The organism is Enterobacter cloacae complex sp. IR5459 (assembly GCF_049238005.1).
In the GTDB taxonomy this organism is placed as follows: Bacteria; Pseudomonadota; Gammaproteobacteria; order Enterobacterales; family Enterobacteriaceae; genus Enterobacter; species Enterobacter hormaechei_C.
The window spans coordinates 514,287-629,018 of sequence record NZ_JBMKIG010000001.1 but is presented as its reverse complement, the minus strand read 5'-3'; the positions used below and the strand labels follow the sequence as shown (position 1 = coordinate 629,018).

107 protein-coding genes, 5 tRNA genes and 1 pseudogene (2 of these 113 running past the window's edge) are annotated in these 114,732 nt (G+C 58.2%); 52 read left to right on the top strand and 61 right to left on the bottom strand.

The window, feature by feature from the left end:
• The 6 genes from ACOTX4_RS03010 to ACOTX4_RS02985 form a co-directional block, all read left to right on the top strand.
• Positions 1-8,976: the 3' portion of a BapA/Bap/LapF family large adhesin gene (locus ACOTX4_RS03010; protein WP_346399838.1), read on the top strand. Its footprint begins 2,448 nt before the window's first position; only the last 8,976 of its 11,424 coding nucleotides appear in the window; its start codon lies beyond the left edge, outside the window; its stop codon occupies positions 8,974-8,976.
• A gap of 82 nt (positions 8,977-9,058) precedes the next feature.
• On the top strand, positions 9,059-10,462 hold the full coding sequence (locus ACOTX4_RS03005; protein WP_023295304.1) for a TolC family outer membrane protein: 1,404 nt from the start codon (positions 9,059-9,061) through the stop codon (positions 10,460-10,462).
• A complete protein-coding gene (locus tag ACOTX4_RS03000; protein ID WP_048210580.1) occupies positions 10,459-12,651 on the top strand; it encodes a type I secretion system permease/ATPase in 2,193 nt (730 codons plus the stop codon). The genes ACOTX4_RS03005 and ACOTX4_RS03000 overlap by 4 nt, the downstream gene beginning before the upstream one ends.
• Positions 12,632-13,831 carry an HlyD family efflux transporter periplasmic adaptor subunit gene (locus tag ACOTX4_RS02995; RefSeq protein WP_003862224.1) on the top strand — a complete coding sequence of 400 codons (1,200 nt, stop codon included), beginning with the start codon at positions 12,632-12,634 and terminating at the stop codon, positions 13,829-13,831. The genes ACOTX4_RS03000 and ACOTX4_RS02995 overlap by 20 nt, the downstream gene beginning before the upstream one ends.
• A 250-nt stretch (positions 13,832-14,081) precedes the next feature.
• On the top strand, positions 14,082-14,381 hold the full coding sequence (locus ACOTX4_RS02990; protein ID WP_015571638.1) for a type II toxin-antitoxin system RelE/ParE family toxin: 300 nt from the start codon (positions 14,082-14,084) through the stop codon (positions 14,379-14,381).
• A gap of 10 nt (positions 14,382-14,391) precedes the next feature.
• Positions 14,392-14,739 (top strand): HigA family addiction module antitoxin, encoded by a 348-nt coding sequence (locus ACOTX4_RS02985; RefSeq protein WP_022651701.1) that lies wholly within the window; start codon positions 14,392-14,394, stop codon positions 14,737-14,739.
• 75 nt (positions 14,740-14,814) lie between these two features.
• Here ACOTX4_RS02985 and ACOTX4_RS02980 read toward each other — a convergent pair whose 3' ends face one another.
• Both ACOTX4_RS02980 and ACOTX4_RS02975 read right to left on the bottom strand, forming a co-directional pair.
• A complete protein-coding gene (locus ACOTX4_RS02980; protein WP_045331224.1) occupies positions 14,815-15,996 on the bottom strand; it encodes a PLP-dependent aminotransferase family protein in 1,182 nt (393 codons plus the stop codon).
• Between the two features lie 20 nt (positions 15,997-16,016).
• A complete protein-coding gene (locus tag ACOTX4_RS02975; RefSeq protein WP_421635350.1) occupies positions 16,017-16,904 on the bottom strand; it encodes a LysR substrate-binding domain-containing protein in 888 nt (295 codons plus the stop codon).
• 97 nt (positions 16,905-17,001) lie between these two features.
• On the opposite strand from ACOTX4_RS02975, the gene ACOTX4_RS02970 reads away from it, so the two are divergent.
• Positions 17,002-17,604, top strand: a complete 603-nt coding sequence (locus tag ACOTX4_RS02970; RefSeq protein WP_045331227.1) for a short chain dehydrogenase — start codon at positions 17,002-17,004, stop codon at positions 17,602-17,604.
• Here the strand turns inward: ACOTX4_RS02970 and ACOTX4_RS02965 are convergent.
• The 5 genes from ACOTX4_RS02965 to ACOTX4_RS02945 form a co-directional block, all read right to left on the bottom strand.
• Complete coding sequence (locus tag ACOTX4_RS02965; RefSeq protein ID WP_032660054.1) at positions 17,601-18,332, bottom strand: class I SAM-dependent methyltransferase; 732 nt, start codon at positions 18,330-18,332, stop codon at positions 17,601-17,603. The genes ACOTX4_RS02970 and ACOTX4_RS02965 overlap by 4 nt on opposite strands.
• A gap of 74 nt (positions 18,333-18,406) precedes the next feature.
• A complete protein-coding gene (locus tag ACOTX4_RS02960) occupies positions 18,407-19,405 on the bottom strand; it encodes a transketolase family protein (protein ID WP_022651706.1) in 999 nt (332 codons plus the stop codon).
• On the bottom strand, positions 19,405-20,250 hold the full coding sequence (locus tag ACOTX4_RS02955) for a transketolase (protein ID WP_022651707.1): 846 nt from the start codon (positions 20,248-20,250) through the stop codon (positions 19,405-19,407). The genes ACOTX4_RS02960 and ACOTX4_RS02955 overlap by 1 nt, the downstream gene beginning before the upstream one ends.
• Positions 20,251-20,262: 12 nt before the next feature.
• Positions 20,263-21,012 (bottom strand): SDR family NAD(P)-dependent oxidoreductase, encoded by a 750-nt coding sequence (locus ACOTX4_RS02950; RefSeq protein ID WP_003862216.1) that lies wholly within the window; start codon positions 21,010-21,012, stop codon positions 20,263-20,265.
• Positions 21,013-21,048: 36 nt separating this feature from the next.
• Positions 21,049-22,380, bottom strand: a complete 1,332-nt coding sequence (locus ACOTX4_RS02945) for an MFS transporter (RefSeq protein ID WP_023323645.1) — start codon at positions 22,378-22,380, stop codon at positions 21,049-21,051.
• Between the two features lie 215 nt (positions 22,381-22,595).
• Here ACOTX4_RS02945 and ACOTX4_RS02940 point away from each other — a divergent pair, with 215 nt between their 5' ends.
• Complete coding sequence (locus tag ACOTX4_RS02940; RefSeq protein WP_003862214.1) at positions 22,596-23,516, top strand: LysR substrate-binding domain-containing protein; 921 nt, start codon at positions 22,596-22,598, stop codon at positions 23,514-23,516.
• 18 nt (positions 23,517-23,534) lie between these two features.
• Here the strand turns inward: ACOTX4_RS02940 and ACOTX4_RS02935 are convergent, their stop codons facing one another.
• From ACOTX4_RS02935 to ACOTX4_RS02910, 6 genes are all read right to left on the bottom strand, one after another.
• On the bottom strand, positions 23,535-24,914 hold the full coding sequence (locus ACOTX4_RS02935; protein WP_063938182.1) for an amidohydrolase family protein: 1,380 nt from the start codon (positions 24,912-24,914) through the stop codon (positions 23,535-23,537).
• 1 nt (position 24,915) lies between these two features.
• Positions 24,916-25,872: a carbamate kinase family protein gene (locus tag ACOTX4_RS02930; RefSeq protein WP_022651711.1), complete on the bottom strand. Its 957-nt coding sequence runs from the start codon at positions 25,870-25,872 to the stop codon at positions 24,916-24,918.
• On the bottom strand, positions 25,869-27,449 hold the full coding sequence (locus ACOTX4_RS02925; protein ID WP_022651712.1) for a hypothetical protein: 1,581 nt from the start codon (positions 27,447-27,449) through the stop codon (positions 25,869-25,871). The genes ACOTX4_RS02930 and ACOTX4_RS02925 overlap by 4 nt, the downstream gene beginning before the upstream one ends.
• A gap of 11 nt (positions 27,450-27,460) precedes the next feature.
• On the bottom strand, positions 27,461-28,876 hold the full coding sequence (locus ACOTX4_RS02920; RefSeq protein ID WP_045331233.1) for a DUF1116 domain-containing protein: 1,416 nt from the start codon (positions 28,874-28,876) through the stop codon (positions 27,461-27,463).
• The gene (fdrA, locus tag ACOTX4_RS02915) at positions 28,876-30,417 is read right to left on the bottom strand and encodes an acyl-CoA synthetase FdrA (RefSeq protein WP_045331235.1); all 1,542 of its coding nucleotides are present in this window, start codon (positions 30,415-30,417) and stop codon (positions 28,876-28,878) included. Before fdrA ends, ACOTX4_RS02920 begins: the two co-directional genes overlap by 1 nt.
• A gap of 108 nt (positions 30,418-30,525) precedes the next feature.
• Positions 30,526-31,131, bottom strand: coding sequence for an ankyrin repeat domain-containing protein (locus tag ACOTX4_RS02910; protein WP_023323649.1), 606 nt, complete (start codon positions 31,129-31,131; stop codon positions 30,526-30,528).
• 320 nt (positions 31,132-31,451) lie between these two features.
• Between ACOTX4_RS02910 and ACOTX4_RS02905 the strand changes: the two genes are divergently transcribed.
• Positions 31,452-32,381: a LysR substrate-binding domain-containing protein gene (locus tag ACOTX4_RS02905; RefSeq protein WP_015571650.1), complete on the top strand. Its 930-nt coding sequence runs from the start codon at positions 31,452-31,454 to the stop codon at positions 32,379-32,381.
• Here ACOTX4_RS02905 and ACOTX4_RS02900 read toward each other — a convergent pair.
• Complete coding sequence (locus ACOTX4_RS02900; protein ID WP_003862203.1) at positions 32,378-32,536, bottom strand: YqaE/Pmp3 family membrane protein; 159 nt, start codon at positions 32,534-32,536, stop codon at positions 32,378-32,380. The two genes, ACOTX4_RS02905 and ACOTX4_RS02900, sit on opposite strands and share 4 nt — an antisense overlap.
• Before the next feature lie 179 nt (positions 32,537-32,715).
• Between ACOTX4_RS02900 and ACOTX4_RS02895 the strand changes: the two genes are divergently transcribed.
• Complete coding sequence (locus ACOTX4_RS02895) at positions 32,716-33,234, top strand: rhodanese family protein (RefSeq protein ID WP_023314705.1); 519 nt, start codon at positions 32,716-32,718, stop codon at positions 33,232-33,234.
• Positions 33,235-33,316: 82 nt separating this feature from the next.
• On the top strand, positions 33,317-33,496 hold the full coding sequence (locus ACOTX4_RS02890; RefSeq protein WP_003862199.1) for a hypothetical protein: 180 nt from the start codon (positions 33,317-33,319) through the stop codon (positions 33,494-33,496).
• Positions 33,497-33,533: 37 nt separating this feature from the next.
• Here ACOTX4_RS02890 and stpA read toward each other — a convergent pair whose 3' ends face one another.
• Positions 33,534-33,938, bottom strand: coding sequence for a DNA-binding protein StpA (gene stpA, locus ACOTX4_RS02885; protein WP_045331237.1), 405 nt, complete (start codon positions 33,936-33,938; stop codon positions 33,534-33,536).
• A gap of 497 nt (positions 33,939-34,435) precedes the next feature.
• Here stpA and alaE point away from each other — a divergent pair, with 497 nt between their 5' ends.
• Positions 34,436-34,885, top strand: coding sequence for an L-alanine exporter AlaE (gene alaE / locus ACOTX4_RS02880; RefSeq protein WP_022651718.1), 450 nt, complete (start codon positions 34,436-34,438; stop codon positions 34,883-34,885).
• A 32-nt stretch (positions 34,886-34,917) separates the two neighbouring features.
• Here alaE and ACOTX4_RS02875 read toward each other — a convergent pair whose 3' ends face one another.
• Positions 34,918-35,262, bottom strand: coding sequence for a DUF2002 family protein (locus ACOTX4_RS02875; protein WP_006811693.1), 345 nt, complete (start codon positions 35,260-35,262; stop codon positions 34,918-34,920).
• A 158-nt stretch (positions 35,263-35,420) separates the two neighbouring features.
• On the opposite strand from ACOTX4_RS02875, the gene ACOTX4_RS02870 reads away from it, so the two are divergent.
• From ACOTX4_RS02870 to leuA, 13 genes are all read left to right on the top strand, one after another.
• On the top strand, positions 35,421-35,747 hold the full coding sequence (locus tag ACOTX4_RS02870; protein WP_017382769.1) for a DUF883 domain-containing protein: 327 nt from the start codon (positions 35,421-35,423) through the stop codon (positions 35,745-35,747).
• A 243-nt stretch (positions 35,748-35,990) separates the two neighbouring features.
• A complete protein-coding gene (gene nrdH / locus ACOTX4_RS02865; protein WP_017382770.1) occupies positions 35,991-36,230 on the top strand; it encodes a glutaredoxin-like protein NrdH in 240 nt (79 codons plus the stop codon).
• Positions 36,227-36,637 carry a class Ib ribonucleoside-diphosphate reductase assembly flavoprotein NrdI gene (gene nrdI, locus ACOTX4_RS02860; protein ID WP_003862188.1) on the top strand — a complete coding sequence of 137 codons (411 nt, stop codon included), beginning with the start codon at positions 36,227-36,229 and terminating at the stop codon, positions 36,635-36,637. Before nrdH ends, nrdI begins: the two co-directional genes overlap by 4 nt.
• On the top strand, positions 36,610-38,754 hold the full coding sequence (gene nrdE, locus ACOTX4_RS02855; protein WP_032660085.1) for a class 1b ribonucleoside-diphosphate reductase subunit alpha: 2,145 nt from the start codon (positions 36,610-36,612) through the stop codon (positions 38,752-38,754). The genes nrdI and nrdE overlap by 28 nt, the downstream gene beginning before the upstream one ends.
• Positions 38,755-38,763: 9 nt before the next feature.
• Positions 38,764-39,723: a class 1b ribonucleoside-diphosphate reductase subunit beta gene (gene nrdF / locus ACOTX4_RS02850; protein WP_022649130.1), complete on the top strand. Its 960-nt coding sequence runs from the start codon at positions 38,764-38,766 to the stop codon at positions 39,721-39,723.
• 333 nt (positions 39,724-40,056) lie between these two features.
• A complete protein-coding gene (gene proV, locus ACOTX4_RS02845) occupies positions 40,057-41,259 on the top strand; it encodes a glycine betaine/L-proline ABC transporter ATP-binding protein ProV (RefSeq protein ID WP_022651720.1) in 1,203 nt (400 codons plus the stop codon).
• Positions 41,252-42,316, top strand: a complete 1,065-nt coding sequence (gene proW, locus ACOTX4_RS02840) for a glycine betaine/L-proline ABC transporter permease ProW (protein WP_015571659.1) — start codon at positions 41,252-41,254, stop codon at positions 42,314-42,316. The genes proV and proW overlap by 8 nt, the downstream gene beginning before the upstream one ends.
• A 9-nt stretch (positions 42,317-42,325) precedes the next feature.
• On the top strand, positions 42,326-43,321 hold the full coding sequence (gene proX, locus ACOTX4_RS02835) for a glycine betaine/L-proline ABC transporter substrate-binding protein ProX (protein WP_017382774.1): 996 nt from the start codon (positions 42,326-42,328) through the stop codon (positions 43,319-43,321).
• Positions 43,322-43,509: 188 nt separating this feature from the next.
• On the top strand, positions 43,510-44,694 hold the full coding sequence (locus tag ACOTX4_RS02830) for an MFS transporter (protein WP_022651721.1): 1,185 nt from the start codon (positions 43,510-43,512) through the stop codon (positions 44,692-44,694).
• A gap of 314 nt (positions 44,695-45,008) precedes the next feature.
• Entirely contained in the window at positions 45,009-45,539 is a 531-nt protein-coding gene (emrR, locus tag ACOTX4_RS02825; RefSeq protein WP_017694792.1) for a multidrug efflux transporter EmrAB transcriptional repressor EmrR, read from the top strand.
• 130 nt (positions 45,540-45,669) lie between these two features.
• Positions 45,670-46,842: a multidrug efflux MFS transporter periplasmic adaptor subunit EmrA gene (gene emrA, locus ACOTX4_RS02820; RefSeq protein ID WP_022651722.1), complete on the top strand. Its 1,173-nt coding sequence runs from the start codon at positions 45,670-45,672 to the stop codon at positions 46,840-46,842.
• Positions 46,843-46,858: 16 nt separating this feature from the next.
• Entirely contained in the window at positions 46,859-48,406 is a 1,548-nt protein-coding gene (emrB, locus tag ACOTX4_RS02815) for a multidrug efflux MFS transporter permease subunit EmrB (protein ID WP_006811709.1), read from the top strand.
• Positions 48,407-48,572: 166 nt separating this feature from the next.
• Positions 48,573-50,228 (top strand): 2-isopropylmalate synthase, encoded by a 1,656-nt coding sequence (leuA, locus tag ACOTX4_RS02810; RefSeq protein WP_003862182.1) that lies wholly within the window; start codon positions 48,573-48,575, stop codon positions 50,226-50,228.
• On the opposite strand, the gene ACOTX4_RS02805 is transcribed toward leuA, so the two are convergent.
• From ACOTX4_RS02805 to mltB, 19 genes are all read right to left on the bottom strand, one after another.
• Positions 50,215-50,979 (bottom strand): AraC family transcriptional regulator, encoded by a 765-nt coding sequence (locus ACOTX4_RS02805; protein WP_003862181.1) that lies wholly within the window; start codon positions 50,977-50,979, stop codon positions 50,215-50,217. The genes leuA and ACOTX4_RS02805 overlap by 14 nt on opposite strands.
• Positions 50,980-51,032: 53 nt before the next feature.
• The gene (gene luxS / locus ACOTX4_RS02800; RefSeq protein WP_003862180.1) at positions 51,033-51,548 is read right to left on the bottom strand and encodes an S-ribosylhomocysteine lyase; all 516 of its coding nucleotides are present in this window, start codon (positions 51,546-51,548) and stop codon (positions 51,033-51,035) included.
• A gap of 152 nt (positions 51,549-51,700) precedes the next feature.
• Positions 51,701-53,245: a glutamate--cysteine ligase gene (gene gshA, locus ACOTX4_RS02795; protein WP_045331244.1), complete on the bottom strand. Its 1,545-nt coding sequence runs from the start codon at positions 53,243-53,245 to the stop codon at positions 51,701-51,703.
• Positions 53,246-53,328: 83 nt separating this feature from the next.
• Complete coding sequence (locus ACOTX4_RS02790) at positions 53,329-53,757, bottom strand: YqaA family protein (protein WP_017692791.1); 429 nt, start codon at positions 53,755-53,757, stop codon at positions 53,329-53,331.
• On the bottom strand, positions 53,754-54,320 hold the full coding sequence (gene yqaB, locus ACOTX4_RS02785; protein WP_015571665.1) for a fructose-1-phosphate/6-phosphogluconate phosphatase: 567 nt from the start codon (positions 54,318-54,320) through the stop codon (positions 53,754-53,756). Before yqaB ends, ACOTX4_RS02790 begins: the two co-directional genes overlap by 4 nt.
• 251 nt (positions 54,321-54,571) lie before the next feature.
• Positions 54,572-54,648, bottom strand: a tRNA-Arg gene (locus ACOTX4_RS02780).
• Positions 54,649-54,713: 65 nt separating this feature from the next.
• A tRNA-Arg gene (locus ACOTX4_RS02775) sits at positions 54,714-54,790 on the bottom strand.
• 64 nt (positions 54,791-54,854) lie between these two features.
• Positions 54,855-54,931, bottom strand: a tRNA-Arg gene (locus ACOTX4_RS02770).
• Positions 54,932-54,995: 64 nt separating this feature from the next.
• Positions 54,996-55,072 (bottom strand) — tRNA-Arg (locus ACOTX4_RS02765).
• Between the two features lie 4 nt (positions 55,073-55,076).
• Positions 55,077-55,169, bottom strand: a tRNA-Ser gene (locus tag ACOTX4_RS02760).
• A gap of 342 nt (positions 55,170-55,511) precedes the next feature.
• Complete coding sequence (gene csrA / locus ACOTX4_RS02755) at positions 55,512-55,697, bottom strand: carbon storage regulator CsrA (RefSeq protein WP_000906486.1); 186 nt, start codon at positions 55,695-55,697, stop codon at positions 55,512-55,514.
• Positions 55,698-55,938: 241 nt separating this feature from the next.
• The gene (gene alaS / locus ACOTX4_RS02750) at positions 55,939-58,566 is read right to left on the bottom strand and encodes an alanine--tRNA ligase (protein ID WP_022651724.1); all 2,628 of its coding nucleotides are present in this window, start codon (positions 58,564-58,566) and stop codon (positions 55,939-55,941) included.
• 131 nt (positions 58,567-58,697) lie between these two features.
• Positions 58,698-59,198 carry a recombination regulator RecX gene (recX, locus tag ACOTX4_RS02745; RefSeq protein ID WP_017382782.1) on the bottom strand — a complete coding sequence of 167 codons (501 nt, stop codon included), beginning with the start codon at positions 59,196-59,198 and terminating at the stop codon, positions 58,698-58,700.
• Between the two features lie 68 nt (positions 59,199-59,266).
• Complete coding sequence (gene recA, locus ACOTX4_RS02740) at positions 59,267-60,325, bottom strand: recombinase RecA (RefSeq protein ID WP_015571667.1); 1,059 nt, start codon at positions 60,323-60,325, stop codon at positions 59,267-59,269.
• An 89-nt stretch (positions 60,326-60,414) separates the two neighbouring features.
• A complete protein-coding gene (gene pncC, locus ACOTX4_RS02735) occupies positions 60,415-60,912 on the bottom strand; it encodes a nicotinamide-nucleotide amidase (protein ID WP_003862172.1) in 498 nt (165 codons plus the stop codon).
• A 130-nt stretch (positions 60,913-61,042) separates the two neighbouring features.
• A complete protein-coding gene (locus ACOTX4_RS02730) occupies positions 61,043-61,921 on the bottom strand; it encodes a metal ABC transporter substrate-binding protein (RefSeq protein WP_022649141.1) in 879 nt (292 codons plus the stop codon).
• Positions 61,918-62,796 (bottom strand): metal ABC transporter permease, encoded by an 879-nt coding sequence (locus ACOTX4_RS02725; protein WP_063938178.1) that lies wholly within the window; start codon positions 62,794-62,796, stop codon positions 61,918-61,920. Before ACOTX4_RS02725 ends, ACOTX4_RS02730 begins: the two co-directional genes overlap by 4 nt.
• Complete coding sequence (locus tag ACOTX4_RS02720; protein WP_063938176.1) at positions 62,793-63,446, bottom strand: metal ABC transporter ATP-binding protein; 654 nt, start codon at positions 63,444-63,446, stop codon at positions 62,793-62,795. Before ACOTX4_RS02720 ends, ACOTX4_RS02725 begins: the two co-directional genes overlap by 4 nt.
• A 266-nt stretch (positions 63,447-63,712) precedes the next feature.
• Positions 63,713-64,813, bottom strand: a complete 1,101-nt coding sequence (mltB, locus tag ACOTX4_RS02715; RefSeq protein WP_057979986.1) for a lytic murein transglycosylase B — start codon at positions 64,811-64,813, stop codon at positions 63,713-63,715.
• Positions 64,814-65,064: 251 nt separating this feature from the next.
• On the opposite strand from mltB, the gene srlA reads away from it, so the two are divergent.
• The 7 genes from srlA (at position 65,065) to gutQ (ending at position 69,975) form a co-directional block, all read left to right on the top strand.
• The gene (gene srlA, locus ACOTX4_RS02710; protein WP_003862164.1) at positions 65,065-65,628 is read left to right on the top strand and encodes a PTS glucitol/sorbitol transporter subunit IIC; all 564 of its coding nucleotides are present in this window, start codon (positions 65,065-65,067) and stop codon (positions 65,626-65,628) included.
• Positions 65,625-66,584, top strand: a complete 960-nt coding sequence (srlE, locus tag ACOTX4_RS02705; protein ID WP_045331261.1) for a PTS glucitol/sorbitol transporter subunit IIB — start codon at positions 65,625-65,627, stop codon at positions 66,582-66,584. Before srlA ends, srlE begins: the two co-directional genes overlap by 4 nt.
• 12 nt (positions 66,585-66,596) lie before the next feature.
• Positions 66,597-66,959, top strand: a complete 363-nt coding sequence (gene srlB, locus ACOTX4_RS02700) for a PTS glucitol/sorbitol transporter subunit IIA (protein WP_022651730.1) — start codon at positions 66,597-66,599, stop codon at positions 66,957-66,959.
• Positions 66,960-66,973: 14 nt separating this feature from the next.
• On the top strand, positions 66,974-67,753 hold the full coding sequence (gene srlD / locus ACOTX4_RS02695) for a sorbitol-6-phosphate dehydrogenase (protein WP_003862162.1): 780 nt from the start codon (positions 66,974-66,976) through the stop codon (positions 67,751-67,753).
• 67 nt (positions 67,754-67,820) lie between these two features.
• A complete protein-coding gene (gutM, locus tag ACOTX4_RS02690) occupies positions 67,821-68,180 on the top strand; it encodes a transcriptional regulator GutM (protein ID WP_023323656.1) in 360 nt (119 codons plus the stop codon).
• A gap of 63 nt (positions 68,181-68,243) precedes the next feature.
• Positions 68,244-69,017, top strand: coding sequence for a glucitol operon DNA-binding transcriptional repressor SrlR (gene srlR, locus ACOTX4_RS02685; RefSeq protein ID WP_022651731.1), 774 nt, complete (start codon positions 68,244-68,246; stop codon positions 69,015-69,017).
• A complete protein-coding gene (gene gutQ / locus ACOTX4_RS02680) occupies positions 69,010-69,975 on the top strand; it encodes an arabinose-5-phosphate isomerase GutQ (RefSeq protein ID WP_015571677.1) in 966 nt (321 codons plus the stop codon). The genes srlR and gutQ overlap by 8 nt, the downstream gene beginning before the upstream one ends.
• On the opposite strand, the gene norR is transcribed toward gutQ, so the two are convergent.
• Positions 69,972-71,486 carry a nitric oxide reductase transcriptional regulator NorR gene (norR, locus tag ACOTX4_RS02675; protein ID WP_022651733.1) on the bottom strand — a complete coding sequence of 505 codons (1,515 nt, stop codon included), beginning with the start codon at positions 71,484-71,486 and terminating at the stop codon, positions 69,972-69,974. The two genes, gutQ and norR, sit on opposite strands and share 4 nt — an antisense overlap.
• A gap of 187 nt (positions 71,487-71,673) precedes the next feature.
• On the opposite strand from norR, the gene norV reads away from it, so the two are divergent.
• Together norV and norW are read left to right on the top strand one after the other, a co-directional pair.
• Complete coding sequence (gene norV / locus ACOTX4_RS02670) at positions 71,674-73,122, top strand: anaerobic nitric oxide reductase flavorubredoxin (RefSeq protein ID WP_022651734.1); 1,449 nt, start codon at positions 71,674-71,676, stop codon at positions 73,120-73,122.
• Positions 73,119-74,252: an NADH:flavorubredoxin reductase NorW gene (gene norW / locus ACOTX4_RS02665; RefSeq protein WP_022651735.1), complete on the top strand. Its 1,134-nt coding sequence runs from the start codon at positions 73,119-73,121 to the stop codon at positions 74,250-74,252. Before norV ends, norW begins: the two co-directional genes overlap by 4 nt.
• 126 nt (positions 74,253-74,378) lie before the next feature.
• Here norW and ACOTX4_RS02660 read toward each other — a convergent pair whose 3' ends face one another.
• From ACOTX4_RS02660 to ACOTX4_RS02645, 4 genes are all read right to left on the bottom strand, one after another.
• Positions 74,379-75,401: a HoxN/HupN/NixA family nickel/cobalt transporter gene (locus ACOTX4_RS02660; protein ID WP_023314717.1), complete on the bottom strand. Its 1,023-nt coding sequence runs from the start codon at positions 75,399-75,401 to the stop codon at positions 74,379-74,381.
• A gap of 1 nt (position 75,402) precedes the next feature.
• Positions 75,403-77,619 (bottom strand): carbamoyltransferase HypF, encoded by a 2,217-nt coding sequence (gene hypF / locus ACOTX4_RS02655; RefSeq protein ID WP_045331267.1) that lies wholly within the window; start codon positions 77,617-77,619, stop codon positions 75,403-75,405.
• Positions 77,620-77,624: 5 nt separating this feature from the next.
• Positions 77,625-78,170 (bottom strand): electron transport protein HydN, encoded by a 546-nt coding sequence (gene hydN / locus ACOTX4_RS02650; protein ID WP_045331269.1) that lies wholly within the window; start codon positions 78,168-78,170, stop codon positions 77,625-77,627.
• Positions 78,171-78,302: 132 nt separating this feature from the next.
• Positions 78,303-79,316 (bottom strand): LacI family DNA-binding transcriptional regulator, encoded by a 1,014-nt coding sequence (locus ACOTX4_RS02645; protein WP_045331272.1) that lies wholly within the window; start codon positions 79,314-79,316, stop codon positions 78,303-78,305.
• A gap of 214 nt (positions 79,317-79,530) precedes the next feature.
• On the opposite strand from ACOTX4_RS02645, the gene ascF reads away from it, so the two are divergent.
• Together ascF and ACOTX4_RS02635 are read left to right on the top strand one after the other, a co-directional pair.
• Complete coding sequence (ascF, locus tag ACOTX4_RS02640; protein ID WP_045331275.1) at positions 79,531-80,982, top strand: PTS cellobiose/arbutin/salicin transporter subunit IIBC; 1,452 nt, start codon at positions 79,531-79,533, stop codon at positions 80,980-80,982.
• A gap of 18 nt (positions 80,983-81,000) precedes the next feature.
• Positions 81,001-82,425, top strand: coding sequence for a 6-phospho-beta-glucosidase (locus ACOTX4_RS02635; RefSeq protein WP_045331277.1), 1,425 nt, complete (start codon positions 81,001-81,003; stop codon positions 82,423-82,425).
• 88 nt (positions 82,426-82,513) lie between these two features.
• Here the strand turns inward: ACOTX4_RS02635 and hycI are convergent, their stop codons facing one another.
• From hycI to hycA, 9 genes are all read right to left on the bottom strand, one after another.
• The gene (gene hycI / locus ACOTX4_RS02630) at positions 82,514-82,969 is read right to left on the bottom strand and encodes a hydrogenase maturation peptidase HycI (protein WP_003862145.1); all 456 of its coding nucleotides are present in this window, start codon (positions 82,967-82,969) and stop codon (positions 82,514-82,516) included.
• Positions 82,962-83,372, bottom strand: coding sequence for a formate hydrogenlyase maturation HycH family protein (locus ACOTX4_RS02625; protein WP_003862143.1), 411 nt, complete (start codon positions 83,370-83,372; stop codon positions 82,962-82,964). The genes hycI and ACOTX4_RS02625 overlap by 8 nt, the downstream gene beginning before the upstream one ends.
• The gene (locus tag ACOTX4_RS02620) at positions 83,369-84,136 is read right to left on the bottom strand and encodes an NADH-quinone oxidoreductase subunit B family protein (RefSeq protein ID WP_045331280.1); all 768 of its coding nucleotides are present in this window, start codon (positions 84,134-84,136) and stop codon (positions 83,369-83,371) included. Before ACOTX4_RS02620 ends, ACOTX4_RS02625 begins: the two co-directional genes overlap by 4 nt.
• Positions 84,136-84,678, bottom strand: a complete 543-nt coding sequence (locus tag ACOTX4_RS02615) for a formate hydrogenlyase complex iron-sulfur subunit (RefSeq protein ID WP_008499573.1) — start codon at positions 84,676-84,678, stop codon at positions 84,136-84,138. The genes ACOTX4_RS02620 and ACOTX4_RS02615 overlap by 1 nt, the downstream gene beginning before the upstream one ends.
• A gap of 9 nt (positions 84,679-84,687) precedes the next feature.
• On the bottom strand, positions 84,688-86,397 hold the full coding sequence (gene hycE, locus ACOTX4_RS02610; RefSeq protein WP_032610027.1) for a formate hydrogenlyase subunit HycE: 1,710 nt from the start codon (positions 86,395-86,397) through the stop codon (positions 84,688-84,690).
• A 15-nt stretch (positions 86,398-86,412) separates the two neighbouring features.
• On the bottom strand, positions 86,413-87,336 hold the full coding sequence (locus tag ACOTX4_RS02605) for a respiratory chain complex I subunit 1 family protein (RefSeq protein ID WP_022651742.1): 924 nt from the start codon (positions 87,334-87,336) through the stop codon (positions 86,413-86,415).
• A gap of 1 nt (position 87,337) precedes the next feature.
• Positions 87,338-89,152 carry a formate hydrogenlyase subunit 3 gene (hycC, locus tag ACOTX4_RS02600; RefSeq protein WP_045331286.1) on the bottom strand — a complete coding sequence of 605 codons (1,815 nt, stop codon included), beginning with the start codon at positions 89,150-89,152 and terminating at the stop codon, positions 87,338-87,340.
• Entirely contained in the window at positions 89,149-89,757 is a 609-nt protein-coding gene (locus tag ACOTX4_RS02595; protein WP_045331289.1) for a 4Fe-4S dicluster domain-containing protein, read from the bottom strand. The genes hycC and ACOTX4_RS02595 overlap by 4 nt, the downstream gene beginning before the upstream one ends.
• 73 nt (positions 89,758-89,830) lie before the next feature.
• Entirely contained in the window at positions 89,831-90,295 is a 465-nt protein-coding gene (hycA, locus tag ACOTX4_RS02590; RefSeq protein ID WP_022651744.1) for a formate hydrogenlyase regulator HycA, read from the bottom strand.
• A gap of 210 nt (positions 90,296-90,505) precedes the next feature.
• Between hycA and hypA the strand changes: the two genes are divergently transcribed.
• The 10 genes from hypA to ACOTX4_RS02540 all read left to right on the top strand — a co-directional run bounded on the left by hypA (position 90,506) and on the right by ACOTX4_RS02540 (position 100,435).
• Positions 90,506-90,856 (top strand): hydrogenase maturation nickel metallochaperone HypA, encoded by a 351-nt coding sequence (gene hypA, locus ACOTX4_RS02585; RefSeq protein ID WP_045331292.1) that lies wholly within the window; start codon positions 90,506-90,508, stop codon positions 90,854-90,856.
• Positions 90,857-90,859: 3 nt separating this feature from the next.
• A complete protein-coding gene (gene hypB, locus ACOTX4_RS02580) occupies positions 90,860-91,723 on the top strand; it encodes a hydrogenase nickel incorporation protein HypB (RefSeq protein ID WP_023323665.1) in 864 nt (287 codons plus the stop codon).
• Positions 91,714-91,986 (top strand): HypC/HybG/HupF family hydrogenase formation chaperone, encoded by a 273-nt coding sequence (locus ACOTX4_RS02575; protein ID WP_045331296.1) that lies wholly within the window; start codon positions 91,714-91,716, stop codon positions 91,984-91,986. The genes hypB and ACOTX4_RS02575 overlap by 10 nt, the downstream gene beginning before the upstream one ends.
• A 3-nt stretch (positions 91,987-91,989) precedes the next feature.
• Positions 91,990-93,111 carry a hydrogenase formation protein HypD gene (hypD, locus tag ACOTX4_RS02570; RefSeq protein ID WP_045331298.1) on the top strand — a complete coding sequence of 374 codons (1,122 nt, stop codon included), beginning with the start codon at positions 91,990-91,992 and terminating at the stop codon, positions 93,109-93,111.
• Positions 93,108-94,118 (top strand): hydrogenase expression/formation protein HypE, encoded by a 1,011-nt coding sequence (gene hypE / locus ACOTX4_RS02565; RefSeq protein WP_045331299.1) that lies wholly within the window; start codon positions 93,108-93,110, stop codon positions 94,116-94,118. Before hypD ends, hypE begins: the two co-directional genes overlap by 4 nt.
• Before the next feature lie 62 nt (positions 94,119-94,180).
• Positions 94,181-96,253 (top strand): formate hydrogenlyase transcriptional activator FlhA, encoded by a 2,073-nt coding sequence (flhA, locus tag ACOTX4_RS02560; protein ID WP_023323668.1) that lies wholly within the window; start codon positions 94,181-94,183, stop codon positions 96,251-96,253.
• 149 nt (positions 96,254-96,402) lie between these two features.
• Positions 96,403-97,401, top strand: a complete 999-nt coding sequence (locus ACOTX4_RS02555; RefSeq protein WP_022651749.1) for an ABC transporter substrate-binding protein — start codon at positions 96,403-96,405, stop codon at positions 97,399-97,401.
• Complete coding sequence (locus ACOTX4_RS02550) at positions 97,401-98,438, top strand: FecCD family ABC transporter permease (RefSeq protein WP_022651750.1); 1,038 nt, start codon at positions 97,401-97,403, stop codon at positions 98,436-98,438. Before ACOTX4_RS02555 ends, ACOTX4_RS02550 begins: the two co-directional genes overlap by 1 nt.
• Positions 98,438-99,199 (top strand): ABC transporter ATP-binding protein, encoded by a 762-nt coding sequence (locus tag ACOTX4_RS02545; protein ID WP_022651751.1) that lies wholly within the window; start codon positions 98,438-98,440, stop codon positions 99,197-99,199. Before ACOTX4_RS02550 ends, ACOTX4_RS02545 begins: the two co-directional genes overlap by 1 nt.
• 15 nt (positions 99,200-99,214) lie before the next feature.
• A complete protein-coding gene (locus tag ACOTX4_RS02540; protein WP_045331302.1) occupies positions 99,215-100,435 on the top strand; it encodes an MDR family MFS transporter in 1,221 nt (406 codons plus the stop codon).
• Between the two features lie 5 nt (positions 100,436-100,440).
• On the opposite strand, the gene ACOTX4_RS02535 is transcribed toward ACOTX4_RS02540, so the two are convergent.
• The gene (locus ACOTX4_RS02535; protein WP_022649174.1) at positions 100,441-100,785 is read right to left on the bottom strand and encodes a nitrous oxide-stimulated promoter family protein; all 345 of its coding nucleotides are present in this window, start codon (positions 100,783-100,785) and stop codon (positions 100,441-100,443) included.
• 175 nt (positions 100,786-100,960) lie between these two features.
• On the opposite strand from ACOTX4_RS02535, the gene ACOTX4_RS02530 reads away from it, so the two are divergent.
• Together ACOTX4_RS02530 and mutS are read left to right on the top strand one after the other, a co-directional pair.
• Positions 100,961-101,191, top strand: coding sequence for a SymE family type I addiction module toxin (locus ACOTX4_RS02530; protein WP_003862120.1), 231 nt, complete (start codon positions 100,961-100,963; stop codon positions 101,189-101,191).
• Between the two features lie 113 nt (positions 101,192-101,304).
• Positions 101,305-103,866: a DNA mismatch repair protein MutS gene (mutS, locus tag ACOTX4_RS02525; RefSeq protein ID WP_045331305.1), complete on the top strand. Its 2,562-nt coding sequence runs from the start codon at positions 101,305-101,307 to the stop codon at positions 103,864-103,866.
• 90 nt (positions 103,867-103,956) lie between these two features.
• On the opposite strand, the gene ACOTX4_RS02520 is transcribed toward mutS, so the two are convergent.
• From ACOTX4_RS02520 to ACOTX4_RS02510, 3 genes and pseudogenes are all read right to left on the bottom strand, one after another.
• A complete protein-coding gene (locus ACOTX4_RS02520) occupies positions 103,957-104,178 on the bottom strand; it encodes a non-oxidative hydroxyarylic acid decarboxylases subunit D (protein ID WP_045331306.1) in 222 nt (73 codons plus the stop codon).
• A 10-nt stretch (positions 104,179-104,188) separates the two neighbouring features.
• Positions 104,189-105,615: pseudogene (locus ACOTX4_RS02515) on the bottom strand (non-oxidative hydroxyarylic acid decarboxylases subunit C).
• Positions 105,605-106,207, bottom strand: a complete 603-nt coding sequence (locus ACOTX4_RS02510) for a non-oxidative hydroxyarylic acid decarboxylases subunit B (RefSeq protein WP_003862111.1) — start codon at positions 106,205-106,207, stop codon at positions 105,605-105,607. Before ACOTX4_RS02510 ends, ACOTX4_RS02515 begins: the two are co-directional and overlap by 11 nt.
• Positions 106,208-106,380: 173 nt before the next feature.
• Between ACOTX4_RS02510 and ACOTX4_RS02505 the strand changes: the two genes are divergently transcribed.
• Positions 106,381-106,788, top strand: a complete 408-nt coding sequence (locus ACOTX4_RS02505) for a MarR family winged helix-turn-helix transcriptional regulator (RefSeq protein WP_022651767.1) — start codon at positions 106,381-106,383, stop codon at positions 106,786-106,788.
• On the opposite strand, the gene ACOTX4_RS02500 is transcribed toward ACOTX4_RS02505, so the two are convergent.
• Positions 106,785-107,672, bottom strand: a complete 888-nt coding sequence (locus ACOTX4_RS02500) for a LysR family transcriptional regulator (protein ID WP_003862107.1) — start codon at positions 107,670-107,672, stop codon at positions 106,785-106,787. The genes ACOTX4_RS02505 and ACOTX4_RS02500 overlap by 4 nt on opposite strands.
• A 109-nt stretch (positions 107,673-107,781) precedes the next feature.
• Here ACOTX4_RS02500 and ACOTX4_RS02495 point away from each other — a divergent pair, with 109 nt between their 5' ends.
• Together ACOTX4_RS02495 and ACOTX4_RS02490 are read left to right on the top strand one after the other, a co-directional pair.
• Positions 107,782-108,984, top strand: coding sequence for an MFS transporter (locus ACOTX4_RS02495; protein WP_063938172.1), 1,203 nt, complete (start codon positions 107,782-107,784; stop codon positions 108,982-108,984).
• The gene (locus tag ACOTX4_RS02490; RefSeq protein ID WP_023314738.1) at positions 108,981-109,358 is read left to right on the top strand and encodes a DUF4440 domain-containing protein; all 378 of its coding nucleotides are present in this window, start codon (positions 108,981-108,983) and stop codon (positions 109,356-109,358) included. The genes ACOTX4_RS02495 and ACOTX4_RS02490 overlap by 4 nt, the downstream gene beginning before the upstream one ends.
• 50 nt (positions 109,359-109,408) lie before the next feature.
• Here ACOTX4_RS02490 and rpoS read toward each other — a convergent pair whose 3' ends face one another.
• Positions 109,409-110,401 (bottom strand): RNA polymerase sigma factor RpoS, encoded by a 993-nt coding sequence (gene rpoS / locus ACOTX4_RS02485; protein WP_013098493.1) that lies wholly within the window; start codon positions 110,399-110,401, stop codon positions 109,409-109,411.
• A gap of 59 nt (positions 110,402-110,460) precedes the next feature.
• Positions 110,461-111,534 carry a murein hydrolase activator NlpD gene (gene nlpD / locus ACOTX4_RS02480; protein ID WP_306173475.1) on the bottom strand — a complete coding sequence of 358 codons (1,074 nt, stop codon included), beginning with the start codon at positions 111,532-111,534 and terminating at the stop codon, positions 110,461-110,463.
• On the opposite strand from nlpD, the gene ACOTX4_RS02475 reads away from it, so the two are divergent.
• The gene (locus tag ACOTX4_RS02475) at positions 111,476-111,607 is read left to right on the top strand and encodes a peptidase (RefSeq protein WP_306173474.1); all 132 of its coding nucleotides are present in this window, start codon (positions 111,476-111,478) and stop codon (positions 111,605-111,607) included. The two genes, nlpD and ACOTX4_RS02475, sit on opposite strands and share 59 nt — an antisense overlap.
• 94 nt (positions 111,608-111,701) lie before the next feature.
• Here the strand turns inward: ACOTX4_RS02475 and ACOTX4_RS02470 are convergent, their stop codons facing one another.
• The 5 genes in view from ACOTX4_RS02470 to ispD are tightly spaced (each overlapping or abutting the next) and all read right to left on the bottom strand, a layout consistent with a single transcriptional unit that may run on beyond the window.
• On the bottom strand, positions 111,702-112,328 hold the full coding sequence (locus tag ACOTX4_RS02470) for a protein-L-isoaspartate(D-aspartate) O-methyltransferase (protein ID WP_015571709.1): 627 nt from the start codon (positions 112,326-112,328) through the stop codon (positions 111,702-111,704).
• Positions 112,322-113,083: a 5'/3'-nucleotidase SurE gene (gene surE, locus ACOTX4_RS02465; RefSeq protein WP_063938170.1), complete on the bottom strand. Its 762-nt coding sequence runs from the start codon at positions 113,081-113,083 to the stop codon at positions 112,322-112,324. The genes ACOTX4_RS02470 and surE overlap by 7 nt, the downstream gene beginning before the upstream one ends.
• Positions 113,064-114,113, bottom strand: coding sequence for a tRNA pseudouridine(13) synthase TruD (gene truD, locus ACOTX4_RS02460; protein ID WP_023314739.1), 1,050 nt, complete (start codon positions 114,111-114,113; stop codon positions 113,064-113,066). The genes surE and truD overlap by 20 nt, the downstream gene beginning before the upstream one ends.
• Positions 114,110-114,589 (bottom strand): 2-C-methyl-D-erythritol 2,4-cyclodiphosphate synthase, encoded by a 480-nt coding sequence (gene ispF, locus ACOTX4_RS02455; protein WP_003862097.1) that lies wholly within the window; start codon positions 114,587-114,589, stop codon positions 114,110-114,112. The genes truD and ispF overlap by 4 nt, the downstream gene beginning before the upstream one ends.
• Positions 114,589-114,732, bottom strand: partial view of a 2-C-methyl-D-erythritol 4-phosphate cytidylyltransferase gene (gene ispD / locus ACOTX4_RS02450; protein WP_022651774.1) — the 3' portion only. It continues 567 nt past the right edge of the window; the window shows 144 of its 711 coding nt (coding positions 568-711); the start codon falls outside the window, past its right edge; the stop codon is at positions 114,589-114,591. The genes ispF and ispD overlap by 1 nt, the downstream gene beginning before the upstream one ends.

Below are 114,732 nucleotides of genomic sequence, written 5' to 3'. Positions count from 1 at the left end.
CCACCGCTGGCGCCGGAAAACGTGGTGATCTCTGCCGACGGCACCACCGTAACCGGTACAGCCGAGCCGGGCAGTACCGTCACCATTCGTGAAAATGGCGTGAAGGTCGGGGAAGCGGTCGCCGACGATCAGGGGAATTTCAGCGTTGAACTGATCCCGCCGAAAGCCAACGGCGAAGCCCTGACCGCCGATGCCACCGATACCGCCGGAAACACCGGCCCGACCGCGCCGTTTGACGCGCCGGACATCACCGCGGCACAAACCCCTGTCATCACGGGCGTGGTGGATGATGCCCCAGGCGTCACCGGTCCTGTCAGCCAGAACGGTCTCACCAACGACAACACGCCAACCATCAACGGAACGGGCGAGCCTGGCACCACCATCACCCTCTACAGCGGTACTACCGTGCTTGGCACCGCGCTGGTTTCGGCGAACGGTCAGTGGTCCATCACGCTGGAAACCGCGCTACCGGACGGCGGGCACGTGCTGACGGCGACGGCGGTTGACGCCAATAATAACCTCAGCGGGACATCGAACACCTGGAGCATCACGGTGGATACCGCCGCGCCGGGCGCGCCGGCCATTACGCAGGTCATTGATGACGTACCGGGCCGCACGGGTGCGCTCGACACCAATGAAACTACCAACGACACGCTCCCGACGCTGAACGGTACCGGTGAGCCGGGCTCCACCGTGACGATCCGCCTGGACGGACAGGATATTGGTACTGCCGTTGTTAACAGCGGTGGCGCATGGACATTCACACCTGCTACCCCATTAGTGAACGGGCAGCATACGTTCACCGTCGTCGCGAGCGATGCGGCCGGTAACGCCAGCGCACCATCAGCCGGCTTTACCCTTACCGTCGATACCACCCCGCCACCAGCGGCCACCATTGACACCGTCTCCGATAACATGGGGCCCGTGCAGCTTCCGCTTAACAGCGGGGACACCACCGACGACACGCTGCCGCAGTTGCAGGGAACCGCACCGGACGGCACCACCATCACGATCTATGACGGAACCACCCTGCTCGGCACGGCGGTGCTCGACGGCAGCGGCGGCTGGAGCTTTACGCCAACCACGCCGCTGACGGACGGCCCGCACTCGCTGACGGTCCACGCAACGGATGAGGCGGGTAACACCACCATTTCGCCGCCGTTTGAACTGGCGATCGACACGACCGCGCCTGCAACGCCGGATATTCCTGAGATCACCGTCAACCCGGACGGCGGCACGCCGGGGACGGCCCTGAATCCAGGGGAGACCACCCGGGATACCACGCCAACCCTGAGCGGCTCGGGCACGCCGGGGGATATCGTGAACATTTACGATGGCGCGACTAAAATTGGTGAAGCCGAGATCGATGGTGACGGTAACTGGAGCTGGACGCCGGATGATCCGCTCCCTGACGGCACCTACGATCTCTCCCTGACGGTCACTAACCAGGACAGCGCCGGGAACGAAAGCGCGCCGTCCACGCCGGTGACCATTACCATTGATACTGACGCGCCTGCCCAACCGGGAACCCCAACGGTGACAGACAGCGTAAGCCAGATCACCGGACCCGTGCTGGATGGCGAATCCACCAACGATCCGCGTCCGGTCCTGAGTGGCACCGGTACGCCGAATGACGTCATTACCATCTATGACCAGGTGGGTACAGGCGAGCCGCAGGCCGTGGGCAGCGTTACGGTGGACGGTAACGGTAACTGGAGCTGGCGTCCTGAGAGCAACATTGGCGAAGGGACGCACGAATACACGGCGACCGCCACCGATGAAGCCGGGAATGAATCTGTGCCATCAGCCGGTATCACGATAACGGTCGATACCCTCGCCCCGGATACTCCGGTTATCAGTGCCATTGGTGGCGTGCAGAATGGCGAGTCTACCAACGACACTACGCCAGGCATCGGCGGAACCGGCACCACCGGCGAGACGGTGATCATCTACAACAACGGCGTGGTAGTCGCGCGCGTAGAGGTCGTCAATAATGAATGGTCCTATACCCTGCCGACACAAACCGACGGCCCGCTGAATATCACCGTCGCCGCGGTGGACGATGCCGGTAACGTTAGCCCGGTAAGTCCGGTGTTTACGGTGGAGGTTGATACGCAGGCGCCAACCGTGCCGCAAATTGACGCCGTCTCTGACAGCCAGCTGACCAACAGCGTGCTTTACACCCGCGACGGTACGCCAACCCTCACCGGGATTGGCGAGCCGGGTTCGAGCGTCACCGTCTCCGTTGATGGTGTCGCCTCGCCGGTGGTCGTGGAGGTTCAGCCGAACGGGACATGGTCCTGGACCGCCGACCCTGCGCTCACCGAGGGGCCGCATACCTTCTCAGTGGTCGCGAGTGACGCGGCGGGGAATACCTCCGCCAGCTCCGGCGATCTCAGCGTGACGGTGGATACCCTGCCGCCTGCAACGCCAACGAATATGACCATTGCCGCGGAGGGCACCCCGCTGACCGGGACGGCGGATGATGGAACCACGGTGACGGTTCGTGACGCCAACGGCAATATCATCGGGACCGGGGTCGCGACGGGAGGCTCCTTCTCCATTGCCCTCTCCCCGGCCCAGTTGGATGCCGCGACGCTGACGCTGATCGCCACGGACCCCGCAGGCAATGCCAGCCCGTCAACCACCTTTGACGTGCCGGACTCCCCGCTCGATCTGCCTGCGGTGCCGGTGATTACGGCGATCAACGATGACGTCGATCCCGTCACGGGCGACGTGAAAGATAAAACCACCAATGACACCACGCCTACCCTTACCGGCACCGCCGATCCGGGCAGCGTGATCGCCATTTATCAGGATGGATCGCTGCTTCCGGTGACCACTGTCGTTGCGGATACCAACGGCAACTGGAGCTACACGCCGCTGTTGCCGCTGACGGAAGGGCCACACACCTTCGCCGTGACCGCCACTAACACCACCACCGGCGCGACCAGCGGGCAGTCGCCTGTCGCGACCGTCACCGTCGACCTTACCGCCCCGACAGCGCCAGCCATCGGTGCGGTGACCGATGACGTAGGTCCGATCACCGGGCCAATCGCCGACGGGCAGAGCACCAACGACAACCGTCCTACCCTGACCGGGACAGGCACGGCCGGGGACACCATTACGGTGTACGATAACGGCGACCCGCTGGGCACCGTTATTGTCGGTCCGACTGGCACCTGGAGCTACACGCCGCCTGTGCTGGACGACGGCAGCCACACCCTGACCGTGACCGCCACCGATCCGGCAGGCAATGAGAGCACCCCGTCGGCCGGGATCACCATTGTGGTCGACACCGTCTCTACCACGCCGGTGATTACCAGCGTGACGGATAACGCAGGCAATGCGGCAACGCCTGTTCCAAGCGGCGATCCAACCAACGACACCACGCCAACCCTGACCGGTACCGCTGAGCCGAACAGCATCGTCGCCATTTTTGATGGCACCACGCAGATTGGTACCGTGGCAGCAGACGGTACCGGCATCTGGACATTTACTCCTGAAACCGCCCTCGGCGAAGGGACGCATGACTTTACCGTCAGAGCCACGGATCCGCAGGGCAACGTCAGCCAGCCGTCCAACGCCTGGAGCGTCGAAATCGATCTTACTGCGCCACAGGTGCCGACGATCGTTACGGTCAGCGACAACGCCCCGGGTGGTGTAACCGGCCCGCTTACCGCCGGGCAGGTGACCAATGACACCACGCCAACCCTGAGCGGCACCGGCCAGGCGGGCACCACTATTCACGTTCTGAATAACGGCGTGGAGATTGGTACCACTACGGTCGACGGCAACGGTAACTGGACCTTTACCCCGGATCCGGTCCTGACGGACGGGACGTATAACCTGCGCGTAAACGCCAGCGATGATGTTGGAAACGTCTCCGCCAACTCGCCAGTGTTCGCCTTTACGGTGGATACCACTGGCCCTGCGGCCCCGGTGGTCACCACGGTGATAGACGATGTCAGCCCGGGAACGGGAATCATCGCCAGCAACGGTTCCACCAACGACACCCGTCCAACCTTCAACGGTACGGGGGAAGTGGGCGCAACGGTGCACGTTATTGTCGATGATGTGGAAATCGGCACGGCGGTCGTCAACGCCCAGGGTAACTGGACCTTCACGCCGACCACCGCGCTGGGTGAAGGGCCGCATACCATTACCTTTAACGCCACCGATGCCGCAGGCAATACCGGGGTCACCTCGCCACCGTTCAACCTGACGGTGGATACGTCGGTGCCCGAAGCACCGGTCTTTACCCCTGCCACCGACAATGCCGGTCCCGTGCTGGGCCCGATCGCCTCGGGACAAAGCACAGACGACACCACGCCAACGCTGAACGGCACCGCGGCAGCCAACGCGACCATTACCATCTATGAGAATGGTCAGCCGGTGGGCACCGCCGTGGCTGATGCCAACGGCGTATGGAGCTTTACTACCGGCACGCTGGCAAACGGCAGCCACACCTGGACCGCCACGGCAACCGATGCCGCGGGCAACATCAGTCCTGCCTCACCGGGCTTTACGCTGGTTGTGGATACAACTGTGCCTGCCGCGCCGGTTATCACCCAGGCGATAGACGATGTTGGCACCATCACCGGGGCGATTGGCTCCGGCCAGACCACGAACGATCCTCTCCCGCGGCTGGTGGGGACCAGCGAGCCGCTGGCCACCGTGAATATCTACGAGGGCACTACGCTGGTGGGCACCGGTACTGCCGATGCTAACGGCAACTGGACCGTCGATATCACCGTGCCGCTGGGCACCGGGTCACACACCTTTACCGCAGAAGCAACGGATCAGGCGGGTAACACCGGCGCGCCGTCCGCCGACTTCAGCCTGATCATTGACACCACGCCGCCAGCGCTACCGGTGCTGACCAGTGTCACCGACGACGTCGGTAATGCTGCGACGCCTGTCGCCAACGGCGGGTTAACCAACGATGCACGACCAACGCTCACCGGTACGGCAGAAGCCGGCGCGACGGTAACCATCTACGACAATGGGGTACAGATTGGCACCGCGGTCGCCACCGGCGGCGCGTGGAGCTTTACGCCGTCCACCCCGCTGGCTGACGGGCAGCATAATCTGACCTTCTCCGCCACCGACGCCGTGGGCAACGCCAGCGCGCAGACCGGGGGTTACACCATCAATGTGGATGCCACCGCCCCTGTCGCACCGGCAATCACCTCGATTGTGGATGATGTGGGAACCGTCACCGGCCCTGTCACCGGCACCAACCCAACCAACGACACCCGTCCGACCTTAAACGGCACGGCGGAAGCCAATGCCACCGTACGTATTTACGACGGCACGACGCTGGTGGGAACCGTTACCGCCGATGCCAACGGCAACTGGACGCTGCCGCAAACCAGCACCACGCTGATCGAAGGCGAGCATAGCTTCACCGCCACCGCCACCGATGCCGCGGGCAATACCAGCGCGCCATCGCCGATTATCACGATCAACGTTGACCTGACGCCGCCAGCAGCCCCAACCGGGCTGGCGGTGATCACCAACGGGACGCAGGTTACCGGTACGGCGGAAGCGGGAAGTACCGTCACCATCACCAGCAGCACCGGAACCGTGCTTGGCACAGCCGTTGCGGACGGCAGCGGAAACTTCAGCGCCACCCTCACCCCTCCACAGACCGGCGGGGAGTCACTGATTGTCTTTGCTACCGATAAGGCCGGTAACGCGGGTATCACCACCTCCGTGATTGCCCCGATCACCACGATCCCGAACGCGCCGGTTATCGCTAACATCGACGATAACGTCGGCACGGTGACGGGCAACCTGACCAACGGGAAAGCCACCGATGACACCACGCCAACCCTGAGCGGCACGGCGCAGCCGAACGCGACCATCACCCTCTATAACAACGGGGTGCTGATGGGCACGGTCACCGCGAATGCCAGCGGCAACTGGAGCTTCACCACGCCGGTGCTGAGCGAAGGGCCACATGCCTTCACCGCCACGGCGAGCAACGGCTCGGGCACCAGCCCGATTTCCACGTCGACCACCGTCATTGTCGATCTCACTGCGCCAACGGCTCCAACCGGGACCTTCAACGCAGACGGCAGCGTACTGACCGGTAGCGCCGAAGCGGGCAGCACCGTCACCATCCGTCTGGCGGACAATTCAACGGTCACCGCCACGGCAGACAGCAACGGATCCTGGAGCTACACCTTCCTCAATAAACAGACGGAAGGCCAGACGCTGCAAATCACCGCCACCGATGCGGCAGGGAACGTCTCGCTACCCGGCTCAGCCCTTGCGCCGGTGGTGCCGCTCTCTGCCAGCACCAACGTTGAAGAGCTGGCGCTGACGACCACCGCAACGGTGACCAACTCGCAGTACAGCGACTATGGTTTCCTGCTGGTGGGTGCCGTAGGTAACGTGCTGACGCTGCTCGGCAACGACACCGCGCAGGTAGGTTTCACCGTCGGCAACGGCGGCAGTGCGGATATTGCCGTGAACGCCAACGCCACGGGTGCCGTTCTTTCCCTGCTCAATACCCTTGAGCTGGTGGTACAGCGCTTTGACGCCGCCAACAACACCTGGACCACCGTGGTCGATACCGGACAGCCGCAGTTCGCTGACCTGCTGACCCTCGGCGCGACGGGGGTGTCGCTGAACCTGACCGGTCTGGCAGATGGTCAGTATCGCGTCCTGAGCTACAACACTAACCTGCTGGCAACCGGTTCTTACACCAGCCTCGATGTGGCGGTGAAAGAGACCAGCGCAGGCACCGTGTCCGGCGAAACCAACATTGTCGGTAACGTCATCACCGACGTGGATCCAACCGCAGGCAGCGACAACGCCCCGGCGGGCACCACCGTCACTGCGGTCACCAACGCCCAGGGCACCACCACCAGCGTTACGGCTGACGGCACAGTGATTCAGGGGCAGTACGGCACGCTGACCATCAACCTGGACGGCAGCTATACCTATAACCTGACCAACACCAGCGCCGCCGTCATTGGCCGCACGGAGAACTTTACCTACACCATCACCCACAACGGCACCAGCGCCTCGGCAAATCTGGTGCTGTCGCTGGGCGAAGGCACCAGCAGCAGCGGTATCGTGGCCGTGGACGATACCGCCTCGCTGACCTTCGATACCACCGTGGAGGCGATCAACAACGGCACCTCGTCGCAGGGCGGCTTTACCCTGGTGGGGATCAACCTTGGCAATACGCTGGGGCTGAACCTGCTGGACGATCTGGCCAACCCGATCATCTATAACGTGGAAGAAGGCACCACCCGCACCATGACCGTTCAGGCGTCCGTGGGCGGCGTCGCGCTGGCCTCGGTGTTCGACCTTTACATCTATAAGTTCAACAATGCGACGCAGACCTTCGAGCAGATGCGCGTTGAACCCGGCTGGCTGCGCGCGCCGCTGCTGGGCGGCACCTCCCCGCAGCTGACGCTGAATCTGCCCGCCGGTGAGTACCTGTTCCTGCTCAATACGGCGGCGGGGATCACCGCGCTGACGGCCTACACGCTGAACGTCTTGCAGGATCATGTCTACAGCGTGGCAAGCGTGAGCGAGAGCACCACCGGCGATGTGCTGGCGGATGATATTGCGCCAGCGGGTACCGTAGTCTCCGACGTTAACGGCGTGGCGGTGAACAGCAGCGGTCTGACGGAGATCACCGGCGAGTACGGTACGCTGCGGATCAACGCGGCCGGAGAGTACACCTACACCCTGAAAAGCGGGGTCGGCGCGGACCATATCAGCACGCCGGATACCTTCGTTTACACCATCACCGCGCCTGACGGCTCGAAAGACACGGCATCGTTGAACATCACCCCAACCGCGCGCCCAATGGATGCGGTAAACGATGTCAGCACCGCGATGGACGTCACGTCGGTTCACCATACGGCCGCCTATTCCGATACGACGGTCGGGTCGGCGAGCTGGAACGCTGCGCTGCTTGCCTCAACCCAGGGCAGCGGGAGCGGGACCTTCGTGGTGGATCCTAATACCGCGCTGCATAACGTGGTTCTGTCGTTTAACGTCGCCTCGCTGCTGACGCTTACCGGGTTAACGGTGGACTGGACGCTGTCCAACGGCGCAACCACCGTCAGAACCGGCTCGTTTAACGGTGGGTTACTGCTGGGCGGCACGGCGACCATCAACCTGACGGGTCTCGATCTGGAGGCGGGAACCTATACGCTGAGCTATACGGGCAAAATGGGGCCATTGGGGGTAGGAAATATCACCATCACCCCAAGCGTGACCGGCACCAGCTACTCGCTGTCGCAGTTCGACGCGACGGGTACCCACACCGTTGACGGCAATATCTTCGACGGCACCGACTCCGCAGGGGCGATGGACCAGCTCCACTCGGTTGATACCCGCGTGAGCATTACCGGCTACGACGGCGTTACCACTACGCTGGATCCGTACACCGGCAGCACGATGTCAAACATCACGGGCCACTACGGGACGCTGGCGATTGCCGCTGACGGCAGTTACACCTACACCCTCAACCCGGGTATCTCGCTCTCTACCATTACCAGCAAGGAGGTCTTTAACTACACCCTGACCGATGCCAACGGTGTTAAAGATACCGCGTCGCTGACCATTGACATGGCGCCGAAATTTGTCAGTTCGGAGCATAACGATGTGATTAGCGGTACGGCCTACGGCGACACGTTGATTTATCAGGTGTTGAACAACACGGCGGGTAACGCCACCGCAGGTAACAGCACGGGCGACCACTGGACGAACTTCTCCCTCACGCAGGGAGACAAGATCGACATTGGCGATCTGCTGGTGGGGTGGAACGGTAGCGCGTCGACGCTGGGGAACTATGTCTCTGTTTCACAAAGCGGTAACAATACTGTGATCTCCATCGACCGTGACGGCACGGGAGCCGCCTACACTAAATCTACACTCGTTACGCTGGACAATGTTCAGACCACCTACGACGAGCTTGTAAACCAGCAACACATCATTACCTGATAGCACCTGCAAGAAATGACCCGGGCGCGCGCAGCGCCCGGGCATAAACAAAAAAGCAGTACTTTTTTATTAGGGACAAGACATGGGAAAGAAGATGCCTTACTGGTGGCTCTCGTGCTGCCTGATATCTGTGCCCGCTATCGCGGCAAACCCTGCGGCGATGATTAATACCGGACAATTAAGCGAAACGCAGGAACTCCCCTCTTTAAATGGCCGCGTGGCGCCCGTAGCCAGCAAAGCCGCCCCCGGCACGCTACAGCTGAATGAAGCGGTTAACCGCGCCGTGACCTGGCATCCGGCTATCAGTGAAGCCGTCGGCAAACTTTATCAGCAGAGCGAAAATGTGGACGTCGCTAAATCGAAATATTATCCGCAAATTAACGCTGGCATGGATAACGGCTATAGCCACGACGGCGACGATAATGGCTTTACCCCCTCGCTGGTGCTTTCTCTTTCGCAAATGCTGTACGACTTCGGCAAAGTCGCAAGCCAGGTGCGCGCCGAAAACGCGGGCGTCGCCCAGCAGCAGGCCAACGTGCTGGTGAGCATCGACACCATCGCCCACGATACCGCCATCGCCATGGTGCAGGTGCAGACCTGGCAGCAGATGGTCGAGACCGCCAAAGAACAGCTGGATGCCCTGTCCTCCATCGGCACCCTGACGAAACAACGTAATGATGAAGGCGCAACGTCACTCTCTGACGTGGTCCAGACCGATGCCCGTATCGAAGGGGCGCGTGCGCAGCTGATGCAGTATCAGGCGAGCCTCGACAGCTCGCGCGCCACGCTGATGAGCTTGCTGGGCTGGGACAGCCTGAACGCGGTCAGCAATGACTTTCCGCAAAGCCTGGCCCGCAGCTGCGACATCGCCGAGCCGGACGATCGTCTGGTGCCCTCGGTATTAGCGGCCTGGGCGCAGGCCAACGTCGCGCAGGCTAATCTCGATTATGCCAACGCGCAAATGACCCCTACCGTTTCTCTGGAGCCGGAAGTTCGTCACTACCTGAACGACCGCTACGCGGGCAACGAAACGCGGGACCGCACCCAGTACTCCGCGTGGGTTAAAGTGCAAATGCCGCTCTATCAGGGTGGCGGCCTCACCGCCCGGCGTAACGCCGCCGGACACGCGGTGGAATCCGCCCAGTCCACCATCCAGCGCACCCGTCTTGAGGTGCGGCAAAAACTGCTGGAAGCGCGCAGCCAGGTGATGAGCCTGATGAGCACGCTTCAGATCCAGGGCCGTCAGGAAGCGCTCAGCGCCCGCACCCGCGAGCTGTATCAGCAGCAGTATCTCGATCTTGGTTCCCGCCCACTGCTCGACGTGCTCAACGCCGAGCAGGAGGTGTATCAGGCGCGCTTTACCCAACAGCAAACCGCCGGACAGCTGCATCAGCTTCAGCTCAACTGTCTGTACAACACCGGGCGCCTGCGTCACGCGTTCGATCTTGAAAACCGCACCATCCAGACCGTGGAGATCCAGCCATGAAGCAACGCGATATCCCGCAGGGTGAAAACATGACGGATGAGGCGCTGGAGCAGTGGGCGCAGGCGTTTGGCTACGTGGCGACGCGCTATCGCGTTGCCTGCTCGCCAGGCTCGCTCGTCGCAGGCGCGCCGTGGCTGAAAGGCAAACCGATGGTGCCCGCGCTGACGCAGCTCGCCCGTGAAGCCGGGCTGACATTCCAGTTGCTGACGGCCGATCAGCACGCTATCAACAGCTGGCGTCTGCCGGTGGTGGTGGAGCTGAACGACGGTAAAATCGGCGTCATCGACAATTTCGACGGCGAGGATACGCTTGAGGTCAGCTTTTTCGACGACAGCACGCACACCAACCGCCTGTCGATGAGCGCGATGCTGCCTGCCATCCGCCACGTCATCGCCCTGCGTCCGCTGGCGGCGCTGAAGGACAGCCGCGTGGATGCCTATATATCAAAATACCGCCCGGACTGGCTCTACCGGCTGGTGATGCGCGACCTTCGCCCTTACAGCTGGGTGATGCTGGCTGCACTGTTCATTAACGTGCTCTCCCTCTCGGGCATCGTCTTTTCCATGCAGGTGTATGACCGGGTGATCCCCGCCCAGTCCTATCCGACGCTCTATGTGCTGACTATCGGGGTGCTGATCGCCACGCTGTTTGGCTTTGTGCTGCGCGTGGCGCGCGGACACATTATGGATCTGCTGGGCAAACGCTCGGATCTGCGCGTCTCGGATCGGGTGTTCGGCCACGCGCTGCGGCTGCGCCACAGCGCCATTCCGCGATCCACCGGCAGCTTTATCTCCCAGCTGCGCGAGCTGGAGCAGATCCGCGAGATGGTCACCTCCTCCACCATCTCCACCATCGTCGATCTGCCGTTTTTTATCCTGTTTGTGATTGTGCTGGCGATCATCGCCCCGCAGCTGGCGTGGATCGCTCCGGTGGCGGCGGTGATCATGGTCCTGCCTGGCCTGCTGCTGCAAAAGAAGCTGGCGGAGCTGGCGAAGCAGTCGGCGCATGAATCAACCCTGCGCAACGCGGTGCTGGTGGAAAGCGTGCAGGGGCTGGAGGACATCAAGCTGATGCAGGCAGAGAACCGCTTTTTGCAGCAGTGGAACAGCTATATCCAGATCACCGCCGAATCCGGCCTGCGCACCCGCGAACTGACGCAGAACCTGATCAGCTGGGGGATGACCATTCAGAGCCTGGTCTATGCCGGGGTGATCGTGGTGGGCGCGCCGATGGTGATCGACGGCACCTTAACCACCGGTTCGGTGGTGGCCGCCTCGATGCTCGCCTCACGGATGATCGCCCCGATGGCGACGCTGTGCGGCGTGCTGGCCCGCTGGCAGCAGGTGAAGGCGGCCAAAGAGGGGCTGGACAGCATTATGCAGCTGCCGACCGAGAACCAGCGCGAAGAGACACCGATCCGCCAGGACGTGCTGCGCGGCCACTATCTTTTCGAGCAGGCGCAGTTCCGCTATCACCCGGAAGATCCCCGCATGGCGCTGCGCATTAACCGCCTGGAGATCAAAGCGGGCGAAAAAGTGGCGATCCTCGGGCGCAACGGCGCGGGCAAATCAACCCTGTTGCAGGCGATGGCGGGCGGGATGGATCTGGCGGGTGGTGAACTGCGGCTCGACAACCTCAGCCTGCCGCATCTGGACGTGGCTGACGTGCGGAGAAACGTCGGCTTTATGACCCAAAACGCCCGGCTGTTTTATGGCACCCTGCGCGAGAACATCACGCTCGGCATGCCGCGCGCCACCGATAAAGAGATCTTCGAGGTGCTGGAGATGTGCGGCGCGGCCAGCTTTGTGCAGAAGCTGCCAAAGGGGCTGGATTACCCGATTATGGAGAACGGCGTCGGGCTGTCCGGCGGGCAGCGGCAGTCTATTCTGCTGGCGCGGATGCTGCTGCGCGACCCGAATATCGTGCTGATGGATGAACCGACCGCCTCCCTTGATGAACATACCGAGCGGGAATTTATTCAACGTCTCGGGGCGTGGCTCGGCAACCGCACGCTGGTTGTCGCGACCCACCGCGTGCCGGTGCTGGAGCTGGTGGAGCGCGTGGTGGTACTCAAAGATGGCATGCTGGTGATGGACGCGCCAAAAGCCCAGGCGCTGAACAACAGCCGTATGCAGCAACAGCAGCAGGCAACCGGACGGGAGTGGAAAAATGAAAATCAGTCAGCGTGACGTTGCCGCAGTAGAAGATCTGGATAACGCGCTCGACTCCGAAAGCGGTTATACCGGCGCCCGGCGCATCGTTTTCTTCTCCCTGGTGATGTTTGTGGTGCTCGGCGTCTGGGCGTGGTTCGGCGTGCTGGACGAAGTCTCAACCGGGACCGGTAAAGTGATCCCCAGCTCACGCGAGCAGGTGTTGCAGTCGCTGGATGGGGGGATCCTCACCGAGCTGAACGTGCACGAAGGGGATCAGGTGCAGGCCGGACAGGTGCTGGCGCGGCTGGATCCTACCCGCTCGGAATCTAACGTCGGCGAAAGCGCGGCGCGTTACCGCGCGTCGCTGGCCTCCAGCGCGCGTCTGTATGCCGAGGTGAACGATCTGCCGCTCAAATTCCCGCCGTCCCTGGCGAAATGGACCGACCTGACCGCCGCTGAAACGCGGCTCTACAACTCGCGCCGCGCCCAGCTGGAGGATACCCAGCGGGAGTTGCGCGCCGCGTTAGATCTCGCGAACAAAGAACTGGCGATTACCCAGCGGCTAGTGAAAACCGGGGCCGCCAGCCACGTGGAAGTGCTGCGCCTGCAACGGCAGAAAAGCGACCTGGAGCTGAAGCTCACCGACGTACGTTCCCAGTATTACGTGCAGGCCCGTGAAGCGCTGTCGAAGGCCAACGCCGAGGTGGATATGGTGTCAGCGATCCTGAAAGGCCGCGAGGATTCCGTTACCCGCCTGACGGTGAAGTCTCCGGTGCGCGGGATCGTGAAAAACATCAAGGTGACCACCATCGGCGGCGTCATACCGCCCAACGGCGAGTTAATGGAGATTGTGCCGGTGGACGATCACCTGCTGATTGAAACCCGCCTCTCGCCGCGGGATATCGCCTTTATCCACCCTAATCAGGAGGCGCTGGTGAAAATCACTGCCTACGATTACGCGATTTACGGCGGGCTGCACGGGGTGGTGGAGACCATTTCGCCGGACACCATTCAGGACGAAGCGAAGCCGGAGGTGTTCTATTACCGGGTATTTATCCGTACCAGCCAGGATTATCTGGTGAATAAGGCGGGCAGGCACTTCTCGATCGTGCCGGGGATGATAGCGACGGTGGATATTAAGACCGGAGAGAAAACGGTGCTGGATTATATGATCAAACCGTTTAACCGGGCGAAGGAGGCGCTGAGGGAGCGGTAGTCAAACGCCGGGTGGCGGCTGCGCCTTACCCGGCCTACATTCTCGCAGGCCCGCGCAAGCGCAGCGCCGCCGGGCATTAATCCGCACGCAAGACGTGGAATCCGCCTCGAAGAATTAACCTTTAGTCATGCATCACACTTCCCTTCAGCCATGACCAGGGTAATATTACTCGCAGACAAAACGCACTTGCGCACAGTGCAGGAGTGCATTACTATCCACTCAGCTTCAAGGACTGGAGCTTACCAGCATTATGATTAATCATTTTCGGGATCAATGGCTTGAGGATTTTTTTCTCTACGGGAGATCGAGCAATGTTATTCCTTTGAATCTGGAAACAGCGCTTGCAAGAAAGCTCGACATCATCAATGCGGCCATGTCGCACCTGGATTTACGATCGCCACCGGGCAATATGTATGAAGCATTGAGTCCTCCGTTGAAGGGATACTCCTCTATCCGGGTAAACAGACAATACAGGCTTGTATTTCGCTGGTCAGAGGGAAAAGCAGACGATCTCTATCTCTCTCCACACAAGTACACGCAACACAAGTGAGGCATCACCTATGACACTTCAACAGGCACTCCGCAAACCCACCACGCCGGGCGAGGTGTTGCAGTATGAGTATCTTGAACCGCTCAATCTGAAAATCAACGATCTGGCAGAGATGCTAAATGTACACCGCAATACCGTAAGCGCGTTGGTCAATAACAATCGCAAACTTACTGCCGATATGGCGATCAAACTGGCAAAAGCCTTTAATACCACTATTGAATTTTGGCTGAACTTACAGCTAAACGTTGATATCTGGGAAGCGCAATCTAACTCCCGCACGCAGGAGGAGTTAAGCCGGATAAAAACCGTTGCGGAAGTCATGGCGAAGCGAAAATCCGGCAAGCCGGACGTTGCCTGATCCGCTCGCGCCACGCAATACGCTTACCCGACACGGGAACGGCGCATAACGGCATCTGCCATTATGCGCATCCGGTTACAGGGAAATTCTCAGGCGTCGAACCGCTTCTTTAAGCTGCTCATCCGTTGGGGTAACGAAAGACATGCGCAGCGTGGTGTGGTCCGGCTCGTTGCAGTAGAAGAACTCACCCGGCACAAACACGACGCCGTTGCTCAACGTTTTTTCCAGCCATTTCGTCGTATTGATGCCGTTATTCATTTTCGCCCACAGGAACATGCCGCCCTTTGGCTTGTGGAACGACATCACATCGCCCAGCTCCGCTTCCAGTCCACTGGCAAAGGTCTGGTATTTCTGGCGGTAGGCTTCGCGGATCATTTTAATCTGATTCGCCAGACGACCGGTTTTCAGATATTCGTACGTCATCAGCTGCGACAGCGTGCTGGTGTGCAGATCGGTGGTTTGCTTGAGGTTCACTACCGCGCGCTTTAGCCACTCCGGCACCAGCACCCAGCCCACGCGGGTGCCCGGCGCGAGGATTTTAGAGAAGGTGGAGGTGTACACCACGTTATCCTCATTGCCGATATCTTTGGCATGAGCAATCAGCGGGCGGAACGCTTCGTCGGTGTAGTTGATCTCGCTGTACGGGTCGTCTTCGATAATCACGAAGTCATAGCGCTTCGATAATTCCACCAGCTGTTTACGACGCGCTTCGGAGAGCGTCACGCCGCCCGGGTTACCAAAGGTTGGCACGATATAAACCGCTTTGATGGTTTTAGTTGCCACCAGCGCTTCTAGTTCATCCACTTTCATGCCGTCGCCGTCGGTACCGACGGATTCAAATTTCGCCTGCGCCAGGCCAAAGACCTGCAACGCGGCGAGGTAGGTAGGCCGCTCCACGACGACCGTATCGCCCGGGTTGATTAACGCCCGCGCCAGCACGTCAAGCGACTGTTGCGAGCCGGAAGTAATGACCACATCATCGGCTTTACAGGCGATGCCGCGACCTTCAGAGATGCGTTGGATCTCTTCGCGCAGCCCCGGGACGCCTTCCGTCAGACCGTACTGGAATGCTTCGCCAAAATGCTGAGACAGCACGGCATCAGCGGCGATTTTTATACCTTCATGATCGAACAGGTCCGGATTTGGAATACCGCCACCCAGCGAAATCACGCCTGCCATTTTGCTATGTTTTAATAATTCACGGATGGCAGAGGATTGCAGGCCCTGCGCGCTGCTGGCGAGTTTGTTTGCAAACATTCTTTACTTACCTTCTTTTTTTATATTGTGCCCAATCTTAGCAGAATATGGGCAATAAATTCCGTTAGCTTAGGCAGCGGCCGCAAATCCTGGCGCCACAGTAAATGCACCGGCCTCGGCGCGGGCGTAAACGCTTCCAGAACCCGAACCAGGCTGCCGCTCGCCAGCTCTTCCGCCACCAGCACTTCCGGTTGCAGCAGAAGTCCCGCCCCGGCTCGCGCCGCCATGCGTAAGCCGTAGCCGTCATTGCATCGTAAGACGGCATCACGCTTCCAGCGCACTTCGCCTTCCACACCCGGCAGCCGCCACTCGTTACGCGCCGTCCATACCGTGTGCGACAGGCACAGGTGATCCACCAGATCGGCTGGCGTTTGCGGCGTACCGTGACGCGCCAGATAATCCGGCGCGGCGCAGATCGTCATGTTGTAGGGACACAGATATTTCGCCACCAGGTCCTCATTACGGATCTCACCGATACGAATGGCCAGATCGACCCCTTCCTCGACCAGATCAACCATTCGGTTGGTGAGATCCAGTTCGATGCGCACTTCCGGGTAACGCTGCAAAAACGTGGCCGTCAGAGGCGCGATAACGCAGCCGCCAAACGAGGTGGGCGCTGTCACGCGCAGGGTGCCGGCGGGTGTGGCTCGCAGGCGCTCAACCGCGTTTTCAGCAATCGAGACCTGCTCCAGCACGCGCCTGGCCTCTTCGAAATAAACGCGTCCGGCATCCGTCAGGCTCTGGCGACGGGTGTTGCGCTCCAGCAGCCGCGTGCCGAGCTGCGTTTCCAGCTGCGTAATATACTTCCCGACCATCACCGCCGACATCTCCAGCCGAGCCGCCGCGCCGGTAAAGCTGCCGCTTTCCACCACCGCGATGAACGTCTCCATGCCGCGAAGCTTATCCATATTCCGAACCTCTGGTTAGCAATCTTCTAACATCAACCCAGTTTATCTGAATTTTTATTTATTAAAGAATGAAGGCTCACAACATAAGGAGTCTGCTATGAAAATCGTCATTATTGGTGCCAGCGGTACGGTCGGTCGTGCTGTGACAGAAGAGCTAAGCCGTCGTCACGAGGTGATCAGCGTGGGTCGCACGCAGGGCGACCATCAGGTGGATATCACCTCGCAGGCGAGCGTACAGGCGCTGTTCGAAAAGATCGGCCCGGTGGATGCGATTGTCTCCGCCAGCGGTGGGGTACACTTCGGCCCGCTCGCAACCATGACCGACGGCGAGTTCAACCGGGGCTTACAGGATAAGCTGCTGGGGCAGATTCGTCTGGCGCTGACCGGCCAGCACTACCTGAACGAAGGCGGCTCGATTACGCTGATAAGCGGCATTGTGGCTCACGAGCCGATTGCTCAGGGCGTCAATGCCACCACGGTGAATGCGGCGCTGGAAGGGTTTGTGCGCGCCGCGGCCTGTGAACTGCCGCGCGGGATCCGCATTAACCTGATCAGCCCGACGGTGCTGACCGAATCCGCCGAAGCATATGATGGCTTCTTCCCGGGCTTTGAAAGCGTTCCCGCTGCGACCGTTGCGCAGGCCTACCGCCGCAGCGTGGAAGGGGTACAGAGCGGGCGGGTATATAAAGTCGGCTATTAAGCCTTACGGGCGGCGATCAGCACCAGCATCGGGCGTTCCGCCTCTTCGGCCAGCGCGGGCCAGGCGTCAACCTGCGTCTGCGTTGGTCCCCACTCATTGACTTCGCTTATCGTCAATCCGGCCTTGATCAGTGCGTTAAGCGTGGTGCCCAGCGTGCGGTGGTATTTAATCACCCCGTCCGCCAGCCAGTTGCTGACGCGCTGGCTTTCGTCCTGATAATGATTCACGCCCCAGAACCGCTCGCCGCTGTCGTCGGTCAGCCAGCCCTGACGGGTGGCGCAGGTATAAATCGGGTGCTCCATCGAGAAGACCAGGCTGCCACCGGGTTTTAGCGCGCGCTGAACGTTGGCGAATAGCGTGTCCAGCTCCGGCAGGTAGTGTAGCGCCAGCGAGCTGTAGACCAGATCGAGGCTATTCGCTTTCAGCGCCAGAGATTCCAGATCGCTACGCTGATAGTGAATCCGATTGTCATCAGTCAGTTCAGCCGCGCGGGCGAGCATTTTTTCTGAAATATCAACACCCGTGACGTCAGACGCGCCCAGCTCGCGCGCTGCGCGACAGAACCATCCGTAGCCGCAGCCGAGATCGACAACCGCTTTACCGGTTAAATCTGGCAGCATTGCCTTGAGCGCGGGCCACTCCGGCGCGCCGTTCAGGCCCTGAACCGAGCGCGGAAGCTGGGCATAGCCTTCAAAAAATGCCGGGTTGTCGTAGATGTTTTGCGCCATAACGGACTCCTTTATCGCAACAGTGGCGAGGGTAAAGCACCCCTCGCCCGTTGACAACGTATCCGTCTTATAAATCACAGCCTGCGCCGGATTTTCTCCACCATGGCTGTGGTTGAGATCCCGTAGCGGTCATGGAGGGTGGGCAACGCGCCCGCATCAAGGAACGCGTCCGGCAGCGCGACGGTATCGAAATCCACGTTCACGCGGTTGCGCATCAACAGCGACGCGACGGCTTCGCACAACCCGCCTACGCTGCTGTGGTTTTCCGCCACGATGACCAGCCGTCCCGGCTTCGCAGCCTGCGCCAGGATCGTCTCTTCGTCCAGCGGCTTAATGGTGGGCGAGTGCAGCACCGCCACGCTGACGTTATCCTTACGCAGCTGCTTCGCCGCCTCCAGCGCACGCATGGTCATCAGGCCTGAGGCGACGATCAGGACATCGTTCCCCTCTTCCAGCAGCGCAGCTTTGCCAATCTTAAACTGGTAGTTGTACTGGTCCAGCACCACCGGCACCTTGCCGCGCAGCAGGCGCATATAGACAGGGCCATCGTGCGCTGCCATCGCCGGCACCGCCTGTTCGGTGTCGATTGCGTCACAGGGATCGATAATCGTCATGCCCGGAATACCGCGCATAATCGCAATATCTTCCGTCGCCTGGTGGCTCGGCCCGTAACCGGTGGTTAGCCCCGGCAGCGCCGCGCAGATCTTCACGTTCAGGTGCTCTTCAGCAATCACCTGATGGATAAAATCGTAGGCGCGGCGGGTGGCGAAGACGGCATAGGTGGTGGCGAAAGGAATAAAACCCTCTTTCGCCATGCCGCCCGCGGCCCCCATTAACAACTGCTCGGCCATGCCCATCTGAAAGAAGCGTTCCGGGTAGGCCTGAGCGAAAATATGCAGATCGGTGTACTTCGACAGATCCGCAGTCATGCCTACGACCTCCGGTCGCTGTTCCGCCAGCTTCACCAGCGCGTGGCCGAACGGTGCGGCTCGCGTCTCCTGGCCCTCTTCCGCGATAGAGGCAATCATCGCCGACGTGGTTAAACGCGGTTTTTTCTCCGTGGTCTGGCTCATTACAGCACTCCTTCAGGTTTGTTGGCATCCAGCACAGCGAGTGCCTTTTGCCACTCGTCAGCATCCACGCGAATAAAATGGTTCTTGTCACGCTTTTCGAGGAACGGCACGCCCTTGCCCATCAGCGTGTCGCACAAAATGACGCGCGGCTGGTTTTCCGGGTAGCGTTTGGCGTTATCAAACGCCGTTACCAGTGAAGGGACATCGTTGCCGTTGACGCGCTGCACGTACCAGCCGAAGGAGGTCCATTTATCTTCCAGCGGCTCAAAGCCGAGGATCGCGTGCGAGTTGCCATCCGCCTGCTGGCGGTTAATGTCCACCAGCACGATCAGGTTCGACAGGCCGTGATGTGCCGCCGACATCGCAGCTTCCCAGGTTGACCCTTCGTCCAGCTCGCCGTCTGACATGGAGTTAACGACCCATGCCGCGCTCTGCTTGCGCTTCAGCCCCAGCGCCATGCCAACGCCAATGCTTAAGCCCTGCCCCAGCGAACCGCCGGAGATCTCCATGCCCGGCGTGTAGGTTGCCATGCCGGACATCGGCAGGCGGCTGTCGTCCGCGCCGTAGGTCTCCAGCTCCTCTTCAGGAACGATCCCCGCTTCAATCAGGGCGGCGTAACAGGCAATGGCGTAGTGGCCGTGAGAGAGCAAAAAACGGTCACGCCCCTCCCACTCCGGCTCGCCCGGCTTAAGGTTCATCCCGTGGGCAAACGCGGTGGCCAGCACATCGGCATAGCCCAGCGCCTGCCCGATGTAGCCCTGCCCCTGCACTTCGCCCATGCGCAGCGCGTAGCGGCGAATGCGCCAGGCCGCGGCGGCAACCTGTTGAACTGTGGTATCCGTCATCGTCGTATCTCCTTAATGGATCAGCATCCCGCCGTTCACGTCGAGCGTGATACCGGTGGAGTAAGAAGAGAGGTCGCTGCCGAGGAACAGCGCGGCGCGGGCGATATCCTGCGCGTCTCCGAGGCGGTTAAGCGGAATGCCCGCCAGAATGGACGTTTTCATCTCATCGCTCAGCTTGCCTGCGGTAATGTCCGTCTGGATAAGACCCGGCGTGATGCAGTTTACGCGCACATTGTCGGGCCCCAGCTCACGCGCCATGGCTTTTGCCAGCCCCAGCACACCCGCTTTTGCAGCGCTGTAGTGTGGGCCGCCAAAGATGCCGCCGCCGCGCTGGGCCGATACCGATGAAATGCAGACGATGCTGCCCGACTTTTGCGCGCGCATAGTGGGAATAACCGCCTGGGACATTAGCAGCGTGCCGCGCAGGCTGACGTCAAGCACCGCATCGTAATTTTCGCGTTTGATATCCATCAGCTTGATCGGCTGAGTTATGCCGGCGTTATTCACCAGAATATCGATGCGCCCGTATTTCCCCAGCACCTGCTCAATGGCGGCATTAACCTGTAATTCATTGCTGACGTTCGCCGCAAGGCCCAGATGTTCGTCGCCAAGGCTCGCGGCGGCAGCCCGGCTGGCTTCAGCGTTTAAATCGATAATCACCACTTTCGCACCCTGTTCAGCATATAATTTCGCCGTAGCGAAACCCAAACCGCGTACGGAAGCCGCGCCGGTAATAACGGCGACTTTATTTTTCAGTAGCATACATTTACTCCATTAGGACAAGAGAGATTTAATGTTTTATTTCGGCTCTTCCAGCAGCATAATCATTATTAAGCCAATGGCTGCGCAAATACCGAAATAAATAAACACGGAATTAAAACTACCTGTTTTATCCAGCAGATAACCTGCCAGCATCGGGGAAACAAATCCGCCGAGATTACCGCCGCTATTGATAATGGACGCGGCAATCGGATAGGTTTTACTGTCCGCAACAGCCATTCCATAAGCCGTAAAAGCGGGCCAGCCGATATTCAGACAGAGGCCGACAAAAAATAACCCGACGCAAACCGCGACGGTGCTTTGCGGAATATTCAGCATAATAACCATCATTAAAACGGTGCTGATGGCGGTAAACATCATGGTCGGTTTACGTCGGCGGCCGAGCAGTTTGTCGGAGACGTAGCCGCCAAAAATCGCACCGATAAATCCACCGATGCACGGCATGCTGGCGACCAGCCCCATGCTCATAAACGTAAAGCCTTTCTCTTTCACCAGATAGAGCGGGATCCACGTCAACAGTCCGTACAGCACGCTGACCATCATAAAATAGGCCAGGCAGTCGCCGAGAATATTCTTCGAGGTAAACAGCCCTTTCACCGTGCTTACCGGGGCTAATTCCCGCACGCGGATCAGCCGGTCGAGGCGTGCAAAGCCTGGTGAAATCACGATATTTTCCCGTCTGGCGTCCGGGGTCTCCTGACCGGCGGTAATGGTCTCCAGCTCCGCTTTCGAGACGAATGCGCTCTCGGACGGCCTGGTGCGTACCAGCAGATACCACAGGACGGCAATGACCAGGCCGGGGATCGCAAAGGAGAAGAAGACCCAGCGCCAGCCCCAGGTCATGGCGATCCACACTGCCAGCGGCGGCACGAGGATGGGCGCGAACATGGTGGCGGCGATGTAGACGCCCGTGGCCGTGGCCTTCTCCTTTGGCGGAAACCAGTTATTGATGGTGGAGGCCAGCCCGACCGGGCACGGCCCCTCTGTTAACCCCAGCCCCAGGCGGATACACTTCAGGCCCAGAACCGAGGTTGCGGTGCCCATCAGCCAGGTAAAGGCAGAGAAGCCGAATATCGACAGTGCCACCATGCCGCGAATTCCCTTTTTGGCAATAAAAAAGCCCGCAGGAATTTGGCTCAGGGCGTATCCCAAAAAAAACATGCTGGCGATGGCACCGGCTTCGAAATTATTGATATGAAATTCGTCAATGATAAACGGCAGTACTGCACCAATATTTGTTCGGTCAGCATAGTTAATGGCATAAACAATAAAAATTAATGCCAGCACAACGAAACGGTAATTGGTTTTTTTAGTCTTTATGTAGGGGACAGCTTGTTCTATACGAGACATAACTTACCTCATTATTCGAACACCGTGAGTCGTTTTATTATTGCGTTCAACGTCAATATATCGGCTCACCCATGAAACGCCATTCAATAAAGCTCATTTATTGCTGAGATAAATTTGATTCGCGATACAGCTCAAAAAAATAACATCGGGATAAAATTGCCCGCTCGCAGTCTCAATGTTATGTTTTTTATCAATTATCGTGTAAGGAGTAGGCCATGTCCGCGCAGGATCGCCAGACGTTATCGCTGCCCTCGCTCAGAAATTTGCAGGCGTTTATCGCCGTTGCTAACGCCCTGAGCATCCATCAGGCGGCGGAACAGCTCAACGTCACGCCTTCGGCGGTAAGCCACCAGATCGCGTCGCTGGAATCGTGGCTGGGCAAGAAATTATTTATCCGCAGCGGCAAAGGGGTTCAACTCACCCCGACGGGAGAACAATATCTGCGGGAGGTCTCGGCGGCGATGAGCGCCATCGGGCGCGCCACCGATCAAATCGTGAAAGAAAAAGACAATGCTGTGCTTCGCGTGCACTCCTCCCCCACCTTCGGGCTGTCCTGGCTGTTGCGCCGTCTGGGCAGATTCCGCGCCGAATATCCTGATATCACCATCAATCTCACCTGCTCCTATGAGAACCTACAGTTCGCCAGAGATAATATCGACATTGATATCCGTCACGGTATTCCGGACTGGGACGCCTACCGGGTGATGACCATTAAAAACGACACGCTGGTGGTATTGGCCTCGCCGGACTATGCAGAAGAGCATCCCATCAGCACGCCCGCCGATCTGCTGCAACAGTCGCTTATCTCGTCCACCAGCACTCTGGTGAACTGGGAGAAATGGTTCGCCTGGCACAATATCGACAGGCCCTGGCTTAATTTCAGCCTCAGCTTCGACCGCTCCTACATGAGCTTTGAAGCGGCGCGCATGGGGCTTGGGTTTATTCTGGAGAGCAAAATGATGGCTACCGATCACCTGAAGGATGGCTCGCTGGTGCAGGTGCTGCCTGATGAAATGGGTATCGCCATCAACGCGCACCATCTGGTGATGCCGCACATGAACGAACGCGCGTGGAAGATCCAGCAGTTCGTCGAGTGGATTGACCGTGAGTTGCGATTGTCGGGGTATCACCTGTAGCGATACCCCAACGTGGCGTCAGGCGACCGTGCCCCAGACCAGATTCCCCTTGTGGAACGTCGCGGTGCGCGGAGAAATGCGCGCCACCGCCTCGGCGGAACAGGAGGCGTCAACCAGCACAAAGCTGGCGTCGTCCTGCGCTTTAGGCCACACGCGCTCACCTTTGTCGTTCAGCGGCAGCACGTCGCCGGTGGCGATGCCCAGCGCGCGCGAAAGCGTCTGCTCATTCGGGCGAATATAGAGCTGTGCATAGAGGTTGGCTTTCTCCAGCATGTCCCCCAGACCGTACGGCGACCAGTGGTCGATCACGCTGTCGGTACCGGTCATGACAAACACGCCTTTATCACGCAGCTGCTTCAGCGGCATGTGCAGAGTGCCAATCGGCACGGTGGAGGCGATGGTCACCTGTTGTGCCGCCATGCGGGTGGCGATCTCATCCACCTCTTGCTCGTTAAGCGTCGCCAGGGCGAAGGCGTGGCTGATGGTCAGCTTCCCCTTCAGCGCCGGCGTTTTCTCTACGGTTTGTACCATGTAGTTCACCGCCGCCACGCCCGCCGGGCTGGTTTCATGCAGGTGAATATCCACCCCTTTGTCGTAATCCAGCGCAATCTGGAACATGGTATCTAGCGATTTCTCCATCGCGCCGTCGACGCTGGTTGGGTCCAGCCCGCCCACATAATGCGCCCCCGCCTGCATCGCCTCGCGCATCAGCTTTTCAGAATTCGACAGCAGCAGGCCGTGCTGCGGGAAGGCAACGATTTCGCAGTCAAAGCCTGCGCCCCGGCGCGCCAGTACCGCCTGCAAATTTTCCAGGTTTTTCAGGCCGGAAACCGGCTCTATGTTGCAGTGGCTGCGGGCGATGGTGGACCCTTTGGACTGGATCAGGTCGATCAGCTTTTCGGCGCGTTCTTGCGTGTAGGGCTGTAACTCCGGCAGCAGCTTCTGCTCCAGGCGGATCATGTCCTGAATGGTGGTGCCCGCCGGACGGTTCAGGGAGCGCCACGGGCCGCCGTAGAAGGTTTTATCCAGGTGAATGTGCATGTCGCGCATCGCCGGAAGCATCAGCTTTTTACCCGCGTCGTAGTGCGGCAGGGTCGCGTCGGCGTGGCTGCCGTTATCGCGCAGGGCGACGATTTTCCCGTCTTTGATCTCCAGCGTTTTCAGCTCGGTGCGGGTGCTTGTCGCCACGCTGCCGTCGTAGTTAAACCCGGCTTCCAGCAGCACGTTGTCGAGATAGTAATGTTTTGCGGTGATGTTCATCGGTTTACCCGTCTCGCAGGTTGCCTTTATAGAATCGGCAGCATACGCGACGGAACCCGTGGCGCCAAACAGCGCGCAGGCAGTAACCATTTTGCCGCTCTGGCTGATAAACTCGCGGCGGCTTTTATTCTCACTCATCTTATCTTCCTTCATTAATAATATGGGTACCCGTTTCACCGCGCAGCGCTGCGGGCAGGCAGTCCGGCGAGGTGATGATTACGCGCCTGCCGCCATGGCGTAAAAATTCCAGCGAAGCGACGATTTTTGGCAACATGCTACCTGCCGGGAAGTGGCCTTCATCCATGTAGCGCGTCATCTGCGCCACGTTGACGGTATCCAGCGCCTGCTGGTTCGGCTTGCCGAAGTTCACGCACACTTTCTCCACGCCGGTGGTGATCACCAGCACGTCGGCGCGGATCTCGCGCGCCAGCAGCGCGGTGGAGAGATCTTTATCGATAACCGCGTCCACGCTCTGGTAATCGCCCTGTTCACTGCGCACCACAGGAATGCCTCCGCCCCCCGCGCCGATGACCACAAAACCTTTCTGCGTTAGCGCCTTAATCGCATCCGCCTCGACGATGCGCCGCGGCTGGGGCGAGGCCACCACGCGGCGATAGCCCCGGCCTGAATCCTCGACAAAATGCCAGTCCGGGTGCGCGAGCTGTAGCTCGTCGCGCTGCGCCTCGCTGAAGAACGCGCCGATCGGTTTTGTCGGGTGCGTAAAGCCGGGATCGTTTTTATCCACCTCCACCTGGGTGACGACCGTGACCGCCTTTTGCTCGCCACGCGCCGCCAGGCGGTTGTTGAGCGCCTGCTGGATCAGGTAGCCGATGCCGCCCTGGGTATCCGCCACGCAGTTTGCCAGCGGGGTCAGCGGCAGCCCTTCCCGCTCGTGGGCGATTTCGGCGCGGCGCAGATCCAGCCCCACCTGCGGGCCATTGCCATGGGTGAGCACGATGTCATAGTCCGAGGCCAGCATTTCGAGCACCGACTCAGCCACCGCTTTGACCGCCTGCGCCTGATGCTCAATCGACTGGCTGGCGTTGTCTTTGATAATGCTGTTGCCGCCGATGGCGACGACCATAAGCTCTTTCATTTTGTTTCCTTTAGAAGGTGCGTTCTGGTGCCCTCACCCCGGCCCTCTCCCACAGGGAGAGGGGGATTAACAGAGGTATCCAGCACATGCTTCACCACAAACATCCCGCCCATCATCAGGTAGGCCGTGACAAACATCAGGGAACTGCCCTCGGCAAAGCCCACCACCGGGGCGTGGATCACGCCAAACAGCGCCAGCAGCGCGCCTCCTGCGGCGGCGACGGCCCCGCGCAGCGGTTTGTTGATAATGGCGAAGATGGCGATACAGCCCCAGAGCATGCTGGCGAGCGGCGCGCCGTTGCCGAGATGCATCAAGCCTTCGTAGTAGATCCCCTTGCTGTGCAGCACGTCTGTGCCAATTTTCGCCGCGCTGGTCCCCGCGGCGCTCATCACGCTGTTCATCATGGTCAGCGCCCAGTTGGCGATCCACGGGAACAGGCAGATGAAGATGACGGGCACCTCCACTTTCGGGGTTTCCCTCACCACCTGGTTGGCGGTGACGACGCCGATAAACACCAGAATCGGCACGATGGCGGTCATCGGTATGATGGCGAGCATAAAGGCCCCCAGCCCGAACAGCGGCACGATGAACATGGTCACGCCGGACGCCAGGGTGTAGCCGATGCTGGCGCCCATCGCTTTCCAGCCAGGATGGCCGACGTAGACCGTGACCGGGAACGGATTGCCCATCAGGCAGCCGAGCATCGAGGCCAGACCGTTCGCCAGCATTACCTTGCGGGTCGGGTATTCATCCCCCGCCGCGTGGGCGCTTTCGATGTTCTCCAGGTCAAAGATGTAGTTTGCCAGCCCCAGCGGTACGGCGGACGCCAGATAAGGCAGCGCGTGCGGCAGCCCCTGCATAAAGCTGTCCACGTGCACTTCCGGCGGGTTAAAGCCGAAGGATGACATGGACGCTTTAATGGCATCCGGGCTTTGCAGGCCGGAGATCCACGCAAGTAGAGTACCGGCAATTAACAGCAGCAGGCCGGTCGGGATACGGGCGAAAATCGGCTTTTTACCGAACCAGTTAATGAAGATCAGCAGCAGGACGATAAACGACACGGTCGGCGCTTCGAACGCCTGCAACATCGGGTTCATCGCCAGCAGCAGCAGGCCAAGACCGGACAGGCACGACAGCAGCACGGTGCGCGGGATCATCTTGCGGATGGTTTCCCCCAGGAAGGAACCGCCCGCGAGGATCATCGCTTCCACAAAGCACCACACCAGGCCAATCTGAATCGCGAAATCCGCATCGCCAGTTTGCTGGTAAACCGGCATTAAGACCAGGAAGGTCACGGTAAAAATCGACGGCGCGCTCGGGCCGGACGGCAACGCGGTGACGTCCGTTCGTCCGGTAGCGCGCGCCATTTGCAGGCCAAACCACGTATAGCAAAGACTCGCCACCAGCACCGCCAGCCCGAAGGCTGGCGCGATGCGTCCATAAACAATCTCCTTCGGGATGCCGACGACAAAAATGAGCAACCCCATCATGGTCAGCAAATTGGTCAGGTTGTTGGTCATCAACCCGAAATAAGCTGCCCAGTCACCTCTTTTCCACTCCAGTTTCATGTTTTTCATGGATGCATGCCTTATAAAAAGTAGCGATCGCGGAAGGTCAACAGCGCCTTTTCAAAACAGCTAAACGGCGGGTGAACGATGCCCGCCCCTATCATGCCGATGCCCGCGTCCTTATGGGCAATGGCGGTATTGATGACCGGCAGAATGCCGCTGCCCGCGACCTTCGTGATGTCGATGGCGGTCGGGATCCCCATAAAGGAGAGCAGCGGAATGGTGACGTTCGGGTTTTCGCCGAGGGTGATTTCGCGCATCTGGCGAGAAAAATCGATGGCTTCCTCCACCGTGCCGCCCACCAGTGCCACGATTGCCGGGGCCGTCGCCATCGCAAAGCCGCCGATGCCGTAGGTTTCGGTGATGGCGCTGTCGCCGATATCCAGCCCGGAGTCTTCCGGCTTATAGCCCGCGAACATCGGGCCGATCACCTGCTGCGCCGGGCCGGTGAACCACTGCCCCGGCAGGCCAGAAACGCGCAGGCCGAACTCGTAGCCGTTGCGCGCCATGGTGGTGACGACGGTGCTGTACTCAATGCCGTGGGCAGCATCCAGCGCGGCCTTACACATCGCCATCCACGTCGGACCGGAGAAATAGTCGCTGCTGGCGACAAACTCGAACACTTCACGCTGCTGCGCCACCGAATAGCCCGCCTGGATCAGCCCCGGCGTCAGCGCCTGAATAAGCAGCGTGGTGCCCGCGTTGTTGCGGTTGTGGCACTCGTCGCCCATGTGCAGCGCCTGGGCCAGCATCAGGCGCAGGTCGATTTCGCCGATAATGTTCATGGCGTCGCGCAGCATCGGGCCGAGCACGTCGCGCATCCAGTTCAGGCGCTCGATCACGCTCTGGTCATTAGCCCCCATACGCAGGATCTTCGCCATCTGCTCGCTGAGGTTGGTGAAGGCGCGGTTGCCGTAAGTTTTGTTCTCAACGATGTGCATAAACATCGACGCGGAGGTGACGCCCGCCATAGAGCCCACACAGTCGTGCTCGTGGCACGGTGAGAAGGTGATGTCGCCTGACGCCGCCAGCCTTGCGGCGTCCTCCAGATCCGTCGCCAGCCCTTCAAACACCAGCGCGCCGGTAACCGCGCCTTTCATCGCACCGCACATGTTTTCCCAGGTAACTGGCGGACCGGCGTGCAGAATGGTCGTGCGGGTCATGCCCGGCACCACGTTGATGGCCTGGTCATAGCCCACCAGCACCGGATGGGACTGAATAATCCGCTCCAGGGCAATTTTGTTCGCGGCGGCAATTTTCTCCGCCAGCGGTTTTTCCGCCAGCTGGTCGAGCGCTTTAACAACCTGCATATTGCCCTGCCCCGGCGGCGTCCAGTCGAGCTGGGTCACGGGAACGTGCTGCTTTTTGAGGTCGTCGCTGAACATCGCAATGCCGACGTTAATGACGTTTAGCGGCTGGTTGAATAAAGTGGTCATTATGCTTTCTCCCCTTTGCAGACAAATTCGCGTGCCAGTAATCCGGTGTTGGTGCTGCTGCTGGCCCAGATGACGCCTGCGTCGGTCAGCAGCTGGCACTGCTGCGCCAGCGACTGCGGATCCTGATCGGTGCCGAGCACGTAGCCGAGAATTTCCAGCGGACGGTTGTCGGCGTTCGCGATCGCCTGTGCCTCTTTGATCGCCTCGATCATCACCCCCACCGGATCGTCGTGCGCGCCAAAGCCCAGCACGAAGTCCATCACGATGACGCCCACCTGCGGATCGCGCGCCTCCTGTAGCAGGCGGCTGATGCGGTTGGTCGGGTCGATCATTGGGTGTGGCTTGCCGTTGGTGAAATCATCGTCACCGAAATCAAGGAAGGTGTGGGCCTGGCTAACGCTGATATCTTTCAGACGCCTGGCCGGGTCCGGCTGGATGTTGCTGTAAACATCGTCAAACTTCTCCAGCGCGGCAAACATCGCTTCGTCGCACAGGGTGCCGCCGCAGAACAGGCCGCGAATGTACTTCTGCTGCGACGTCAGGCGGGTGCGTACCTCTTCGATCAGCGGCCAGTTGAGCGGATGTAAATCCAGGTCGTCTTTTTTAATGCCGGTAAGCAGCACCGCTTTCAGGGCCGCCTCTTTGGTGCCACGAGCAAACTGCAAACCGTCTTCATCGGCAGGCGGTTCGTTGCGGCCCAGGAAGCACACAACTACAGGCTTGCGGCAGGCGCGTGCCCGGGCCAGCACCTTCTCAGCCACCGCGGGTGCTGGCGGTTTGGAGATGAGCGCTATCACCCGAGTCGCGTCGTCCGCCTCCAGCATGTCGATGGCGTCGAGCATCATCAGGCCGCCGATCTTCTCGCTAAGATCGCGTCCGCCGGTGCCGATCAACTGCGACACGCCGCCGCCGAACTCATGAATGCGCACGCTCAGCTCCTGGCTGCCGGTACCGGAGGCGCCAACGATGCCAATCGGCCCGCGACGCACCGCGTTGGCGAAGCACAGCCCCGCGCCGTTGATAATGGCGGTGCCGCAGTCAGGCCCCATCATCAGCAGACCCTTTTCATGCGCCAGCTGCTTCAGCGCCAGCTCGTCGTCGAGCGATACGTTATCGGAGAACAGCATCACGTTAAGATCGTTTTCCAGCGCCTGACGCGCTTCCCGGGCGGCGAAGGTGCCGTTGACGGAAATCACCGCCAGGTTGCTGTCCGGACGATGGGTTTTGGCGCTGGCAATCGACGCGTAGCGTGCTTCATGGGAGCCCGTGCGCTCTTTACGCGTGAACAGCGCTTCAATGGCGGCCAGGGTTTCATCATTTGCCGCGTCGCCTTTAATCACGATCATCAGGTCGCCATTTTTCGCGTCCGCTAATTCCGGCGTTAATAGCCCGAGGTTTTTTAATACGCCTTTGTTCATTTCCGTCGCCATCGCCACAAACGCCTGCTCGACGCCCGGCAATTTATTGGCTTTGGTGGAAACCGACATTAAGGAAACCGAATCGAAATACGTATTCTTTTTTATGACGATTTTGGTTGGCATTATTTTCACCTGTTTAAGATAAAAGGGGGCCGCCGTCGTGCTAAATGCACGTCGGTAACAATGCGTTTTTTCAGTAACGGCCAGCCAGGGGAAGGCTGACCGAATGCGCTACGCGCCTGCCGCCAGCAGCAGGTCTGCGATCGCGTTGAAGCCTTTTTCCCGTGCCAGTTCGAGCGGGGTTTTGCCGTATTTATCGGTCATGTGCGGGTTCGCGCCGTGATCCAGCAGCAGCTTCACAATTTCCTGCTGCTTTGCGCCGCCGTCGTTTAATACGATGGCCTCCAGCAACGGCGTCCAGCCGACAAAATTGGTGTGGTTGACGTTGATGTCGGTTTTTTCCAGCAGCTCACGCACGATTTCAACGTGCCCTTTTTCACTGGCAGGGGTAATGCCCACGCCGCCAAAGCGCGTCAGACGGTCGAGATCCGGATCCGCCGGAAGGAGAATGCGCAGCAGGGTTAAATCATTGGTCAGGCAGCTGATCAGGAAGGGGTTAAAACAGGTCTGGTCCTGTTTATCAATATCCGCCCCGGCGGCAATTAAAAATTCCACACAGGCGTAATGCTTTTTCAGGCTGGCAATAATAATGGCGGTTCTTTTCTGGCGGTTGGTTACGTTAATATCCACGCCTTTTTCCAGGCAGGCTTTTAGCGCGTCGATATTGCCCTCTTCTGCCGCCAGCAGAAATTCTGTAACCAGTGCAGTTGCAGACATATTCAGACTCCCTATGTTTCACTTCTGATGACCTGAGAATAGCAACAGCCTGGTCATAAAAGAATCCGCTTAAAAATGATTCATCGACACGCAATTCATTGTTGAGTTAAATTCAACGGTCCGGCAGAAACGTGCGTCTGTGCAACCTTTTTCTTATGTTTTACCGCTTTTACACGCGTCAGGCTGCATTATCCTTATGGCTGAAAAAACCTTACACAGCGCGGCCCTACGTAAAAATACAGAACTGTGACCAACATCAACTATGATGTAACACCAGTGTTAAAATATGTTCAAAACTGATGGTCACCAGGAGCCATAATATGAATTCCATCTTTACCGAAGAGAATTTGCTGGCCTTCACCACCGCGGCACGTTTCGGCAGTTTTAGCAAAGCGGCTGCCGAGCTGGGCGTAACCACCTCGGCCATCAGTTACACCATCAAACGCATGGAGACCGGCCTGGACGTGGTGCTGTTTGTACGCAACACGCGCAGCATTGAGCTGACCGAATCCGGTTTTTATTTTTATCGTAAAGCGACCGACCTGCTGAATGACTTTCATGCCATCAAGCGCGGGATTGATACCATTTCTCAGGGCATTGAGACGCGGGTGCGCATCTGCATAAATCAGCTTTTGTATACGCCACGCCATACCGCGCGTTTGCTCCAGGTGCTGAAAAAACAGTTTCCCACCTGCCAGATCACGGTGACGACCGAGGTGTATAACGGCGTCTGGGATTCCATCATTAATAATCAGGCCAATATCGCCATTGGCGCGCCGGATACGCTGCTGGACGGCGGCGGCATTGATTATACCGAGATAGGCGCGATCCGCTGGGTATTTGCCATCGCGCCCACGCATCCGCTGGCGTTCGCCCCGGAGCCCATCTCCGAAAGTCAGCTGCGTCTGTATCCCAATATCATGGTCGAGGATACCGCGCATACCATCAATAAGAAGGTGGGCTGGCTGCTTCACGGTCAGGAGGCGATTCTGGTGCCGGACTTCAACACGAAATGCCAGTGTCAGATCCTGGGGGAAGGTATTGGATTTTTACCGGAATACATGACGCGTGAGGCGGTGGAGGATGGGCTGCTGGTAACGCGGCGAATCAATAATCCGCGCCAGGATTCGCGCATGCTGCTCGCCACGCAGCATGCGGCGACCGGTCAGGTCACGCGCTGGATAAAACAGCAATTTGGCCCCGAAGGCGTGCTGACCCGGATCTACAGTGACTTACTGTGGCGTACCTAGCTCTTCGTCTGAACCCAAAATGCGTGGATAAGACCGGGGAAGTAGCCCAGGATGGTCAGAAGGATATTCAGAATAAACGCCCAGCCCAGCCCCTTGCCAAGCAGCACGCCCAGCGGCGGGAGAATAATCGTAAAAACAACGCGCCAAAAACCCATAAATAACTCCGTGCAAGCTAACCAATTGAAAATTATAAAAGACACTTCTCTAAGCGTAGCCAGTTTACGGGTAACTGCCATTCGTCTCTCGCGCTTTTACCTGCCTTTACCCTCTTTACACTGGCTTAAACCCGGCCTTAAATGCTCTACTGTTCTGAAATTGACCGTAAGGAAACATAATGTCTCTTCCTCTTATTTCGCCGCAGCAGGCAAACGCGCTTATTGCTGAAGGCGCCAAACTTATCGATATTCGCGACCCCGACGAGTATGCCCGCGAGCATATTCCGGTGGCGCACTCCATTCCGCTGGATTCGTTACCCGGCGGGCTTAACGCGGCGCCGGGAGAAACGGTGATTTTCCACTGTCAGTCCGGCGCACGAACCTCAAACAATGCTGCTCGTCTGGCGCAGGCAGCATCCCCTGCGAACGCCTGTGTGGTTGAGGGAGGCATTCAGGGCTGGAAACAGGCCGGGCTGCTGACCGTTGAAGATCGATCGCAGCCGCTTCCGCTGATGCGTCAGGTGCAGATCGCTGCCGGGCTGCTGATCCTCTGCGGCGTGGTGTTGGGTTACAGCGTCTCCAGCGGTTTTTTCCTGCTGAGCGGTTTTGTGGGCGCCGGGCTGCTGTTTGCCGGAGTGACAGGTTTTTGCGGTATGGCGCGACTGCTGAAAGTGATGCCGTGGAACCGACGTACCTGATAAGGAGTATCTGAAAGATTAGGCTGTACCCCGTCCCGGACGTGGGCTATGGTGAAGATCATGACAATGATGAGGAGGTGCTATGTTTTCTGTCGGTGATTATGTCCAACCGCGTCAGGGCGGTCCGAAACTGAAAGTGCTCGAAGTGAATGGTGAAAACATTGTGGCCGTGCAGGCCAGCGATGAGCAGGGCGAGAAATATCACCTGAAAGCGGCGGACGTAGTTCTGTACTCCGAAGAAGGTGACTTTGGCGTCTGCTAAGTCAATAATCGGGCGGAATACACCGCCCGAATAATCATCAGATCAGGAAATCGTCCAGCGATTTACCGTTTGCCAGTGCGGTCGCAATTGGCTTTGGCGTACGTCCCTGACCGGTCCAGGTTTTTTCTTCACCGTTCGCGTCAATAAAACGATATTTCGCCGCACGCGCTTTACGTTTTTTCGTCGGCTGACCCGCCTGCGCCAGGTCACTGCCTAACAGATCGCTCGGAGAAATACCGTCAGCTTTCATCAGTTCCAGCAGAGCATTAATTTTATCCTGCTGTTCAGCGCGTTGACGCTCTAATTCAGCCTGCTCGCTGCGTTTTTCTTCAGTGATAATCCGGAATTTTTCCAGCACTTCTTCCAGAACATCCATGGATAATTCACGTGCCAGCGCCCGGAGGGTACGAATATTATTAAGATTCTGTAACGTTAAAGCCATAATAATGAAAAACCTTTCTTCGTGTGTATAACATAAATCAGGCAACAGAATAATTGATTTTGGTTCTGATATCTACCCACCCTGACGTTTTGACATTATTGTAAATGTTTTAGAATATCCCGTTAATATAACCCTGAAATATATGTCTGTTTTAAAGCGTAATATACCGCCCTTCCCCCAGGCCAAAAAACCCTGTTTTAAACCGTTCAAAAAACCGCCTCCAAAATCCCACACAACAAAGGTTTCACACGCGCATAGATAATCTAATTCATTGATATATTTCACTAAAATAGGTGCGAGGAGAGAAAATAACGAAGCGCGCAAAAAACGCACAATTTTAGAGAATTTTATGGCTAAAGCGCCAGTAAATAAAAATTAATCACTACTTGTTAGTTAAAAGCCAGAGAGATACGCTATACACTCAAAACAAACCAACCTAAAGCACTAAAGGCCGCAGGTAAAACGCCACTTTTTTGTCCTGTTCGAGGAGTTCAGACATGTTCTCACCGCAGTCTCGCCTGCGCCATGCGGTAGCGGATACGTTCGCGATGGTCGTTTACTGTTCCGTCGTGAATATGCTGATTGAAATTTTCCTGTCGGGAATGTCCTTTGAGCAATCTCTCTCGTCGCGCCTGGTGGCCATTCCGGTGAATATCATGATCGCCTGGCCGTACGGCCTGTACCGCGATGCAGTGATGCGTTTAGCCCGGCGTATTAGCCCGGCGGGTTGGGTAAAAAACCTGGCGGACGTGCTGGCTTACGTGACGTTCCAGTCCCCGGTGTATGTGTTTATTTTGCTGACGGTGGGCGCAGACTGGCATCAAATCGCCGCTGCGGTAAGTTCAAATATCGTGGTATCCATGCTGATGGGTGCGGTGTACGGTTACTTTCTTGACTACTGCCGCCGCCTGTTCAAAGTCAGCCCTTATAGCCAGGCAAAAGCGTAAGGTAAGGCGACTGGCTCATGCCAGTCGCAGAGTTATTGTACGTCGCCAAACAGCCCTTTCAGGAATCGCTCCAGCGCCATACGCGAGCTGAAACCGTGCGGAATACCATAATGTTCATGCGTCTCGCCGCCTAAATAGAGCGGAAATTGCTGATAATGATCGCAGGTTTTAATATCCGAGGCGGGCTCAGCAAATGACAGGCTTCTGTCTTTGAGTGTCGGGTGAATAATGAGAGCAGTACGCCCCATTCTTGCTTCACGGTTGACGTAAACATAATTCTCACCACGGCGATATCCGTATGCTTTTGATGTTACCTCATCCATGGTGAACCCTTCTTTTTCAAGAACGCGCGCCACCTCATCGGGTCGTAAATACATATCTTTTCCTCATTATCATTCCTGCCCGGCAACCTTACAGTATTCAGCATTAGCAGGGCTTTCAGAATATTCCATAAACTGCCCGATAAGCCGTGACTCGCTTCAGATATTACATTTCTGGACTAAACTAAACGGGAACACAAATTATGGAGGATCGTATGTTTAACAGACCGAACCGAAACGATATTAATGACGACACACAGGATATTCGTAACGATGTCAGCCAATTAGCGGACACGCTGGAAGCCGTATTGAAATCCTGGGGCTCTGACGCGAAGGACGAAGCAGATGCCGCGAAACGTAAGGCTCAGTCTCTGCTGCGTGAAACGCGGGCAAGGATGAACGGCCGCTCACGTACCACTCAGGCGGCCTGCGACATGGCCAGCTGCGCCACCACCTTCGTACGTGAAAAACCGCTTTGTACGCTGGGAACGGTCGCGGCGGTCGGGATTTTTGTCGGCGCCCTGCTTAGTCTGCGTAAGTAAGCGCGCGTTCTTAGCCCCGGTAGCCTCAGGCGCCGGGGCTTTTCTTTGCCTGACAACCTGAAAAAACCGTACAGCCCGCCCTGCCCCGCCAGGCTCATCATCGGGGCCTTATTAATCTGAATTTCCCATATCTTGTGTGGTTGAAACTTATATAAACTACATCTAGTATTCCCTTTAGTAAGACACACACAATATGACGCGTTTACTCGCGCCGTCCTCTCATTTTAAATGGAAATGCGAATCATGAGCATTATTATTTACACTCGTAACGATTGTGTTCAGTGCCACGCCACGAAACGGGCGATGGAGAGCCGCGGCGTGGCATTTGAGATGGTCAATATTGATCAGGTGCCCGATGCGGCAGACACCCTGCGGGCGCAGGGTTTCCGTCAGCTTCCGGTTGTGGTTGCCGGCGACACCAGCTGGTCTGGCTTCCGTCCGGACATGATCAACCGCCTTGCCGCTCAGGGCGTCAGTGCATGAGCACGCTGGTCTACTTTTCCAGCAGCTCGGAAAACACGCTTCGGTTTATGGAGCGTCTCGGGCTGCCCGCGATACGCATTCCGCTGAACGAGCGGGAGCGTATTCAGGTAGACGAACCCTACATTCTGGTGGTGCCCAGCTATGGCGGTGGCGGCACCGCAGGGGCGGTGCCTCGTCAGGTGATCCGCTTTCTGAACGATCCCCATAACCGGCAGCTTATTCGCGGCGTGATCGCCGCAGGCAATCGCAACTTCGGCGAGGCCTTTGCCCGCGCCGGGGATGTCATCTCTCAAAAATGCGGCGTGCCGTATCTCTATCGTTTTGAACTGATGGGGACACAGCAGGACGTAGAGAACGTGCGTAAAGGAGTGAACGAATTTTGGCAACGACAACCGCAGAGCGCGTGATTCAGGCAACGCCGGATTACCACGCATTAAACGCCATGCTAAACCTCTATGACCGGGAGGGGCGCATTCAGTTTGATAAAGATCGTGAGGCGGTGGACGCCTTTTTTGCCGCTCATGTGCGCCCGAACAGCATCGTTTTTGGCAGCCAGCAGGAACGTCTCGACTGGCTGGTAAAAGAGGGTTATTACGAAGAGCGTGTCCTGACCCGCTACGACCGCGCCTTCGTGGTGGCATTGTTTGAACGGGCGCACGCCAGCGGTTTTCGCTTCCAGACGTTTCTCGGCGCGTGGAAGTATTACACCAGCTACACCCTGAAAACCTTTGACGGCAAACGCTATTTAGAAAGCTTTGAAGATCGGGTGGTGATGGTGGCGCTGACGCTGGCGCAGGGCGATGAAGTGCTGGCCGAAAGCCTCACGGAGGAGATCCTCTCCGGCCGCTTCCAGCCCGCCACGCCAACGTTCCTTAACTGCGGGAAAGCCCAGCGCGGCGAGCTGGTCTCCTGCTTCCTGCTGCGTATTGAAGACAATATGGAGTCGATTGGCCGTGCGGTAAATTCGGCGCTACAGCTTTCGAAACGCGGCGGCGGTGTGGCATTTCTGCTTTCGAACCTGCGGGAAGCGGGCGCGCCGATTAAGCGCATCGAAAATCAGTCCTCCGGCGTCATCCCGGTGATGAAGATGCTGGAAGATGCCTTTTCGTACGCCAACCAGCTTGGCGCGCGTCAGGGCGCGGGTGCGGTTTATCTGCACGCGCACCACCCGGACATTCTGCGTTTTCTGGATACCAAACGTGAAAACGCCGATGAAAAGATCCGCATTAAAACCCTGTCGCTCGGCGTGGTGATCCCGGATATCACGTTTAAGCTGGCTAAAGAGAATGCCGACATGGCGCTCTTCTCACCGTATGATGTTGAGCGGATTTACGGCAAAGCCTTTGGCGACGTGGCGATAAGCGAGCTGTACGACGAGCTGGTGGCCGACGATCGCATTCGTAAAAAAACCATCAACGCCCGGGATTTCTTCCAGACGCTGGCTGAAATTCAGTTTGAATCCGGTTATCCGTACATCATGTACGAGGATACGGTGAACCGCGCCAACCCGATTGGCGGGCGCATCAACATGAGCAATCTGTGCTCGGAGATTTTGCAGGTCAACAGCGCGTCCAGCTACGACGAGAACCTCGACTACGCGGACGTGGGCAAGGATATCTCCTGTAACCTCGGGTCGCTGAATATTGCCCACACCATGGACTCTCCCGATTTTGGCCGCACGGTAGAGACCGCCATTCGCGGACTGACGGCGGTATCAGACATGAGCCACATCCGCAGCGTACCGTCTATTGAAGCGGGCAACGCCGCGTCGCATGCCATCGGCCTTGGGCAGATGAACCTGCACGGCTATCTGGCGCGGGAGGGCATCGCCTACGGCAGCCCCGAAGGGCTGGATTTCACCAACCTTTATTTCTACACCGTCACCTGGCATGCGCTGCATACCTCGATGATGCTGGCGCGCGAACGCCACCAGCGGTTCGCAGGCTTTGAGCAGTCCCGCTACGCCAGCGGAGAGTATTTCAGCCAGTATCTGGAAGGCGACTGGCAGCCGAAAACCGAAAAAGTACGCGCGCTGTTTGCCCGCGCTGGCATCACCCTGCCGACGCGTGAGATGTGGCAACAGCTGCGTGAAGAGGTGATGCGCTACGGCATTTATAACCAGAACCTTCAGGCGGTGCCGCCAACCGGCTCCATTTCCTATATCAATCACGCCACGTCGAGCATCCACCCTATCGTGTCGAAGATTGAAATCCGTAAGGAAGGCAAAACCGGGCGCGTCTACTACCCTGCCCCGTTTATGACCAATGAGAATCTGGCTCTGTACCAGGACGCCTATGAAATTGGCCCGGAAAAGATCATTGATACCTACGCCGAGGCGACTAAACATGTGGATCAGGGGCTGTCGCTGACGCTCTTCTTCCCGGACACCGCCACCACGCGGGATATCAACAAAGCGCAGATCTACGCCTGGAAGAAAGGCATCAAAACGCTGTACTACATTCGCCTGCGCCAGCTCGCGCTGGAAGGCACCGAAATTGAAGGCTGCGTGTCCTGCGCGCTGTAAGGAGAAAGGATGAAACTGTCACGCGTAAGCGCCGTTAACTGGAACAAAATTCAGGATGATAAAGACCTGGAGGTATGGAACCGCCTGACCAGCAACTTCTGGCTGCCGGAAAAGGTGCCGCTCTCCAACGATATTCCGGCCTGGCAAACTCTGAGCCATGCCGAGCAGCAGCTGACAATCCGCGTCTTCACCGGCCTGACGCTGCTGGACACCATTCAGAATACCGTGGGTGCGCCCGCGCTGATGAGTGATGCGCTGACCCCGCACGAGGAGGCGGTAATGTCGAATATCAGCTTTATGGAGGCGGTGCATGCCCGCTCTTACAGCTCGATTTTCTCCACTCTGTGCCAGACCAGGGACGTGGACGCCGCCTACGCCTGGAGTGAAGAGAGCGCGTCATTGCAGCGCAAGGCAGATCTGGTGCTGGAATATTACCGGGCCGACGAGCCGCTGAAGAAGAAGATCGCCAGCGTATTCCTGGAATCTTTCCTCTTCTATTCCGGCTTCTGGCTGCCTATGTACTGGTCGAGCCGGGGCAAGCTCACCAACACCGCCGATTTGATTCGCCTCATCATCCGCGATGAAGCGGTACACGGGTATTACATCGGCTATAAGTACCAGAAAGGACTGGAGAAAGTCACCCCGGAAAAACGCGAGGAACTCAAAGGTTTTGCCCTCGATTTACTGATGGATCTGTATGACAACGAGCTGAGTTATACCGAGGAGCTGTACGCCGGAACGGGCTGGGAAGAGGACGTAAAAGCCTTCCTCTGCTACAACGCCAACAAGGCGCTGATGAACCTGGGCTACGAAGCGTTATTCCCACCGGAAATGGCGGAAGTGAACCCGGCGATCCTCGCGGCGCTGTCGCCCAACGCCGATGAAAACCACGACTTCTTTTCCGGGTCCGGCTCGTCGTACGTGATGGGTAAAGCGGTGGAGACGCAAGACGAGGACTGGGATTTTTAATGAATGAATTAACGTTCATTAATTAACTCTGCATTTCATTATTTCCAGCCAAATATTCCACCAGGTACTACACTGTAATTTCCCCGTCATATTCGCCTGAAACACACCGATTCAGGCGAAATTTCCCCATGCAGCAGCAAAAAATTGAGAAAAATTCAAACCGCCCTCAGCCCTTTATTCATGGGAAATTCAGCCGTTTCGCTTGCGGCAAAATTCTGGCCTTCGGCTGGCCCAGGGTTGTCTCAGATTCTGAGTATGTTAGGGTAATGCCAGTTAACTATTTACCATGGTAATCATATCGACATAAACAAATAACAGGACACTCTCTATTGCATGGCAATTAAATTAGAAGTGAAAAATCTTTATAAAGTATTTGGCGAGCACCCGCAGCGTGCTTTCAAATATATTGAGAAAGGCCTTTCGAAAGAGCAAATTCTGGAAAAAACCGGGCTATCGCTTGGCGTTAAAGACGCCAGTCTGGCCATTGAAGAAGGCGAGATTTTTGTCATCATGGGATTATCCGGTTCGGGTAAATCCACTATGGTTCGCCTTCTCAATCGCCTGATTGAACCCACCCGCGGACAGGTGCTGATTGACGGCGTTGATATCGCCAGAATATCAGACGCGGAACTCCGCGAGGTGCGCAGAAAGAAAATTGCGATGGTGTTTCAGTCATTTGCACTGATGCCGCACATGACGGTACTCGATAATACCGCCTTTGGCATGGAGTTAGCCGGTATCCCCGCTCAGGAACGTCAGGAAAAAGCCCTTGATGCACTGCGTCAGGTCGGGCTGGAAAATTATGCTCATGCGTATCCGGATGAACTCTCCGGCGGTATGCGTCAGCGTGTGGGATTAGCGCGCGCATTAGCGATTAATCCGGATATTTTATTAATGGACGAAGCCTTCTCGGCGCTCGATCCCTTAATTCGCACCGAGATGCAGGATGAGCTGGTAAAATTACAGGCCAAACATCAGCGCACCATTGTTTTTATTTCTCACGATTTGGATGAAGCCATGCGTATTGGTGACCGTATCGCCATTATGCAAAATGGTGAAGTGGTGCAGGTCGGCACACCGGATGAAATTCTCAATAATCCGGCGAATGATTATGTGCGCACCTTCTTCCGCGGCGTGGATATTAGCCACGTATTCAGTGCGAAAGATATTGCCCGTCGAACACCAAACGGCATTATTCGAAAAACGCCAGGTTTTGGTCCGCGCTCCGCGCTGAAGCTGTTGCAGGACGAAGACCGTGAATACGGTTATCTGGTTGAACGCGGCAATAAATTTGTCGGCGTGGTCTCCATCGACTCCCTGAAAACCGCCCTGAGCGAAAACCAGGGAATCGATGCAGCGTTGATTGACGCTCCGCTTGCCGTGGACGCCGAAACGCCGCTCAGCGAGTTGCTCTCTCACGTGGGTCAGGCGCCGTGCGCCGTGCCGGTCGTCGGTGAAGAACAACAGTACGTTGGCATCATCTCAAAACGGATGCTGCTACAGGCTTTAGATCGCGAGGGGACAAACAATGGCTGATCAATCAAACCCATGGGGCACCACTGAAGCAGCGGACAGCGCGGCGCAATCTGCCGATGCGTGGGGTTCGACGCCTGCGCCTGCCGATGGCGGCGGCGCGGCAGACTGGCTCAACAGCGCACCGGCGCCTGCCCCAGAGCATTTCAATATTATGGATCCGTTCCACAAGACGCTGATCCCGCTGGATAGCTGGGTAACGGAGGGGATCGACTGGGTCGTTACCCACTTCCGTCCGGTGTTCCAGGGGATCCGCATCCCGGTGGATTACATCCTGAACGGCTTCCAGCAGCTGATGCTGGGCATGCCCGCGCCGGTGGCGATTATCCTGTTCTCGCTGATCGCATGGCAGTTCGGCAGCGCGGGTATGGGGATCGCCACGCTGATCTCCCTGATTGCCATCGGCGCGATTGGCGCGTGGTCTCAGGCGATGATCACCCTGGCGCTGGTGCTGACCGCCCTGCTGTTCTGCGTGGTGATCGGCCTGCCGATGGGGATCTGGCTGGCGCGCAGCCCCCGGGCCGCGAAAATTATCCGCCCGCTGCTGGATGCGATGCAGACCACGCCAGCGTTCGTTTACCTGGTGCCTATCGTGATGCTGTTCGGCATCGGTAACGTACCGGGGGTGGTCGTGACCATTATCTTCGCCCTTCCGCCAATTATTCGTCTGACCATTCTGGGCATTAACCAGGTGCCTGCGGATCTGATAGAGGCATCGCGCTCGTTCGGCGCCAGCCCGCGTCAGATGCTGTTTAAGGTTCAGCTTCCGCTGGCGATGCCGACCATTATGGCAGGTGTTAACCAGACGCTGATGCTGGCGCTGTCGATGGTGGTGATCGCCTCAATGATTGCCGTTGGCGGGTTAGGTCAGATGGTACTGCGCGGCATTGGCCGTCTCGATATGGGGCTGGCGACCGTCGGCGGCGTCGGGATTGTGATCCTCGCCATCATTCTTGACCGCCTGACCCAGGCTGTCGGTCGTGATTCACGCAGTCGCGGCAACCGTCGCTGGTACACCACCGGCCCTGTCGGGTTACTCACCCGCCCATTCACAAAATAAGGAACAACGATGCGACATAACGTACTTTTTGCCACAGCGTTTGCGACCCTTGTCTCCACCAGCGCAGTTGCCGCTGACCTGCCGGGCAAAGGCATTACCGTGCAGCCGGTGCAGAGCACCATTTCGGAAGAGTCCTTCCAGACCCAGATTGTCAGCCGTGCGCTGGAGAAACTGGGCTATACGGTGAATACCGCCAGCGAAGTGGATTACAACGTGGGCTATACCTCCATTGCCTCCGGCGATGCCACCTTTACCGCCGTGAACTGGCAGCCGCTGCACGACGATATGTATGCCGCCGCAGGCGGTGACAAGAAATTCTACCGTGAAGGCACCTTTGTGACCGGCGCTGCGCAGGGATATTTGATCGACAAGAAAACCGCCGATAAGTATCACATCACCAATATTGAACAGCTGAAAGATCCGAAGATCGCCAAACTCTTTGATACCAACGGTGACGGTAAAGCCGACATGATGGGCTGCTCGCCGGGCTGGGGCTGTGAAGCGGTGATTAACCACCAGAACAAAGCCTTCGATCTGGCGAAGACCGTCGACGTGAGCCACGGCAATTACTCTGCGATGATGGCCGACACCATCGCCCGCTTTAAAGAAGGCAAGCCGGTGATCTACTACACCTGGACGCCGTACTGGGTGAGCGACGTGCTGAAGCCGGGCAAAGACGTGGTGTGGTTGCAGGTGCCCTTCTCTTCCCTGCCGGGCGAGCAGAAAGATATCGACACCAAACTGCCAAATGGCATGAACTATGGCTTCCCGGTGAATACCATGCATATCGTGGCGAACAAAGCCTGGGCCGAGAAAAACCCTGCGGCGGCGAAGCTGTTCTCGGTGATGAAACTGCCGCTGGCTGACATTAACGCCCAGAACGCGATGATGCACGCGGGTAAATCATCCGAAGCAGATATCAAAGGCCACGTGGATGGCTGGATCAAAGCCCACCAGCAGCAGTTCGATGGCTGGGTGAAAGAGGCGCTTGAGGCGCAGAAGTAAAGTACTTTCCCCTCACCCCAGCCCTCTCCCGAAGGGAGAGGGTGTTAGCGTTCCCTCTCCCTTCGGGAGAGGGTTAGGGTGAGGGGCTTAACCGCACAAACACACACATAACAATTCCCCAACATTCACCATCATTGGTTATTATGTTTCCGGAAAAATAATCACTTAACTCACGATTCCTGAAACTAATGACAAAAACAACTCAAGGGCTTAGCCCCGCACTCATCCTTTTAATGTCCGTGGCAACGGGTCTGGCCGTCGCCAGCAACTATTACGCACAACCACTGCTCGACACCATCGCACGCGCCTTCGATCTTTCAGCCAGCTCCGCCGGCTTTATTGTCACCGCAGCACAGCTCGGCTATGCGGCCGGGCTGCTGTTCCTGGTGCCATTAGGCGATATGTTTGAGCGCCGAATGCTTATCGTCTCCATGACGCTGCTGGCGGCGGGCGGAATGTTGATCACCGCCAGCAGCCAGTCGTTAACGATGATGATTATCGGCACCGCGCTGACGGGGCTGTTCTCGGTGGTGGCGCAAATTCTGGTTCCCCTCGCCGCGACGCTGGCTTCCCCGGAAAAACGCGGCAAAGTGGTCGGTACTATCATGAGCGGCCTGCTGCTGGGCATCCTGCTGGCGCGAACCGTTGCCGGGCTGCTGGCGAGCCTCGGCGGCTGGCGCACCGTTTACTGGGTGGCGAGCGTGCTGATGCTTATCATGGCGCTGGCCCTGTGGCGCGGCCTGCCAAAGGTGAAGCAGGAAAATCACCTGAACTATCCGCAGCTCCTCGCCTCCGTTTTCAGCCTCTTCACCCGGGATAAACTCCTGCGCACGCGCGCCATTCTGGGGTGTCTCACCTTCGCCAACTTCAGCATCTTATGGACGTCGATGGCGTTTCTGCTCGCCGCGCCACCGTTTAACTACTCAGAAGGCGTGATTGGCCTGTTCGGGCTGGCAGGCGCGGCTGGCGCACTGGGCGCGCGCCCGGCGGGTGGGCTGGCCGATAAAGGTAAATCTCATATGACCACCTCCGCAGGGCTGGTTTTACTCCTGCTCTCCTGGGCTGCCATCTGGTACGGACACGTCTCCGTGCTGGCGCTGATTGTCGGTATTCTGGTGCTAGACCTCACCGTGCAGGGCGTACACATCACCAACCAGACCGTGATTTACCGCGTGAAGCCGGACGCCCGTAACCGTCTGACGGCCGGGTACATGACCAGCTACTTTATCGGCGGCGCGGCGGGCTCGCTCATCTCAGCCTCCGCCTGGCAGCATGCGGGCTGGACGGGTGTATGCGCCATCGGCGCCATCGTCGCGGCGATAAATCTGCTGGTATGGTGGCGCGGCTATCACCGTCAGGAAGCAATTCACTAAGTTTTACATTGCTTTGGGCCCCCCGGGGTGTAAAGGGGGCCTGCATCTGTTAAGGTAACAGCAATCATTTATCCCAGAAATTTTACTGTGGGTGACATATTTACTACCGGCATGAATAGTTCAGACCCCTGTCCTCACATCCCCTCTTTCGCGGGTACACACCCCACGCTCTCTGTGCTCACCGGGTCACGGATTTACCCGGCGCTTTCTGATGGTGACATACGTTTGGCGGATATAACCGCACAAATAATTCATTTACATTATTTGTCACTGTCGTTACTATATCGGCTGTAATTAATGAGGTTATGCCCAAAATGGATAGTTCGTTTACGCCCATTGAACAAATGCTTAAGTTCCGCGCCAGTCGTCATGAGGACTTCCCGTATCAGGAAATTCTGCTGACCCGCCTGTGCATGCACATGCAGGGTAAGCTGCTGGAAAATCGTAACAAGATGCTGAAAGCGCAAGGGATTAACGAGACGTTGTTTATGGCGTTGATTACGCTGGAGTCTCAGGAAAATCACAGCATTCAGCCATCGGAACTGAGCTGTGCGCTGGGGTCATCCCGTACCAATGCAACCCGTATCGCGGATGAACTGGAAAAGCGCGGCTGGATTGAACGCCGTGAAAGCGATAACGATCGCCGCTGCCTGCATCTGCAACTGACCGAGAAAGGTCACGAATTCTTGCGCGAAGTGCTGCCACCGCAGCACAACTGCCTGCACCAGCTCTGGTCTGCCCTCAGCACCGCCGAGCGCGACCAGCTTGAGCATATTACTCGCAAGCTGCTCACCCGTCTGGACCAGATGGATGAAGATGGCGTCATCCTTGAGGCGCTGCGCTAACGCGACGATCCGCTCAACATTCCAGATTGCTAAAAAGAAAAACTGACAGGCCAGCACGTGAAACTGCTGGCCTTTCTGACAACAGGTCGGCTCAGCCGATGTGAAAATAAAAAGATCGTGGAGAACAACAATGAGCGCAAATGCGGAGAACACCCCCCCGCAGCAACCGGTCAACAAAAAGGGCAAACGTAAGAGCGCCCTTATTCTGCTGACCTTGCTCTTTATTATTATTGCCGTGGCATATGGGATCTATTGGTTTTTAGTCTTGCGTCATGTTGAAGAGACAGACGATGCATACGTGGCAGGGAATCAGGTTCAAATCATGGCCCAGGTGTCAGGCAGCGTGACGAAAGTCTGGGCTGATAACACCGACTTTGTGAAAAAAGGCGATGTGCTGGTCACGCTCGATCCTACCGACGCCCAACAGGCTTTTGAAAAAGCACAGACGGCGCTGGCCTCCAGCGTTCGCCAGACCCGCCAGCTGATGATCAACAGCAAGCAGCTTCAGGCCAATATCGACGTGCAGAAAACGGCGCTGGCTCAGGCGCAGAGCGACCTCAATCGTCGTGTTCCTCTCGGCACCGCCAACCTGATTGGCCGTGAAGAGTTGCAGCACGCCCGCGATGCGGTGGCCAGCGCACAGGCGCAGCTGGACGTGGCGATCCAACAGTACAACGCTAATCAGGCGATGGTGCTGGGTACTTCTCTGGAAAACCAGCCGGCGGTGAAACAGGCGGCGACCGAAGTGCGTAACGCATGGCTTGCCCTGCAACGTACCAAAATCGTCAGCCCGATGACCGGCTACGTTTCCCGTCGTTCCGTACAGCCAGGGGCGCAGATTAGCACCACCACGCCGCTGATGGCGGTAGTTCCGGCGAACAATCTGTGGGTCGATGCGAACTTCAAAGAGACCCAGCTGGCGCATATGCGTATCGGCCAAACCGCAACTGTGGTCAGCGATATTTACGGCGATGACATCAAGTACACCGGGAAAGTGGTCGGTCTGGACATGGGGACCGGCAGCGCGTTTAGCCTGCTGCCTGCACAGAACGCCACCGGCAACTGGATCAAAGTGGTACAGCGCTTGCCTGTGCGTATCGAACTGGATCCTAAGCAGCTGGCAGACCATCCGCTGCGAATTGGCCTTTCCACGCTGGTGACGGTCGATACCGCCAACCGCGACGGTCAGATCCTCGCAAGCCAGGTGCGCAGTACGCCAGCTTATGAAAGTAACGCCCGTGAAATTAGCCTCGATCCGGTCAATAAGCTGATCGATGACATCGTGAAGGCAAACGCCGGTTAAGCCGAAGGTGAGCGTTATGCAACAGCAAAAGCCGCAAAAACCGCTGGAGGGGGCGCAACTGGTCATCATGACCATTGCGCTGTCGCTGGCGACATTCATGCAGGTGCTGGACTCCACCATCGCAAACGTGGCGATCCCTACGATCGCCGGGAACCTTGGCTCATCGCTGAGCCAAGGGACCTGGGTCATTACCTCGTTCGGGGTGGCGAACGCCATCTCCATTCCCATCACCGGCTGGCTGGCGAAGCGCGTCGGTGAAGTGAAGCTGTTCCTTTGGTCGACGATCCTGTTCGTGCTGGCCTCCTGGGCCTGCGGCATGTCCAGTAGCCTGACGATGCTGATTTTCTTCCGCGTCATCCAGGGGATTGTCGCCGGGCCGTTGATTCCGCTGTCGCAGAGTTTGCTGCTGAACAACTATCCGCCCGCCAAACGCTCCATCGCGCTCGCGCTGTGGTCGATGACGGTGATTGTCGCCCCAATTTGCGGGCCAATCCTCGGCGGCTATATCAGCGATAACTATCACTGGGGCTGGATCTTCTTCATCAACGTGCCCATCGGTGCGCTGGTGGTACTGATGACGCTACAGTCTTTGCGTGGTCGCGAAACGCGGACTGAACAGCGGCGGATCGACGGCATCGGGCTGGCACTGCTGGTTGTCGGCATCGGCAGCCTGCAAATCATGCTCGACCGCGGCAAAGAGCTGGACTGGTTCGCCTCTACGGAAATCATCGTGCTGACGGTGGTCGCTGTGGTGGCCATCAGCTTCCTGATTGTCTGGGAGCTGACGGACGATAACCCGATAGTCGACCTCTCGTTGTTTAAATCGCGAAACTTCACCATCGGCTGCCTGTGTATCAGCCTCGCCTATATGCTCTACTTCGGCGCGATTGTTCTGCTGCCGCAGCTGTTGCAGGAGGTGTACGGCTATACCGCAACCTGGGCGGGGCTGGCCTCCGCGCCGGTGGGGTTAATTCCGGTTCTGCTGTCGCCGATTATTGGCCGTTTCGCCCATAAGCTCGACATGCGCAGGCTGGTGACGTTCAGCTTCATCATGTACGCCGTGTGCTTCTACTGGCGCGCGTATACGTTTGAACCGGGAATGGACTTTGGCGCCTCCGCGTGGCCACAGTTTATTCAGGGCTTCGCCGTAGCGTGCTTCTTCATGCCGCTGACCACCATTACGCTTTCCGGCTTGCCGCCTGAGCGGATGGCGGCGGCATCGAGCCTGTCGAACTTCACCCGTACGCTGGCGGGCTCCATCGGGACATCGATCACCACCACGCTGTGGACCAACCGGGAATCGATGCACCATGCTCAACTCACCGAAGCGGTGAACCCGTTCAACCCTAACGCTCAGCAGATGTATAGCCAGCTTGAGGGGATGGGGATGACGGAGCAGCAGGCGTCCGGCTGGCTTGCCCAGCAGATCACCAACCAGGGGCTGATTATCTCGGCAAACGAGATTTTCTGGATATCGGCGGGGATCTTTATCGTCCTGCTGGGGCTGGTGTGGTTTGCCAAACCACCGTTTGGGGCCGGTAGCGGGGGCGGTGGGGCGCATTAGCCCTCATTACAGGACGCCTTACCCGGCCTACGATCGTAGGCCCGGTAAGCGCAGCGCCACCGGGCAACTTCTACGGTTGTCCAAAACGCGACAGCGATTGTCAGTTCCGATAAAGCAGCGCGCCTGAAATCGATTCACGATAGTGAAAAGACAACAGGAGCGCACCATGCTGAACACACCCGCCGACAAATACCAGCCTTACCCCACCCTTTCGTTGCCCGACCGCCGCTGGCCGGAGCAGATTATCACCTGCGCCCCGCGTTGGCTCTCGACCGACTTACGCGACGGTAACCAGGCGCTGGCCGAGCCGATGGACAGCGCGCGCAAGCTGCAATTCTGGGATCTGCTGCTGACCTGCGGGTTTAAAGAAATAGAAGTCGCCTTCCCGTCCGCCTCGCAGACGGACTTTAATTTTGTACGTCAGCTGATTGAGGAGAACCGCATCCCGGATGACGTCACCATTCAGGTGTTAACGCAGGCGCGGGACGATCTTATCCATCGCACTTTCGACTCCCTGCGCGGCGCGAAGCAGGCCACCGTTCACCTGTATAACGCTACCGCCCCGCTGTTCCGCCGTCTGGTATTCGGCATGGAGAAAGCGCAAATCGTCGAGCTGGCGACGCGCGCGACGCGCCTGATTCGTCAGCTGTGTGAAGAGAACCCTGACACCCGCTGGCAGTACGAGTACTCCCCGGAAACCTTCTGCTTTACCGAACCGGAGTTTGCGCTGGAGATTTGTGAAGCCGTGGCGGAGATCTGGCAGCCGTGCGCGGCGCGTCCGATGATCGTCAACCTGCCCGCTACCGTCGAAGTGAGCACGCCGAACGTCTATGCCGACCAGATCGAGTATTTCTGCCGCCACTTCAGCCGCCGCAGTGATGTCTGTATCAGCGTACATCCGCATAACGATCGCGGAACGGGCGTCGCCAGCGCGGAGCTGGCCGTCATGGCCGGGGCTGACCGCGTGGAGGGCTGCCTGTTTGGCAACGGTGAGCGCACGGGCAACGTCTGTCTGGTGACGCTGGCGATGAACCTCTACAGCCAGGGCATTAGCCCGAATCTGGATTTCAGCGATATGAATCGGGTGGTTGAAACGGTAGAAACCTGCAACCAGCTGCCCGTCCATCCGCGCCATCCGTGGGCGGGTCGTCTGGCTTACACCGCCTTCTCCGGCTCGCACCAGGATGCCATCAAGAAAGGTTTCGATGCCCGTAAGCCTGGCGAACGTTGGGAGATGCCCTATCTGCCCGTCGACCCGCAGGATATTGGCTGTACCTATGAAGCGGTGATCCGCGTGAACAGCCAGTCAGGAAAAAGCGGAAGCGCCTGGCTTATTGAGCAAAACCACGGCCTGAAATTGCCTCGCGCCCTGCAACACGATTTTAGCCAGCACGTGCAGCAGGAAACGGATAACCATGGAAAAGAGATGACGCAGAATGCGCTCTGGCAGCTGTTCCGCGCCCGTTACGGCCTGGTGGCGAGCCCGCCATTAGCGCTGCAATCGTACCGCAGCGACAGCCAGCAGGACGGCCAGCTGCGGCTGACGGCAAGCGTCGCCACGCATGGGGGCACCCGCCAGCTGGAAGGCCAGGGAAACGGTTTGCTCTCCGCCGCCGCTCACGGCTTAAGCCGCTGGATCAACGCGTCGTTTGTGATCAAGGATTATCACGAACATACGTTAGGCGAACGCAGCGACAGCCGCTCGGTGGCCTATATCCGCTGCCTGTTCCAGGATGGGACCAGCCGCTGGGGCGTGGGCATCGACAGCGACGTGGCACGCGCGTCGATTCAGGCGCTTTTTAACGCGGTCAGTCGTTCCTGAAGTAATCGCTGGGTGAGAGACCCATTACCCGGCGAAACATTGCCGTAAAGGCGCTGTGGCTGCCATACCCCAGATCCAGCGCCACGCGTAATACCGGCTGGCCCTGCGCCAGCCGCACTAAGGCTTCCAGCAGTCGCGCCCTTCTCACCCATTCGCCGTAGCTCAGGCCTGTCTGCTGCTGAAAATGACGGTTCAGCGTGCGTTCGCTCATCCCCACAATACCTGCGGCCTGGGCGCTGCTCCAGCTTTCTCCCGGGGCCATTCGAATCTGCTGGCAGAGATGGCGCAGCGCTTCGCTTTCCGGCTCGGGCAGGTGAAACGGCAGCACCGGCATGAGACGAATTTCATCGAGGATCAGCTCATAAACACGTTCATCGCGGCTTCCGGGTGCGTAAGATTCAGGAAGCGTGAGGGAGGTCAGGATCAGCTCGCGCAGCAGGGGCGAGATCTGCACGATCTGGCAGGTCGCCGGGAGATCGGCGCGCGCCAGCGGGTCGATAAACAGCGTACGGGCGGCAACGTTGCCGGTGATGCGCAGGGCGTGCTGCGTACCCGCAGGTAGCCAGACGCCGCGACCGGGCGGCACCACCCAGCAGCCGGATGCGGTATCCACCCGCACGACGCCGGTGAGGCTGTGCAGGAGCTGCGCGCAGTCGTGCTGATGCCACGGCTCGCTGTCGCCATGAGCATAATCATGCGAAAACGGCACAAGCGGGCGATGGGTAAAGGAGAAGGTGGTGGTTGTCGTCATCAGGATTGTAGGCCCGGTCAGCGAAGCGCCACCGGGCATCCACAGGCACGATACTAAATGTGCAGTTCCTGAAGTTTTTCTTTTGGCAGGGCCAGCTCGTCGTTGCTGTTTACACGAACATCACGTTCGATGATATGACGGGCAATCTCCTGAGCTTCTTCCAGAGAGTGCATCTGGTAAGTGCCGCACTGGTAAACGTTCAGCTCAGGGATCTGGTTCTGCTCTTTCACCTTCAGCACGTCTTCCATCGCCGCTTTCCACGCATCCGCGACGCGTTTCTCTTCAGGCTGACCAATCAGGCTCATGTAGAAACCGGTGCGGCAGCCCATCGGAGAGATATCGATGATCTCCACGCCGTTGCCGTTCAGGTGGTCGCGCATGAATCCGGCGAACAGGTGTTCCAGCGTGTGAATGCCTTTCTCTGGCATCACTTCTTTATTCGGCACGCAGAAGCGCAGGTCGAAAACGGTGATCGTGTCGCCGTGCGGCGTGTTCATGGTCTTCGCCACGCGGACTGCTGGTGCTTCCATACGGGTATGGTCGACAGTAAAGCTATCTAATAACGGCATACGTCACCTCCGATAGTGATTTTTTTTAAAATAAACTGAACTCTTCTACAGAATGCGCGTCTGAGTATATGAAAGACGCGCATTTGTTATCATCATCCCTGAATTCAGAGATGTATATTTTGGCCACAGCGATGTGGCCTTTTTCTTTTGGTTCAGGCCTGCTTCGCCAGAAACGCCTCAAACGACTCAGTATCTGCCGCTTCGACCTCTTTCTGACGCACAACGGACGCATCGCGCTCTGTCACAAAATCCGCTTCGCTCAGGATCTCTAACGGCTCCTGCATCAGCATCTCACGGTACTCCGCTGAGAGTGAACGCCCTGTGCCACCAATTCCCTGCTCAATCATAGAACGCAGAATACGTGCTGAGAATGTCAGTTCCGGGTTATCAAAGCTTTCAACCAGTTCGTCGCAGACCTTCTGGTAAGCTTCGCCGCCGTACACGCTATCCAGCGTCTGGGCTACGCGCTTCAGGTCATGGAACAGATCCTTCCCTACCTTAGACAGTGGGAACTGAGCCGTTTCACAGCCAATACCTAACGTCAGGCCCGGCTTGCGCCCTTCCAGAATCACGCGATTCCAGTTGGCACGGGTACACAGCAGTTCGTCGGAACTCATTTCCGGCGCATCCGCCAGTACGCACCAGACCATAAACAGGTCAAGGAAACGAACCTGCTGCTCGTCAACGCCAATCGGTGAGAACGGGTTGATATCCAGCGAGCGCACTTCAATGTATTCGATCCCGCCGCGCTGTAGCGCATCCGACGGCGTTTCACCGCTGCGCGTCACGCGCTTCGGACGAATCGGCGCATACAGTTCATTTTCAATCTGCAACACGTTGGTGTTAATTTGCAGGCGTTTGCCGTCTTTTTCGAGGCCGATTTTTTCGTACTCTTCCGACGGGGTTTTTATCGCCCGCTTCAAGCCTGCCACATATTCGTGCAGATCGTTAAACGTAATTCCGAGATTGCTTTGCGATTTATTGGTATAGCCAAGGTCGCTCAGGCGCAGGGAGGTCGCGTATGGCAGGTAATACATGCCACATTCGGTCTTCTCGAACGGTAGCGTGGTCGGTTTCCCTTGCAGGAACGATGAACAGATAGCCGGGGACGCGCCGAACAGATACGGAATAACCCAGCCAAAACGGTAGTAGTTGCGGATCAGGCGGAAGTAGCCCGCGGAGATCGCTTCTTTATCCGTTTCACCGCACTTCGCCTGCCAGAACGCCATCGGCAGAGAAAAGTTGTAGTGCACGCCAGAGATCGTCTGCATCAATGCGCCGTAGCGGTTTTTCAGTCCTTCGCGATACAGCGTTTTCAGCCGACCAATATTCGAGGTGCCGTACTGCGCCAGCTCGATATCCTGCCCCTGCTCGATATAGCACGGCATGCTGAGCGGCCACATACGCTCGTCGCCGAGGTTGCGGGCGGTGAAGCGATGCACGTCGCGCATGATCGTCAGCATATGATCAATATCACCGTCTACTGGCGTGATGAACTCCAGCAGCGCTTCGGCGAAATCGGTTGTGATCCATTTATGTGTCAGCGCCGAGCCTAACGCCTTCGGGTGTCCCGTAGTCGCTAAGCTACCATCCGCATTTACGCGCAGCGTTTCGCGCTCAAGCCCACGCTGAATCCCCTTCAGTGCCTGAGGGTGATTTTCCAGCCAGGCCAGCGCCTGTGATACGTCCGGGATCAATTTGACCTCCCGCCTGTCAAAAAATTGTCACTCAGCATAATTGTAATGGTTGACGATTGAAGGTCGCGAATTCATTCCACCAATTAGTGCCACCACGTCATACCCTGTAGTGTTACCCATGCCAGTAAAACATAGCGTAACGCCTTGCCAAGGCACAAAAAAAAGAGCACCGGTCCCCAGGAGATGCGCATCCATCCCGCCAGCAGACACAGTAAATCGCCTATTACAGGCATCCAGCTTAATAACAGCGTGGCAGCGCCATAGCGTTTTAGCCAGCCCACTGCCTTTTCCTGCCAGCGAGATTTTTCGCGTAGCGGAAAGAAACGTCCAAGAATAACGTTAGTCAGCCCTCCAAGGCTATTACCCATTGTTGCTATTAAGACCAGCAACCAGGGCTGACTTACGCCGGACAACAGCATCGCCACCAGCACCACTTCCGAATTCCCCGGTAAGAGGGTGGAGCTTAAAAAACTGCTGGCGAATAATGAAGCGAGTGACAGCGCGTCACTCACAGTAAGCGAACGTCCACCGCCGCCATTCCGGCATCACGCGCGGCCTGAATACCAAAATCAGCATCTTCGAACACCACGCATTTTGCAGGTGGAACACCCATTAATTCTGCACAGAGCAGGAAGGTATCCGGTGCGGGTTTGTGATGTTTAACATGATCGGCGGCAACGACGGCAGAAAAATAGTGGCGCAGGCCAAGGTGATTGAGTAGCGCTTCAGCAATCGCGCTCTCGCTGCCCGTACCGACAGACATAGGACGACGGCCGTGCCACTCCTTGACGACGTCAATGAGTGGTAAAGGCTGCACGGTGTCTAACAGTATGGCTTTTACCGCGTCGGTTTTTTCACGCGCGAGCTGATGAGGGTCGAGATCGGCCTGATTCAGCTCAATCACGGCCTGTGCGATACGCCAGGTGGGCGATCCGTTGAGGGCAATCATCGCCTGTAAATCGAAACGCATACCGTAACGGCCCAGGACTTCGGTCCAGGCCTGACGATGCGTGGGTTCGGTATCCAGGAGGGTGCCGTCCATGTCGAAGATCAAACCGTCATACTGTGCGTACATCGTGCTCTCGCTAAACGATTAACAAAGCATTACTTTATCGTAAAAGGGGATTTTTGTCGCTGACAGAGAGCGTGATTGCTGACGGAACGTCGAAGGAATAAACAAAGGGGGGAGAAGATGGTGCATCCGGGAGGATTACTCGGCTTACGCCTCGCCCTGCGGGCCGTTGCTAAAGCAACGTTATCCTCCCTGGTGCTTGCGATTAACTCGCATACCTTAAAACAACAGCATCGCTGTTATCCAGGAGAATATGGTGCATCCGGGAGGATTCGAACCTCCGACCGCTCGGTTCGTAGCCGAGTACTCTATCCAGCTGAGCTACGGATGCATCGGGATTTACTACTGTTACTGCTGATACTCGGTATCGCTTCAAAAGCAACACAAAGTAAAATATGGTGCATCCGGGAGGATTCGAACCTCCGACCGCTCGGTTCGTAGCCGAGTACTCTATCCAGCTGAGCTACGGATGCATCGGGATTTACTGCTGTACTTCTCGATACTCATATCACTTCAAAAGCAATATGAAGTAAAAAATGGTGCATCCGGGAGGATTCGAACCTCCGACCGCTCGGTTCGTAGCCGAGTACTCTATCCAGCTGAGCTACGGATGCATCGGGATTTACTACTGTACTGCTCGATATTCATATCACTTCGAAAGCAATATGAAGTAATAGATGGTGCATCCGGGAGGATTCGAACCTCCGACCGCTCGGTTCGTAGCCGAGTACTCTATCCAGCTGAGCTACGGATGCAAAATGGCGGTGAGGCGGGGATTCGAACCCCGGATGCAGCTTTTGACCGCATACTCCCTTAGCAGGGGAGCGCCTTCAGCCTCTCGGCCACCTCACCACACAACGCCTCTTTCGAGTGCTTCGAGCAACTCGTTAAGAGCTTCTCGTCGCTGCGTGGCGCATATATTACTTTCTGGGACTTATAAGTCAAACAATTTTCCACATGCTTTTTTCGTTTGCACAATTCGCACGCAATTCGCATGTAAAAGCCGCAAAGAGAGTGTTTTATAAGCGGATTTTGCAGACATCTTCACAGAATTCTGTTGAGAGAAGCGCGTCATTTGGATGAGATAAGGTTATGAGAGTGGTCAAAAACGAAGCGTTTGAAATAGAACGGTAACTTTATGCAGGAAAAATAACAGGAGGGTTGCGTCTCGCCCGACAGCGAGACGCGACAATATCAGTAACTGGACTGCTGGGATTTTTCAGCCTGGATACGCTGGTAGATCTCTTCACGGTGGACAGATACTTCTTTAGGAGCGTTAACACCAATACGTACCTGGTTACCCTTTACCCCTAAAACTGTCACGGTGACCTCATCCCCAATCATGAGGGTCTCACCAACTCGACGAGTCAGAATCAGCATTCTTTGCTCCTTGAAAGATTAAAAGAGTCGGGTCTCTTGTATCCCGGCATTATCCATCATATAACGCCAAAAAGTAAGCGATGACAAACACGTAAAGTGTAAGCAGTCACGGCATCACATTCTGTTAAACGTAAGTTTAGCCGATATACACAAACTCAACCTGACTTTATCGTTATCGATAGCGCAGTGAGCAAGACGCCATAACGTTACCGCTATGGCGTCTGCTTGTGCTTTGTAGTTATTACAGTTTCGCGCTTACCCAGCTTTCAACGCTGGCTAATGCCGCGGGAAGTGCCGCCGCATCCGTACCACCGGCTTGCGCCATGTCCGGACGACCGCCACCTTTGCCACCCACCTGCTGGGCGACCATGCCAATCAGTTCCCCTGCTTTGACACGATCCGTCACATCCTTAGAGACGCCCGCAATCAGAGAAACCTTACCCTCTGCGACCGTTGCCAGCACGATAACCGTCGAACCAAGCTGGTTCTTCAGATCGTCGACCATGGTACGCAGCATCTTAGGCTCAACGCCCGCCAGATCGCTGACCAGCAGTTTGACGCCCTTAATGTCTACCGCTTTGCTGGAGAGGTTTGCGCTCTCCTGCGCCGCAGCCTGTTCTTTCAGCTGCTGGAGTTCTTTTTCCAGCTGACGGGTACGATCCAGCGCGACACGCACTTTTTCGCCCAGGTTCTGGCTATCGCCTTTCAGCAGCTGCGCGATCTCGTGTAGCTGGTCGCTCTGCGCATGCAGGCTGGCAATTGCGCCTTCCCCGGTCACCGCCTCAATACGACGCACGCCTGCCGCCGTCCCCGACTCGGAAACGATGCGGAACAAGCCGATGTCACCGGTGCGGGATGCGTGAGTACCGCCACACAGTTCGGTAGAGAAGTCGCCCATGCTCAGCACGCGAACGCGGTCGTCATATTTCTCGCCAAACAGCGCCATCGCACCTTTCTTCTTCGCTGCCTCGAGATCCATGATGTGGGTTTCGATTGGCAGGTTACGGCGGATCTGGGCATTCACCAGGTCTTCCACCGCACGAATTTCAGATGGCTTCATCGCTTCAAAATGTGAGAAGTCGAAACGCAGCACTTTGTCATTAACCAGAGAACCTTTCTGTGCAACGTGCGTACCCAGCACTTCGCGCAGGGCTGCGTGCATCAGGTGGGTTGCCGAGTGGTTCAGACGAATGCGCGCGCGGCGAGCTTCGTCAACGTTGGCCTGAACGCCCTCGCCCACTTTCAGAGAACCGGAAACCAGTTTGCCCTGGTGACCAATCGCCTGACCGTATTTCTGGGTATCGCTTACGCTGAAGCTGAAGCCATTGCCTTTCAGTTCGCCTTTATCGCCAACCTGACCGCCCGATTCCGCATAGAACGGCGTTTTATCCAGGATAACAACCGCGTCCTGACCCGCGCTAATGCTGTCTACGGCTTTACCGTCAACAAACAGCGCGGTTACGTTGCTGGTCAGGGCCAGCTCTTCGTAGCCTTTAAATTCAGACGCGCTATCAACGCGGATCATCGCGTTGTAGTCTGCGCCAAAACCGCTGGATTCACGCGCACGACGACGCTGCTCTTCCATTGCGGCTTCAAAGCCTGCTTCGTCAACTTTGATGTTGCGCTCGCGGCAAACGTCCGCCGTCAGGTCAACCGGGAAGCCGTAGGTGTCGTACAGGCGGAAAGCGGTTTCGCCATCCAGCGTGTCGCCCTTGAGTTTCGCCAGCTCGTCGTCCAGCAGCGCCAGACCGCGCTCCAGCGTACGGGCAAACTGCTCTTCTTCGGTTTTCAGAACCTGTTCAACCTGCGCCTGCTGGCGTTTCAGCTCGTCGCCGGCAGAGCCCATCACGCCAATCAGTGGCCCAACGAGTTTATAGAAGAAGGTGTCCTTCGCGCCCAGCATGTTGCCATGGCGGATCGCACGACGAATGATACGACGCAGCACATAGCCACGGTTTTCATTTGACGGGATAACGCCGTCAGCAATCAGGAACGCACAGGAACGAATATGGTCTGCGATAACGCGCAGTGATTTGTTGCTCAGATCGGTTGCGCCCGTTACCTCAGCAACGGCTTTGATCAGGGTGCTGAACAGGTCAATCTCATAGTTGGAGTTAACGTGTTGCAGAACGGCCGCGATACGCTCAAGGCCCATACCGGTATCTACGGACGGTTTTGGCAGCGGCTCCATGGTGCCGTCGGCCTGACGGTTGAACTGCATGAAGACGATGTTCCAGATCTCAATATAGCGATCGCCATCTTCTTCCGCGCTTCCCGGAGGGCCGCCCCAGATGTGGTCGCCATGATCGTAGAAGATCTCGGTGCACGGACCGCAAGGGCCGGTGTCGCCCATCTGCCAGAAGTTATCAGACGCGTAAGGCGCGCCTTTGTTGTCACCGATACGGATGATACGTTCGCGAGGGATACCCACTTCTTTTTCCCAGATGTCGAACGCTTCGTCATCGGTCTCATACACGGTCACCCACAGACGCTCTTTCGGCAGATTGAACCAGTTTTCACCGGTCAGCAGTTCCCACGCGTATTGAATAGCGTCGTGTTTGAAGTAGTCGCCGAAGCTGAAGTTACCCAGCATTTCGAAGAAGGTGTGGTGGCGCGCGGTGTAACCGACGTTTTCCAGATCGTTGTGTTTACCGCCCGCACGCACGCAACGCTGTGAGGTTGTGGCGCGGGAATAATTACGCTTGTCGAGACCAAGGAACACATCCTTGAACTGGTTCATCCCGGCGTTGGTAAACAGCAGAGTCGGGTCATTGTTCGGTACCAGGGAGCTGCTGGCAACAACCTGGTGTCCCTTACTATGGAAAAAATCGAGAAACGCCTGACGGATCTCAGCGGTGCTCTTGCTCATAATTATCCTGAAATCAAGCTAACGAAATGTCGCAGCAGATCTGTATCTGTAAACAGTTGGACGGACCAGCTACTGGAAAAAGTGGGAATAAGATAAGTTTTCTTTAGTGGGAAGTAAAATCCCGCATGCGTTCAATCGGTAAAATTACGCCAGATATCCTGAATATCTTCCATCAGGAAGCCGCGGTAGAGCAAAAAGCGCTGGATTTTAACTTTTTCTGAAAATTCACGCGGCAGCGGCTCACCGTACTTTCGTACCGCCTGCTCACGCGCCAGTTCGCACCAGTCAATTTCACTTTCGCGCATGGCTTTTTCAATCGATTCACGGGCAACGCCTTTCTGGTTCAGCTCCTGGCGGATACGCGCTGGCCCATAGCCTTTACGACCACGGCTGGCAAGAAAGCGAGCGGCAAAACGGCCGTCATCCAGATAGTGATGCTCGTAGCACCAGGCAACCACGCGGTCATAATCTTCCGCGGTGGCATCAATGTCTTCCGGACCGTTTTTGCTCATGACGGGCGCTGACAGTTTCCGCCGCAGCTCCTGTTCGCTATGGTCACGCACGGCAAGAATACGCACGGCCCGATCCAGCAAGCGTGAGTAGGCTGGTCGGCGTGATGTCGGTTCACTCATAAAAAACCTGTCGATTCAGAAATGCAAAAAGGGCCGCATCAGCAGCCCTTCATTTTTATCCGAGAGGATTAAAAGTCTTCGTTGGTTTCTTCAGCATCCGCGCCGTCGACCACGAAATCAGGTTTAGAGTCCTGGTTGTTCAGCAGGAGTTCACGCACCTTCTTCTCAATCTCTTTCGCCGCCGCCGGGTTCTCTTTCAGCCAGGAGATAGCATTCGCTTTACCCTGACCAATCTTGTCACCGTTGTAGCTGTACCATGCGCCCGCTTTTTCAATCAGCTTCTCTTTCACGCCCAGGTCAACCAGCTCGCCGAGGAAGTTGATACCTTCGCCGTAGAGGATCTGGAACTCAGCCTGTTTGAACGGTGCTGCGATTTTGTTCTTCACAACCTTCACGCGGGTTTCGCTACCGACTACGTTATCCCCCTCTTTCACCGCGCCGATACGGCGGATATCCAGACGGACAGAAGCGTAGAATTTCAGAGCGTTACCGCCGGTGGTAGTTTCCGGGTTACCGAACATTACACCAATTTTCATACGGATCTGGTTGATGAAGATCAGCAGCGTATTGGACTGCTTAAGGTTACCCGCCAGCTTACGCATCGCCTGGCTCATCATACGTGCCGCGAGGCCCATGTGAGAGTCACCGATTTCACCTTCAATTTCCGCTTTTGGCGTCAGCGCCGCAACGGAGTCGACGATGATCACATCAACCGCACCTGAGCGCGCCAGCGCGTCACAAATTTCCAGTGCCTGCTCGCCGGTGTCCGGCTGGGAGCACAGCAGGTTGTCGATATCAACGCCCAGTTTACGGGCATAGACCGGGTCCAGCGCGTGCTCGGCATCGATAAACGCACAGGTTTTACCTTCGCGCTGTGCCGCCGCAACAACCTGCAACGTCAGGGTGGTTTTACCCGAGGATTCCGGACCGTAGATTTCTACGATACGGCCCATCGGCAAACCGCCAGCGCCCAGTGCGATATCAAGAGAAAGCGAACCAGTGGAGATAGTTTCCACATCCATGGAACGGTCTTCACCCAGGCGCATGATGGAGCCTTTACCGAATTGCTTTTCGATCTGGCCCAGTGCTGCCGCCAACGCTTTCTGTTTGTTTTCGTCGATAGCCATTATTACTCCTGTCATGCCGGGAGAAGCAACTGCGCTTCACCATGGACTTCTGTTCTGTTGAGGCAATTATACTGTATAGTCATACAGTATCAAGTGTTTTGTAGAAATTGTTGCCAGAGCGTTTTTAACGCGTATTCCGTTGCCTGACGACGCACGCTTTCGCGATCGCCGCTGAAGCATTCCCGGCGGGTGATCCCTTCACCTTTTGAGGTGGCAAAGCCAAACCAGACGGTGCCGACAGGCTTCACGTCGCTGCCGCCGTCCGGCCCCGCGATACCGCTGATGGAGATAGCGTAATCTGCGCGCGCCTCTTTCAGCGCGCCAATCGCCATCTCGATCACCACCGGTTCGCTGACCGCGCCATGCTGCTCAAGCGTAGCTTCACGCACGCCAATCATCTGCGCTTTAGCCTCGTTACTGTAGGTCACAAAGCCGCGTTCAAACCAGGCGGAACTGCCAGCAATATCGGTAATTGCTTTCGCCACCCAGCCGCCGGTGCAGGATTCTGCGGTCGTGAGAGTCGCGCCGCGCTGTTTCAGCGCCAGCCCCACCACTTCGCTTAGCTGCATCAATTCATGGTCAGTCATTCTCGCTCCAGGCCTTAGAAAAACATGCAGCACAAGATAGCACTTTCTCATCAAATATGGGGATGCGCGTCGGGTTTTACGAGGGGGCTTCAGAAAAAAGCCGATGCGGGCGCACCGGCCAGAGAGACGCTTATTTCATGCTGTTAGCGAGGGTGTCCACATTGTGGCGAAACGCCTTGACGTAGGTGTCCGCCACGCCGCCCTTCGCGGACAGCGCTTCCGGGTAAAGTTCACCGCCCGGCTGGGCGCCCGTGGCGGTCGCAATCTGCTTCACCAGACGCGGGTCAAGCTGGTTTTCCATGAACCAGGTTTTCACGCCGTCAGCTTTAATCTGGTTGATGATCTCCGCTACCTGCGCCGCGCTGGCTTCACTCTCAGACGACAGCCCCTGCGGCGCCATAAACGTCACGCCGTAGGCGCGGCTGAAATAGCCGAAGGCGTCGTGGCTGGTCAGCACTTTGCGCTTCGCCTGTGGGATGTCGCTGAAACGCTTTTTAGCCCAACCGTCCAGCTGAGAGAGCTGCGCAATATAGGGTTTACCGGTAGCTTCAAGCGCCGCCGTATCTTCAGGATCGGCCTTCACCAGCCCTGAGAGAATATTTTGCGCATACAGCGCGCCGTTCGCCGCGCTGTTCCACGCGTGCGGATCGGTCACGGTTTTACCGTCCTCTTCCAGCGTGTGCGTTTTCACGCCGTCCGAGGCAACCACCAGCTGGCCTTTGAATCCAGAAGCTTTTACCAGACGGTCGAGCCAACCCTCCAGCCCCAGCCCATTGACCACCACCACGTCAGCTTTACTCAGCGCCGCGCTGTCTTTGGGCGAGGGTTCGAAAGTATGGGGATCACCGTCCGGCCCCACCAGCGTCGTCACCTTCACACGATCGCCGCCAACCTGCTGCGTGATGTCTCCCAGGATGGAAAAGCTGGTCACCACATTAAGCGTTTTCGCCATTACGCCGTGCGTCATCATGCCGAGCGCGAGCGCCACGGCTAACCCTGTACGTTTCATCGTTTCCCCTTGCGTAAAAAAAGCGCCCGCAGGCTATCCGCCAGCCTGCTGCGCGTGCCAAATAAAACTGAAATAAAGAACAATGCGCTCGCGGTCAGCACAATGGAGGGCCCGGCGGGCAGACTCACTGCCCAGGAAAGACTTAAGCCCAGCCACGCGCAAAAAATACCGCTGATACCCGCCATCAAAAGTAACCCTGGCAGTGTGCGCACCCAGCAGCGTGCCGCCACGGCGGGTAACATCATCAGCCCGACGGCCATCAACGTGCCGAGTACCTGAAAACCGGCCACCAGGTTGAGCACCAGCAGCGCCAGAAACAGACCGTGTAACATCCCGGGCAGCCAGCGCGCGTTCACCTGCAACCACGCAGTATCGAACGCTTCACTGACCAGCCCACGATAAAAAATCGCCAGCGTGAGGAGCGTGAACATGCAGACCCCCGTCACGAACAGGGCTGACGCGCTATCCACGGCGAGAATGGAGCCAAACAGAAGATGAAGCAGATCGACATTTGAACCGCGCAGCGACACCAGCGTGACGCCCAGCGCCAGGGAACCCAGGTAAAACCCCGCGAAGCTGGCATCCTCTTTAAGAGGTGTACGGCGGCTGACCAGCCCGGCCACCAGCGCAACGGCGATACCGGCAATAAACCCGCCGACAGTCATTGCCAGCAGCGATATTCCGCTGAGCAGATAGCCCACCGCGACACCCGGCAAAATGGCGTGAGAAAGGGCGTCCCCCATCAGGCTCATCCGACGCAGCTGAAGGAATACACCCAGCGCAGTGGTGCTGACGGAGAGCGCCAGGCAAACCACCAGCGCGCGCCGCATAAAGCCGTACTCAATAAACGGCTGGAAGAAGAGATGCCAGATCATGCCACCCTCACCCGCTCGGTTTTCCAGTGCGGCGTATCAGCGTCCAGCCGCAACGTTTGTGGGAAGTGGCGCGAGACGCGTTCGCTGTCGTGCAGTACCGCCAGCAGAGTCTGCCCCTGCATATACATCTCCAGCATCAGATCCATCAGCACGTTGCAGGTCGCTTCATCGACGCCAGTGAAGGGTTCGTCCAGCATCACCAGCGGTGCCTGCTGCACTAAAATGCGGGCAAACAGCATGCGCTGGAATTGCCCGCCGGAAAGTTCATCAATAGTGGAGAACGCCATGGACTCCAGCCCCACGCGCTCCAGCGCGCCGGCAATGCGCATGCGGGCATTCCGACGAAAACCGGCAAACAGAGAGATTGCTGGCCAGCAGCCCATGCTCACCACGTCCTGCACGGTCAGAGGAAATTGCGCCTCCAGCGCGTGACGCTGCGCCAGCCAGCCCACCACCGGACGTCTCCCCTGCCAGCGAAACGTACCGCTGACGGGCGGAATAAAGCCGGCGAGCGTTTTCAGCAGCGTGGATTTGCCGCAGCCGTTGGCCCCGACGATGGCGGTCATGCTCCCGCGTTCAATCACGCCGGACAGCGCGCGCGTAACGGGCTGGCGATCGTAACCCGCCACCAGGTCGTTCATCACGATCATGGCAACGCCACCGCCCAGCGCACGGCCAGGCCGAGAAACAGAATGAGCACCAGCGCCAGCAGCAGCCGAAGCGAGGATGAGAGAGAAAACAGGGACATGGATATCTCAATTCATTAATGTTATAACATAACAATAATGAAAGGCGATTGAGATGTAAACGGCGGGAGTAAACTGGGAGTGTGGCGAAATGTTTCTGCGGGAAACAGGTGCGGGCGGGTGCCCTCACCCCAGCCCTCTCCCACAGGGAGAGGGAGGCATAAGGGGACTTACTGGCTAAACGGTGACGCTGCTGGCACACGCGCCTGAGACACCGCCAGCCCCAGCTGCCACACCGCCATCGCATAGTGCGTGCTGTGGTTGTAGCGGGTAATGGTGTAGAAGTTCGGCAGCCCGAACCAGTACTGATAACCGGTTCCGACATCCAGGCGCAGCAGGCTCACCTGGTCAACATTGCCCAGCGGCTGAGACGGCGTTAAGCCTGCCGCTGCCAGCTGCGCCACGCTGTATTTGGTTTTAAATCCGTTTTCCAGACCAAACGCTTCGCCGTTCGCCTGTACCGCCACCTGGCCGCCCGGCGTCCAGCCATGCGCTTTGAAGTAGTTGGCCACGCTGCCAATAGCGTCTTCGGGATCCCACAGGTTGATGTGACCATCCCCGTTAAAATCTACCGCGTACTGCTTATAGGAGGACGGCATAAACTGGCCGTAGCCCATCGCACCGGCGAACGACCCTTTCAGATCTAACGGATCGTCCTGTTCGTCTCGCGCCATCAGCAGGAAGGTTTCCAGCTCGGAAGAGAAATACTCCGCGCGACGCGGGTAGTTGAAGGAGAGCGTCGCCAGCGCATCGAGGATGCGGGTTTTACCCATAATGCGTCCCCAGCGGGTCTCAACCCCAATAATACCGACGATGATCTCCGGCGGCACGCCATAGACCTGCCACGCGCGGTTCAGGGCGTCTTCATACTGATTCCAGAACACCACGCCATTTTGCACGTTGTCCGGGGTAATAAACTGTTTGCGATAACGCAGCCACGCCCCGTTTGGCCCGGTCGGCACCTGGGCCGTCGGCGCCTGCCTGTCCATCAGGCGCAGCACGTAGTCCAGACGCTTCGCCTGAGACAAAATGGCATGCAGCTGCTGGCGATCAAAACCGTGCTTGCTCACCATTTTATCGATGAACTGTTCGGCCGCAGGGTTATTCGCGAAGTCGCCTCCCATCTGCATCATATTGTGCTGCGGCTCCAGCAGGAATCCTCCGGAAGGCGCGCCCGCCGTTGGCTGAACGGCTTCGGTCTTGGGTTTGCTACTACAGGCGGACAGGAGAATAAGCGCAGGCAACAGCGCTGCATAACGACGCTTGAACATGTGGCATCCATTTAACGAGTTCGGTAAGAACCCAGTATGGTAAAGCATCCCCAACTCCTCAAGGAAGCGGTACGCACCTCCCCAACGCAAATCCGTGCCTTTTTCCACCAAAAATTATTCACCTCACCAATAAACTTTCAAAATAATACATTTTTCTTTCATTGTGAGATCTAACTAACACTTTAAAACCTTTCAAAGTGATTATTATTAGCCGCAGATAGACAAAAACAAACGCCCTACAGGAGAGAAGAATGATAGAAACCATCACCCATGGCGCCGAGTGGTTCATCGGGCTGTTTCAGAAAGGCGGAGAAGTGTTCACTGGCATGGTGACCGGGATCCTGCCCCTGCTGATCAGCCTGCTGGTGATCATGAACGCGCTGATTAACTTTATCGGCCAGCAGCGCATTGAGCGCTTCGCCCAGCGCTGCGCCGGAAACCCGCTGTCCCGCTACCTGATACTGCCCTTCATCGGCACCTTTGTGTTCTGCAACCCGATGACCTTAAGCCTCGGCCGCTTTATGCCAGAGAAGTACAAGCCGAGCTATTACGCCGCCGCCTCCTACAGCTGCCACTCCATGAACGGCCTGTTCCCGCACATCAACCCCGGCGAACTGTTTGTCTATCTCGGGATCGCCAGCGGCCTTACCACGCTTGGCCTGCCGCTCGGCCCGCTGGCGGTGAGCTACCTGCTGGTCGGTCTGGTCACCAACTTCTTCCGCGGCTGGGTGACAGATCTCACCACCGCCATTTTTGAGAAAAAAATGGGCATCCAGCTTGAACAGAAAGTCCATCTTTCAGGAGCCACAGCATGAACCGGATCCGCATTGAGAAAGGCACGGGCGGCTGGGGCGGCCCGCTGGAGTTCGACGCCACCGAAGGCAAAAAGATTGTGTACATCACCGCGGGCACGCGCCCGGCGATCGTCGACAAGTTGCGCGATCTGACCGGCTGGGAAGCGGTCGACGGCTTCAAGGAAGGCGAACCGCCGGAAGCGGAAATCGGCGTGGCGGTGATCGACTGCGGCGGCACGCTGCGCTGCGGCATCTATCCGAAGCGCCGCATTCCGACGGTAAATATTCACTCCACCGGGAAATCCGGCCCGCTGGCGCAGTACATCGTTGAAGATATTTATGTGTCAGGCGTGAAGGAAGACAACATCACGCTGGTGAATGGCACATCTGCGCCGCAAAAAGCGGCCCCGCGCGAGTACGACACCAGCAAAAAAATCACCGAGCAGAGCGATGGCCTGCTGGCGAAGGTCGGGATGGGGATGGGGTCCGCCGTGGCGGTGCTGTTCCAGTCGGGGCGCGACACCATCGACACGGTGCTGAAGACCATTCTGCCGTTTATGGCATTCGTCTCGGCGCTGATCGGCATCATCATGGCCTCAGGCCTGGGCGACTGGATTGCCCACGGCCTCGCCCCGCTTGCCAGCCACCCGCTCGGCCTGGTGACGCTGGCGCTGATCTGCTCCTTCCCGCTGCTGTCGCCGTTCCTCGGCCCGGGCGCGGTGATTGCTCAGGTTATCGGCGTGCTGATTGGCGTGCAGATTGGTCTGGGGAATATTCCTCCGCACCTCGCCCTGCCCGCCCTGTTTGCCATTAACGCCCAGGCAGCGTGCGACTTTATCCCCGTGGGGCTGTCGCTGGCGGAAGCACGCCAGGAGACCGTGCGCGTGGGCGTGCCGTCCGTGCTGGTCAGCCGCTTCCTGACGGGCGCGCCGACGGTGCTGATTGCCTGGTTTGTTTCCGGCTTTATTTATCAATAAGAGGTGCCTGCCATGACTGTGATTTACCAGACCACCATTACCCGCATCGGCCAGAGCGCGGCGGATGCGCTGAGCGACCAGATGCTGATCACCTTCCGCGAAGGCGCCCCGGCAGATATCGAAGAGTTTTGCTTTATCCACTGCCACGGCGAGCTGAACGGCGAGCTAAAGGCAGGGAGCCAGCTACAGCTGGGCGAGGCGCGCTATGCCGTGACCGCCGTCGGCGACGTCGCCGAGCAAAACTTGCGCGAGCTGGGGCATATCACCCTACGTTTCGACGGCCAGCCGCAGGCGGAATATCCCGGTACGGTTCACGTAGTGGGCCCGGTTCCGCAGGCTGTGACCCCAGGCTGCACGTTAAAATTTATTTCGTAATAAAGGAGAGACACATGAGTCAGGTTGCCGTTGTCATTGGTGGGGGACAAACCTTAGGCGAGTTCCTCTGCCATGGGCTTGCCGCAGAGGGCTACCGCGTGGCGGTCGTGGATATTCAGAGTGAGAAAGCCGCCCGCGTAGCGGACGCCATCAACACCGAGTTTGGCGAAGGGATGGCGTACGGATTTGGTGCCGACGCCACCAGCGAGCAGAGCGTGATGGCGCTGGCCCGCGGCGTGGACGAGATATTTGGACGTATCGACCTGCTGGTCTACAGCGCGGGGATCGCGAAAGCGGCGTTTATCAGCGATTTCGAGCTGGGAGATTTTGACCGCTCGTTGCAGGTGAATCTGGTGGGCTATTTCCTCTGCGCCCGTGAGTTTTCCCGGCTGATGATCCGCGACGGTATTCAGGGTCGCATCATTCAGATCAACTCAAAATCGGGGAAAGTGGGCAGCAAGCACAACTCCGGCTACAGCGCGGCGAAGTTTGGCGGCGTCGGGCTGACGCAGTCTCTGGCGCTGGATCTGGCCGAATACGGCATTACCGTTCACGCGCTGATGCTGGGTAACCTGCTGAAATCCCCGATGTTCCAGTCCCTGCTGCCGCAGTACGCCGCCAAACTTGGCATCAAAGCTGAAGAAGTGGAGCAGTACTACATCGACAAAGTGCCGCTCAAGCGCGGGTGCGACTATCAGGACGTGCTGAACATGCTGCTGTTTTACGCCAGCCCGAAAGCCTCGTACTGCACCGGACAGTCGATTAACGTCACCGGTGGGCAGGTGATGTTCTGATCGAGCAGGGTGATGCCCTCACCCTCCCCCTCTCCCACCGGGAGAGGGAATATAACAAGGAGCCGATATGGTAACCGCACTCATCACCGTCGCCGCCCTCGCCTGGATCTGCCAGATGGCGTTTGGCGGCTGGCAGATCTACCAGTTTAACCGCGCCTTTGATGCGTTGTGTCAGAAGGGACGCGTCGGCGTCGGGCGTTCCGGGGGGCGCTTTAAGCCGCGCGTGGTGGTTGCCGTTGCGCTGGATGAACACAACCGGGTGAGCGATTCCCTCATCATGCGCGGCGTAACGGTGTTTGCCCGTCCGACCAAAATTCAGGCGATCAACGGCATTTCGCTGCATGAATTACAACCTGATGTGATCTTCCCCCATGATTCACTCTGTCAGAATGCACTATCATTAGCGCTTAATCTGAAACATGGATAATTTCGTTGTGAAAGTTATAAACTTGCGGAATTATCATTTCGCAACGTAAGGAGCGAAGCGCCTATGAAACCACGTCAGCGGCAGGCGGCCATACTTGAGCATCTGCAAAAGCAGGGAAAGTGCTCGGTAGAGGATCTGGCCCACTACTTTGACACCACCGGCACGACAATACGCAAGGACCTGGTGTTGCTCGAAAACTCCGGCGCCGTCATTCGTACCTACGGCGGCGTGGTGCTCAATAAAGACGAAGCCGACCCGCCTATCGACCACAAAACGCTGATCAATACTCACCAGAAAGCGCTGATTGCCGAAGCCGCCGTCAAATTTATCCATGACGGCGATTCCATTATCCTCGACGCAGGCAGTACTGTCCTACAGATGATCCCGCTGCTCAGCCGCTTTAATAACATCACCGTGATGACCAACAGCCTGCACATCGTCAATGCCCTGTCAGAGTTCGATAGCGAGCAGACCATCCTGATGCCCGGTGGCACCTTCCGTAAAAAATCGGCGTCGTTTCACGGGCAGCTGGCGGAGAATGCCTTCGACCACTTCAGCTTCGATAAGCTGTTTATGGGCACCGACGGCATCGACCTCAACGCGGGCGTGACTACCTTCAACGAGGTGTTCAGCGTCAGCAAAGCGATGTGCAACGCCGCACGGGAAGTGATTTTGATGGCGGACTCGTCGAAGTTTGGCCGTAAAAGCCCCAACATTGTCTGTAGCCTTGAAAGCGTCGATAAGCTGATTACCGACGCAGGTATCGATCCGGCATTTAAAAAAGCGCTGGAAGCGAAGGGCATCGACGTGATCGTAACCGGAGAGAAAAATGAGTGATTTTCTGTTAAACGCAGGCCGTCAGACCCTGCTGCTGGAGCTACAGGAAGCCAGCCGCCTGCCGGAGCGTCTGGGTGAGGATTTTGTTCGTGCAGCCAACACCATTATCCACTGCGAGGGTAAAGTGATCGTGGCGGGTATCGGTAAATCCGGTCATATCGGCAAGAAGATTGCCGCGACGCTTGCCAGCACCGGCACCCCGGCGTTCTTTGTGCATCCTGCCGAAGCGCTGCACGGCGATCTGGGGATGATCGAAAGCCGCGACGTGATGCTGTTTATCTCCTACTCCGGTTCAGCCAAAGAGCTGGATCTCATCATCCCTCGCCTGCAAGAAAAATCGGTGGCCCTGTTAGCGATGACCGGCAAATCCCGATCGCCGCTGGCGCTGGCCGCGAAAGCAACGCTGGATATTTCCGTTGAGCGCGAAGCCTGTCCGATGCACCTGGCACCGACCTCCAGCACCGTCAACACCCTGATGATGGGCGACGCGCTGGCAATGGCGGTGATGCAGGCGCGCGGTTTTAATGAGGAAGATTTCGCCCGCTCGCATCCGGCGGGCGCGCTTGGGGCACGTCTGCTCAACAAGGTTCACCACCTGATGCGCACCGACGATGCCATTCCTCAGGTCAAACTCGACACCAGCGTGATGGACGCCATGCTGGAGCTGAGCCGCACCGGGCTGGGGCTGGTTGCGGTATGCGACAATGACCGCCAGGTGAAGGGCGTCTTCACCGACGGCGACCTGCGCCGCTGGCTGGTGGGCGGCGGCAAGCTGGAGGCGCGGGTATCCGAAGCAATGACCCAGGGCGGACTGACGCTGAATGCCGACAGCCGCGCCATTGAAGCCAAAGAGGTGCTGATGAAGCGCAAAATCACCGCCGCGCCGGTGGTGGACGAGCACGGCAGGCTGTGCGGCGCGATCAACCTGCAAGACTTCTACCAGGCGGGGATTATTTAACCCTTCAGCCCCAGACGTTTCGCCAGCCTGTGGAGGTTGGCGACGTCCATCTCCAGCGCCCGCGCGCACGCCGCCCAGCTGCGGTTATTCTGCTCCAGCGCGCGGGCGATCATCTGACGCTGGAACGCATTCGTCGCCTCGCGCAGGTTTTCGTTCACGCTCTCAGGTATCACCGGCTTCACGGACGGCGTCGTTTCCTCATGCAGCGCGAAATGGCGCGCATGAATTACCACTTCATCCCCCGAACGCGTAGCCCGCGCCAGCACCACCGCGCGGTGAATCGCATGTTCCAGTTCACGCACGTTACCTGGCCAGCCGTAGCTCAGCAGGTGCGTCCTCGCACCGGGGCTTAGCACCACGCGGGAAAGCCCCATTTTGAGCCGACACTGTTCGCAGAAAAAGCCCGCCAGCAGCACCACATCCTCGCCCCGCTCGCGCAGCGGCGGCACCGTGAGCGGGAACACGCTCAGACGGTGGAACAGATCGGCGCGGAAATTCCCCGCCAGCACCTCTTCGCGCAGATCGCGGTTCGTCGCCGCCAGCACGCGCACATCCACGCGTAAGCTGCGATCGTCTCCCACGCGTTGAATATCGCCATACTGCAACACCCGCAGCAGTTTGGCCTGGAGCGAAAGGGAGAGTTCGCCAATTTCATCGAGGAACAGCGTGCCGTTATCGGCCATTTCGAACTTGCCGCTGCGGTTGCTGATCGCCCCGGTAAAGGCCCCTTTGACGTGTCCGAACAGCTCACTTTCCGCCACGCTTTCCGGCAGCGCCGCGCAGTTGAGATAGACCAGCGGATTCACCGCACGGGGCGAGGCTTCGTGGATCGCTTTCGCCACCAGCTCTTTACCGGTGCCGGTCTCCCCGAAGATCAGCACGTTCAAATCAGACGCGGCGACAATCTCAATCTCTTTTTTGAGCTGCGCCATGCCTGGCGAAAGGCCGATCATTTCGGTGTGCGCCACCTGCTCAAACGCCGTCGGGCTACCCGGAAGAATATTCTGGCTCTCCAGCTGTTCTATCAGCAGGGCGTTGTTCAGCGCCCCGGCCGCCAGCGCAGCAATCAGCCGTAGCTCTTCGTCGCTGAAGGTATCGAACTGATCCGGCGACATGCCGTCGAGGGTTAACGCACCAATCAGGTTCTGCCCGGCAAACAGCGGCAGGCCGATACAGGCGTGCACCTTCAGGCTCTCCTGCCCGGGGATCAGGCCGTCGTAAGGGTCGGGCAGATCGCTGTCCGCCGGGAAACGCACCACGTCACCCGCACGGGCGATGGTTTCCAGACGCGGGTGGCCCTCCAGGGTAAAGCGCCGCCCGAGTACGTCCTTCGCCAGACCGTCGATAGCCAGCGGAATAAACTGCCGCCCTTCGTAACGCAGCAGCGCCGAGGCATCGCAATCCAGCACGTGACGCAACGTGGAGATCAGCCGCTGAAAGCGGTCCTGATGACCAATACCGGTTTGCAGTTCTATGGCGATCTTCGCCAGCACATCTACGGAAAAGCTCATCTCTGCCTCACTGTCATTTTGACAATACATAGTGTCATATTGACAATTTTTAAGATAGTCAAAATGACTACCTATTTGGGAGCATCAAAATATAAATACATTATTTTCAATAATTTAAAAAGTTGGCACGCAACTTGATATATGACAGTCATCTTATTTGAAAACGCCGTATTAAGTTGAGGTTGCTATGTCTATTCTGGTTAAAAATAACATTCATTGGGTGGGTCAACGTGACTGGGAAGTACGTGATTTTCACGGGACGGAATACAAAACGCTGCGCGGTAGCAGCTACAACAGCTATCTCATTCGTGAAGGTAAAAACGTCCTGATCGATACCGTCGATCACAAATTCAGCCGCGAGTTCGTGCAGAACCTGCGCAGCGAAATCGATCTGAATGAGATCGACTACATTATCATCAACCACGCGGAAGAGGATCATGCCGGGGCGCTGACCGAGCTGATGTCCCACATTCCGGATACCCCGATCTACTGCACCACTAACGCCATTGACTCCATCAACGGCCACCACCACCATCCGGAGTGGAACTTCCACACTGTGAAAACCGGCGACACGCTGGATATCGGCAACGGCAAACAGCTGATCTTCGTGGAAACCCCAATGCTGCACTGGCCGGACAGCATGATGACCTACATGACCGGTGACGCGGTGCTGTTCAGTAACGACGCCTTCGGCCAGCACTACTGCGACGAACGTCTGTTCAACGACGAAGTGGATCAGACCGAGCTGTTCGAACAGTGCCAACGCTACTACGCCAACATCCTGACCCCGTTCAGCCGTCTGGTCACGCCAAAAATCACCGAGATCCTCGGCTTCAACCTGCCGGTGGATATGATTGCCACCTCCCACGGCGTGGTATGGCGTGAAAATCCAACCCAGATTGTCGAACTGTACCTGAAGTGGGCGGCGGACTATCAGGAAGACCGCATTACGATCTTCTACGACACCATGTCCAACAACACCCGCATGATGGCGGACGCCATTGCCCAGGGCATCAACGAAGTTGACCCGAACGTGGCGGTGAAAATCTTCAACGTGGCGCGCAGCGATAAGAATGAGGTATTGACCAACGTCTTCCGCTCCAAAGGCGTGCTGGTGGGTACCTCCACCATGAATAACGTGATGATGCCGAAAATTGCCGGACTGGTGGAAGAGATGACCGGCCTGCGCTTCCGTAACAAACGCGCCAGCGCCTTTGGTTCACACGGCTGGAGCGGCGGCGCGGTAGACCGTCTCTCCACCCGTTTACAGGATGCCGGTTTTGAGATGTCCCTGAGCCTGAAGGCGAAATGGCGTCCGGATCTCGACGCGCTGGAAATCTGTCGCCAGCACGGTCGCGACATTGCCCGCCAGTGGGCGCTTGCGCCACTGCCGGAAACCGCACCCGCCGCGGCTGTTGCGCCGGAAGCCGTAGCAGAAGCCGCTCCTGCCGCTGCCGACCTCGGCCCTTGCATGCAGTGCAGCGTCTGCCAGTGGATTTACGATCCTGAGCTGGGCGAGCCGTTGCAGGATGTCGCGCCGGGTACGCCATGGAGCGAGGTGCCGGACAACTTCCTCTGCCCGGAATGTTCCCTCGGGAAAGACGTCTTTGATGAACTGGCAACGGAGGCAAAATGAGCCACGGCATCGTCATTATCGGCTCGGGCTTTGCCGCCCGCCAGCTGGTGAAAAATATCCGCAAACAGGATGCTAACGTGCCGTTGACGGTAATCGCCGCCGACAGCATGGATGAGTACAACAAGCCTGATTTAAGCCACGTCATTAGCCAGAATCAGCGCGCCGACGATCTCACCCGCCAGACGGCGGGGGAGTTTGCAGAACAGTTTAACCTGCGTCTGTTTCCGTACACCTGGGTGACCGATATCGACGCCGACGCCCACGTGGTGAACGCGAAAGATAAAACCTGGCACTACGACAAGCTGGTGCTGGCGACGGGGGCATCGGCGTTTGTGCCGCCGGTTGAGGGCCGCGAACTAATGGTCACGCTCAACAGCCAGCAGGAGTATCAGGCCAGCGAGACCCTGTTACGCGACGCCACGCGGGTGATGATTGTCGGCGGCGGGCTGATTGGCACCGAGCTGGCGATGGACTTCTGCCGGGCGGGAAAATCCGTCACCCTGGTTGACCACGCGGCCAGCATTCTGTCAGCGCTGATGCCAGCAGAAGTAAGCAGTCGCTTACAGCATCGTCTGACCGACATGGGCGTGCATCTGCTGCTGAAATCGCAGTTGCAGAGCCTGAGCAAAACCGAAACCGGCATTTGTGCGACGCTCGACCGCAACCGCAGCGTGGAAGTGGATGTGGTTATTGCGGCGACGGGGTTGCGCCCGGAAACCGCGCTGGCGCACCGCGCGGGCGCAGAGATCAATCGCGGCGTGAAGGTGGACAGCTACCTGCAAACCACCCAGCCGGACATTTATGCCCTGGGCGACTGCGCGGAAATTAACGGCCAGGTGCTGCCGTTCCTGCAACCGATTCAGTTAAGCGCCATGTTCCTGGCGAAAAACCTGCTCGGCGGCAACGCCCCGGTGAAATTACCCGCCATGCTGGTGAAGGTAAAAACGCCGGAACTACCGCTGCATCTCGCAGGTGAAACGCAGCGTCAGGATCTGGACTGGCAGATAGCCCTTTCGCCTCAGGGCATGGTGGCGCGCGGCACCGATACTGCCGGTCAGATGCGCGCCTTTGTGGTCAGCGAAGACAGAATGAAGGAGGCCTTCGCGCTGCTGAAATCGTTACCTGCTTAACCCTCGTCATGCCGGGCGGCGCTCCGCTTACCCGGCCTACAGTACTGCCACGCTTACTTAACCTTTGGATTTTATTGTCCACCGCCCCGATGTCCCGGGGCTTTTTTTATGGCTACCCTTTCAGCGTCAGGAGCGCACCACCAGCGCGTCATAACCGCGCCAGCGGTAGTTCGCCATCGAGATCAGCCAGCAGGCGACAAACAGCCCGACCACCACAAATCCGGCATCGCCCAGGTTATCGTTCACCGCGCCAATCAGATCCCACACGCCGCCGCTGAGGGAGAACTTGTCCATCAGCAGACCCAGCGCTTCCAGGCCGCCGATAAACAGCGCCACTACCACCGAAGTGCCGGTGATGGTCATGTTGTAGTACAGCTTGCGCTGCGGCTTGTTAAACGCCCAGCCGTAGGCGCCCACCATCAGCAGGTTATCGAGCGTATCCACCAGCGCCATGCCGCTGGCGAAGAGCGCCGGGAAGATCATGATCGACCACACCGACATCCCGCTGGAGGCGCTGGCGGCGGAGATCCCCAGCACGCCGATTTCGGTGGCCGTGTCAAAGCCGAGGCCAAACAGGAAACCGACCAGGTACATCTGCCAGCTTTTATTGACGAGGCGGAAGGTTTTGCCGAACAGCCAGTTCATGACGCCACCCTGTGCAGGCAGCGTGATGTCGCCCTGCGCCGGCCTGCCGTGTTTCAGTGCCTGAAAACTGCGCCAGACGCCGCGCAGGATCACCATATTCACCAGCGCCATCGCCAGCAGGAAGGTGGCGGAGACGGCGGTGCCAATCAGGCTGCCGGTTTCGTGGAACCATGCCATGTTTTTCTGAAACGCCGTGGCGGTAGCGGCGATAGCAATGGAGGCCAGCACCACGATGGTGGAGTGTCCGAGAGAAAACCATGCGCCCACGCCGGACGGGCGCTTGCCCTGCTGCATCATCTTACGCGTCACGGTATCAATCGCGGCGATATGGTCGGCATCCACCGCATGACGCAGTCCGTAACACCAGGCCAGCAGGCTGGCCGCCATCAGCGCCGTACTGTCGCTAAAGGTGTGCCACGCCAGCCCCCAGGCCAGCAGGTTAGCCATCCCGAGAGCCAGCAGCAGGCACGCTGCACGAGGTTCATTGCGTAAAAGTCGTAACATTTTAAGTCCTTTGTGAACATGATCGGGCGGCAGCAACCACCGCCTGCCCGAAGGAGATCGCTCCGTCACCTGCGGGCAGGCGCGAAGGAAAAAGAAGCGTGAAATCAGAAAGGTAATGACGAAGGCGCGCGCGCAGCAGGCGGTTGTGAAGGACGCCGCCGCTGAAGCACACCGTAGAGAGCGACCGTCGGCGGGCATGCGTTGCCGCCAGTTCGCTCAGCCCTTTTGCCAGCGCATCGTGAAAGGCCCAGGCGCGCTCGCCGGGCTCCGCCCGCCAGGCCAGCCACTGCTGCCAGAACAGCGCAAGGTTATCCGTCTGGAGCGTCACCGGATGATCAACCCCTGCACAGCGTTCGGCCAGCGCCTCCAGCCGGCACGCGGCTTCGCCCTCATAGCGTTGCGTTTCAATGCCCAGCGCACAGGCCACGGCGTCGAACAGACGACCACAGGAGGAGGCCCGCGGCGCATTGATACCGCGCGACACCGCCGTTGCCAGCAGCGGCCAGTTTTGACGCTGTACCACCTCAGTTTCCGGGTACTGCTGCCAGTCAGGTACGAACGCCAGACAGTGGGCGAGCAAATTGCGCCACGGCTGTTTTGCCGCCAGATCGCCCCCCGGCAGCGCAACGGCTGGCAGACCGCCCAGCCGTTCGCAGTCGCGATAGTTCACCCGCAGGCACTCGCCGCCCCACAGCGCGCCGTTCTCGCCCATGCCGATCCCGTCCAGCGTCAGGGCAATAACATCCCCGCCGTCGAGCGGCCAGCCGTTCTCCGCCAGACACGCTGCCGCATGCGCATGATGATGCAGCACGGTCTCAACGGGCAGCGCCTGCGTCCGGGCCCACTGTCGGGCGTGGTATCCCGGATGGGCATCGCACACCACACGCTCTGGCTGGAAAGCGTAGATCTCCTGCATCGTCGAGAGCGCGCTGCGCCACTGCGCCTCTACGCCCTCGTCGCTCAGATCGCCAAAATGCTGGCTCAGCACCGCCTGGTTGCCACGTACCAGGCAGAAGGTATTTTTCATCTCCGCGCCGGTGCATAACATGGGCGGGATGTCGCGGAATCCGGCGGGCAATGTGATTGCATCCGGCACAAAACCGCGTGCGCGACGCAACATCGTGCCCTCCTGGTCCATCACTGAATCATCCATCCGTTGCAGGATGTCGCGGTTGTGCAGCAGGAAGCCGTCAGCGATGTCACTGAGTTCTTCCAGCGCCTGCTGGTTGTTTATGACGGGTGGATGGCCACTTAGGTTGCCGGAGGTCATCACCAGCGGACGCTGACAGTCCAACATCAGCAAATGCTGGAGCGGGTTCGCAGGCAACATCACGCCGACCGTATTCAGCCCCGGCGCAATCTCCTCAGGAAACGCTGGAAGGCAGGCTTTTGGCGTCAGCATAATCGGCGCAGCGGGTGAACGTAACAGCGTCTGGATGGCCTTCGGCAGATCGTTCGCATGCGGGATCATCACCGCCAGCGGCCTGGTCGGGCGCTGCTTGCGTGCCCGTAATTTCCGAACCGCCTGCGGGTTAAGCGCGTCGCAGACCAGGTGAAAACCGCCCAGCCCTTTGACCGCCACAATCCCGCCGCCTTCCAGCATCGCCACCGCCGCGCTTAACGCCGATTCGCGGGCAGCAGCAGCCTCCCCGGCTCGCCACTCCAGCTGCGGCCCGCAGTCCGGGCAGGCAACCGGCTGGGCGTGAAAACGCCGATCAGCCGGGTTGCGGTACTCCGTTTCACAAGGCACACAGAGCGGGAATGGCGCCATTGACGTGGCCGGGCGATCATAGGGCATGGCGCGGATAATGGTAAACCGCGGCCCGCAGTGGGTGCAGTTGATAAACGGGTAACGATAGCGGCGCTCGCGGGGATCGCGCATTTCAGCCAGACACGCCGGGCAGGTGGCGGCATCCGGTACGATTTGCGTATCCATCGCCCCGCGATCGCTGTGGCGGATGGTAAAGTCCTCAGGCATGTCCGCCCAGGTGAACGGCTGCGTTTCAACGCGATCGATGCGCGCCAGCGGTGGGCAGTCCTGATGCAGCCTCGCGGTAAAGTCCCCCCCATTACCCGCGAGACGCACCAGGACACCCTCTCCGTCGTTGCAGACATCGCCCACAAGCTTCAGCCGGTGCGCCAGCTGCCAGACGAAGGGCCGAAACCCCACGCCCTGCACCTTGCCGCGCACCCGCAGCTGAACGCCGTTGCTGCTCATACGGTTCAGAACAGCAGTGATGACGAGGTGTCGAACGCCGCGCGGCGACGTTTTTCGGCACTCATCTGTTCGAGCTTGTCTCGATCGACGCAGACCAGCGCGTGCGTCGGACAGGCTTCCATACACGCCGGACCGGCGTCGCGGTGGTAGCAGAGGTCACATTTATTGGCTTCGGCTTTCTCCGCGCGCACGCTCAGCCCGATACCGCTGTTGCGAACCACCGGGCGAACCACCACCTCCATCGCGCCATACGGACACGCCACCGCACAGGTTTTGCACCCGATGCAGCGCTCCTGCATCACATGCACGAAGCCTTTCTCGCGCTTAATCGCCCCGTTCGGACAGACGTTGGCGCACGGCGCGTCTTCACACTGGCGACAGATAGCGGCGGTAGAAATATTCACGCCTTTAATGACGTGGATGCGCGGCAGAAAGGTATCAGGGGTGAGAGAGGCGCAATCCTGCTCTGCCTGATGGGACACCACGCACGCCACTTCACAGGTACGGCAACCAATGCATTTGCTGGCATCGGCCATAATAAAACGGTTCATCTGCTTCTCCGGCATAACTGTTATGCGCGAAGCTATTCATAAACCGTGCCAATATTTAATGCGTTGATTTTAAAGCGAAATAAAAAGAAGTAGTTCTGTCATCGTCATTAGTGACGATGACAGATGTCGACGTCAGCGATGCGGGCCGTCAATGACGGAGTCGCGCAGGATAAGCTCGCCGGAGAAGGTTTGCTGAGGCTTAAACTCACCGCCGTCGAGCATGAAAATCAGGCGGCTGATGGTCTCCTGGATCATCTCCGTTACCGGAATACGCACGCTGGAGAGGGACGGCACGATATAGGGCGCGATTGCCACGTCGTCAAAGCCGATGACGGACACCGCGCCCGGCGTGGCGACGCCGCTCTCATGCAGCTGCCTGATGGCGCCAATCGCCATATCGTCGTTACTCGCCACCAGCGCGGTAAACGCTTCGCCGCGGGTGAGCAGCTGAGAGACCGCCGCCGCGCCGCTGGCCGGGCTCCACTTCCCTTCGGCGATCAGCGCGTCGCGAACTGCAATCCCGTGCTGCGCCAGCGCGTCCTTGTAGCCGGAAAGACGCTCCACCCCGGTGGGGGAATCCAGCGAACCGGTGATAAACGCAATCTCCCGGTGGCCTTTCGCGATCAGCTGCGATACCGCGTCCTGACACGACGCTTTATGCTCGGACCAGACGCTGTGGCTGCTGTTTTTCCGCAAACGGCGGTTGAGCACCATGATCGGCTGCTCGCATTTCTCAATGATCTCGTCCAGCGCTTCCACGCTCAGAAAACGCGGGTAGATGATCACCGCGTCGCAGCGCATGTCGAGCAGGTACTGGATCGCCTCGCGCTCCTCTTCGGCGCTGTGCTTGCCGTCCGCCAGGATCAGCTGGCGCCCCTTCTCTTCCGTCATCCGCGCGGCGTTAAACAGCAGCTCGCTAAAGTAGACCCCATGGTACAGGGTGTTCGTCACCACCAGCCCCAGGGTCTGGGTGCGTTTGGTCGCCAGGTTTCGCGCCAGCAGATTGGGGCGATACCCGCTTTCTTCGATGGCCTGAAACACGCGGTCTTTCGTCTCCTGGCTGACGTAACCGTTCCCCGACAGCACCCGCGAGACCGTCGCTTTTGACACGCCTGCCCGCTTCGCCACTTCCAGCATCGTGGTCATAGTGTTATTCCATTCAAAACTGATGAGCCGCAGTGTACTTCACCGCAGAAAAATTGTCGCAGCGGCGTTATCACGCTTTTTACGGCCACGAGTGATCGTCATCACGAAACTAAAAAATGAATAAAAAGCGATCTTGTTTCATTAAAAGAAACTCATGATGATTATGTGAAACCGGTTTCCTACACTTCACACAACGATAACAGGATCACATCCGATGGCAAAAAATTACGCTGCGCTGGCAAACGACGTTGTTAGCGCGCTGGGCGGTAAAGAGAACATCGTCGCCGTCACCCACTGCATGACGCGCCTGCGCTTCGTTCTGAAAGACGAAAGCCTTACCGACACCGCGCGCCTGAAAAGCATCAGCGGCGTGCTCGGCGTGGTGCGCAACGATAACCAGTGCCAGGTGATCATCGGCAACACCGTGTCCCAGGCATACCGTGAAGTGGTGAGCCTGCTGCCCGCTAACCTGCAACCTGCCGTAGCGGAAGGTCCACAGAAGCTCACGCTGCGCCGGATTGGCGCCGGGATCCTCGACGCGCTGATCGGCACTATGTCTCCGCTGATCCCGGCGATCATCGGCGGGTCAATGATCAAGCTGCTGGCGATGATCCTTGAGATGACCGGCGTGCTGGGCAAAGGTGACCCGACGCTGACGATCCTGACCGTTATCGGCGACGGCGCGTTCTTCTTCCTGCCGCTGATGGTGGCGGCTTCCGCAGCGGTGAAGTTCAAAACCAACATGTCCCTGGCAATCGCCATCGCGGGCGTGCTGGTTCACCCGAGCTTTATCGAGCTGATGGCCAAGGCCGCGCAGGGCGAGCACGTTGAGTTCGCGTTCATTCCGGTGACGGCGGTGAAATACACCTATACCGTTATCCCGGCGCTGGTGATGACCTGGTGCCTGTCGTACATCGAACGCTGGGTGGATCGCATTACCCCGGCGGTGACGAAAAACTTCCTCAAGCCGATGCTGATCGTGCTGATTGCCGCCCCGCTCGCCATCGTGCTGATTGGCCCGCTGGGGATCTGGATCGGCAGCGCCATCTCCGCGCTGGTCTACACCATTCACGGCTATCTGGGCTGGCTCTCCGTTGCCATTATGGGCGCGCTGTGGCCGCTGCTGGTGATGACCGGGATGCACCGCGTGTTTACGCCGACCATCATCCAGACCATTGCCGAAACGGGCAAAGAAGGGATGGTGATGCCGTCGGAAATCGGCGCCAACCTGTCGCTCGGCGGTTCATCGCTGGCGGTAGCGTGGAAAACCAAAAACCCGGAGCTGCGCCAGACGGCGCTGGCCGCGGCGGCCTCCGCCATCATGGCGGGGATCTCTGAACCGGCCCTGTACGGCGTGGCGGTACGCCTGAAGCGTCCGCTGATTGCGAGTCTGATCAGCGGCTTTATCTGCGGCGCGGTGGCAGGAATGGCCGGTCTTGCCAGCCATTCGATGGCGGCGCCGGGGCTGTTTACCAGCGTGCAGTTCTTCGACCCGGCCAACCCGATGACCATCGTCTGGGTGTTTGGCGTGATGGGTCTGGCAGTGGTGCTGTCGTTTGTGCTGACCCTGCTGTTAGGGTTTGAGGATATCCCGGTAGAAGACGAAGCCGAAAAAGCACGCGCCCTGCAAACCGCACCGGTACAGAACAAAGCAGCAGAAGCATAAACTGAAAGCGAGGTAAGAATGTCTGTTTTTCCACAAGGATTTTTATGGGGCGGCGCGCTTGCCGCCAACCAGAGTGAAGGGGCTTACCGTGAAGGCGGCAAAGGACTGACGACGGTCGATATGATCCCCCACGGCGCAAACCGCCTGGCGGTAAAAGTCGGCAAGGAAAAACGGTTTTCGTTGCGGGACGACGAATTCTACCCGAGCCACGAGGCGATTGATTTTTACCATCGCTACAAAGAAGACATCGCCCTGATGGCGGAGATGGGCTTTACGGTGTTCCGCACCTCGATTGCCTGGAGCCGCCTCTACCCGAACGGCGACGAACCGCTGCCGAATCAGGAAGGCATTGCCTTCTACCGCGCGGTGTTCGAGGAGTGCAAAAAGTACAACATCGAGCCGCTGGTGACCCTCTGCCACTTCGACGTGCCAATGCACCTGGTGACGGAGTACGGCTCCTGGCGCAACCGTAAGATGGTCGATTTCTTCGCCCGCTACGCCCGCACCAGCTTCGAAGAGTTTAACGGGCTGGTGAAATACTGGCTGACCTTCAACGAAATCAACATCATGCTGCACAGCCCGTTTTCCGGCGCGGGGCTGGTGTTTGAGGAAGGTGAAAACGAAGACCAGGTGAAATACCAGGCCGCGCACCACGAGCTGGTGGCGAGCGCGCTGGCGACTAAAATCGCTCACGAGGTGAACCCGGAAAATCAGGTCGGCTGCATGCTGGCGGGCGGTAACTTCTATCCCTACTCCTGCAAGCCGGAAGACGTGTGGATGGCGCTGGAGAAAGACCGCGAGAACCTGTTCTTTATCGACGTGCAGGCGCGCGGCAGCTATCCGGCCTACTCTGCCCGCGTATTCCGCGAAAAAGGCGTCGTGATTGTGAAAGACCCGGGCGATGACGAACTGCTGAAAAATACCGTCGACTTTGTCTCGTTCAGCTACTACGCCTCGCGCTGCGCGTCGGCGGACATGAACGCGGGCAACACCAGCGCGGCGAACATCGTGAAGTCCCTGCGCAACCCGCACATTCAGGTGAGCGAGTGGGGCTGGGGTATCGACCCGCTCGGCCTGCGCATCACTATGAACATGATGTACGACCGCTACCAGAAGCCGCTGTTCCTGGTGGAAAACGGTCTGGGAGCGAAAGATGTCATTGATGAAAACGGCGAGATCAACGACGACTACCGCATCAGCTACCTGCGCGAGCACATCCGCGCGATGGGCGACGCGATTGAGGACGGCGTTCCGCTGCTGGGCTACACCACCTGGGGCTGCATCGACCTGGTCTCGGCCTCAACCGGGGAGATGAGCAAGCGCTATGGATTTGTCTACGTCGACCGCGACGACGCCGGGAACGGCACGCTGGAACGGAAACGCAAGAAATCGTTCGGATGGTATAAGAAGGTGATTGCGAGTAACGGGGGGGATCTCGAGTAGCCTGTTGCCCTCACTCCAGCCCTCTCCCACAGGGAGAGGGAGATGGGTTTGGTAGGCCGGGTAAGGCGAAGCCGCCACCCGGCACTGCTCAGAGCGGAGAAAAACCTCCATCTCCAACCCACCCGGCAAGCCGTGAATACACCCCCTCCACCGCCTCTTTCACCGGCGGCGTCATCGGGTAATAAAACCCGACAATATCCGGCTGAATGCCCAAAAACAGCACCTCGCCCACGTCGTCTTTGATCTGATCCACCAGGTAGTTCAGCGGCATATTGTGGGTGGTCATCATAAACATCTCGGCGATGTCGTCCGGGTCAATCAGGCGGATCTCGCCGGGGTTAAGCCCCATATCGGTGGCATCGACGATTAACAGCCTGTCCGGATGCAGTTCACGGATGGCGACCACGTCGTTTTCCGGCGCGCTGCCGCCGTCAATCACCACCCAGTTGCCCGGCGGGTTTGCGGCGCACAGTTCCGCCAGCAGCGGACCCGCGCCGTCGTCGCCCATCATGCTGTTGCCGACACACAGTAAAACGTCAGTCACGTAATCTCCTCACCATCAGGTAGATGGCGCTCTCCTGATGAATATCGTGCAGCATGCCGAGCAGCGTTTTGCTCCACGCCTGCTGCGCCGGGGTTTGTACGCTCAGCGCCGCGTCAAAGGCGTTAGCGAGCATCGCAATGTGGTTGGCGTCGATGACGATCTCGCCATACTTCGGCACGCCCTCCATCTTGCGCCGCGCCGTACTGCCCTCCTCCAGCGTGGCGATCCACGCCAGGTATTCCGGCCACGGGCAGGTTAACGCCGCCTCCAGACAGTCGATCACCCCAAGGTGGTGCCCAATCGCCAGGCTGTAGTAAACCACCTGCTGCGCCGCATCCGGCGTGGCGTCGTTCTCATCAATAAACTTACGGCTCAGCTGGCTGAACACCACCGTTTCACTCATCGGATACGCGCCTCATCCACAATGTTGTTCAGGTTCGCCACGATCTCATTGAGACGCGGATCGTTTTCCGCCTCCAGCCAGCGCGCCACCTGATGGTCGCCCTGGCTGAGCAGACGCAGATAATCGTCGGCAATCTGGCGTCCGTAGCGGTAGCCCGCCAGCCTGCGTGCCGTGCGGTCGATCTTCACCCGCAGCGGCTGCACCATGTCCGGGTGCAGGATAGTGGCTGGCTGGTTGTCCAGCTCGCCTGGCTCGCGGGCGTGGATCTTCTGCTCCAGCAGGCCGAGCGCCATGGCAAAACCGTACAGCGTGGCGGCGGGCGTCGGCGGGCAGCCCGGAATGTAGACGTCCACCGGCACGATTTTGTCGGTACCGCCCCAGACGCAGTAAAGATCGTGGAAGATGCCGCCGCTGTTGCCGCAGGCACCGTAGGAGATGCAGATTTTCGGATCCGGCGCAGACTGCCAGGCGCGCAGCGCAGGCGAGCGCATCGCGCGGGTGACCGCGCCGGTGAACAGCAGGATATCCGCGTGGCGCGGGGACGGCACCACCTTGATGCCGAAGCGCTCGGCGTCAAACAGCGGCGACAGCGTAGCGAAGATCTCAATCTCGCAGCCGTTGCAGCCGCCGCAATCCACGCGGTAGACGTAGGCCGAGCGTTTGATTTTTTTCAGCAGCGACGCCTTCATGCTGGCGATGGATTCATCCACCGTCATCGGCACCGGAATGCCGTTAGCGTCGCGTGGGCCAAGTAAATTTTCCATCAGCTGGCCTCTCTCATGTGGCGGGTGATATCAATGCGGTCGGATGGCAGCAGGCACTTCTGTCGCTTGCACGCCGGGCAGGTTTCAAAGCTTTCACGGTGATGCTCCGCGCGGGCGTCGCCGTTGTGCTGCAGCAGCGCGATGGCGTAGTCGATCTCTTTCTGCACGGCGAACGGGCGCTGGCAGACGCGGCAGTGGCACAGGTCAAACCGCGACTGCTGCAGGAAATCCTCTTTCTTCCACACCGCCAGCTCGTACTCCTGCGACAGGCGAATGGCGACCGTCGGGCAGACCTCTTCGCAGCGGCCGCAGAAGATGCAGCGTCCAAGGTTAAACTGCCAGGCCAGCTCGCCGGTTTTAAGATCCGTTTCCACCGTCAGGGCATTCGACGGACAGGCGTTGACGCAGGCCGCGCAGCCGATGCACTGCTGCGGGTTGTGCTCCGGCTTGCCGCGAAAGTTTTTGTCGACCGGCATCGGCTCCAGCGGATAGCGGCTGGTCTGCGTGCCGGTTTTGATCACTTTTTTGATAAAGGTAAACATGACGAATCCTTATTTCAGCGGCGAGTTCTTACGTTCGATGCTGTAGCGCTCAAGCTCTTTGTACGGCACCACCTGGCTTTTCTTCTTGCGCACGTCCACGACGGTCATGCGGTCGGTGCAGGAGTAACACGGGTCGAGGCTGCCGATGATCAGCGGCGCGTCGGAGACCGTGTTGCCGCGAAGCATGTAGCGCAGGGTTGGCCAGTTGGCGTAGGTCGCCGCACGGCAGCGCCAGCGGTAGAGCTTCTGGTTGTCGCCGGTCATGCTCCAGTGGATGTCGTCCCCGCGCGGCGCTTCGGCAAAGCCGAGGGCAAAGCGGTTTGGAATGTAGGTGAAGCCCTCCACCATCAGCGGGCCGCCCGGCAGGTTGTCCAGACCGAAGTCGATCATGTTCAGCGCGGTGAACACCTCGTTGATGCGCACCTTCAGGCGGGAAATGACGTCGCAGCCCTGCTCGCTGTGCACGGTCATCGGCAGCAGGCCGTAGCCGACGAACGGGTGATCGGCACGCGTGTCGCGGGCGTGGCCGCTGGCGCGCACCATCGGGCCGACGTTGCTGAAGTCGCGGGCAATCTCCGGGTCAAGACGGCCAATGCCCACGGTGCGCTGCTCGATGTTGGGCGTGCTGAGCAGCATGTCCACCAGCTCCTGCACGTCCCGGCGCATCTGCTGCGCCAGCTGGCGGGTCTGGATCATGTCGTCTTTCAGCAGGTCGCGGCGGATCCCGCCGATCAGGTTCAGGCCGTAGGTTTTACGCGCCCCGGTAAGGATCTCCGCCATCTTCATCGACGCCTCGCGCACGCGGAAGAACTGCATAAACCCGGAGTCAAATCCGACGAAATGGCAGGCCAGGCCGAGGTTCAGCAGGTGCGAGTGCAGGCGCTCCACCTCCAGCAGAATGGCGCGGATCATCTGCGCGCGTTCCGGCACCACGATCCCCATGCCGTTTTCCACCGAGGTGGTGTAGGCGGTGCTGTGGGCAAAGCCGCAGATGCCGCACACGCGGTCAGAAAGAAACGTGACTTCGTTGTAGCCCATGCGGGTCTCCGCCAGCTTCTCCATGCCGCGGTGGACGTAGAACAGGCGGTAGTCGGCGTCGATAATGTTCTCGCCGTCGACGAACAGGCGGAAGTGGCCCGGTTCGTCAGAGGTAACGTGCAGCGGGCCAATCGGCACCACGTTATTCTTCTTGCTGCCCAGCTCGTTGATGAACTCGTAGGTTTCGCTGTCGGTGGTTGGGGCCGGGCGCTGGCGGTAGTCCATGCTGTCCTTGCGCAGCGGATAGAGTTCATCCGGCCAGTCGTCCGGCAGCACCAGGCGACGCTCGTCAGGCAGGCCAACCGGCATCAGGCCGTACATGTCGCGCACTTCGCGCTCGCCCCAGACGGCGGCAGGCACGCGCGGCGTGACGGACGGGTATTCCGGTTTATTCGGGTCGACCTCGACGCGCACGGTGATCCAGCACTTCTCGCCCTGCTCCATCGACATCACGTAGTACACCGCGTAACTGCCGCACAGCTGGCGCTCGTCGTTACCGAACAACACCGACAGCCAGCCGCCCTGCTGGTAGTAGAGAAACTCCACCACTTCCGGCAGATAGTTCACCTTAATGGTGACGGTGATCTGGTCTTTGGTTTGCCAGGACTCCTCCAGCACCACGCCCGGGAAAGCCTGATGCAACGCGGCGAGATACTGCTGACCTTTCTTTTCTTCAGACATAAACACTCTCTTTAATCACGCCACCAGCAAGGAGACGAACGCTAAAAATGCAAAACCAAAACCAGCCCAGGTAATGCGTGACGTTTCGACAAAACGCAGGCGCGCCATGCTGTTTTCAAACAGGGCAATGACCAGCACGCCGATAAGCAGCTTGAGCACAGCCACCACCACGGCCAGCAGCAGGCCGCCCGCAGAGAAGTGCGTCATCTGCCCCCACGGGAAGAAAACGCCGACGAACATCTGCAACACCACCAGCTGCTTGAGACTGATGCCCCACTTCAGCACCGCAAAGCCGTAGCCGCTGTACTCGGTGAGCGGCCCCTCCTGTAATTCCTGCTCCGCTTCCGCGAGATCGAACGGCAGCTTGCCCATCTCGATAAACGTGGCGAACGCGCAGGCGCAGAGCGCCAGCACCAGCGGGAGCGAACGTGAAACCGGCCAGTGGTAAACGGTGTCGGTGATAAAACTGATGTGGGTCGAGCCTGCAACCTGCGCGGCGACCCACAGCCCCAGCAGCAGAATTGGCTCAACCAGCACGCCGAGCATCGCCTCGCGGCTGGCGCCGATACCCGTAAACGGGCTGCCGGTGTCCAGGCCCGCAATCGCAAAGAAGAAACGCGCGATGGCGAAGAGGTAGATCAGCGTAATCAGATCGCCCAGCACCGGCAGCGGCGACGCCACCGTCACCACCGGCAGCGCGGTGGCGATGGTCAGCATCACGCCCACCATCACAAACGGCGTCAGGCGGAACACCCAGCCCGCGGCATCCGGCGCGACGCTCTGACGGGAGAGCAGTTTGAAGAGATCGCGGTACTCCTGGAGCACGCCAGGTCCGCGACGGTTGTGCAGCCGGGCGCGCGCCACGCGCGTGATGCCCGACAGCAGCGGCGCGGCGGCGAACAGCACCAGCGCCTGAAGAATTGCCAGTAACAGACTCATGTCAGGCTCCTCGTGAAATGACAATCACCACCAGCACCGCCAGCTCGAACAGCGCCAGGCGGCGGAACAGTACGGGCACGGCGGCCCCCTGCCAGCCCGGCACCCAGCCCACCGGGTTCAGCCAGTGGCGCAGCTTCAGCACGGCGGCAAAGTTCTCTTTCACCGGCATGGCGAAACCGTGGGCGGTGATGACCATCGACTGCTCGTGTTCGTAGCCGCAGGCCCACGCCGCGCCGCGCGAGCGGGAGGCGAGACGGTCGCGTCTGAAGAACAGCATCAGCACGAACGGCAGGAGCGGCGCGGCAATCAGCAGCAGCGCCATCATCGGCTGGGAAACGACGCTATGCGCCGTGACCAGCGGCAGCGGAATAGCGTGGCCCAGCAGCGGCAGCAGCCACGGCGCGGCAACCCCGCCCGCGATGCAGCACAGCGCCAGCGCGACCACGCTGGTGGTCATCAGTACCGGGGCGCAGCAGGCGTTTTCCGCTTCTCGGGTGCGCGGCGCGCCCAGGAAGGTGACACCGTAAACTTTAGCCATACACATCACCGCCAGCGCCCCGGTGATCGCCAGGCCCACCGCCAGCAGCGGGCCGAGTAAACGCCCGATAAACGCCTCGCTCTGGCCGAGGGCGAAGAAGGACTGATAAATCACCCACTCGCCGGCAAAGCCATTCAGCGGCGGCAGCGCAGCCATCGCCATCAGCCCGACCAGCATCGCCAGCGAAATGACGGGCATTTTTTTGCCAATCCCGCCGAGCTTCTCAATATCGCGGTGCCCGGTGCGGAACCAGACGCTGCCCGCGCCGAGGAACAGGGTGCTTTTAAACAGGCTGTGGTTGATAAGGTGATACAGACCGCCAATAAACCCGGCGGCAATCAGCGCCGGCTGGTTGAGCGCCAGCCCGGTGACGCCTGCGCCCATGCCGAGCAGGATAATCCCGATGTTCTCCAGGGTGTGGTACGCCAGCAGACGCTGGATGTTGTGCTCCATCAGCGCGTAGAGGCCACCGACGAACGCGGTGATCATCCCCGCAATCAGCAACGCCACGCCCCACCACAGCGGCGGCTGATCGCCCGTCAGGGTTATCGTCAGGATGCCGAACAGACCGACCTTCATCACCACGGTGGAGAACAGCGCAGCGGCCGGGGCTGAGGCATTGGCATGCGCCTGCGGCACCCAGCCGTGCAGCGGGATTATCCCGGCCAGCAGGCCAAAACCGACTACGCCCAACAGCCAGACGTCGTTGCCCAGCGGCTGGCCGTTAAGCGCGGCGAAATCCAGCGTGCCAAAACGCTGCCACACCAGCCAGCAGGCCAGCGCCAGCAGCAGCGTGCCGAGACGTCCGAGCGCAAACCACAGCTTGCCGGAGGCGCTGCATCCGGTCAGGAACACGCCGCACAGGGCCATGATTTCAGCCATCACCACCAGCGCGCCGAGGTTGCTGGCGACAACGGTACAGACCGCGGCGGCCATCAACAGGTTAACCAGCAGGCCGTTGGCTTTGGTGTGCTGATGGCGGTGCCAGTCGATATTAAACAGGCTGATAAACAGCCCGCACAGGCCAAAGGTTATCAGCCAGATGGCGTTCAGCGGCGTAAGCTCAACGGCGTGGTGAATCAGCGGGATGAGGGTGTCGACGGATTGCCCGTCGATCAGGACAACCCCGCCCGCCGCCAGCGTCATCAGGCTGCCGACCGCCCCGCCGATACCGGCAATCACGCCGCTCAGCGTTTTATGGAAGGCGAGGAGCAGCGCCAGGACAGCGGCGGCGGCAAACCAGGCCACGCCGCTGGTCATCATAACTATCGCGTTCATTTCGCCCCCTCGTAAAGCGCCCGCAGCAGCGAAAGATCGCCGACGTCGGTATTGATGGTCAGCTCACGCTTGCGTTTGCTGGTGCGAGCGATGTCGCGGATGTTGACCTGGACCAGCGCCCGGGTCGGGCAGGTCCGCACGCAGGCCGGACCCTGCTCATCGAAGCTGCACAGGTCGCACTTCACCGCAACGGCGCGAATGCCCGGTACCCAGTCCAGCAGCGTGCTCACGCCTGCCGGAGCCGGCGGCGCAGGCGGCGCTTTCGGGGTATTGGCATTCGCCGGAATATGCAGCGGACGGCTGCCGGAAAACTCAATGGCGCCGAACGGACAGGCGATGCCGCACAGCTTGCAGCTCACGCACAGGCTTTCGTTCAGCTGTACCGCGCCGTCAACGCGGGTGATGGCATTGACAGGACAAACGCCCGCGCACGGGGCGTCTTCACAGTGGTGACAGAGCTGCGGGGCAGACTCTTTCTCATTACGCATGACGCGCAGGCGCGGCATGGACTGTAGCCCGTGCAGGCGGTGCGTTTCCGAACACGCCGCCTCACAGGTCCGACAGCCAATACAGACCGTCGAGTCAGCAATTACAAAACGGTTCACCGGGTCATCCTCTGGTGATGGTCATTTTTGACGAAAAAAAACTGTCTTATCGACACTTCTCGACACTCGCTTTTCAGGCCACGTTCGCGGAGGATTTTCCGTCGATCAGCTGTTTCAGGTTGATCGGCTGATCGTGCTCAACGGCGGCGTAGAGGCCGTTATAAACCGGCGCTATTTTCTCCAGATAGTGCTCCAGCACCTGCTGGCGATCGCGGTTGCTGACGTGACCGTCCACCATGCCGTCGGCCATCAGTTGAGCTTTCGCAATACACTGTTTTTCACCCTCTTTTGTCTCAACGTAATACTCAATGGTGTGGCTGTTGAAGCTCTCCGCCAGGGTGACAAAAATCGTGAAGTGACCAAACAACACAAAGCGCATGTCCCCCTGCGCCGCGCAGCTCATGGCATGGTGCAGACGGGCTTTTGACAGGGTGATCCCCTGAATCAGAGAGTTGCAGTAGAGGTGCCACTGATCCTGAAGCTGCTGATGACGTTGCGCGATGTAATCCGCTTTTTCGCTAATTTCCCAAATAGTCATAAAAGGTATCCGGTTAATGGAGTTAGCGGCTGTTAAGCAGTTTTCGTGCCAGTTTTTAATTTGTTGATTTAAATAGATTTTAACAAGAGACGTACTGTCACCGCCGCGGTGTCGACGTGTCATTTCGACAGCGTTGACATCGTCACGCCGTAACGCAAATCAAGCTGGCACTGTTATTGCATTGAAGGGGCAATTCATTAAGGAGGCGTCATGCACGAAATCACCCTCTGCCAGCGGGCACTGGAACTTATCGAACAGCAGGCTGTGCAGAACCATGCGAAGCGCGTGACCGGCGTCTGGCTGAAGGTCGGGGCGTTTTCCTGCGTCGAGACCAGCGCCCTCACCTTCTGTTTTGAGCTGGTGTGCCGCGGCACGCTGGCGGAAGGTTGCGCACTGCATATCGAGGAGCAGCAGACAGAGTGCTGGTGCGAACAGTGTCAGGAGTACGTCACGCTGTTGTCATCGAAGGTACAGCGCTGTCCACAGTGCCAGAGCAGCGGGCTGCGCATCGTGGCGGATGACGGTATGCAGATCCAACGCCTCGAAATCGAGAAGGAGTAAAGTATGTGTAGTACCTGCGGTTGCGCTGAAGGCAACCTGTATATCGAAGGGGATGAACACCGCCCCCACTCCGCGTTTCGCTCCGCGCCCTTTTCCCCTGCCCCGCGTCCCGCGGCGGCACTGACCGGCATCACCTTCGCGCCGCAGCGTTCCGACGCGGGTGACCTGCATTACGGCCGCGGCGAAGCGGGCACCCACGCGCCGGGCATCAGCCAGCGCCAGATGCTGGAGGTGGAGATTAACGTGCTGGATAAAAACAACCAGCTCGCCGTCCGCAATCGCGCCCGCTTTGCCGCGCGCGAACAGCTGGTGCTGAACCTGGTCTCCAGCCCCGGCTCCGGTAAAACCACGCTGCTGACCGAAACCCTCAAACGGCTGAATAAACGTGTCTCCTGCGCCGTTATCGAAGGTGACCAGCAAACGGTAAACGACGCGGCGCGCATCCGCGAAACCGGTACGCCTGCGATTCAGGTCAACACCGGGAAAGGGTGTCATCTGGACGCGCAGATGATTGCCGACGCCGCCCCGCGCCTGCCGCTGGCGAACAACGGCATCCTGTTCATTGAAAACGTTGGCAACCTGGTCTGCCCGGCAAGCTTCGACCTCGGCGAGCGGCATAAAGTGGCGGTACTCTCCGTGACCGAAGGGGAAGACAAGCCGCTGAAGTATCCGCATATGTTTGCCGCCGCCTCCCTCATGCTGCTGAACAAAGTCGACCTGCTGCCGTACCTGAATTTCGACGTGGATAAGTGCCTGGCTTACGCCCGCGAAGTGAACCCGGACATTGAGATCCTGCTGGTTTCCGCCACGCGCGGCGACGGGATGGACGCCTGGCTGAACTGGCTGGAGAACGAACGATGTGCATAGGCGTCCCCGGACAAATTCATTCCATCGACGGCAATCAGGCCAAAGTGGAGATATGCGGCATCCTGCGCGATGTCGACCTGACGCTGGTAGGCAGCCACGATGAGACCGGCGCATCGCGTCTCGGCCAGTGGGTGCTGGTCCACGTAGGTTTTGCCATGAGCGTGATTAATGAGGAAGAAGCCCGCGACACGCTGGATGCGCTCCAGAATATGTTTGACGTCGAGCCGGACGTGGGCGCCCTGCTGTATGGGGAGGAACGATAACACATGCGTTACGTTGATGAATATCGCGCGCCTGAGCAGGTGTTGCAGCTTATCGATCGCCTGAAGTCCCGCGCGTCGCTGCTGGACTACACGAAAGAAAAACCGCTGCGGATCATGGAGGTGTGCGGCGGACACACCCACGCCATCTTTAAATTTGGCCTCGACCAGCTGCTGCCGGAGAACATCGAATTTATCCACGGCCCCGGCTGCCCGGTGTGCGTGCTGCCGATGGGGCGCATCGACAGCTGTCTCGACATCGCCAGCCGCCCCGGTGTGATTTTTTGCACCTTTGGCGATGCCATGCGTGTACCGGGAAAAAATGGCTCGCTGCTCCAGGCGAAGGCGCGCGGCGCGGACGTGCGGATCGTCTACTCACCGATGGATGCCCTGACGCTGGCGATGGCTAATCCTGAGCGTAAGGTCGTCTTTTTCGGGCTGGGTTTTGAAACCACCATGCCCGCCACCGCCATTACCCTCCAGCAGGCGAAAGCCCGCAACGTCACAAACTTTTACTTTTTCTGCCAGCACATCACGCTTATTCCCACGCTGCGCAGCCTGCTGGAAGCGCCAGATAACGGTATCGACGCGTTTCTGGCGCCGGGCCACGTCAGCATGGTGATCGGCACAGAAGCCTACGGTTTTATCGCTGAACAGTACAATCGTCCGTTAGTGGTGGCTGGTTTCGAGCCACTTGATCTACTGCAAGGCGTGACCATGCTGGTTGAGCAGAAAATAGCGGCCCTGAGTGCGGTGGAAAATCAGTATCGCCGCGTGGTGCCCGATGCAGGTAACAGACGGGCACAGCAGGCAATAGCCGACGTGTTTAGCGTCGAAGGCGACAGCGAGTGGCGCGGACTGGGGCTGATTGCCGAATCCGGCGTACACCTGACGCCCGCGTATCGCGCCTTCGACGCCGAAGCGCATTTCCGACCGCAGCCGCAGCAGGTGTGCGACGATCCCCGCGCCCGCTGTGGCGACGTACTCACCGGAAAATGCAAACCTCATCACTGCCCGTTATTTGGCAACGCCTGTAACCCGCAAACCGCGTTTGGCGCGCTGATGGTCTCTTCAGAAGGGGCATGCGCCGCGTGGTATCACTATCGCAACCAGGAGTGTGAAGCATGAACACGGTGGAAATGGCGCACGGAAGCGGTGGACAGGCGATGCAGCAGCTGATTAACCGGCTGTTTATGGACGCCTTTGACAACCCCTGGCTCGCCGAGCAGGAAGATCAGGCGCGCATTGCGCTCTCAACCCTCACCGCACACGGTGACAGGCTGGCGTTCTCTACCGACAGCTACGTGATTGACCCGCTGTTCTTCCCGGGCGGCGATATCGGCAAGCTCGCCGTCTGCGGCACGGCAAACGACGTCGCCGTCAGCGGCGCGATCCCCCGCTACCTCTCCTGCGGGTTTATCCTCGAAGAAGGGTTACCGATGGAAACGCTCACGGCGGTGGTCAACAGCATGGCGCACACCGCCCGCGAGGCGGGGATCGCCATCGTCACCGGGGATACCAAGGTGGTGCAGCGCGGCGCGGCGGATAAGCTTTTTATCAACACCGCCGGGATGGGGGCGATCCCCGCCGATATTCACTGGGGCGCTCAACAGCTTTGCGCAGGCGACGTGCTGATTGTCAGCGGCACGCTGGGCTGCCACGGGGCAACCATCCTGAACCTGCGCGAAGGCCTGGGGCTGGACGGGGAACTGCGCAGTGACTGCGCGGTACTCACGCCGCTGATCCAGACGCTGCGCGACATGCCGGGCGTAAAAGCCTTGCGCGACGCCACGCGAGGCGGCGTGAATGCCGTGGTGCACGAATTTGCCGCAAGCAGCGGCTGCGGAATTGAGCTGACCGAGCGCGGCCTGCCTGTCAAAGGCGCCGTGCGCGGGCTATGCGAGCTATTAGGGCTAGACCCGCTTAACTTTGCCAACGAAGGCAAGCTGGTGATCGGCGTGGAACGCACGGCGGCGGAAGCCGTACTTGCACAGCTGCGCGCGCATCCATTAGGGAAAGACGCGGCCATCATCGGCGACGTGGTTGAGCGCAAAGGGGTGCGCCTGACCGGGCTTTACGGCGTGAAGCGTACGCTGGATCTGCCGCACGCTGAACCGTTACCCCGAATTTGCTAGACCGCGCCAAAAGCGGTCAGCGCTGAATTTCTCTTTTTGCCAGTTTCTATTGGAAAGCAACAATGCCGTATACACCGATGAGCGATCTTGGACAGCAGGGCCTGTTTGACATCACGCGCACACTTTTACAACAGCCCGACCTCGGCGCACTGAGCGATGCCCTGACGCGGCTGGTCAGGCAATCTGCGCTGGCGGACAGCGCCGCTATTGTGCTCTGGCATAGCGCAACCCACCGCGCGAGCTATTTCTCAACGCGTGATAACGGCAAAATCTTCGAATATGAAGATGAAACGTTTCTTGCCCACGGCCCGGTGCGGCGTATTCTCTCCCGCCCGGAAGCGCTGCACTGCAATTTTGACCAGTTTCGCCAGGCCTGGCCGAAGCTGGCAGAGAGCAACCTTTACCACCCTTTCGGCCACTACAGCATGCTGCCGCTGGCGGTGGAAGGGCAAATTTTTGGCGGCTGCGAGTTTATCCGCGATACCGACCAGCCCTGGAGCGAGGCGGAGTACGAACGCCTGCACACCTTTACCCAGATTGTGGCCGTTGTCGCGGAGCAGATCCAAAGCCGCGTCACCAATAACGTGGACTACGACCTGCTGAGCCGCGAGCGCGATAACTTCCGCATTCTGGTTGCCATCACCAACGCCGTGCTCTCCCGCCTGGACATGGATGAGCTGGTCAGCGAAGTATCAAAAGAGATCCATCACTATTTTAAAATCGATGCCATCAGCATTGCGCTACGCGGCAACCGGAAAGGCAAGCTGAACATCTACTCCACCCACTACCTTGATGAAGCTAACCCGGCGCACGAGCAGAGCGAAGTGGACGAAGCGGGAACGCTGTCCGAGCGGGTATTTAAAAGCAAAGAGATCCTGCTGCTCAATCTCAATGAACAGGATCCGGTAGCCCCCTACGAGCGGATGCTCTTCAACACCTGGGGCAACAAGATCCAGACCCTGTGCCTGCTGCCGCTGATGTCCGGCAACACCATGCTCGGCGTGCTCAAACTGGCGCAGTGCGATGAAGCCGTATTTACCACCGCCAACCTGAAGCTGCTGCGCCAGATCGCCGAGCGCATCTCCATCGCGCTGGATAACGCCCTCGCCTATCAGGAGATCCACCGCCTGAAGGAGCGGCTGGTGGACGAAAACCTGGCGCTGACCGAGCAGCTCAACAACGTGGACAGCGAGTTTGGCGAAATCATCGGGCGCAGCGATGCCATGTACAGCGTGCTCAAGCAGGTGGAGATGGTGGCGCAAAGCGACAGCACGGTGCTGATCCTCGGTGAAACCGGTACCGGGAAAGAGCTGATTGCCCGGGCGATCCACAACCTGAGCAACCGCAACAGCCGCCGGATGGTGAAGATGAACTGCGCGGCGATGCCTGCTGGCTTACTGGAAAGCGACCTGTTCGGCCACGAGCGCGGTGCCTTTACCGGCGCCAGCAGCCAGCGGCTGGGCCGTTTTGAGCTGGCGGATAAAAGCTCTTTGTTCCTCGACGAAGTGGGCGATATGCCGCTGGAGCTCCAGCCCAAGCTGCTGCGCGTGCTGCAGGAGCAGGAGTTTGAGCGCCTCGGCAGCAACAAGCTGATCCAGACCGACGTGCGTCTGATTGCCGCCACCAACCGCGATCTGAAAAAAATGGTCGCAGACCGTGAGTTCAGAAGCGATCTCTACTATCGCCTGAACGTGTTCCCGATCTGCCTGCCGCCGCTGCGCGAGCGCCCGGAAGATATTCCGCTGCTGGTGAAAGCCTTTACCGCGAAGATTGCCCGCCGGATGGGGCGAAATATCGACAGTATTCCTGCTGAAACGCTACGCACACTCTCGGCGATGGAGTGGCCGGGGAACGTGCGCGAGCTGGAAAACGTCATCGAGCGCGCGGTGCTGCTGACGCGCGGGAACGTGCTTCAGCTGTCCCTGCCGGAGGTTTCTCTTGCGGAAACGACCGTGGCCGCAACCGAGGTTGCGAAGGATGGAGAGGATGAATATCAGCTCATTTTGCGCGTGCTCAGGGAGACCAACGGCGTGGTGGCCGGGCCGAAAGGCGCGGCGCAACGGCTGGGGCTGAAGCGTACCACCCTGCTCTCGCGCATGAAGCGTCTGGGAATCGATAAAGAGAGCCTGAATTAACCCGTCATTCCGGCGCCGTATATGGCGCCGCCTTTCATCACTCTGCGTAATTGTCTCACATTGACACAATATATTTTCCTCTGTATAAAATTCCGCCTTAATAATGCGTTTCATTTGCATCAAAATAATTTTAATGAAGGTAGCGTTTAATGAAAAAGGTTCTCTGCGCGTTAGGCCTGGCGGTTGCATCAATGAGTACAGCTCTGGCTACCACGTACCCGCTCACGATAGAAAACTGCGGGTATAAAGAAACCTTCACCAAAGCGCCGGAACGCGTTGTGGCCCTGGGGCAGAATACCGTCGAGATCCTGCTTCTGCTGGGTCTGGAAGATAAGGTGAAAGCCAGCGCGTTCTGGCCGACCAAAGTATTGCCGCAGCTGGCTGAGCAGAATGCAAAAATCAAAACCCTGACCGTCGAAATTCCGACACTTGAATCCATTCTTGCGCAAAACCCTGATTTTGTTCCTGCACAGCTGCCGCTGCTGCTCGGGCCTGAAAGTAAGGTCGCAAAGCGTGAAGATCTGGCCACCGTTGGGGTAAACAGCTACTTGTCCCCGGGCATGTGCGCCACTAAAAAAGCCGCAGGCGACATGTACGGCAGCCGCCAGACGCTGTGGGACATGACCTACCTTTATCAAGAGATTGAGGATTTCGCCAAGATTTTCAACGTGGAAGCGCGCGGTCAGGCCGTTATCGCCGACTTCAAAAAACGTGAAGCCGACCTGCGCCAGGAGTTTGGCAAAAACAACAAAGACCTCTCCTTTGTTTTCTGGTTCTCAAGCTCCTCACCTTCGGCTGATGCCTATGTCGGCGGCAAAAACAGCGCCTCTGGCTTTATTGCTAACGTGCTGGGCGGCCATAACGCCATTACCTCTGAGACCGAATGGCCGACCGTGGGCTGGGAAAGTATTATTGCCGCTAATCCGGACGTGATTGTGGTCTCCAGCCTGGATCGTAACCGCTGGGCGCTGGACAACGCCGAAGAAAAAATCAAATTCCTGAAAAGCGATCCAGCCGTCAGCCAGATGGAGGCGGTGAAGAAGGGTCATATTGTGGTGATGGACGGCCAGGCCATGAACCCGACGATTCGCACGCTTTACGGTGCTGAGCAGGTCGGCGAACAGCTCAGAAAACTGGGACTGAACTGATGACCACCGCCGTACTTCAGATGCGGCAGGGGGTGCTCCTGACCACGTCATGCCTGCTCGCCTTCGTGCTGTTGTTTCTGGTGATCGCCCTTGGCGTCAGCATCGGTGAGTTGTCTATCCCGCTCAATAACGTGTTCTACGCCATCAGCAATAAGCTGGGGCTGACTGACGTTCCGCTCAACCGCATCTACGAGAGCGTCATCTGGGACTTTCGCCTCAGCCGCGCGCTGGTGGCGGCCTGTTGCGGAGCCGGGTTGGCCATCTGCGGGGCCGTATTGCAGAGCCTTTTGAAGAATGCGCTGGCGGAACCTTACGTGCTCGGCGTGTCGGCGGGAGCGTCAACCGGGGCGGTGTCAGTCGTCGTATTGGGTCTCGGCACCGGCGCAGTATCGCTTTCTGCGGGCGCGTTTGCCGGAGCCTTCGCCGCCTTTGCCTTCGTCGCCTTCCTGACCAACGGCGCGCGCGGCGGCAATGAACGCACGATCCTGGCGGGCGTAGCGGCCTCTCAGCTGTTTAACGCCATTACCGCCTATACCATCAGCACCTCTGCCAGCGCGCAACAGGCGCGCGACGTGATGTTCTGGCTGCTGGGCAGCTTTAGCGGCGTACGCTGGCCGGAATTCCAGCTGGCGCTGGTAGTGGTACTGGCGGGGCTGGCCGTCTGTCTTTATTATTCCCGTGCGCTGGACGCCTTTACGTTCGGTGATGATGCCGCCGCCTCGTTGGGCATTGCCGTGCCCTGGGTGCGCCTGGCCTTGTTTACCACCACCGCCCTGATCACCGCGACCATCGTCAGCATGGCGGGCTCTATTGGTTTTGTCGGGCTGGTCGTGCCGCACGTTATGCGTTTCCTGTTCGGGCCGCTGCACCGCACGCTGCTGATAGCCAGCGCGCTGGCGGGGGCGATCCTGATGGTGCTGGCCGACATCGCCTCGCGGATGCTGATTGCTCCGCAAAGCCTGCCGGTTGGCGTCGTTACCGCACTGGTGGGCGTACCGTTCTTCGCCGTGATTATCTACCGCTCAAGGAATAAGTAATGAGCATCTGCGCCGAGAAAATCACCTGGAAGGTAGGTAAAAAGATCATTGTGAATCATGTTTCGCTGAAGGTTTCCCGGGGCGAAACGGTGGGCCTGCTTGGCCCTAACGGCTGCGGTAAATCCTCGCTGTTGCGCATACTGGCAGGTCTGCGCCGCCCGGATGCCGGGTGCGTGACGCTGGACGGACAGGACATTGCCCGCATTGCCAAAAAGCAGCTGGCGCGGCGCGTGGCGTTTGTTGAACAGCACGGAATGACCGACGCCAATATGCGCGTGCGTGACGTCGTCAAACTGGGGCGAATTCCGCACCATTCTCCCTTCTCAAACTGGAGCGCGCAGGATGACGAAACCGTCACCGCCGCCCTGCAACGCGTGGATATGCTGGATCGCAGCGAACAGGGCTGGCTGAGCTTATCCGGCGGCGAGCGTCAGCGGGTACATATCGCCCGCGCGCTGGCGCAAACGCCCACCGAGATCCTGCTGGATGAACCGACCAACCATCTGGACATTCATCATCAGATGCAGCTCATGCAGCTTATCAGTGAGCTGCCGGTAACCAGCATCGTCGCCATTCACGATCTTAACCACGCATCCATGTTCTGCGATTCGCTGATTGTGATGCAGCAAGGGCAGATTGTGGCGACCGGAACGCCGCAGGAAATCTTATCCGAGGAACTACTCTGGGACGTCTTCAGGGTGAAAACCAGAATCGAGATCTCGCCGTACCACGGCAAAAAACACATCCATTTTATCGTGTAGGGGTGAGTTAAAACGATGCCTCTTCGCACTGCCACCACGCTCTGGCCGCCCGTTCTGCTGGGCAGCCAGTTCGTGTTTAACATTGGCTTTTACGCGGTCGTTCCCTTCCTCGCGATCTTCTTGCGTGACGATATGCTGCTCTCCGGCGGGCTGATTGGGCTGGTGCTTGGGCTGCGCACCTTTTCCCAGCAGGGGATGTTTATTGTTGGCGGCGCGCTTTCAGACCGGTTTGGCGCGAAGAGCGTGATCCTCAGCGGCTGCATCGTCCGCGTGGTGGGTTATTTACTGCTGGCCTTTGGGCAATCCCTGTGGCCCGTCATTCTGGGGGCCTGTCTGACGGGCGTTGGCGGCGCGCTGTTCTCACCGTCGATAGAGGCCCTGCTGGCAAAAGCGGGAACGCAAAGTGAGGCAAAGGGTAAACGCAGCCGCGCGGAGTGGTTTGCGCTGTTTGCGGTGTGCGGTGAACTTGGCGCCGTTCTTGGCCCGGTGATGGGTGCGCTGCTGACGGGGCTGGGTTTCCGCCAGGTTGCGCTCGCGGGGGCGGGAATATTTATCGTTGCGCTCGTGGTGCTCTTTTTCTGCCTGCCCGCGGCGCACCGCAGCACGAAGCCGCTGAAAATTCTGCCCTGGTGGACGACGTTCCGCCAGCCGCGTTTCGTCGCCTTTATCATCGCCTACAGTTCGTGGCTGTTAAGCTATAACCAGCTCTATCTGGCGCTGCCGGTGGAGATCCAGCGCGCCGGGGGGAACGAAAAAGACCTGGGACCGCTGTTTATGCTGGCATCGGTGCTGATCATTGTTCTGCAATTGCCCCTCGCCCGCTTCGCCCGAAAGGTTGGCGCGGTAAGGATTTTACCGGTGGGCTTTTTGCTGCTCTCCGCCGCGTTTGCCAGCGTGGCGCTTTTTGCCGCGACGGAGCCGCCGGAAGGCTGGCTGCGCCTGCTGCCCTCTGCAAGCTTTGTCACCCTTTTAACGCTTGGACAGATGCTGCTGGTGCCGTCGGCAAAAGATTTGATCCCACATTTTGCCGAGGAGTCAACGCTTGGAGCGCACTATGGCGCGCTCTCAACCGCCGGCGGCATCGCGGTGCTGGTGGGGAATTTAGGTTTAGGCAGCCTGCTGGATAAGGCGCTGGTGCCCTCGACGGAGGCCATTTACCCGTGGCTGCTGCTGGCGGTGTTTCCACTGTGCAGCGCGGTCGCGCTGAGCGTGATTTGTCGTCCACTGCGGCGCTGAGACGATTATTTTTTGGGCCGATACTTTTCCGGTAATTCCGGAACCGGACGACGATCGTCGATCAGATGTCGGATGGTCAGAATCGGATGACGCCATAACATACGTGGCCCTGCCCAGCGCATCACCTGCTTCATCTCTTCCCGTCGGGCGGGCTGATAACAGTGCACCGGGCACTGTTTGCAGGCAGGTTTTTCCTCACCAAACACGCATTTATCCAGCCGCTTATCAGCATAAGCCTTGAGCGCCGAATAGTGCCCCTCTTCTTTTATGGCGTGCGGACACCTGTTTTCGTACAGGGCGATCATTCTGGCGATCGTCTTTTTTTCTCGTGAAATACGTTTACCGGACATAACGCCGTCCCCAACAATAAAGTGCATTTATAATACCCTTTTATCTGCACATTTTCAGTCATTGCATTCCGTTTTCTGAAGCGTCATTCCAGAATTTCCCCGCCCCCCGCCGCGTTTTACTGGTATTTTATACAGGCATAAATAATCACCTTTGACCGCATTCACCGGAGCGCTTATGCAAGAGATCGCGATCGCCAAACCCTATCGTCACTTGAAAGTGGGTTACTTCAGAAAACGTCATGAAGACCGTAAAACGAAAATTCCAAAACGGTACAGCGTACACGCAGCTCTAAGCCTGAAAGGCGACTGGCTTGAACAAGCGGGATTTACCACCAACTCGCAGGTGCGGGTAGGCGTCGAGCACGGAAAAATCATCATTGAATTAATGGCGGAAGATGCCTCGTAAAGTCGTGACTTTTTTCTGCGCCGCACCTTTTTTTCATGCGACAATAGAAGGAACAATCGGCCATTGAGCCGCTCAAAGCGTAATATTTTCAAAGAAATGGATATCATAACTCCATGAGCACAATCGACAATTTCGACGCGCATACGCCAATGATGCAGCAGTACCTGAAGCTGAAGGCACAGCATCCGGAAATTCTGCTGTTTTACCGTATGGGCGATTTTTACGAGCTTTTTTATGATGATGCGAAACGTGCGTCTCAGCTGCTCGACATTTCCCTGACGAAACGTGGCGCGTCGGCAGGCGAGCCCATCCCGATGGCGGGTATCCCGCATCACGCGGTTGAAAACTATCTGGCGAAGCTGGTGAACCAGGGCGAGTCTGTCGCTATCTGCGAACAAATTGGTGACCCGGCCACATCGAAAGGCCCTGTTGAGCGCAAGGTCGTACGCATCGTCACGCCGGGAACCATCAGCGATGAGGCCCTGCTTCAGGAGCGCCAGGATAACCTGCTGGCGGCGATCTGGCAGGATGGTAAAGGGTTTGGCTACGCCACGCTGGATATCAGCTCCGGTCGTTTTCGCCTGAGTGAACCGGCTGACCGTGAAACCATGGCGGCTGAACTACAGCGCACTAATCCGGCAGAACTGCTTTATGCAGAGGATTTCGCCGAGATGGCGCTGATTGAAGGTCGCCGCGGCCTGCGTCGTCGTCCACTGTGGGAGTTCGAAATTGATACCGCGCGCCAGCAGTTGAACCTGCAATTTGGCACGCGCGATTTGATTGGCTTTGGCGTGGAAAACGCCCCGCGCGGGCTGTGTGCCGCAGGCTGCCTGTTGCAGTACGTTAAGGATACGCAACGTACCGCCCTGCCCCATATTCGTTCCATCACCATGGAGCGTCAGCAGGACAGCATCATCATGGATGCCGCCACGCGCCGCAACCTGGAGATCACGCAGAACCTCGCTGGCGGCATGGAAAATACGCTGGCGTCGGTTCTTGACAGCACGGTTACCCCCATGGGCAGCCGTATGCTCAAACGCTGGCTGCATATGCCGATCCGCAATACCGAAACGCTGACTGGCCGCCAGCAAACCATTGCCGCATTGCAGGATCGTTATACCGAATTGCAGCCGGTGCTGCGTCAGGTGGGTGACCTTGAGCGTATCCTTGCGCGCCTGGCCTTGCGTACCGCGCGTCCACGCGATCTCGCCCGTATGCGTCATGCTTTCCAGCAGTTGCCGGAACTGCGCGCTCAGCTGGGAGAGATCGACAGCGCGCCAGTGCAAAAGCTGCGCGAAACCATGGGCGAATTTACCGAGCTTCGCGAACTGCTGGAACGCGCCATCATTGATGCGCCGCCTGTTCTGGTGCGGGATGGCGGGGTTATTGCTCCGGGTTACAACGAAGAGCTGGACGAATGGCGTGCGCTGGCCGATGGCGCGACGGATTATCTGGATAAGCTGGAAATCCGCGAGCGTGAACGTCTGGGGCTCGACACCCTGAAAGTCGGCTACAACGCGGTACACGGTTACTATATCCAGATCAGCCGTGGGCAGAGCCACCTGGCCCCGATTCACTACGTTCGCCGCCAGACGCTGAAAAATGCCGAGCGCTACATTATACCCGAGCTGAAAGAGTACGAAGACAAAGTGCTCACGTCGAAAGGTAAAGCGCTGGCGCTGGAGAAACAGCTGTATGACGAGCTGTTCGACATCCTGATGCCGCACCTGGCTGACCTGCAACTGAGCGCCGCTGCGCTGGCCGAGCTGGATGTCCTGGTAAACCTGGCTGAGCGCGCCGACACGCTGAATTACACCTGTCCGACCTTTACTGACAAACCCGGCATTCGCATTACCGAAGGCCGCCACCCGGTGGTTGAGCAGGTGCTGAACGAGCCGTTTATTGCCAACCCGTTGAACCTGTCACCGCAGCGAAGAATGCTGATCATTACCGGCCCCAACATGGGCGGTAAAAGTACCTATATGCGCCAGACAGCCCTTATCGCGCTGCTCGCCTACATCGGCAGCTACGTTCCAGCGCAGAAGGTTGAGATTGGCCCTATCGACCGTATCTTCACCCGTGTGGGTGCGGCGGACGATCTGGCGAGCGGTCGCTCTACCTTTATGGTCGAGATGACCGAAACCGCCAACATTCTGCATAACGCGACAGAGAACAGTCTGGTGTTGATGGACGAAGTAGGACGCGGTACCTCCACCTATGACGGCCTGTCTCTGGCCTGGGCGTGCGCGGAAAGTCTGGCAAATAAAATCAAGGCGCTGACGCTGTTCGCAACGCACTATTTCGAACTGACACAGCTGCCAGAGAAAATGGAAGGCGTGGCTAACGTCCACCTTGATGCGCTTGAGCACGGCGACACCATCGCCTTTATGCACACGGTGCAGGACGGCGCGGCAAGCAAGAGCTATGGCCTGGCCGTCGCCGCGCTGGCGGGCGTGCCAAAAGAGGTGATTAAGCGCGCGCGTCAGAAATTGCGTGAGCTGGAAAGTTTGTCACCGAATGCGGCAGCTACGCAGATAGATGGTACGCAGATGTCACTGCTGGCGGTGCCGGAAGAGACCTCTCCGGCGGTAGAAGCGCTGGAGAACCTCGACCCGGATTCGCTGACGCCGCGTCAGGCGCTGGAGTGGATTTATCGGTTGAAGAGTCTGGTTTAGTTCTCTGCGGTCTTTTGCCCGGTGGCGGCTTCGCCTTACCCGGCCTACAAAACCCGTAGGCCCGGTATGCGTAGCGCCACCGGGCTTTTTTTACAGCAGCGGCGGGATCGTCGGCACCTGCGGTGCTTCATCAATATCCTTCTGGGTCATGCGGAACGCTTCCGGGTAATGCTCGCGGCTGGTACGGCGCAACGGTTCGGTATCGCGCCAGGTATACAGACAGTGCTGACACTGATATACCGTCCAGACATCTTTCACCGGTGATGTTGCCATCACTTCAATATGTTCATCGGCACAACGTGGACAAATCATTTTTTCCTCCTTATTGACGTGCCGCCAGCATCGCGGTCAGTTTTTCGGCCCAGGCTTTGGTTTCAGGGAGATCCTGTACCGGCTGGCTGTAGTGACCACGGTTGTCCGGGGCAACCGGGGTGGTGGCATCAATGATCAGCTTGTCAGTGATCCCCGCCGGGCTGGAGCCGGGGTCAAGCTCGAGCACAGACATATTCGGTAGCTGCACCAGATCGCCTGCCGGATTGACCTTTGATGACGCGCCCACATCACCTGCGGCAGGTTAAACGGATCGACGTCTTCATCCACCATAATCACCATTTTCACGTAACCCAGACCGTGTGGCGTGGTCATGGCTCGGAGGCCGACCGCACGGGCAAAACCGCCGTAACGCTTTTTAGTGGAGATAATCGCCAGCAAACCGTGGGTGTACATGGCGTTTACCGCCTGCACTTCCGGGAATTCCGACTTTAGCTGCTGATAGAGCGGTACGCAGGTGGCGGGCCCCATCAGATAATCAATCTCGGTCCACGGCATGCCGAGGTAAAGGGATTCGAAAATGGGTTTGGTGCGGTAAGAGACTTTATCAATGCGTACAACCGTCATATTGCGTCCGCCGGAGTAGTGTCCGGTAAACTCACCGAATGGCCCTTCAATTTCACGTTTCCGGCCTTCAATCACCCCTTCGAGGATCACTTCCGACCCCCACGGCACATCGAAACCGGTCAGTGGAGCCGTCGCAATCGGATACGGGCTTTCGCGTAGCGCACCGGCCATCTCATACTCGGATTGATCGTATTTCAGCGGCGTGGCGCCCATCAGGGTGATGATCGGATCGTTACCCAGCGTAATGGCAATAGGCAGGTCTTCGCCGCGCTCTTCTGCCTTATGCAGATGCAGCGCGATATCATGCATCGGCACCGGTTGCAGGCCGAGCTTACGCTTGCCCTTCACTTCCATACGGTAGATCCCGACGTTCTGTTTGCCGAAGTGATCGGGGTCGAGCGGATCGCGGGAGACAACGCACGCTTTATCGAGATAAAAGCCTCCGTCACCGTCGTTCAGGCGGAACAGCGGCAGAATGTCGAACAGGTTGATGTCTTCCCCGTCCACCGTGTTCTGCGCCCAGGCCGGATTTGCACGACGCTCTGGCGAGACGGGGAATTTGTCCCAGCGACGAATAAACTCGTCGATCTGTTTTTTCACCGGGGTATTCGCTGGCAGCCCCATCGAAATAGCGTGGTTTTGCCACGAGCCGATAGTGTTCATCACCACACGGGCATCGGTGAAGCCGCGAATATTATCGAACCACAGCGCAGGCGCACCATCGCCAATGCGTCCGGTCGCGTTGGCGGCCGCCGCCAGATCCGGCTCGGCGTTAACCTCTTCCTCAATTTTCAGCAGTTGCCCTTGCTCATCGAGCGCCTGCAGGAAGCTTCTCAAATCATCAAATGCCATCTTTATTCTCCTGTGAAAAATGTTTCGCTGCCTGCAAACCTTCCCAGCGTCGGGCTTTTTTATGCTCCAGACCAAACTGGTCGAGAACACGGGTCACGATATGCTGGGTAATGTCATCGGCGGTTTGCGGGTGGTTGTAGTACGCAGGCATAGGCGGCACCATCGCCACGCCCATACGGGAAAGAGCAAGCATGTTCTCGAGATGGATGGTGCTGAGCGGCGTCTCACGGGGAACCAGCACCAGCTTGCGCCCCTCTTTCAACACTACGTCTGCCGCACGCCCTACCAGCCCTTCGGCGTAGCCCGCGCGGATACCCGCCAGCGTTTTCATGCTGCACGGGATGACGATCATGCCGTCGGTGCGAAACGAGCCGGAGGAGATGGTGGCAGCCTGATCGGCCGGGCTATGGACGACATCCGCCAGTGCAGCAACGTCATGCGCAGTGAAGGGCGTTTCCAGCTCAATCGTGGTTTTTGCCCACTTCGACATCACCAGGTGCGTTTCCACCTCCGGCATTTCCCGCAGCGCCTGTAACAACGCCACGCCTAATGGCGCACCCGTCGCGCCCGTCATTCCCACAATCAATCTCATTCAGCACCTCAATTAATTTGTTCGTATACGAACATATTAATTAAACTACGCCTTGATCCTGCTGCTGACAAGATCGTTCGCATACGATCACACTAATCGCTAAAAAACTCTCGCGTTAAAATTCAGCCCAAGAGCGGCTATCATAGAGGGAGTATTTTTCCGTCGGAGTGTCCATGGAGTTAAGACAAGAAGCTTTCCACCTGCTACGTCAGCTTTTTCAACAGCATACCGCCCAGTGGCAGCACGCATTGCCTGAACTGACCAAGCCACAATATGCGGTGATGCGGTCAATTGCTGAAAATCCTGGTATTGAGCAGGTTGCCCTGACTGAAGTCGCGGTGAGCACCAAAGCGACGCTGGCAGAAATGCTGAGCCGCATGGAAGCACGCGGCCTGGTCAGGCGCGAGCACGATCCGGCAGACAAACGCCGTCGGTTTGTCTTTCTGACTGCCGAAGGAGAGGCCCTGCTTGAGAGCAGTAAACCGATTGGAAATGAGGTGGATGAGGCATTTCTGGGGCGCCTTAACGGCGCGGAACGAGAGCAATTTTCAGCGCTCATTAAAAAAATGATGCAGGGTTAAGTCACCCTGACGCGCATAAAATCAATAAATGTTCGCACTTTCGCGGGCACATGCCGGGCATCGGGATAAACGGCATAGATGCCCTGCTGAGCAAACGTGTATGCCGGTAACAGCGAGACCAGTTCCCCCGCATCCAGTGCGTTACGCACCAGCCACTCCGGCAGCAGCGCCACTCCACATCCCGCGAGGGCAAAAGCCATCAGCGCCTGGGCGCTGTCTGCATACAGGCGCGGCGCTTTCTTGATCTCAAAGGAAACCGGATGTCCATCAACACCTCTCACCTGCCAGCGCAGCGGCGACGTTAAACGCTCGTGAATGATCCAGTCCGCTTCCGCCAGTTGTTCCAGCGAGTCAACCGGATGGTTTGCCAGCCAGCCTGGCGTTGCCACGGGCAGGATGGTGAAGGAGGTCATCAACGCGGCGTGGTAGCGCGAATCTGCAAGCGTGCCGAGCCGGATAGCGACATCGAAGCGCTCGGCGATAAGATCGGCATGCAAAGAGGACGAGACATGCCGCACGCGAAGGTCCGGGTGCAACTGGCTAAATTCAGCCAGCAAAGGCACCACCACCTGCGAGCCATATTCGGGCGTGGTGGTGATCCGCAGTTCTCCCGTCAGCCCGGCGTGGTTGGCGCGAACGTCATCCTGCAATCGCTCTGCATCCCGTAACAGCATCACGCTTCGTTGATGAAAGAGCTTCCCCGCCTCGGTCAGCGTCAGGCGTCGGGTGGTTCGCAGCAACAGGGTGACGCCCAGCTCCTCTTCAAGCTGACGAATATGAAAGCTGACCACCGCTTTTGTCAGCCCCATCGCCTCCGCTGCGGCGGTGAAACTGCCGGTGTCCGCTACGGCGATAAACATCGCCGTACGCTGTAAATTAAGCATCGCTTGCCTGGTTAACTGTCAAAATAATGTTGACAGTATATCGTGCTTTGTCGCGTTTATCCGTAACGCGCGGGCCGATACGATACGCCACCTCACCGGAGGAACTTCCATGACGTATCGCAGCAAAATCGCCGTCGTCTTTCTGCTCGGCTTTTTCCTTGATTTGATAAACATGTTTATTGCCAGCGTCGCCTTTCCGGCGATGGCTCTCGCTTTCAATACCACACCTTCCGCGCTTGCCTGGGTAAGTAACGGATACATTGCCGGGCTAACGCTAGTCATCCCTTTCAGCAGTATCCTGACGCGCCGCGTCGGGCCGAAGCGCGTTATCCTGCTCTCACTGCTTCTCTTTAGCGCGGCCTCCGTTGCGGCGGGTCTCTCATCTTCGCTGGAAAGTCTGATTGCCTGGCGAGTTGTACAGGGCGCCGGAGGGGGTTTACTGATCCCGGTTGGTCAGGCGCTGACCTGGCAACAGTTTAAGCCTCATGAGCGGGCCAGACTCTCCTCGGCGGTGATGCTGGTCGCACTGCTTGCCCCCGCGTGCTCACCGGCTGTGGGCGGTATGCTGGTTCAGACATTCAGCTGGCGCTGGATATTTTTTGCCACCCTGCCCGTCGTCATTGTCACCTTTGCTTTGGCCTGCGCGTGGCTTAAAACAGAACCGCCGCCGATAACCCCCACCAGGACAGTAAACCTGTCTTTGCTGACGGATCCGCTGTTGCGCTTATCCATGCTTATCTATGTGTGCGTACCCGGCATTTTTATCGGCGTGAACGTAACGGGCATGTATTACCTCCAGAGCGAGGCCAATATGACACCCGCCGCAACGGGCATGCTTATGCTGCCGTGGTCTGTGGCTTCGTTTTTGGCTATCACCGCGACAGGACGCTATTTCAACCGTATCGGCCCCCGGCCGCTGGTGGTCATCGGTTGCCTTTTGCAGGCGACGGGCATTCTGCTTTTAGTTAACGTCGGCCCGGCAATGCTGCTACCTGCCGTTGCGTTTGCGCTGATGGGCGCGGGGGGAAGCCTTTGCAGCAGTACGGCTCAGAGCAGCGCGTTTTTGACGATGCGGCCGGAAAATATGCCTGATGCCAGCACGCTATGGAATCTCAATCGTCAGTTGAGCTTTTTTGCGGGCGCTCTGCTGCTGGCGCAGGCGCTGAGCTTCATGCAGGATTATCTCGCGCCGCTGGCCGCCTGGCACGGGATGTTTGTTTTTGCCGCAGTCATCACTCTACTGCCCGTACTGTACGTCTACCGTCTTAACAACACGCAGTTACTTGCGCAACTGCAACAGGAGCAACCATGACCCATTTCGAACAAGAGATCCTCGACATTCACGTCGCCCTTGAAAACTGGTTAGGTGCAGGCGAAGGCGATCGGGACGCCCTGCTCGCCCGTTTCCGTCCGGATTTTCTGATGGTTCCACCGAGTGGCAACCCGTTAGATCATCACGCGCTTGCCCAATTTTTAAATGCGCAGCGGGGAACCCGACCCGGGCTCAGGATCGGTATTGATGCGTTAACAACGCTTCAGACATGGGACAACGGCGCGGTGCTCCATTACCGGGAGACGCAAACCCGGCCAGGCCAGCCCGTCAACGTGCGCTGGTCAACCGCGGTGCTTAATCAGGAAGGGGATAACATCACCTGGCGTTTGCTGCACGAAACGGCGCAGCCGTAAGGCATAAAAAAGGCCCGTCTCACGACGGGCCTTTTCTGACGAATGGTTGCTTACTCGCGGAACAGCGCTTCGATATTCAGACCTTGCCCTTGCAGGATTTCACGCAGGCGGCGTAGGCCTTCAACCTGAATCTGACGAACACGTTCACGGGTCAGGCCAATCTCACGGCCGACATCTTCCAGTGTCGCAGCTTCATACCCCAGTAAACCGAAACGACGTGCCAGCACTTCACGCTGTTTGGCGTTCAGTTCGAACAGCCATTTGACGATGCTCTGTTTCATGTCATCGTCCTGCGTGGTGTCTTCCGGGCCGTTGTCTTTTTCATCGGCCAGGATGTCCAGCAGCGCTTTTTCGGAGTCACCACCCAGCGGGGTGTCAACCGAGGTAATGCGCTCGTTGAGACGCAGCATACGGCTTACGTCATCAACCGGTTTGTCGAGTTGCTCTGCAATCTCTTCCGCACTTGGCTCGTGGTCCAGTTTATGGGACAACTCGCGCGCGGTACGCAGATAAACATTCAACTCTTTGACGATGTGGATCGGCAGTCGAATCGTACGGGTCTGGTTCATAATAGCCCGTTCGATGGTCTGACGAATCCACCAGGTCGCGTAGGTTGAGAAACGGAACCCGCGTTCCGGGTCAAACTTCTCAACTGCGCGGATGAGACCTAAGTTGCCCTCTTCAATCAGATCCAGCAGAGCCAGACCACGATTGCCGTAACGGCGGGCAATTTTCACGACCAGTCGCAGGTTACTTTCGATCATGCGACGACGCGAGGCAACATCACCACGCAAAGCACGACGTGCGAAATAGACTTCTTCTTCGGCCGTTAGCAGTGGGGAGTAACCAATCTCCCCAAGGTAAAGCTGAGTCGCGTCCAGCACACGCTGTGTGGCACCCTGCGATAACAGCTCTTCTTCAGCCAAATCGTTATCACTGGGTTCCTCTTCTACTAAGGCTTTTTCGTCAAAAGCCTCTGCTCCGTTCTCATCAAATTCCGCGTCTTCATTTAAATCATGAACTTTCAGCGTATTCTGACTCATAAGGTGGCTCCTACCCGTGATCCCTGGACGAGACACCCTGGCTGGCATGCCCCGTCAATTTATCGCTGCGGTAAATATTGCAGCGGGTTTACGGATTTCCCCTTGTAACGAATTTCAAAATGCAAGCGTGTAGAACTGGTTCCGGTGCTACCCATGGTAGCGATTTTTTGCCCCGCCTTAACTTCTTGTTGTTCCCGGACCAGCATTGTGTCGTTATGGGCGTAGGCACTCAGGTAATCATCATTATGTTTGATGATAATAAGATTACCGTAACCGCGCAGTGCGTTACCGGCATAGACAACGCGTCCGTCTGCGGTCGCGATGATTGCCTGTCCTTTACTGCCTGCGATATCGATCCCTTTGTTGCCCCCCTCAGAGGTAGCGAAGTTCTCGATGATCTTGCCGTCAGTTGGCCAACGCCAGGTGGTAATTGACGAGCTGGCATTCTGACTGCTTGCAGTCGGTACAGTAGAGCTAACCACAGGTGCCGTAGTCGGTGCTGTGACAACAGTCGCAGTACCTTTATTATTCGGCAACATTTTGTTAGCACTCTGATCACCTGAATCCTCAGAATACGTAATTACAGGTTGTGAAGCAACCACCGTGGTGGTTTTTTGTGCAGGGGTGACGCTGTTATTTTGCGCAGTTACGTCGGCTGCTGAAACGGTGTTGCCTGGCGTAAGCGGTGTCCCCGTCGCGTTGCCAACCTGAAGCGTTTGCCCGACTTCCAGAGCATACGGGGCCTGGACGTTGTTTCGCTGTGCCAGATCGCGGAAATCGTTCCCGGTGATCCAGGCAATATAGAACAGCGTATCGCCGCGCTTCACGGTATAGGTACTGCCGCCGGTATAGCTACCTTTCGGAATGTTCCCATACTTGCGGTTATACACTATGCGGCCATTTTCAGTCTGAACAGGCTGTTCCACTGGCTGTATCTGCGTAGGCTGCGTAACTGGACGCTGAACCGGCTGGATCTGCGGCGTTTGCTGCGCCGTTGAGGTACCCATTTTAGGCGGAGGGGTAATCAACATTCCGCTGGACGTGTTACCCGAGCCGCTGGTTCCATTAACGGAACTGACGGGCGCAGGCGCGTTATTTGAACTTGTACAGCCTGCCAGCCAGAGCGAAACCAGTGATAATGCCGCAACACGGCTGATGGTGAATTTTGGGCTTCCCGCGCTCATTTATCCCCCAGGAATGTGTTAACTACCAGTGACTTAAAAATAACCGTGATGGCACGAACCTATCGCGCCACACCATACGCTGAATTTGCCTTAATAACCCTGGAAAAATCCGAGTCTCAGGCCAGCTCGCCCTTAACCAGGGGCACAAAGCGTACGGCTTCCACGGTATCGATAATAAACTCGCCGCCGCGTCGACGAACGCGCTTTAAAAGCTGCTGCTCATCGCCGACGGGCAAAACAAGAATGCCGCCCTCGTCCAGCTGCGAGAGAAGTGCAGCGGGGATTTCAGGTGGCGCTGCCGTGACAATGATGGCGTCAAACGGGGCGCGAGCCTGCCAACCCTGCCATCCATCGCCGTGGCGTGTCGATACATTATGTAAATCAAGCTGTTTCAGGCGACGGCGCGCCTGCCACTGCAACCCTTTAATCCGTTCCACGGAACAGACATGGTGCACAAGGTGGGCCAGGATCGCGGTCTGATACCCTGAACCGGTGCCAATTTCCAGCACCCGGGAGTCTGGCGTTAACTCCAGAAGCTCCGTCATACGCGCCACCATGTAGGGCTGCGAAATCGTCTGGCCTTGCCCGATGGGCAGCGCCACGTTTTCCCACGCTTTGTGTTCAAACGCCTCATCTACAAACTTCTCACGGGGAACCTGGGCAAGCGCATCCAGCACCTGCTCGTTGGCAATCCCCTGTGCGCGTAATTGTTCCAGAAGAGTTTGTACACGTTTACTTACCATTGCGCGTTCACTCCGACCCGATTTAACCAGTCCGACACCACATCATGCGCGCTATAAGCGGTTAAATCTACGTGCAACGGCGTAACGGAAACGTAACCCTCATCCACCGCAGCAAAGTCGGTGTCTGGCCCGGCATCGCATTTATCTCCCGGCGGGCCGATCCAGTACAGGGTATTGCCGCGGGGATCCTGCTGGGGAATAACCTGATCGGCCGGGTGGCGACTGCCGCAGCGCGTCACGCGGATCCCTTTAATCTCGTCCAGTGGTAGATCCGGCACGTTAATATTAAGGATACGTCCGGTACGCAGTGGCTCGCGGCCAAGCGCACGGAGAATGGAGCAGGTCACCGCGGCGGCAGTGTCATAGTGGGTGTGGCCGTTTAACGAGACCGCCAGCGCCGGGAAACCCAGGTGACGCCCTTCCATCGCCGCGGCCACGGTGCCGGAGTAAATCACATCATCGCCAAGATTTGGCCCGGCATTGATGCCGGAGACCACAACATCCGGCCGAGGGCGCATCAGCGCATTTACGCCCAAAAACACGCAGTCGGTCGGCGTCCCCATCTGGACGGCAATATCGCCATTCTCAAAGGTAAAGGTGCGAAGTGAAGACTCCAGCGTCAATGAGTTAGACGCGCCACTGCGGTTACGATCGGGAGCCACGACCTGCACATCCGCAAATTCGCGGAGGTGTTTCGCCAGCGTCTGAATACCTGGCGCATGGATCCCGTCATCGTTACTCAGCAATATTCGCATAATCACCCGACGTGTTGATAAGTTCCCTGACAACACTGGTGGCAAAGCTACCTGCCGGCAGCCAGAAGCGTAACTCGACGGTTACGTCATCCCACCAGTTCCAGCTCAGCTGTTGCGGGTAGAGGAGCATCGCACGGCGCGCCGCCTCGACCTTTTCCCGCACCAGCAACGATTGTAATTCTGGCGCATCCGCCACCGCTGACTGCTCAGCGGCCAGCGCCTCGCCCTGGGTTCCCCAGTCGCCTAAACCCGGCAAGGCGGCTGTAATCATCAGCGTTTTAGCGTCCACGCGCGACTGGACATCGGCCATCTCATCGGCCGTTGCCACAAACCAGCTTCCGCGTCCCGCTAATTGTAGCGCATCGCCGACAACAACTTGATTCGCGTCCGGTTTTTTCAGCCGTTCGCTCACAATCTGATTAAACAACGCACTGCGGGCCGCCGACAACCAAAAACTGCGTTTATTACGATCGCGCACCGGTGCACCGCTTTGCGCCCAGCGCAGCGCGCCCAGCAGGTTGCTGCCACCAATGCCAAAGCGCTGTGCGCCGAAATAGTTTGGCACGCCGCGTTCGTTAATGGCCTTCAGGCGTTTTTCAACGTCTTCGCGTTCGGTCACTTCACGCAACACCAGAGTAAAGGCATTGCCTTTTAACGCTCCCAGACGCAATTTGCGTTTATGGCGGGCGTACTCCAGTACCTTACAGCCCTCAAGCTCAAATTTGCTTAAATCGGGCATGCCGTTGCCGGGCACGCGGGCGCAAAGCCACTGTTCGGTCACGGCATGTTTATCTTTTTGACCGGCAAAGCTCACTTCGCGGGCGTGAATATTGAGGAATTTTGCCAGCGCGTCCGCCACGAAGCGGGTGTTGCAGCCGTTTTTCAGAATGCGCACCAGGATGTGCTCGCCTTCGCCGTCCGGCTCAAAACCGAGATCTTCCACTACCACGAAATCTTCAGGGTTGGCTTTCAGCAGCCCCTTGCCCTGCGGTTCACCGTGCAGATACGTCAGGTTGTCGAAATCCGTCATTTGGCCGCCTTCACCAGCAGCGCCACGGCTTCACAGGCAATGCCTTCGCCACGACCAGTAAAGCCCAGCTTCTCCGTGGTGGTCGCTTTGACGTTGACGTCGTCCATATGGCAACCCAGATCTTCAGCGATAAACACGCGCATCTGAGGGATGTGCGGCAGCATCTTCGGTGCCTGAGCAATGATCGTCACATCAACGTTGCCAAGGGTGTAGCCTTTGGCCTGAATACGACGCCAGGCTTCGCGCAGCAGTTCGCGGCTGTCTGCGCCTTTAAAAGCAGGATCGGTGTCCGGGAACAGTTTGCCAATGTCGCCCAGCGCGGCGGCACCCAGCAGCGCGTCGGTCAGCGCATGCAGCGCCACGTCGCCATCAGAATGCGCCAGCAGACCTTTTTCGTATGGAATGCGCACGCCGCCAATGATAATTGGGCCAACGCCGCCAAAGGCGTGTACATCAAAACCGTGTCCAATACGCATTATGCCTTCTCCTGAGGGGTCGTACGGGTAAGATAAAATTCCGCGAGCTGTAAGTCTTCCGGGCGCGTCACTTTTATATTATCAGCGCGCCCTTCAACAAGCGTGGGGTGGAAACCGCAATACTCCAGCGCCGAGGCTTCGTC

Bases quoted from the DNA above. Each gene is read 5' to 3' on its own strand.
- ACOTX4_RS03005 (WP_023295304.1), top strand. From the start codon at position 9,059: ATGGGAAAGAAGATGCCTTACTGGTGGCTCTCGTGCTGCCTGATATCT.
- ACOTX4_RS03000 (WP_048210580.1), top strand. From the start codon at position 10,459: ATGAAGCAACGCGATATCCCGCAGGGTGAAAACATGACGGATGAGGCG.
- ACOTX4_RS02995 (WP_003862224.1), top strand. From the start codon at position 12,632: ATGAAAATCAGTCAGCGTGACGTTGCCGCAGTAGAAGATCTGGATAAC.
- ACOTX4_RS02990 (WP_015571638.1), top strand. From the start codon at position 14,082: ATGATTAATCATTTTCGGGATCAATGGCTTGAGGATTTTTTTCTCTAC.
- ACOTX4_RS02985 (WP_022651701.1), top strand. From the start codon at position 14,392: ATGACACTTCAACAGGCACTCCGCAAACCCACCACGCCGGGCGAGGTG.
- ACOTX4_RS02980 (WP_045331224.1), bottom strand. From the start codon at position 15,996: ATGTTTGCAAACAAACTCGCCAGCAGCGCGCAGGGCCTGCAATCCTCT.
- ACOTX4_RS02975 (WP_421635350.1), bottom strand. From the start codon at position 16,904: ATGGATAAGCTTCGCGGCATGGAGACGTTCATCGCGGTGGTGGAAAGC.
- ACOTX4_RS02970 (WP_045331227.1), top strand. From the start codon at position 17,002: ATGAAAATCGTCATTATTGGTGCCAGCGGTACGGTCGGTCGTGCTGTG.
- ACOTX4_RS02965 (WP_032660054.1), bottom strand. From the start codon at position 18,332: ATGGCGCAAAACATCTACGACAACCCGGCATTTTTTGAAGGCTATGCC.
- ACOTX4_RS02960 (WP_022651706.1), bottom strand. From the start codon at position 19,405: ATGAGCCAGACCACGGAGAAAAAACCGCGTTTAACCACGTCGGCGATG.
- ACOTX4_RS02955 (WP_022651707.1), bottom strand. From the start codon at position 20,250: ATGACGGATACCACAGTTCAACAGGTTGCCGCCGCGGCCTGGCGCATT.
- ACOTX4_RS02950 (WP_003862216.1), bottom strand. From the start codon at position 21,012: ATGCTACTGAAAAATAAAGTCGCCGTTATTACCGGCGCGGCTTCCGTA.
- ACOTX4_RS02945 (WP_023323645.1), bottom strand. From the start codon at position 22,380: ATGTCTCGTATAGAACAAGCTGTCCCCTACATAAAGACTAAAAAAACC.
- ACOTX4_RS02940 (WP_003862214.1), top strand. From the start codon at position 22,596: ATGTCCGCGCAGGATCGCCAGACGTTATCGCTGCCCTCGCTCAGAAAT.
- ACOTX4_RS02935 (WP_063938182.1), bottom strand. From the start codon at position 24,914: ATGAGTGAGAATAAAAGCCGCCGCGAGTTTATCAGCCAGAGCGGCAAA.
- ACOTX4_RS02930 (WP_022651711.1), bottom strand. From the start codon at position 25,872: ATGAAAGAGCTTATGGTCGTCGCCATCGGCGGCAACAGCATTATCAAA.
- ACOTX4_RS02925 (WP_022651712.1), bottom strand. From the start codon at position 27,449: ATGAAAAACATGAAACTGGAGTGGAAAAGAGGTGACTGGGCAGCTTAT.
- ACOTX4_RS02920 (WP_045331233.1), bottom strand. From the start codon at position 28,876: ATGACCACTTTATTCAACCAGCCGCTAAACGTCATTAACGTCGGCATT.
- fdrA (WP_045331235.1), bottom strand. From the start codon at position 30,417: ATGCCAACCAAAATCGTCATAAAAAAGAATACGTATTTCGATTCGGTT.
- ACOTX4_RS02910 (WP_023323649.1), bottom strand. From the start codon at position 31,131: ATGTCTGCAACTGCACTGGTTACAGAATTTCTGCTGGCGGCAGAAGAG.
- ACOTX4_RS02905 (WP_015571650.1), top strand. From the start codon at position 31,452: ATGAATTCCATCTTTACCGAAGAGAATTTGCTGGCCTTCACCACCGCG.
- ACOTX4_RS02900 (WP_003862203.1), bottom strand. From the start codon at position 32,536: ATGGGTTTTTGGCGCGTTGTTTTTACGATTATTCTCCCGCCGCTGGGC.
- ACOTX4_RS02895 (WP_023314705.1), top strand. From the start codon at position 32,716: ATGTCTCTTCCTCTTATTTCGCCGCAGCAGGCAAACGCGCTTATTGCT.
- ACOTX4_RS02890 (WP_003862199.1), top strand. From the start codon at position 33,317: ATGTTTTCTGTCGGTGATTATGTCCAACCGCGTCAGGGCGGTCCGAAA.
- stpA (WP_045331237.1), bottom strand. From the start codon at position 33,938: ATGGCTTTAACGTTACAGAATCTTAATAATATTCGTACCCTCCGGGCG.
- alaE (WP_022651718.1), top strand. From the start codon at position 34,436: ATGTTCTCACCGCAGTCTCGCCTGCGCCATGCGGTAGCGGATACGTTC.
- ACOTX4_RS02875 (WP_006811693.1), bottom strand. From the start codon at position 35,262: ATGTATTTACGACCCGATGAGGTGGCGCGCGTTCTTGAAAAAGAAGGG.
- ACOTX4_RS02870 (WP_017382769.1), top strand. From the start codon at position 35,421: ATGTTTAACAGACCGAACCGAAACGATATTAATGACGACACACAGGAT.
- nrdH (WP_017382770.1), top strand. From the start codon at position 35,991: ATGAGCATTATTATTTACACTCGTAACGATTGTGTTCAGTGCCACGCC.
- nrdI (WP_003862188.1), top strand. From the start codon at position 36,227: ATGAGCACGCTGGTCTACTTTTCCAGCAGCTCGGAAAACACGCTTCGG.
- nrdF (WP_022649130.1), top strand. From the start codon at position 38,764: ATGAAACTGTCACGCGTAAGCGCCGTTAACTGGAACAAAATTCAGGAT.
- proV (WP_022651720.1), top strand. From the start codon at position 40,057: ATGGCAATTAAATTAGAAGTGAAAAATCTTTATAAAGTATTTGGCGAG.
- proW (WP_015571659.1), top strand. From the start codon at position 41,252: ATGGCTGATCAATCAAACCCATGGGGCACCACTGAAGCAGCGGACAGC.
- proX (WP_017382774.1), top strand. From the start codon at position 42,326: ATGCGACATAACGTACTTTTTGCCACAGCGTTTGCGACCCTTGTCTCC.
- ACOTX4_RS02830 (WP_022651721.1), top strand. From the start codon at position 43,510: ATGACAAAAACAACTCAAGGGCTTAGCCCCGCACTCATCCTTTTAATG.
- emrR (WP_017694792.1), top strand. From the start codon at position 45,009: ATGGATAGTTCGTTTACGCCCATTGAACAAATGCTTAAGTTCCGCGCC.
- emrA (WP_022651722.1), top strand. From the start codon at position 45,670: ATGAGCGCAAATGCGGAGAACACCCCCCCGCAGCAACCGGTCAACAAA.
- emrB (WP_006811709.1), top strand. From the start codon at position 46,859: ATGCAACAGCAAAAGCCGCAAAAACCGCTGGAGGGGGCGCAACTGGTC.
- leuA (WP_003862182.1), top strand. From the start codon at position 48,573: ATGCTGAACACACCCGCCGACAAATACCAGCCTTACCCCACCCTTTCG.
- ACOTX4_RS02805 (WP_003862181.1), bottom strand. From the start codon at position 50,979: ATGACGACAACCACCACCTTCTCCTTTACCCATCGCCCGCTTGTGCCG.
- luxS (WP_003862180.1), bottom strand. From the start codon at position 51,548: ATGCCGTTATTAGATAGCTTTACTGTCGACCATACCCGTATGGAAGCA.
- yqaB (WP_015571665.1), bottom strand. From the start codon at position 54,320: ATGTACGCACAGTATGACGGTTTGATCTTCGACATGGACGGCACCCTC.
- csrA (WP_000906486.1), bottom strand. From the start codon at position 55,697: ATGCTGATTCTGACTCGTCGAGTTGGTGAGACCCTCATGATTGGGGAT.
- alaS (WP_022651724.1), bottom strand. From the start codon at position 58,566: ATGAGCAAGAGCACCGCTGAGATCCGTCAGGCGTTTCTCGATTTTTTC.
- recX (WP_017382782.1), bottom strand. From the start codon at position 59,198: ATGAGTGAACCGACATCACGCCGACCAGCCTACTCACGCTTGCTGGAT.
- recA (WP_015571667.1), bottom strand. From the start codon at position 60,325: ATGGCTATCGACGAAAACAAACAGAAAGCGTTGGCGGCAGCACTGGGC.
- pncC (WP_003862172.1), bottom strand. From the start codon at position 60,912: ATGACTGACCATGAATTGATGCAGCTAAGCGAAGTGGTGGGGCTGGCG.
- ACOTX4_RS02730 (WP_022649141.1), bottom strand. From the start codon at position 61,921: ATGAAACGTACAGGGTTAGCCGTGGCGCTCGCGCTCGGCATGATGACG.
- ACOTX4_RS02725 (WP_063938178.1), bottom strand. From the start codon at position 62,796: ATGATCTGGCATCTCTTCTTCCAGCCGTTTATTGAGTACGGCTTTATG.
- ACOTX4_RS02720 (WP_063938176.1), bottom strand. From the start codon at position 63,446: ATGATCGTGATGAACGACCTGGTGGCGGGTTACGATCGCCAGCCCGTT.
- mltB (WP_057979986.1), bottom strand. From the start codon at position 64,813: ATGTTCAAGCGTCGTTATGCAGCGCTGTTGCCTGCGCTTATTCTCCTG.
- srlA (WP_003862164.1), top strand. From the start codon at position 65,065: ATGATAGAAACCATCACCCATGGCGCCGAGTGGTTCATCGGGCTGTTT.
- srlE (WP_045331261.1), top strand. From the start codon at position 65,625: ATGAACCGGATCCGCATTGAGAAAGGCACGGGCGGCTGGGGCGGCCCG.
- srlB (WP_022651730.1), top strand. From the start codon at position 66,597: ATGACTGTGATTTACCAGACCACCATTACCCGCATCGGCCAGAGCGCG.
- srlD (WP_003862162.1), top strand. From the start codon at position 66,974: ATGAGTCAGGTTGCCGTTGTCATTGGTGGGGGACAAACCTTAGGCGAG.
- gutM (WP_023323656.1), top strand. From the start codon at position 67,821: ATGGTAACCGCACTCATCACCGTCGCCGCCCTCGCCTGGATCTGCCAG.
- srlR (WP_022651731.1), top strand. From the start codon at position 68,244: ATGAAACCACGTCAGCGGCAGGCGGCCATACTTGAGCATCTGCAAAAG.
- gutQ (WP_015571677.1), top strand. From the start codon at position 69,010: ATGAGTGATTTTCTGTTAAACGCAGGCCGTCAGACCCTGCTGCTGGAG.
- norR (WP_022651733.1), bottom strand. From the start codon at position 71,486: ATGAGCTTTTCCGTAGATGTGCTGGCGAAGATCGCCATAGAACTGCAA.
- norV (WP_022651734.1), top strand. From the start codon at position 71,674: ATGTCTATTCTGGTTAAAAATAACATTCATTGGGTGGGTCAACGTGAC.
- norW (WP_022651735.1), top strand. From the start codon at position 73,119: ATGAGCCACGGCATCGTCATTATCGGCTCGGGCTTTGCCGCCCGCCAG.
- ACOTX4_RS02660 (WP_023314717.1), bottom strand. From the start codon at position 75,401: ATGTTACGACTTTTACGCAATGAACCTCGTGCAGCGTGCCTGCTGCTG.
- hypF (WP_045331267.1), bottom strand. From the start codon at position 77,619: ATGAGCAGCAACGGCGTTCAGCTGCGGGTGCGCGGCAAGGTGCAGGGC.
- hydN (WP_045331269.1), bottom strand. From the start codon at position 78,170: ATGAACCGTTTTATTATGGCCGATGCCAGCAAATGCATTGGTTGCCGT.
- ACOTX4_RS02645 (WP_045331272.1), bottom strand. From the start codon at position 79,316: ATGACCACGATGCTGGAAGTGGCGAAGCGGGCAGGCGTGTCAAAAGCG.
- ascF (WP_045331275.1), top strand. From the start codon at position 79,531: ATGGCAAAAAATTACGCTGCGCTGGCAAACGACGTTGTTAGCGCGCTG.
- ACOTX4_RS02635 (WP_045331277.1), top strand. From the start codon at position 81,001: ATGTCTGTTTTTCCACAAGGATTTTTATGGGGCGGCGCGCTTGCCGCC.
- ACOTX4_RS02625 (WP_003862143.1), bottom strand. From the start codon at position 83,372: ATGAGTGAAACGGTGGTGTTCAGCCAGCTGAGCCGTAAGTTTATTGAT.
- ACOTX4_RS02620 (WP_045331280.1), bottom strand. From the start codon at position 84,136: ATGGAAAATTTACTTGGCCCACGCGACGCTAACGGCATTCCGGTGCCG.
- ACOTX4_RS02615 (WP_008499573.1), bottom strand. From the start codon at position 84,678: ATGTTTACCTTTATCAAAAAAGTGATCAAAACCGGCACGCAGACCAGC.
- hycE (WP_032610027.1), bottom strand. From the start codon at position 86,397: ATGTCTGAAGAAAAGAAAGGTCAGCAGTATCTCGCCGCGTTGCATCAG.
- ACOTX4_RS02605 (WP_022651742.1), bottom strand. From the start codon at position 87,336: ATGAGTCTGTTACTGGCAATTCTTCAGGCGCTGGTGCTGTTCGCCGCC.
- hycC (WP_045331286.1), bottom strand. From the start codon at position 89,152: ATGAACGCGATAGTTATGATGACCAGCGGCGTGGCCTGGTTTGCCGCC.
- hycA (WP_022651744.1), bottom strand. From the start codon at position 90,295: ATGACTATTTGGGAAATTAGCGAAAAAGCGGATTACATCGCGCAACGT.
- hypA (WP_045331292.1), top strand. From the start codon at position 90,506: ATGCACGAAATCACCCTCTGCCAGCGGGCACTGGAACTTATCGAACAG.
- hypB (WP_023323665.1), top strand. From the start codon at position 90,860: ATGTGTAGTACCTGCGGTTGCGCTGAAGGCAACCTGTATATCGAAGGG.
- ACOTX4_RS02575 (WP_045331296.1), top strand. From the start codon at position 91,714: ATGTGCATAGGCGTCCCCGGACAAATTCATTCCATCGACGGCAATCAG.
- hypD (WP_045331298.1), top strand. From the start codon at position 91,990: ATGCGTTACGTTGATGAATATCGCGCGCCTGAGCAGGTGTTGCAGCTT.
- hypE (WP_045331299.1), top strand. From the start codon at position 93,108: ATGAACACGGTGGAAATGGCGCACGGAAGCGGTGGACAGGCGATGCAG.
- flhA (WP_023323668.1), top strand. From the start codon at position 94,181: ATGCCGTATACACCGATGAGCGATCTTGGACAGCAGGGCCTGTTTGAC.
- ACOTX4_RS02555 (WP_022651749.1), top strand. From the start codon at position 96,403: ATGAAAAAGGTTCTCTGCGCGTTAGGCCTGGCGGTTGCATCAATGAGT.
- ACOTX4_RS02550 (WP_022651750.1), top strand. From the start codon at position 97,401: ATGACCACCGCCGTACTTCAGATGCGGCAGGGGGTGCTCCTGACCACG.
- ACOTX4_RS02545 (WP_022651751.1), top strand. From the start codon at position 98,438: ATGAGCATCTGCGCCGAGAAAATCACCTGGAAGGTAGGTAAAAAGATC.
- ACOTX4_RS02540 (WP_045331302.1), top strand. From the start codon at position 99,215: ATGCCTCTTCGCACTGCCACCACGCTCTGGCCGCCCGTTCTGCTGGGC.
- ACOTX4_RS02535 (WP_022649174.1), bottom strand. From the start codon at position 100,785: ATGTCCGGTAAACGTATTTCACGAGAAAAAAAGACGATCGCCAGAATG.
- ACOTX4_RS02530 (WP_003862120.1), top strand. From the start codon at position 100,961: ATGCAAGAGATCGCGATCGCCAAACCCTATCGTCACTTGAAAGTGGGT.
- mutS (WP_045331305.1), top strand. From the start codon at position 101,305: ATGAGCACAATCGACAATTTCGACGCGCATACGCCAATGATGCAGCAG.
- ACOTX4_RS02520 (WP_045331306.1), bottom strand. From the start codon at position 104,178: ATGATTTGTCCACGTTGTGCCGATGAACATATTGAAGTGATGGCAACA.
- ACOTX4_RS02510 (WP_003862111.1), bottom strand. From the start codon at position 106,207: ATGAGATTGATTGTGGGAATGACGGGCGCGACGGGTGCGCCATTAGGC.
- ACOTX4_RS02505 (WP_022651767.1), top strand. From the start codon at position 106,381: ATGGAGTTAAGACAAGAAGCTTTCCACCTGCTACGTCAGCTTTTTCAA.
- ACOTX4_RS02500 (WP_003862107.1), bottom strand. From the start codon at position 107,672: ATGCTTAATTTACAGCGTACGGCGATGTTTATCGCCGTAGCGGACACC.
- ACOTX4_RS02495 (WP_063938172.1), top strand. From the start codon at position 107,782: ATGACGTATCGCAGCAAAATCGCCGTCGTCTTTCTGCTCGGCTTTTTC.
- ACOTX4_RS02490 (WP_023314738.1), top strand. From the start codon at position 108,981: ATGACCCATTTCGAACAAGAGATCCTCGACATTCACGTCGCCCTTGAA.
- rpoS (WP_013098493.1), bottom strand. From the start codon at position 110,401: ATGAGTCAGAATACGCTGAAAGTTCATGATTTAAATGAAGACGCGGAA.
- ACOTX4_RS02470 (WP_015571709.1), bottom strand. From the start codon at position 112,328: ATGGTAAGTAAACGTGTACAAACTCTTCTGGAACAATTACGCGCACAG.
- surE (WP_063938170.1), bottom strand. From the start codon at position 113,083: ATGCGAATATTGCTGAGTAACGATGACGGGATCCATGCGCCAGGTATT.
- truD (WP_023314739.1), bottom strand. From the start codon at position 114,113: ATGACGGATTTCGACAACCTGACGTATCTGCACGGTGAACCGCAGGGC.
- ispF (WP_003862097.1), bottom strand. From the start codon at position 114,589: ATGCGTATTGGACACGGTTTTGATGTACACGCCTTTGGCGGCGTTGGC.